Below are 115,343 nucleotides of genomic sequence, written 5' to 3'. Positions count from 1 at the left end.
CGCTATTACGCAAGCTTTGCGTGATAATGCCGCCTGTCAGGCCAAAGCGCGTATCGTTCGCGACTGCAATTGCCTCATCCAGATCAGAAACGCGAATCACGCTCGCCATTGGCGCAAAGACTTCTTCTTGGTTCACTTCCCAGCCATTCTGTGTATTTAAAAACAGAGTTGGTGACATGTAGTAACCGTCATGCTCTAGGCTCAGACGCTCACCACCGAAAGCCAGCTCCGCGCCTGCTTGGCGTGCGTTTTCGATCCACTCAAAGTTCGCATTCAGCTGGTTACCATCAACAACAGGGCCCATGAACACGCCCTCTTCTAGAGCGTGACCCACTTTAAGTTCGCTCATGCGTTTGATTAGCGCTTCAACATACGCGTCGTGAACTCCGTCCATAACGACAAGACGAGAAGACGCGGTGCACTTTTGACCTGCACCCGAGAATGAGCCTGCGATTGTTGCTTCGACAGCAATCTGAATGTCTGCATCATCTGCCACTACGAGCGCATTTTTGCTACCCATCTCTAGCTGACAACGCACAAAATTTGGTGCCGTTGCCGCTGCAACTTTACGGCCTGTGTCCACAGAACCAGTGAAGCTCACGCCGTTCACATCCTTCGAATTGATAAGGGTATTACCTACTTGCGAACCGCTACCCAAAACGAGGTTAAACGTGCCAGCAGGTAAACCTTGGCGATGGATAATCTCTGTCAGCGCAACGGCACTTGCTGGGGTTAGGTTGGCAGGCTTCCAGACGACGCTGTTGCCAAACGCAAGTGCTGGCGCGATTTTCCAAGCCGCTGTTGCTGTTGGGAAGTTCCAAGGAGAGATAATGGCGATAACGCCGACGGCTTCGCGAGTAACTTCAACGGAGACACCTGGACGGACGGAAGCAGCGCTATCGCCAATTTGACGCAGAACCTCAGCAGCAAAGTATTGGAAGAATTGGCCAGCACGGTAAATCTCACCTCGACCTTCAGCAAATGGCTTACCTTCTTCACGCGAAAGCAAGGTGCCCAATTCGTCACATCGTGCAATGAGCTCATCACCAATCGCTTGTAGCACTGCTTGCTTGCGCTCGATTGGTGTTTTTTCCCACTCTGGCTGCGCTGATTTAGCCGCTTGAATCGCTTGCTCTACTTGCGACACACTCGCTTGTGCGAAATCGCCAATGTTTTCGCTGATATCAGAAGGGTTAATATTGGCGATGGTGTCCATGCCCGATTGCCATTCACCTGCTATATAGAGGGATTTTTCTGCTTGAACATTGTTAATAAAAGTCATGGTTCTTTCCTTGTTCTTCCGATTTGTGATGGCAAGCCACTCACTCACTGATCTCTAATTATTCTCGTTGGATTTATTCTGGTTGGCTTGCCGACGCGTAGACAACAAACTCCACCAACATCTCTTCTCGCGCTAACCCTGCAACCACCATGGCGGCGCGATTTGGGTACGGCGCTTCAAAATATTCCGCGTACACTTGGTTAACGGTCTTTAAGTATTCTCTGTCAGTCACATAAATCAGGACCTGCAACACCGAGTCCAAAGACTCCCCTGCACACTCCAGGGTGTGAATGAGATTGTTAAAGGTTTGACGTGTTTGTGCTTCGATACCGCCTTCCACAACCGCGCCTGTGTCATCAATAGGAATTTGAGCCGTATACAGGGTTCCGTTGTTGACTATCGCCCATTCAAGCGGCGCTTTAGAAGCAAATAGACTGGTTTTAACTGGGTGTTTTTTAGTAGGAGTATTCACGTGCCTTTCAACCTTTGTAACAGCTTTGTTTCAATATGGTTAAATGATGCACATTGACAGGCGATAAATCTAACGGTAAATTTTTGACATTTGATAAATTAAACTTATCACTCTGTTTAAAATAACGTAAATAAAGGGATTAAGAGGCATTAGGGATGAGTATTAAGCTTCAACAATTAATGCATTTTGTGATGGTAGTCGAGGAAGGAGGCTTTCGAGCCGCTTCACATCGTGCAAATCGTTCTCAGGCGGCACTGTCAACATCGATAAAAGAGCTTGAAAAAATTCTAGGGCAAACGCTGTTTGAACCCGGAAACAAAACCAAATTGACCCCGTTTGGTGAAATTTGTCTGCCCAAGGTGGTTCAGTTTCTCAATATCTACAGTGCGCTGGACAACGATCTCAAAGCTGCCGCGGCCGGACAGCAAGGGAGAGTGCGAATTGCGAGCGTTCCTTCTGTTGCAGCGAAACTCATCCCTAGCGTGTTGGGTGCCTTTTGCGAGCAGTATCCAAATGTAGAAGTAAGCTTGATAGACGATAATGCCGCTGGCGTCGAGGCTCGCCTACTCTCCGGTGAGGTCGACTTAGCGCTCGGTAACCCCTCTCACCTCGATGAGGGCGGCATTGACTTTACGCCGCTGTTAGCCGATCCAATAGGTGTGGTGTGTTTAAAGGACAACCCTATTGCGAGTCATCCAGAAGGAATCGAGTGGCAAACTTTGTTGGAACAACCCTTTATCCGTAACGGCACTTGTACACTTCTCGATCCAACCCCAGCAAGAGCTCTGAGTCAGCAAGCGCTCTATTCGGTCGAAAATATTACTTCGCTGTTTTCTGTCTTAGAACTTGGGATTGGTGTCACGACCCTACCGAAGCTTGCTTTCCCAACCAATGAAACACGCTTGGTTTGGATTCCGCTTATCGATCCACCACTTGAAAGGCAAATTGGTATCTTTACGTTGACCGACCGCACGATCTCGCCTCAAGCAAAAGCATTTCACGATCTTTGTGTGCATTATTTAAACTATCAAAAAGAAGATAAATAATGGTTCGATTAACATGCGGATAATTAAAAGCCTCCATATTCAGAGTGGAGGCTAATTTGTATTTGTGTATTCGCTTCGTTCTATTTTTTGCGACGATTTCGGTTCTTATACACCACGCAAAAGTTACCACGCTTGGTACGACACTTTGAGCAACGTTCACAATCTACTGGTGCGCGATTGCCTTCTTTCCAACGTTTGATCAACTGTGGCTCAGCCAATAAAGGGCGTGACACAGCAAAAAATTGGATACCTGTGTTTTCTGCAATTTTCTCAATCGCATCAATGTCGCTCAGCCCGCCGACAGTAATCACCGGTATGCTAACGTCCTGACTGATCACGTGACCATATTCGTGAAAGTAACCTTCTTCTTGTAGTGTGTAACCATCGAACGTTTGACCAACAAGTTCGTTTGCTTTGCCGTGAACATTGCCAGATACGATGATCGCATCAACGCCTATTTCTTCAAGTTTCTTGCAGACGACGCGAGTTTCATTGAACGTTAAACCGCCGTCAAAGAACTCTGTTGCCGTCAGTTTAACGAGGATGGGAAATTCGCTTCCAACCAGCTTTCTGGTTTCAGAATAAATTTCTAAAAGAAAGCGCATGCGATTTTCTAAGTCACCACCATATTCGTCTTCGCGACGATTATAGTACGGGCTTAAAAACTGGTTAATTAAATAAGTGTGCGCCGCATGAATCTCTACGCCGTCAAAACCAGCGTCTTGAGCACGTTTACTCGCCAATGCGAATGCCTTTACGATGTAGTCTATTTCGTCCTTTGTCATCGCTTTGCCTTGCGTATTTGTACCACGCTCAGGCACGTCACTCGGAGCGAAGATGACACGCTCACCGACGTTATGGGTGGTTTTGGTGCCACCGTAAGCAATTTGCATCACGATTTTAGAATCTTGTTGATGTACTAGCTCTGTTAGCTTTTTGTATTCTTCAATAAAAGAGTCGTTGTAGATCCCCATCATACCTGCGTTGGGTTTCTCTTCTTCAACGATATTGGCATAACCCGTAACAATAAGCCCAACTTCCCCTTTCGCAAGCGTTTCGTAAATATCGTAAAGCTTTACCGTCATGTGACCATCTTCGGTCGCCATGTTCTCCCACGTTGCGCTTCTCACAAAACGGTTCTTTAGGGTCATGTTGCCAATTCGGGCTTCGGAAAACAAAATGCTCAAAACCAGTCCTCTTAAAGTTGTCTTTATGTTTTATCTTTTCGCAAGTAAACAAGAACGAAAAAGGAACAGCGATACACGATGTATGGCTGTTCCTTCTCTGAATCCTTGAGACCTGCAAACTACAGGCGCACCTTAATGCCTCGGAGACGACAAAACTTTAATCTGGGTTAAGGTTTGGTGAGTTTTTAGATTATGTAAAAGGATGATTCTTAATCGTGTTCATTTCACTGGAGCTAAGGTGCTTCCTCACCCACTTTCAGTCGTAAAACTTTTGTATTTCGCTAGCTGGTGATTCAACTCAAACATTCACATTGTTAGTTTGTATGCTGCTATGGGAACTAGCACTCTCCCCAAATGTTTACATTACAAACTATCGATATTGAATTTTCATATGGCAAATAGAGTTATTGCGCTGTTTATACTTTTTAGCTTAATAGTCACTATCTCTTGGCATTATTACGCGTCAGCGAAAACGTGCTTCACTATGTTTTACACACTGGTTGTTTTTGCTTTTAGATATGAATACGTGATAGTGAAGCTAGAGGAGGAACAGGAAAAACAGTGAAAATAAAGGACAATAGAAAGTTAAATGACCTTACTTCCAGGTAAGGCCATTCATGCATTCAGCAGCAAAAGATATTGGCGTTTAGCAAACGCTTAGGTTTGGTTGTTACAGAGCTAGAGGAATCAACTCGACACCAAGCACACCACTGATCCCCATCACCACTAGCAGTGAGACTTTAAACACCGACTTTGACCAAGCGATGTAGTTGTTGTCATCAATGCTGCGAAAGGTCACTTTCGTCCACATAAAGCAAACAACCGCTGCAACCGCTAAGTATTCATACCCGGCTTCACCTAGTAAAAATAACCCCAACGATACTGCTCCAAACGCCACGACATACGCTTTCATGTGTCGATGCGCTTTATGAATACCTTCTTTAACTGGCAATACGGGAATCCCGGCTTCTCGGTAGTCTTGCATGCGGAACATGGCAATGGCATAAGAGTGCGGCATTTGCCAGAGACAGAACATGGTAAAGAGTAAAATCGCTTCCAAGCTAATGAAGTTTGTTACCGCCAAGTAACCCACCAATGGCGGAACTGCGCCTGAGATACTTCCCACTAAGGTTCCATACACCGAGTTACGTTTGTACCACATCGTGTAAAAGAACACGTAATACACGTAACCAAGCAACACGACGACAGCGGATAGTGGGTTCACTCGGATAAATAACAGTGCGGTTCCTACCAGCAATAAAGCAAGTGCATAAACAAACGCAATATCGATATTGATGTTGCCTTTCACTGTTTCACGATTTCGTGTACGTGCCATCTTTTGGTCGATATCACGATCGAAAATATTATTCACCACACAACCTGAAGCGATGACTAACCCAACACCAACTAACGTCGTAACGAACAACATTAGACTGGCTGGTTCTGTTTTTGCGGCGAGGAAGAACCCCGCCGCAACAGAAATCAGGTTGCCGAAAATAATGCCCGGTTTAGTGATAGACAAATAACTTTTCAGCATACCTTGACCTACAACTTCATGTTGACGTTCATGTTATAGATGATCCATACCGAGCCAGCGATAAGGATAAGTACAACAATGGCGGTAAACATCAGTGATACAAGGTTCCACCGTCCGTCAGATGTTTTTGTTTCCATGTGCAAGAAGTATTTAAAGTGAACAAATATCTGCACTAATGCACATCCAAATAGAATCGCATAGGTCGTTGTATCTGGTAATGATTTCGTCCAAACAAAGTAGAACGGAATTACCGTCAGAATCAGTGAGGCAATAAAGCCTTTCACGTAATCTGACGCACTGGTTTCTACATGTTGATCCATTACATTACCCCCAGTAAGTAAACGATGGTAAAGACACAAATCCAAACGATATCTAGAAAGTGCCAGAATAGACTTAGGCAGTTAAAGCGCATTGCCATATTGTCGTTCAGACCTTTCGTCGACAGTTGGTGATATGCTACCGCTAACCAAATCAGACCAAAGGTTACGTGCAGGCCGTGCGTACCAACCAACGTAAAGAATGCCGACAGAAATGCACTTGTTTGTGGGCCATAGCCTTCTTCAATCAGGTGATGGAACTCATAGACCTCCATACAGATAAAACCAAGACCAAGTGCGAACGTGACTAACATCCAACGTTTGAGACCAGCAACGTTGTTGCGCTTCATCGCGATAATGCCAAAACCAAATGTGATACTGCTAAACAGCAGCAGCATGGTTTCGACAAACACGAATGGGAGTTCGAAAATGTCTTTACCTGTTGGGCCCGCAATTGAATTGCTCGACAGCACAGCGTATGTCGCAAACAAGGTCGCAAACAATACACAGTCACTCATCAGGTAAACCCAGAAGCCAAATAGCTTGTTGCCATTCGTGTCATGGTGGTGATCATGGTCGTGATGTGCTGCGATATTAGTTTGCATACGTCACCTCCAGATCATCTTTACTTTCGCTGTCTTTCACTGAGTTTTTCTTCGCTTCTTCAAGCTGAGCTCGACGTTCGGCCTCAATTGCTTTGATCTCTTCAACTTCCACGTAGTAATCCACATCATCGTTATAGCTATGTTGAATACACGTCACGATAATACCGACCAAACTTGCCGCCGCTAGCCACCAGATGTACCAAATCATGCCGAAGCCAAATAGGAGCGACCAAGCCGACACGTAGATGCCTGTTGCCGTGTTTTTTGGCATATGAATACGTTCGTATTCCACTTCTTTAGTTGGATCGAACTCGCCACTTTGTTTCTGGTACCAGAAGGCATCCAGCACATCACCTTTTGGCAGGTGTGCAAAGTTGTAGAACGGCGGTGGAGACGATGTTGCCCACTCAAGAGTACGACCACCCCACGGATCACCAGTTAGGTCACGGTTTTGCTCGCGGTCACGGATACTCACGTAAATTTGGATGAACTGAGACAATACGCCCAGTGCAATCACAACCGTACCTGCTGCGGCAATCGACAACAGTGGGAAGTATTCAGGGTTGATGTCTTGGCTTAAACGACGAGTCATACCCATAAAGCCCAGCGCGTAAAGCGGTAGGAACGCCATTAAGAAACCAATAATCCAAAGATAGAACGCACGTTTGCCCCAAGTTTCATTCATGGTGAAACCGGTCGCTTTCGGGAACCAGTAAGTGATCGCAGCGAAACATCCAAACACCACACCACCGATGATAACGTTGTGGAAGTGAGCGATAAGGAATACTGAGTTATGCAGAACGAAATCTGCACCCGGAACAGCCATTAGTACGCCCGTCATACCACCAACAGTAAAGGTGATCAGGAAACCCACCGTCCACATCATTGGCGTCGTAAAGCGGATGCGGCCTTTGTACATGGTGAATAGCCAGTTGAAGATCTTCACCCCTGTTGGGATAGAAATGATCATCGTGGCAATACCGAAGAAGGCATTTACGTTCGCGCCAGACCCCATCGTAAAGAAGTGGTGTAGCCAAACAACAAAGGCAAGAATCGTGATAACTACGGTAGCCCAAACTAGCGATGTGTAACCGAACAACTTTTTACGTGAGAAGGTTGCGGTGACTTCTGAGAACACACCAAAAATTGGCAAGATCAAAATGTACACTTCTGGGTGACCCCAAGCCCAAATCAGGTTGACGTACATCATTACGTTGCCGCCAAGATCATTGGTAAAGAAGTGCATGCCTAGGTATCTATCCAGCGTAAGCAGAGCGATAGTCACCGTTAGGATTGGGAATGAAATGATGATCAAAATGTTTGCACACAGAGACGCCCAAGTGAAAACTGGCATCTTCATCATTGGCATAGACGGTGTACGCATACGCAAAATGGTCGCGAAGAAGTTCACGCCTGTTAACGTCGTACCAACACCTGATATCTGCAGCGCCCAAATCCAATAGTCGACCCCGACTCCTGGGCTTGCCTCAATACCTGAAAGCGGCGGATACGCTAGCCAACCTGTACGACCAAACTCACCTAAGCCGAGAGACATGTTTGTTAGGATGACACCAACAACAAACAGCCAGAAGCTCAAGTTATTCAGATACGGGAAAGCCACGTCACGTGCACCAATCTGCAATGGCACGATGATGTTCATCAAACCAATGACCAATGGCATCGCTACAAAAAAGATCATGATCACGCCGTGGGCAGTAAAAATTTGATCGTAGTGATGCGGTGGCAAGTAACCTGCTTCACCCGCAGAAGAAAGGAGTTGCTGACTACGCATCATGACTGCGTCAGCAAAACCACGAACAAGCATCACCATCGCTACTGCGATGTACATGAAGCCAAGTTTTTTATGGTCTACTGAAGTAAACCATTCATTCCACAAATATTGCCACTTTCCGGCTTTGGTCACCGCGTAAACTACGGCTAAACCAACCAGCGCCACAACCGCTAGGGTGATGACGATAATAGGTTCGTGGAATGGAACTGAATCAAGAGTTAATCTTCCAAACATTACGATTATCCTTGGTTTTCAGGCAAACAGTTCATTGAACCAGGATGCTGAGTCACAACGTCGGTGAACAAGAACGGAGGAACGCTAGAGAACAAAGTGACTGGCTCTGCGATACTTGGCGCTGCCAGTGAGCTGTATTGCTCCCAATCTTCAATACGATCAGGGCTCGCCTTCACTTTCTGCACCCAATTTAGGAACGCAGCACGATCAGACATTGCTGAAGCTGTGAACTTCATTTGCGAAAAGCCTTCGCCGCTGTAGTTCGATGCAAAACCCTTGTAGTCACCTTCGTGGTTCGCTATCAGGTTGAGCTTGGTTACCATTCCTGGCATCGCGTAGATCTGTGTACCTAAGCGAGGGATGAAAAACGCGTTCATGATGTTGTCCGAAGTCAGTTTGAACTGCACTGGCACGTCTTTCGGGAACGCCACATAGTTCACCGTCGCAATGTTTTCTTCTGGATATATGAACAACCATTTCCAATCGAGTGACACCACTTCGATGGTCATTGGTTTAACATCACTTTCCAAAGGTTTGGATGGCTCTAGTTCATGAGTTGAACGCCATGTGATCGTCGCAAGAATCGCAATGATGATGATTGGAATTGTCCATACCACCACTTCGATTTTGGTCGAGTGTGACCACTCGGGTGCGTACTCTTCTTCAGTGTTAGAGGCGCGGTATCGGTAAGCGAAGTAAATCGTCATTAAAATCACAGGGATTACAACGATCAACATCAGCAAAAGAGCAGTAATAATTAACTCTTTTTCTTGCACACCAATGGCACCTTTGGGGTCAAGTAAAGCTGAATTACATCCTGAGAGCATAAGTATGACGGACGCCAAACTTCCCCTCGACAAGATGCGTTTATATCTTGAGGCTTCCATTAACTTTCTCGATGGTTGTCTGGTTTCAAAGCAGATGCCAATCAAAGTAAATAAAAGCTCACAAATAGCGCAGAGGTAATGTATGAGAACAAGAAAAAACTTCGATAAGTAGTTATTCTACTTACAATTTTTCAACTTCGTCATCAAGCATTTAACCAGCTAGAATGAACCGTTATTTGCTACGATACGATTGGTATCAAGCCAAGAACCAGTTGTTATAGTCATTAGAATGTTTATGTGTTGAGCATGAGTAACGTCGGGCTCAGAGCGAAACAAAACGGAATTGAGTGGAGATCAAAACCACACTCTTAGTGTGAGTTTATTGTTACACTTTGAAACACTATGTTACATTTGGCGCATTATGAGGAGTAAAAAGTTAAAGCTCATTAGCCACAACTGGAAACTAACCTTCCATTAATGGAAGTTACACACTTTAAATCGAATATTAACCTCAACACGAATTTCTCGTGCTTCAACAATTAATTATTTAAAAACAAATAGTTGAAACTTAAAATTGATGAGACTGACTATCAACTTCATTTACGCAGATAGCCTTAATGAGAAGCGGAAACTAAAAAACCAAAAGTGTGATCAGCATCAAATTAATGATTTCACTTAATACTTGAGTGGTATTTACATCTCTTTATTGGATTGCGAGAAATCATTCTCAAGGTAAATCCAAACATAAGTTGTAAATACATTTGGGTTGCGCAGAATTAGCACTCCACAACATAGAAAGTGTTGAAATGGAAAGAAACTTATTATTCAGGTCTATCAGAGCCTTATTTAAGTGGTCACTTACATACGAATACCGCCATCCACTTCTAAAACCCTGCCAGTAAAGTAATCACTCTCAATAATGTATTTTACTGCATGCGCGATTTCGCTTGTTTCGCCCATCCTGCCAACTGGGATCATCTTTTCTAATCGCTCTATGGCTTCTGGTTTCATTTGCTCTGCCATCGCGGTATGAACTACACCTGGTGCAACCGCCGCCGCGCGAATACCGTATCTTGCGAGCTCACGGGCCCATGTTGTCGCCATGGTCGCGACCGCCGCTTTTGACGCAGAATAATTGGTTTGTCCGATATTCCCTGCTCTCGCAACACTAGAAATATTGATGATAACGCCTTGGGAGCCACTCTCAATCATCTTGACGGCAGCTTCACGCCCACACAAAAATGTTCCTGTCACGTTAACGTTCATTACCAAATTGAATTGATCTAAAGACATCTTACTGATCACGCCATCTTTTGCTTTTACAAGTAACCCATCTCTTAACACGCCAGCGTTATTGACTAACCCATTGAGTTGACCAAAATCTTGGATAATCGCTTCAAACGTGGTTTCAACATCGATTTCGTTGGTGACATCCACTTGATATGTCAACGCTTTCGCACTCAGCATTCGACACTGCTCTTGTGTTTCCATTAAGCCACTGGCGTTTACATCCAATAACGCTAAATCAGCGCCAGCTTGAGCAAGGGTAATGGCCATCATTTGCCCAAGCCCCTGCCCTGCTCCTGTAATGGCAATAACACTACTTTTTATGTCCATATTGGTGCACTCCATAGCTCGTAATGTTCTATACCTCAACCAGTCTAAGTTGGCCGAAATGATGCGCATTTTACGTCACCATCTCGGGCTGGTTTGTCACAAAACTCGGTCTAGCCTTTCTTACTCTTGTATAACTCAAATAAGCTTGAGAAATCGAGCTCGCCGTGGCCGCTCGCGTTGTGGAAAGAATATAAGTTGCGCGCTAACGACCCCATCGGAACCGAAGAATGTGTTTGTAACGCCGCATCTAACCCCAAGCCGAGATCTTTTAGCATGAGTTTGCTCATAAAGCCCGGTTGGTAATCGTGACTGGCTGGCGCACTGTCCATCACGCCTGGGCAAGGATTGTAAAGCTCCAATGCCCAATTTCGGCCAGAGCTTTGCAGCATGATGTTTGATAGCACTTTTGGATCGAGTCCATGATCGATACCTAGGTTTAATGCCTCGCACGTACCAGACATTAAAATGCCGAGCATAAGGTTGTTACAGATTTTTGCCATTTGACCATCGCCTGCTTTGCCAGCATGGAAAACATTTTTTCCCATATACTGCAAAATCGCATTGGCTTTAGAAAACGCTTGATCCGAACCACCAACAATAAAGGTTAATGTCGCCGCTTTAGCGCCAGCAACGCCCCCCGAAACGGGCGCGTCGACAAACAACACGCGTTTATTTGCCGCTTCATTGGCGACTAATCGCGCAGAGTCCGGATCAATGGTTGAACAATCAATCATCAAGGTACTTGGCGAGACAAGATTGAGGACACCTACGCCACCGTGTAAGTCACCAAGATACACGGAACGAACGTGAGACCCTGCTGGTAGCATCGTGATGACTGTGCTAGCACCATCTACTACCTCTTCGATAGAGCTCGCCACCACCGCACCAAAAGGTACTAGTTGCTTTGCGGCTTCGCTATCGACATCGAATACTTGCACGTTAAATCCAGACGCGAGTAAGTTTTGCGCCATAGGATGCCCCATCCTTCCTAAACCGATAAATGCGATGGTACTCATGATCATTCTCCTTATTGACCTAGTGTTTGTTCACCCAAATTAGCAAGCGGATGCTCGTTATCTGACCAAAGCGAGGTAAACAAAGTATCGATAACATCTTCATCGACTTCACTGACACTGTTAAATATCCAGCTCGGCTCGCCATCCCGGTCAATGAGCCGAGAACGGACGCCCTCTTTAAACTCACCTAATAAGGCACTGCGAACCGACAAACTCAACTCTAAACGGAAGCAATCTGCAAGCGGTAAGCTGTGGTACTCTTTCACTTGTCTAAAGCAAATATGCGCGGTGATCGGACTGCCCGATGCGAACGTTTGTTTCGCGTTTTCTATCCACTGACTGTTCCCGTCGATAGCCATGATTCGCTGTGCTATCGCATTAAGATCAAAGCCTTTGCACGCTTCCTCTATCTGATCTAAGTATGGACAAATTTGCGTGGTTGGTTTGCTATCAATAACCTGTTCTTCCATTAATTGTAGTAGCGCAGTTACCAACTCTTTCGCATCTTCTTTGCCCCACTGGAGCCGCTTTAGCTCATCCAGTAAGGTGGGATACTGCTCTTCCAACAGTAACCAATCGGCCAAACCAATAGTGACAGCGTCACTTGAATTTACCATTGAACCTGTCAATCCGAGGAATAAGCCCACTTGCGGATCTATCTGGCTTAAAAACCACGTACCTCCCACATCAGGATACAGTCCGATATTGATTTCTGGCATAGCAAGGCGTGATGTTGTTGTCACAACTTTATGGCTGGTTCCCATAAAAAGCCCCATCCCACCGCCCATGACAATACCTTCTCCCCAACCGATAATGGGTTTGTTGTAAGTGTGGATGAGATAGTCACACTCATACTCCAACGAGAAATAGTTCGTACAGAACTCTACGATTTTTTCTTTACTCTCGTTATGCATGACGTGATACATAGCTCGAACATCACCACCAGCACAGAATGCTTTTTCTCCAGCGCCAGTCAGTACCACACAAGCCATATGTGGATCATCTTGCCACTTGATAAGCTGATCGTTGAGTTGGACCAACATGTCATACGTCAATGCATTCAATGAAGCGGTGTTTTCTAACGTTGCGATACCAATGCGGTGCACGCCATCTAAGCACTCTATTTCACTAATGGTTACCATCCCTGCCATGTGGCCTCCTATCGGTTTTTCCATTGCGGTGGGCGTTTTTCTAAAAAGGCGCGAACACCCTCAACTTGATCTTCCGTATCAAAGAGATTCAGAAACAACTCTCGCTCTTTCATGAAGCCGTGCTTAAGTGGCGCAGAGCGCATATTTTGAATGAGCGCCTTACATGCGGCGACAGAAGATGGTGACTGGTTCGCAACAGATTCAGCAAGTTCCAGCGCTTTACTTAAAGCTTCACCTTTGGGAACCAGCTCCTCAACTAGGCCTAGTTCTTTTGCTTTGTAAGCGCTGACTTGCTCTCCACATAAAATGATACGCTTTGCCCAGCCTTCCCCTACTAACGCTGTGAGGTTTTGGGTACCGCCAGCGCAGGGCAAAAGTCCGACTTTGGCTTCAGGTAAAGCAAGTACCGCTTGCTCTTCAACTACTCGAATATCACAAGCTAATGCCACTTCTAAACCTCCACCCATGGCGTAACCATTAATGGCGGCAATGGAAACACCACGGAATTCCGAGAGCGTTTCAAAGGCTTCACCAAAGCATCGCGCCATGTCTAACGCAACCGCTTTGTCACCGTCAGAAAATAGCTTGAGATCTGCACCAGCAGAGAAAAATTTTTCTCCACTGCCGGTTAAAACCAGTGCGTAGACCTGCTTATCATTGTTAAGTGTGAGTATCAGCGACTTCAGTACCTTGAGGCTCTCTGCTGTCCACGTATTGGCTGGCGGGTTGTTCATCGTCACCACCGCAACGTGATTAGTGATCGTATGTTGAATGGCTTCTTGGGTTAATGGCATATCTGAATCCTTTCTCAATGAGCAAATCCAATACTTCGCTAAAGCAAAGCCGACTCCTCAGAGAGCAAACGACGTGCGATGATCAAACGCATAATTTCGTTCGTTCCCTCCAGAATTTGATGCACACGCACATCTCTGAAATGACGCTCCATTGGATACTCTTTGATGTAACCATAGCCACCATAAAGCTGCAGCGCGTGGTCGCAAACCTGAAAACCTACATCGGTTGCGAACCGTTTTGCCATCGCGCAATAAGCCCTAGCATCAGGGTCATTTCGGTCGAGTTTACTGGCGGCATAGCGCACCAACTGCCGCGCAGCCACTAGCTCTGTCGCCATGTCTGCCAATTTGAATTGTAAGGCTTGAAACTGCGCAAGCGGCTTGCCGAACTGCTTACGCTCTTGAATGTACCGTGCCGCCTGATTAAGGGCCTGTTGAGCCGTACCGACGGAACAGGTCGCAATATTTATACGCCCTCCATCAAGCCCTTTCATCGCAAAGACAAAACCTTGCCCTTCTTCGCCCAGTAAATGGCTAGCTGGAATAACGACATTTTCAAAAGTAACCGCTCGTGTTGGTTGGCTGTTCCAACCCATTTTGGGTTCTTTGCGCCCATAGCCGATACCATCAGCGTGAGCAGGAACAACAAATGCGGACACGCCTTTGGCACCTTCATCTCCGGTTCGCGCCATCACGACCAAAACATCTGTCTCTCCTGCGCCAGAGATAAAGGTTTTGCCACCATTCAGCACGTAAGTATCACCTTTTTTGCTCGCGGTTGTGGCCAACGAAGCGGCATCCGACCCCGCATTAGGCTCGGTTAAGCAATAGGAGCCTAACCACTCCCCCGTAACTAATTTCGGACAGAACTGCGTTTTGGCTTCATCGGTAGCAAAACTGGCTATCATCCAACTGACCATGTTGTGAATCGTCATAAACGCCGTAGTGGACGTACATCCCATGGCCAGTTGTTCAAAGATAATTGAAGCATCCAAGCGACTCAGCCCTAGGCCACCTTGCGCTTCTGGAGTGTAGAGACTGAGAAACCCCAGTTCCCCCGCCTCTCTCAATACGTCTTTGGGGAAGATCTGCTTTTCATCCCACTCCGCCGCCATCGGTGCTAAACACTCATCGGCAAATTGCTGAGCGGTATCGGCAAATGCACGTTGATCTTCATTAAGTTCAAAGTCCATAAAAGCTCCTTCTATTCACTCAGCGCAGTTGGATGGTCAAATTAGGCCCCGTTGGAATATCGTCATCAAACCAACGTGCCGTCACCGTTTTAGTCTCGGTATAAAAACGTACCGCTTGTTTACCATACGCATGTAAATCACCATAGAAACTGCCTCTCCAACCAGTAAAGGAGAAAAATGGTAAAGGGACTGGAATAGGCACATTGATCCCAACCTGACCGACTTGAATGTCATGCTGATATTTTCTCGCAGCAGCGCCATTAGCCGTAAAAATGGAAGTGCCGTTCCCGTATGGGTTGCGATTCACCAACTCAATGGCCTCTTGCAACGTTTCGACTTCCATACAAACTAAAACAGGGCCAAATATCTCTTGCGTGTAAATCGACATATTCGCTGTTACACCGCTAAACAAGGTTGGGCCAATCCAGTTTCCATCGGGAAAGCCTTCCACTTCACACTGACTGCCATCCAGTTCACACACTGCGCCTTGTTGTTTGCCATCTTCGATTAGGTCCAATACGCGTTGTTTGGCTTGCTCACTGATCAGTGGGCCATAAGCAGCTTGCTCATCGTCCCAAGGCCCTGGGTGTACTTTCGCCATTGCCTGTTTAAGGTCTGTAATCCATTGTTTTGAATCGCCGACAAATACCGCAACAGAAATTGCCATACAACGCTGCCCCGCCGCCCCAACGGAGGACCCCACTAAGTTATTCACCACTTGTTCCTTGTTCGCATCAGGCATGATCACCATGTGATTTTTAGCACCAGCAAAAGCTTGAACGCGTTTAAAGTGTTTCGTACCCGTAGTGTAGATATAACGGGCAACAGGAACCGAGCCAACAAATGACACCGCTCGAATATCAGGATGAGCCAGCAGAAAGTCGACTTGCTCTTTGCGGCCATGAACGATCTGCAACACCCCTTTTGGCGCGCCGGCTTGCTCAAATAGTTCGGCTAAACGAATAGAGGTCAATGGCACTTGTTCGGAGGGTTTGAGCACAAACGTATTGCCCGCAGCGATGGCGATTGGGAACATCCACAACGGAATCATGGCAGGAAAGTTAAACGGCGTGATCCCACAACACACACCTAAGGGCTGAATCATTGAGTAACTATCAATATCCGTGGCAACGTTTTCGACGGTTTCTCCCATCATGTTGCTAGCAATGTTTGCCGCCTGCTCAACCACCCCGATACCACGCCACACATCGCCTTTGGCATCCGCTAAAATCTTACCCGTCTCATGAGAAAGCAGTGTGGCAAGCTCATCATGATGTTCTTTGAGCAAGTGCTGATAGCGAAGCATGACTCTGGCACGCTCGGATACTGCCACTTCCTTCCAGGATTGGAATGTCTCTTTCGCATTATCAATGGCAGCTTCCATCTCGTGCTCTGTGGAACATGGAACGTACGCAATGACATCATTAGTGGCAGGATTGGTTACCTCAACCCAATCCGATGTTTGAGATTCACGAAACTCGCCACCAATAAACAAGGGAACCAAACGAGTCATCATTTACTCCTTTCTGATTTCAATTAAAGCGGTATTTCAATGCCTATCGCCGTGGCTTCTCCACCACCGATACAAAGTGACGCAACACCCCGCATCACTTTTTTGGCTTCGAGATCACCATTGGTGCCTAGCGCTTGTAGCTGACGCAAACTGTGAATCAATGTCACCAGAATTCGTGCGCCACTAGCCCCTATCGGATGCCCAAGTGCACAGGCTCCACCTTTAATATTTACTTTGCTCGTATCTAGTCCAAGTTCCGCCACCGCTATTTGTGTCACAACGGCAAAGGCTTCATTGATTTCCCACAGGTCCACTTCATAAATTGACCAATCTAGCTGGAACAGCAGTTGCTCAATTGCGTAGACGGGTGCCAAAGTAAATTCTGCAGGTTTTCTGGCATGTGTAGAGTGCGCCTTGATGATCGCAAGTGGTTTAAGCCCCTGATGACGCGCAGTGTCTTCATCCATAAGCACAAGAGCCGCCGCGCCATCTGAAATGGCACTCGAATTAGCAGCGGTCACCGTACCTTTTTCATCGAATGCAGGTTTGAGTTGAGGAATTTTACCAAGGTCAATCGAGCGTGGGTGCTCATCGTAGTCCAGCACCGCTTGTTCTGACTTGGTATTGAGTGAAACCGGCGAAAGTTCATCGGCAAACAAGCCTCGCTCTTGAGCTTCCAACGCACGTTTTGCCGACATCACGGCCCATTCATCCATTTGCTCTCTGGTGAACTTAAGCCTGTCAGCGACTTGCTGAGCATAAACACCCATTAAGTGCCCTTCGTAAGCATCTTGTAGCCCATCGATAAACATGTGGTCATACGCAGACTGGTGCCCCATACGCATTCCCTTTCTCGCCTCCCTCAGCAAATACGGCGCATTGGTCATACTTTCCATACCACCAGCAATGGCAGAGCGAATCGTTCCAGCTTTAATGAGATCGTGCGCTAACATGACGCTCTTCATGCCAGAGCCACACACTTTGTTAATGGTGGTGCACCCTACACCCAAAGGAAGATCTGCCCCCATAGATGCTTGCCTCGCAGGAGCTTGTCCACACCCTGCTGGAAGCACACATCCCATGAACACTTCATCCACCGAAGTCACATTCACTTCGTGCATTGCCGCCTTGATCGCCAGTGCGCCTAATTGAGGAGCAGAGTAAGTTTGCAACTTGCCTTGAAAGCGCCCAATTGGCGTTCTTTTCGCGCTGACAATCCAGATGTCTTTTCCCATGATTCGCATTCCCTTAAGGTATATGTGAACACTTGGCAGACTGATGACACCCTACATAGAATTACTCACCAAGCGCCACACCAGCCTTTATCGCCTTTTTCACTAACAAACTTTCATTCCGCGATTTCTTGACGTTTACGTAAGCATAGCACTAGCCTTTACAATGAGATGAAAAAACACACCAAGCAGACGTTTATATTTCAAAGTTGATGTTCGGCCTTCCCATTTAAGGTTCGATTTCCAGAAACTGGATTTTTATTCGAGGTAAGTATGTTATGGAAAAATACAAGATCAGTGACCTCGCCAAGGAGTTTGATATTACTACTCGCAGTATCCGGTTTTATGAAGACGTGGGTCTGATTGAACCAGAGCGAAAAGGCAATATGCGCGTTTATCAACGCAGGGATAGAATTCGCCTCAAACTGATTTTAAGAGGGAAACGACTCGGTTTTTCGTTGGCAGAAATTCGTGAACTTTTCGAGCTCTACGACATGCAACAAACCGAAGGACAGTTATTGAAAATGCTCAATATCATTGAAGAGAAACAAGCCGTCCTACAGCAACAACTCAACGACATCAGCGTCGTTATGGCAGAGTTGAATGCCGCTAAGGAGCGTTGTATTCAAACACTCAAAAGCAAGCAGACATAAACGCTATACTCAATTAGCAACACCGCTACAGGCTTTTCCACCTTACCTCTGATACCGGGAGACGTTATGAAAAGCACCTATACCCCACTCAATTTCGGACTTGGTGATACCATCGATATGCTCCGAGAGCACGTTAATGCCTTTGCTACCGAACATATTGCGCCCATCGCCGCGGAGATAGACCGCGATAACCAGTTCCCGAATCATTTATGGCCTTTGTTCGGAGAAATGGGGTTGCTTGGTGTGACCGTCGATGAAGAGCTTGGTGGTGCAGGCATGGGATACCTCGCTCACGTTGTTGCCATGGAAGAAATCAGCCGTGCCTCTGCATCTGTCGCTTTAAGCTACGGCGCTCATTCTAACCTGTGCGTCAACCAAATCTTTCGTAACGGCACGCCTTCTCAACGCGAAAAATACCTTCCAAAACTCATTGATGGTACGCACGTTGGCGCCCTAGCGATGAGTGAGCCCAATGCCGGTTCAGACGTGATAAGCATGCAACTGAAAGCGGAGAACAAGGGCGACCATTTTGTACTGAATGGCAACAAAATGTGGATAACAAATGGGCCCGATGCTGACGTAGTGGTGCTTTACGCTAAAACAGATGTCAGCGCAGGTTCACGTGGCATTACCGCATTCATTATTGAACGTAACTTCGCAGGTTTCACTCATGCTCAAAAGCTGGACAAGCTAGGCATGAGAGGCTCGAATACTTGCGAACTTGTATTTAACCATTGCGTAGTGCCAAAAGAGAATATTCTTGGCGAGTTGAATCAAGGCGTCGAGGTGTTAATGAGTGGGCTGGATTACGAGCGCGTCGTCCTCGCTGCCGGACCACTCGGGATAATGCAAGCTTGCATGGACATTGTGGTCCCGTACGTACATGAACGAGAGCAGTTTGGAAAATCCATTGGCGAGTTTCAGTTAGTTCAGGGCAAGATCGCCGATATGTACTCTCGAATGAGTGCAGCAAAAGCGTATGTATATACCGTCGCAGCGGCTTGTGATCGAGGTAACGCAACACGCAAAGACGCCGCTGGCGCGATTTTGTACAGTGCAGAACTCGCCACACAAATGGCACTCGATGCAATCCAGTTGCTCGGTGGGAATGGCTACATCAATGAATACTCTGCTGGTCGTTTGCTACGTGATGCAAAGCTTTATGAAATCGGCGCGGGTACCTCTGAGATTCGCCGCATGTTAATAGGCCGAGAGCTGTTCGAAGAATCTCGCTAACGGAACATACGACAAGGAAGTCATTATGGCCATTATCAAAAGTAAAACTAAGCCAACTGACGAGTTATTTCTTTCCAATAAAGCTGCGATGGAAACGTTGGTCACTCAACTTAATCAACACATCGAGACCATCAAACAGGGCGGCGGTGAAAAAGCCATTGAGCACCAGAGGCAAAAAGGAAAACTCCCCGCACGAGAACGCATCGCGCGCTTGCTTGATGACAACACTGACTTTCTTGAAATCAGCCAGTTTGCCGCCTGGCAAGTGTATGACGAAGCGATCCCCTGCGCTGGTGTTATCGCCGGCATTGGTATCATAGAGGGGATTCAATGCATGGTCATCGCCAACGATGCTTCGGTAAAAGGCGGAACCTACTACCCACTCACGGTAAAAAAACACCTTAGAGCACAAGAGATTGCCCAACGTTGCCAACTCCCCTGCGTGTATTTGGTGGACTCCGGTGGCGCAAATCTCCCTCATCAGTCCGACGTCTTCCCCGACAAAGAACACTTTGGTCGCATTTTCTTTAACCAAGCGAGAATGTCAGCGAAAGGCATCCCCCAAGTTGCTGTTGTGATGGGGCTTTGCACTGCTGGGGGCGCGTACGTTCCTGCCATGGCGGATGTGTCCATTATGGTTAAAGAGCAAGGCACCATTTTTTTGGCGGGGCCACCTTTGGTGAAAGCGGCCACTGGCGAAGTCGTGACGGGTGAAGAGCTCGGCGGTGCAGACGTGCATTGTCGAAAATCTGGTGTCGCAGATTATTACGCTGAAAATGATGAACATGCCCTAATGCTTGCGAGAGAAGCCATTGCCAATGCCAATAGAACAAGACCTGTTAAGCCAGAAAACACCGTGCTTCCTCCCCGCTACGACGCAGAAGAAATCTACGGAATCGTGAATGCCAACTTACGACTGTCATTCGACGTTCGAGAAATTATTGCCCGCATCGTCGATGATTCTGATTTCGACGAATTCAAAGCCTTGTACGGCAGAACGCTAGTGTGTGGTTTCGCTCGTATTCAAGGACACTTGATTGGCATTGTGGCAAACAACGGTATCTTGTTTTCTGAATCGGCACAAAAAGGCGCGCACTTTATTGAGCTGTGCGCCAAACGGAAAACACCGCTTCTTTTTCTCCAAAATATTACCGGCTTTATGGTCGGAAAAAAGGTTGAAGAAGAAGGCATCGCAAAACATGGCGCCAAGCTAGTGATGGCCGTCGCTTGTGCTGACGTGCCGAAGTTTACCGTGATCATCGGTGGATCGTACGGCGCTGGTAATTACGGCATGTGCGGCCGAGCGTATGATCCAACCATGATGTGGATGTGGCCGAACGCGCGTATTTCTGTGATGGGCGGAGAACAAGCAGCAGGCGTTTTAACACAAGTTCGAAAAGACGCGAAGGAACGTCAGGGGGAAGCGTGGTCAGAGCAAGAAGAGCACATTTTTAGAGAATCGATCATAGACTTGTATGAAACACAAGGACATCCCTATTTTGCGAGTGCTCGGCTATGGGATGACGGAATTATTGACCCTAAAAAAACGCGTCAGGTGTTGAGTCAAGCGTTAATGGCAGCATTAAACGCCCCCATTCCTGATAGCGAGTTTGGCGTCTTCAGAATGTAAACATCCAAAGATGAATTAAGGAAGTTAGTATGCAGGAAATGCAACCAAGCATTATTCCCAACGCCCAAAGGCAAGATGATGTTCTTTGGCATGTCGATGATAATGGCGTAGCGACCATTACCCTAAACAGAACAGCCAAACACAATGCTTTTGACGCTTGTACGATCGACTTGCTGATCCACCGCCTAGATTATCTCGCTTTACGAACGGATGTGCGGTGCTTGGTATTAAGAAGTAACGGTAAGCATTTTTCATCCGGGGCCGATTTGAATTGGATGCAGTCGATGGCCGACAGCACGAGGCAAGATAACTTCGTTGATGCCCAAAACTTGGCAAGACTCATGGAAACATTAGATTCGTTCCCTCAACCCACCATCGCAGTTGTTCAAGGTTCCGCTTATGGTGGTGCTTTAGGGTTGATTTGTTGTAGTGATATCGCCATCGCAAGCCAAAGTGCCAACTTTTGCTTAAGTGAAGTTAGGCTTGGTTTAGTTCCAGCAACCATTGCGCCTTACGTCATGCGCGCGATGGGGAATAGACAAGCTAGACGCTATATCTTAAGTGGTGAAGTCATTTCAGCCGAAGATGCCGAACGGTTTGGTATTGTGCACGAAGTGAAAGAAGCCAAACAGCTTGAAAGTGCGGTCGGTAGCGTAATCAAGACTTTACTACTGAATAGCCCAGATGCGATGCGTAAAGCAAAAACGCTCTGCCATCAATGTCATCAAAACCCCATTGATCAACAACTGATTCACTATACTAGCAAGCTCATTGCGGACATTAGAGTATCACCCCAAGGTCAAGATGGGCTGCAAGCGTTTCTTGAAAAACGTAGCCCAAGTTGGGTCACCAAGTCACAGGACAAGTAATGCTACCTTCCAAAGTAAAGATTGTCGAAGTAGGTCCTAGAGATGGGTTGCAAAATGAATCTCCTGTTGCGACCCAAACTAAAATCCGGCTGATCAACTTACTCTCTGATACTGGGTTAACGCATATTGAGGCGGGCTCTTTTGTCTCACCCAAATGGGTGCCACAAATGGCGGACTCAATAGAGGTCATGAAAGCAATAACACGGCGAAATCATGTTACCTACTCTGCCCTGACTCCAAACCTAAAAGGCTTAGAACAAGCGTTGGAGGCTGACGCCAATCAGGTCGCAATTTTCACTTCATCCTCAGAAGGATTCTGCCAACACAATATCAATTGCTCGATTGCAGAAAGCCTAACTCGCTTCGAACCTGTAATGCGATTAGCCACCAAATACGGCATCCCTGTTCGTGGCTATCTATCCTGCGTTGCCGACTGCCCTTACGATGGCCCGACAGCCCCTAAACAAGTGGCGAGCGTGGTCAAATCACTCATCGATTTAGGGTGTTATGAGGTGTCTCTAGGCGACACAATCGGTACAGGCACGCCAAACCGTATCGCTGCTATGCTGGAAGCCGTCATGTTGGTTGCACCTCTTCGCCAGCTTGCTGTCCATTTCCACGACACATGGGGACAAGCTCTCACCAACATTTATCAGGCACTGAGTATGGGCATCAATACCATCGACAGTAGTGTAGCTGGGCTGGGTGGATGCCCATACGCTCAAGGCGCATCAGGAAATGTCGCAACGGAGGATGTACTGTATTTGTGCCAAGGGTTAGGAATAGAAACAGGGATCGACTTAGAGCTACTGGCTAAAGCTGGCTGGATGATCAGCGAAGAGCTGGGTCGGCAGCCTACATCAAAAGTGTCATTAGCATTGCGTAACCGCGTATTATCACTTTCGTAGAAGGCCATCCGGCACCTCAAATTCTCCCAACCCAAGTTAATTTGCTCTACTTTCGGGTAGGGAAGCGAAACCGCCCGCCAGTACGATAAATAATTAGAGAAAATAAGATAAGCACACAACCTACTAGTTTATTTGCCGTTAGCACTTCGCCATACCACAGCACGCTCAGAATAACCGTCCAAACTGGTTCTAATATCATAATTAGAGCAGCGTTACCTGCCTGAACAAATTTTTGCCCCATGGTTTGCATTACGTAACGCAAGCTCGTCGCTAATAAGGTACTCAACGCAAACCACCACCAAATAGAGGAGTCCACCTCAGCCGGGAAAGATTCCATAAAAAATGAAACCAACAAACCTAAGCAACCTGCTGAAAAAAGTTGCACGCAAGTAAGCAGCAGCACAGGTAGTTTTTGAGAGTATTTGCTGTTCACATTAAAATGAAGCGCCAAAACCAGTGCTGCACCAAGAAACCACAATTGACTGGCCGATTGTTTCCAGCCACCAACTAAAGAAAGACAAGCAAGACCTAATACAGCGATAGGCAAAGAAAGCCAGAAAATTCGTTGTGGTCGTTGACGAAACATAACCCATGCAACAATCGGCACAAACAGCATGGAAAGGCTCATGATAAATGCGCCTTCCCCAAGAGTATCACTGATAGAAATAGCGTAAATCCATGTCATAACGGCACTGCCTAACAGGAGCCCGACACCACCAGCAGAAAACACATCTTTTAAGTTTGCTTTCAGCAAAGGTCGGTAACATAGAGGCAGTAAGCAGAGCGAAGCGATAGTAAATCGCGCCCCAATAAAGCCAAAAGGTGGTAAACCCTGTATTGTTTCCTTAGAGAATATCCAGCCAAGTGCCGCGATCATCGTCGTCGCAACCAGAATAACCGTCGCTTTGCGTTCTGAGTTAAACATAAGTACTCACAAAATATGGAACACACAATAGCGCAGCAAGAGAGTTTTACTGCGCTATTGTGTAAATTTGAAAGGGGTTTGTGTCGAGCGAAAAAGTGAAAGCCCGATCCTCTCTTGTATTGTTGTCACGCAGATTGAAGTTCTGCTGCTAGATACATTAAATGCAGGCAAAGTCTTAAGGCAAGCCTTTTCGCATACTAAATTACTTTAGCATTCTATACAGCAAGCAAACTGGCTAAAACCTGTACCAGGTGTCGAACTACCTCCCCTTCAAAACGCTTAACTTGACTGCGGCAGGAGTAGTATTGCGACTTCAGCGCTCCTCAATACAGGTTGAATAAGGCGAATTGCTTTTTACCCATCGCCCCTACAATGAAAACTTATTGATTAACTACAACGAGCGGTTAAATTGCTCCACGGCCTCTACAACACGGCTAGCGCCATCTTGTATTTCATTCATCACATTGCCTGCTTTTTCAGAGAGCTCTAGCGTATCTAGTGCTTCTTTTTGGCATTTAGCGATCAGCTTAACTGCGTTATCTGTTCGCTGTAGGTTTTCACTTACCATTGTGACAATTTCATCGGTGGTTGCATTGGTTCTTGTAGCAAGCTGTCTGACTTCATCAGCAACAACGGCAAAACCTCTGCCATGCTCACCCGCACGAGCCGCTTCTATCGCCGCATTTAACGCCAATAAGTTAGTTTGGTCAGCGATACCACTGATGCTATTTACCAACTCGCTAATACGCGATGAGTGCGCTTTAAGCTCGTCAATCGCGGTGTTCGCTTGCTGCATTTGCTCGGAAAGTATCTGCATCTTTTCTAACGTTGAGCCTATAACCTCTTGCCCTTGCAGGGTTTGTGTTCCAGTTTCTTGGGAGATTTCATTCGCCAATTGCGCAGCCTGGGCCATTTTCTGTTCCTGCATCACCTGCAGGGTAATATCTGTCGCGAACTTAACGACCTTGTAGAGCTCTCCTCTGTCGTTATGGATAGGGTTATATGAAGCCTCTAACCACACCTCTTCACCATAACGGTTAACTCGTTTGAATCGCTCTGATGAAAATTGCCCTTTTGCTAAACGTTGCCAAAACTCACGGTAAGCTTGAGAGCTCGACTCTTCCTGATCACAAAACATGCGATGATGCTTCCCTAGAATCTGATCAAGCGTATAACCCATTGTGTTTAAGAAATTATCGTTGGCTTTTAAAACATGGCCATCTAATGTGAACTCAATCACCGCCATAGAACGACTTAATGCATTTAGCATGTCCTCTTGCTCACGGGATGATTTGATCGTTCGCGTAAGTTCAGAAGCAAAAACAAAAAAGCTTTCTACTTCTCTGCGCTCATTTAAAACAGGCTGGATAATCGTTCTTAACCAGGCTTCCTCACCATTACCTTTCTGTACTTGCAATGCCCCATTCCAGAACACTTTATCTTGGACGGCTTTCTTCATTCGATGGAAGTGGTCTGTATTGCGCGAATTTGACGGTACCAATTCAGTAATTGATTTCGTTAAGATCTCATCATCATGTAAGAAAAGTTCTTGCTGTAGTTTAGTATTTGCAGAAGTAATGATACCTTTACTATCCAATGTTAAGCGGATCATCTCTTCATCTAAACTGGTTTGGATTTGCTGCAGGATTTGCAACTCCTGCTTTAATCGTTGATTTTCTTGTTGAAGCGACTTATTAAAAAACATGACTTTCTCTCATTTGACCGACCTTCGGATTAGTCAAAGGTTTATTATTTGTATACCGAATAAACTGCAAGCGGCAAAATCGTTTGGTTGCATATTCAAACGCGATTTCTATTTCTTATCAAAGGACCCCGCAGGGAATACGGCGATTTTTTCTCCAGTGTAACCTAAGCGCAGTATACTGAAATTTCTTCAGCACCCAAGTTGTTTATATATTTATCAATATTAAAGCTCTTTATCGCCAATTTGAGGTTTGTATTTGTGGATATACTTATATGGAGAAGTGGTGTGTTCAGATCAATAAGCCTTTTCATTTAAAAAAAGGGCCTTGACTTAGTTCCAATAATTTTCGCCGTTTTACCGCTTTTCCACCCGACTTTTGAGCGATTACCCACTCCTTATTCGCTTGTATTTCTATTAACAACGCACGGAGGAACCAGCAACAAGCGCATCGATTTGCCCAGTATCAATACGTTGTGGTATCCGCTCATTCAGTTTGCCGTGAAGGTGATGAATCACCACCTCACCAGTCGACTCTTCACGATCAGAAATGAGGCAATGAGGTAATGAGGTAATGAGGTAATGAGGTAATGAGGTAATGAGGTAATGAGGTAATAACGCATGACACCAGAGATTACATTATGTGTCCAACATTGTGCCCACTCCTAAGTTTCATAACTTCCTTCCCTCGGACGCTTCTATCTCTCACCACAGCAACTATGCTTTAAACGACATGTATTCAATTGTCTAGCTTCAACATATGAAGGTTAAGTGAACATAAACAAGCGAAGGAAACAGGGCCATGGAAGTCGATAAAAATGATAAGTTAACAAAAAATTACAGATAGTGATTCATTGGTCTGTAAGAGTATTGTCGATAGTTATGTTGTTTGTAATCGTCATGGGTGTGATAGATGTTGCATGGACGATATATCAAAAACTTATCACGCCACCTAAACTCATTCTGACGATTTCAGATATGCTAGCCACTTTTGGTGCTTTTATGGCCGTTTTAATTGCTATTGAAATTTTCATCAATATAACTATTTACCTGAGAGAAAATGTTATTCATGTAAAAATCGTCATGGCCACCGCGCTGATGGCAATCTCCAGAAAGGTCATTATTATAGACTTTGAAACCTTGTCTCCAATGTACCTGATTGGAATTGCGGCTGTAGTTCTTAGTATGAGTCTTGGTTACTGGCTGATCCATAAACTGCCCAATAAGAGCCATACTGAATAAACTTCTCAGCCTCCCGAATTTTCAGATACTCTCAAGGCATGAAAAAGTCTTGTCTTGGCACGTTGGAAGCTAATAAATTCCTCCATGCTAGGCTCTATATACTGCGAGACTACAAGATTATAGAGTAGTGCCTAGGCGGAGAAATTATCGATATTATTTTCTAGCAGCTAATCTTTGAGTATTGGCACAGCTCAATGGGGCAAGTGTTGCTCCAGTTCCCCATCTGATTTATACCCTCAACATCTATGTATTTTAATTTCAACTTTTCCGTGATCCTCTTAAACAAGGTCGTCACGAATAGCCTGAAGGATTACATCCGGCTAAAAGTAACCGCCAGAAAAGTGATTGTCAGGTGGTCGGTCATCTCGCCGTAAAATTAGCTCTTAACGCATACGTTCAGCTCAGTTTGCGAAAAAGCCTTAAAGGTCAAAGTAACTTTCAATCCCATTCAGAGTGTTGGTCGTGGCCACAGCGGCTAATATCAACCCCATGATCCGACTTACAGCACTAGCTCCTGTATTCCCAATAATCCTGTGTATGCCGCTGGCCATTAATAGCAAGATATAAACAACCAATAGTACCAGCAGCATCATAGCCACTGTCTGGACTTGCTCCCAAATATTAAACCGCACGTTCTCTGTGAGTAAAACGGCGGCTAATATTGCGCCAGGGCTAGCAATTGATGGAATGGCTAGAGGAAAAACTGCTGTATCATGATGACTATTGAGCGTTCTGATTTCTTCTGCTGGTTTACTCTCACCAAATATCATAGTCAAAGCAAACAAGAACAATACGATACCGCCCGAGATTTGAAACGCAGACAAGGGAATACGCATTGCTGTAAGTATGATTTCACCAGCAACAACAAAAAACAGTAGGATAGCAGCGGAGAATAGAGTCGCAAAAAGAGCGACCTTACGCTTTGCCACTTCTTCATAGCTTTTTGTGGCTGCGATAAAAACGGGCACAGTACCTATGGGATCGATGGCAGCAAAGAAAAAGATAAAAGTTGCCACAAAGTCAATCATGCTACTTTCTCCAGTACCAATTTAGCTTTAAGGATAGAAGATCAGCTTGAAGTAGCAGAGAAAATGTTTGACGCTAACATAGCGAGAGCTCATTCAGAAAAACAAAAATGGTGCGTTATTTACAATACAGAACTTACTTCTATCCTATCGATAACTATTAATATCTCAAAGGTAATGACTACCATACCTAACGGTAGTCGCCATCGCTTTAGACTTCTCAGAGAACATCAAAAAAACAAGTGAACGAGAAGAATATCGACGTCATAAGATAGTGAGGCTTTAGTGTTTATACCAGTGCTCTTTTGACTCCATTTGGGCTTTCACTTCTGCACTATATTCAGCGGTAGGTCGTGCCAATAACCTTGGAATGCCGATAGGTTCTCCGGACTCTAAACAATAGCCATACTCCCCTGTGCGCAAGCGAGCCAACGATTGTTGAATCTTAGGTAACAACTTTTGCTCTCTATCTATGATTCTTAATGCGATTGCAGATTGCTCCTCACTGGACGCCCTATCGCTTTCGTCACTGAATTCCATTGGCGCAATCATCTCTTCTTTCGCACGTTCAATATGCGCTAACGTCGATTCATAAAGCTCAAATAATCGGTTTTCAAAAAACGCGAGCTGAGCTTCATTCATATAATCCGCCTCGGGCGCTGCAAGAATTTCTTCTTCTGTCATGACATGCTTTTTCTCTTCGTTCATAGAACCTCCACACCGAGATAAGAGTTCGATCTCTAAATTCCGTACATCTGAATCTGTATAACTTAACGACGAATGAATGCGCCAATAAGGTACAGTACTCGACACAGTCACAAACTGCTTGATGCCAGAGTTAAGATCACCGACTATATCAATTGTTATATTATAACATTACACTATAAAGAGCATGAGCATGAACACCCAGAAACTCCCTGTTACGGTTTTGTCCGGCTTTCTAGGCGCAGGAAAAACAACCGTTTTAAGTCATATTCTTAACAATAGACAAGGCAGAAAAGTCGCGGTCATCGTCAACGACATGAGCGAAGTCAACATCGATGCGGCGACCGTTCAGAATGAAGTTTCTCTCAACCACAGTGAAGAAAAGTTGGTTGAAATGAGTAACGGCTGCATCTGTTGTACCCTGCGTGAAGATCTACTTGAAGAAGTTACTAAACTCGCACAAGAAGGCAGATTCGATTACTTAGTTATCGAGTCCACTGGCATCGCCGAGCCACTTCCCGTTGCAGAGACTTTTACGTTTGCTGATGAAAACGGGCTCTCACTTTCAGACGTTGCGCGTTTAGACACAATGGTTACGGTGGTTGATGCGATTAACTTTCTGCGTGATTACGATGAAGCTAAGTTCTTAACAGAGACAGCCGAATCCTTAGGTGAAGACGATGAACGCAGCGTCGCCGACTTGCTCGTTGATCAAGTAGAGTTCGCTGACGTTATCTTGATAAGTAAAACCGACCTCGCTGAGAAATCAGAAATCGAAAGGCTTCTTGCGATTCTCAGAACTCTCAATACATCCGCCACCATCCTTCCTATCTCGAATGGTGAAGTAGAACTTGATGCGGTACTCGACACACAAAGCTTCAGTTTTGAAAAGGCACAACAAGCCCCAGGTTGGTTGAAGGAAATGCGAGGCGAGCACATACCGGAAACCGAAGAATACGGCATTTCCAGCTTTGCCTATCATGCGAGACGCCCTTTCCATCCAGAGAAGTTTTACGACTTCCTCCACAATGCGAAAGATTACGGCAAACTGATTCGTTCCAAAGGCTACTTTTGGCTAGCAACAAGACCAGAGTTTGTCGGTCAATGGAGCCAAGCGGGAGGCATCGCACGTTATGGTGTTGCGGGTATGTTTTGGAAAGCGATTCCGAAGGAGGAATGGCCGACGGATCAAGATTACCTCGAGGCTATAAACGACATTTGGCAAGAACCATACGGCGATATGCGACAAGAATTGGTGTTTATTGGTCAGGGATTAGAGCAAGAGAAATTGATTGCTCGTCTTAACGAATGCTTGTTAACAGAAGATGAGATGGAGCAAGGGCTCGACTATTGGTTATCTCTGGAAGACCCTTTCCCTGAATGGGAACAGTAAACGACTGAGATACAAAAAGCCTCCCACCATTCGGGAGGCTTTTGTTACACAGAGCCAATTTTGGTATACCGAGCCAACGCAACAAGTCCGCTCTTGGTACAAGCCGAGATTCAAACATGTGGCAATGGAATCTTCACCAGCGCAATCAAAACGTCTTCTTCTGACTCAACTTAGCTATTTTCTTTGGCCAAGGATCTTCAAATGTTGCCCCCTGTTGCCATTGCTCCAATTCCGCATCCGTTAAAAAGCAGCTTTCCAGCGCATCAATAAACACATCGACTTCGTTTTCTTGACCAATCACCGTTAAGCGACAACGACGATCACCAAAGCGGCTTTCAACACTGTCTATCTTATCTTGCAGGATTTGACGATGTTCTTCAGTGAAGTTTTGCGATTCGTCATTGATTACCGAAGCACGCCAAAAGCCTGTAATTTCAAGCCCCACATTGCCATTCGCTTGGCTCCAAAGCAGTGAAACATCGTCTCGAGTTGGAAACCAAAAGAACCCTTTACTACGGAACACACCTTTAGTTAAATACTGATGGCAGGTATTCCACAAACGCGCAGGATGAAAAGGTCGATCATCTTTGATCACTTTGGCGACAAGGCTTTGTTCGTCTTTATCAGAGAGATTCAACGGCTCATTCACCGTCTCACGAAGTTCTGCGATTAACTGCTCAACGAGGAAGAAATTGTAGTCTTGCTCACCTTTCAACATGCGGATATCCAAGTTTCCCCATGACGTTTTGATTATCTCGGTGTAAACATTAAGCGGATGAATCCCCTGCGCGATGTTGCGAACGGTATTGTCATCCACTTTGTCCGTCTTGGTGAGCATGACACGGTTTGAGAACATAATTTGCTCTACCAACAAGTTTTCAACGCCGCGAACACCCTGCTTTACGTTCTCTTGCCACTTCGGAATTAAGGCAGAGCCTTGTCGATAGTCATCTCGCAACCAAGTCGCATCCACCAACGTAATCACGTCTTTGAGAGCGAATGGTGCGTTGTTTTTAAAATACTCAACCAAAGGCAAAGGATGACTACTGCCCGACGTTTCAATCACAATCCATTCTGGCCATTTTTCTGCGCAGAGCTTTTTAAGGGCTTTATCGAGCTGCCTTACACCACTCGGGCTGCTGATGCTGTCTCCACTGATCGTGACAAAGTTGCCCTGCTCTTCACTCACCGCATCGGTATTTAAGATAAGCACGCCATCAACGTCTAACTCACTCATGTCATTCACAATAACGGAAAGATCAATACCAGAAGAATCGGCTTGTTGAAGAATGTTGCGTAAAAAAGTGGTTTTCCCTGACCCGAGAAACCCATGCAAAATAGTGACTGGAATTGATGGCATACCTTTGACCTACAAACTCTGAATAAACACATGTTATAACATAACAATTTGATGAGTTATAGAAGGAATCCAATTGCTGTCTTAGACCCAAAGCTTAAGAATCGGTAAAGACCACAGAGACTGATTTTTCAGAACTCGCCTTCGTTTCTCAGCACGTTTCATCACCAGCAAAGGTCTGACTATTGATAAAAATAATAAGTGGTTACAAAACGACCATTGCTTTGTTTATAAAATTGGAGAAAGATGACAATACAGCGATTTATAGGAGGTGGTGTTATGACTTTAGTTCTTACCGTTCTTATTTTCCTAAGTTGTATTGCGATGCTCGCAATTGGTGTGATGTTTTCACGTAGGCCGATCAAAGGCGGAGATTGTTGCAAAGCGTCCGATGTTGCGGATGTGGACGCACGTAAAAGAAAAAATCGCAGTCATTATTCTTCTAGGAACACATATTGAGACTCACCTATTGCTCCAACCTCATAACACAAAATAGCATAACTGAGCCCTAACAAATTGTCGGGACTCAGTTTTTCGTTTCTACTAGATAATCAAACTCTGATACTCGCGCCAAAAATGAAGGTTTCTGGATGTTAGGAAGCGACTTCGCGATAGGTAAGTCGGCTTTCATTGCATCAACCGGACGATTACGAACTAAAACTTCAAAATGTAAATGTGGTCCGGTTGAACGACCAGTATTCCCAGAGAGGGCTATTTTTTGCCCACGCTTTATAACTTGACCTTTTTTAACCAAGATTTTATTCAAGTGTAGGTAACGAGTTTTGTACACACTGTTATGTTCAATCACTAAATAATTACCGGCATAAGGGTGCTTGCGGACCGCAATTACTTTTCCATCCCCAGTAGAATAAACTGGCGCACCGATTGGTGTCGCGAAATCCGTTCCGTTATGCGGGGTGACTCTTCCCGTCACTGGGTGTTTACGCTTAGGGTTAAACCCAGAGGTGATTCGGCGGTATGCCCTATCGACAGGATAACGGTTAAACGCTCGCTCCAAACTGTTACCAGCTCTATCATAGAACCGTCCATCCTCGGCTAGAAATGCAGCGACTTCGCCCTTCGCTAAGTTAAAAGAAATAGCCTTAATCTCACTATTGCCAGTTTTGTATTCACCTAAATATTGCTGTTTCACTAATATATCGAAACGGTCACCGGCTCTAAGAGATCGCGCAAAATCAATCTTATCTTTCATCACCTGCGTAATATTTGCGACGTGGCCTGATGCCAATCCTACTCGATGTGCCGAGACTGAAAAACTCCCTTTGATTTCTCCCGAAAATAAGGTTTCACGCCATTCCCCTGAAATTTCCTGAAATTCGTAAGAGAAGGAGCCATCGTTTTCTCTAGTGTAGATAGCCTTCTCTACAAGGCTCATATGATAAATTAGTCGACTCAATTGCCCCATGTCATCCATCACTAATTCAAGCTCTTCTCCGGGCTTAATCATATCTAGCTGGAGGTGATCAAGATCAACTGAGAGAATTTGCTGCAAAATACCGTAAGGGAGACCCAATTGAGCGAAGATACCACTGAGCGTATCTCCCACTTTAACTATGTAGTGTATTTGTTTAGGTTTAGGCAACGGAGTCAAACTGCTATCTGAGGGAACCACTATCTTTGATGATGGAGGTGGTGACGAATCACTGCTTTGATTCAGTTGAGTGCTGTGACTATCTTGATTTGGCTCATCCTCTGTAGGTAGAAGCAAAGCGACCGAAAAACAAAACACAGCAACGATTAAAGCAATAAATTTAAACTGACTCATGAGAAACTAAGTATCAATAACAACGATTGTTATGTTATAACATATCTAGGATTGTTTTTACTCAGTTTAGTAAACGTTTATTCAGTTCACTGGATTGGCTAAGAGAAGACCAGTCATTCAACCCATTCTCTTTGAGAAGGCTCAATAATGAACACATTCAATTCAGCACTTATCGTTGCAGGAACACACGGAAACGAACTTTCTGGTATTTATTTACATAAACTAATCAAAGAAAAACGTTACTCTGTCAATAGATCAACCTTTTCAGCCTGCTCGATCATCGCAAACTCCGAAGCAGCAAAACACAACGTCCGATACATCGATACAGACTTAAATCGCGAGTTCTCAGCAATGAATAGCAATCATTGTCCTGATTTGCATGAAAGCAAGATTGCACATCAATTTATCGAGAAATATGCAAACCAAGAAAAACTGTTGATTGTTGACCTGCACAATACAACAAGCAATATGGGAGCGACGTTGATTTTGCTTTCTAACGATGTGTTTTATCGGAAACTGGGCGCGTACGTCAAACAACGAATGCCATCAGCACATGTCCTTTTCGAAGAGCGAAAAGAATGGCAAGAGCAACCTTACCTTTGTACTGCTGGGCAATATGGAATAATGATTGAGGTCGGGGCGCAAGCACATGGTGCGCTAGAGTACAGTACGTTGGAGTTGATGAAACAGATGCTTACCGCAGTATTGGACTATGTTGAAAAGCACAACCTCAACCAAATAGGCTTACTGAGCGATTATGAGGCGTTTTTTTACACCGAAGAAATCAGGGTTCCACTTGATCAAGAGGGTATGCGGCAAGCACTAGTACACCCTACTATTTGTGGCAGAGATTTTGAGGCGGTCAAACCAGGAGCACCTTTATTAGCGACTTTCGCTGGTTATGATATCCATTGGAATGGCAAAGGGGAAATTTACCCGCACTTTATCAATGAGAGCGCCTACAGTACCGCAAATATAGCAATGGCCCTCGCTAAAAAAAGACGTGTTTCTTCCGTGTAACTTAAAGCAAGTAATTAGGCCACGTGTAACGTGGATACCTCACCCCATGAATAAAACTGTGCCTGAACCGCATAGGCAGAAAATACGGGTACTAACCCCACCCTAATACGGCAGCATAAGTGCCCTAAGCGCAGCTTTAAAAGAAACCCCACTAGAATTTTAAGGAGGTAAGACATTATGGTTAAAAGGAGAGTTTTCTCTTTTCTATCATGATGCCTTCTCCAAACATCGAAATAATCTATCTTCAAATTGGTCATCTAGACCGGAAGAGATCAGTTCTAGGCGGCTTTCTGAACACTCGTCTAGTTCAAACTCTGTGAGTCCATCTGATGTTAGATTGTAACCAAAAATACCGCTTCCCGTGATAAAAACCGCTTTCATTCGTTCGACCTTGAGGTCGAGCAGCAATAATCTCAGCTTTTGATGATCGAACACGTTTTCAGCGGATATACGCCAACCGATACTGTAGAAACCTTCCCCCTGATTGGTTGCTTTTAGAATGCCGCTCTCAGGCATAGGCAACTCAGGAACAAGTGACTTTTTCTCTCTTTCACGATAAAGAACAGAGGGCGTTTTTTGCACGTCAATACGAGTCGCTCCCTCACATTCATGAAAAGGGATAGCGCCATGTTCAGCGAAAATCACTTTTGTTTCCCGCAGACCGAGCTTTGCTATATAAGCCGTCAGCTTTTGCTCATCTTCATCTTGATAGAGATCGCGCTTATTACCTACCACTGTATCTGCGATAGTGATTTGCTGGTTAAACGTTTCATGCTCAGTGTACTTAGGATCCGATAGTTTACGTGCATCGACTAAAGTAATGTTTTTTTGCAAAGCGAGAATTTGACGATAATACTCGGTCGATAGCACTTGCAGTACTTCTTTAGGATGACCAAGGCCTGTAGGTTCAATCAACAATCGATCTGGCCTTGCTTCAGACAATAATTGATTTAAGGCGATTTGCATCGGAAGACCTGCTGCACAGCACATACATCCCCCGGGGACCTCTCGAATAAACACTTGGTCTTGTTGTTTTTTTTGGCCTTGTAACAAGCTGCCATCAATACCAACTTCGCCAAATTCATTGACCAATACAGCCCAACGTTCATGACTCGGTTTATGGGTCAATAAGTGCATTATTGCCGATGTTTTCCCCACCCCGAGAAAGCCAGTGATGATGTTAGTCGGCACTCGCGAAATCAGTGGCTTATTAAAGTTCATTGGCAATTCTCCGGTAGCCTTGGACTAGTTCATGGTTGGCAGAAACGACGGATTCGGAAAAAGCTGAATATTCTGGCGGCACTTTAGAGATACTCTCTAAATCAAAACCGACACCAATATTGGTCATCGGTGGTACATGGAAATAAGCGGGTAAATCGAGGCCATCGACGACACAGTTATGACGAATAACACACCTCTCACCGATGACGCTATTGAACACGACGGAGTTGAAGCCAATGAAAACATCATCACAAACCTGGCAAGGACCATGAATAATCGAACGATGAGCAATGGATGAGCGCTCACCAATGGTCACCGCAGCCCCTGCCTTAGAGTGAATTACGACACCATCTTGGATATTGGTGTCACGTTTGATGACGATAGCTTCCATGTCTCCATGGTTATTAACTTCGTCAGCTCGAATAACAGCATAGGGTCCAATAAAAACGTTATCCTCAATAATGACTTTGCCACAGATAATAGCGGTTGGATCGATAAAGGCTGTTGAGGACACCTGTGGCATATGGCCCGTTGGGTTTCTTCTTAACATAATGCTTCCAGTTTGTTTATGGCTCTTTTTTTACGGTCAGCGACTTAACGATTGAAGGATAAACGCATCGCTCCAGCTGGTTTATCGATGACTTTGTTATTGTCATAAACTAGCGCGCCATTGACCCAAGTCTTTTGAATTTGAGCTGAAAATTCATGTCCAGCAAAAGGCGACCAACCACAATGATATAAACTGTTTTCGTTGCTAACTCGTGTTGGGGTATGAGCATCAACCAACACCAAATCGGCGTAGTAACCTTCACGGATAAAACCTCGGCCTTGAATGCCATAGCGAATGGCCGGGTTGTGCGCAGTTTTTTCGACTACTTGAGTCAAACTCATATGACCTAAACGGACATGCTCGAAGAGAGTAAGTAACGCATGCTGAACTAACGGCAGTCCGGCTGGAGCCTGCTCGTAAGGCACTTGTTTTTCTTGCCAAGTGTGAGGAGCGTGGTCTGTTGCAATGATATCTATTTGCCCCGTATTTAACGCTTTTAACAACGCATCGCGGTCACTAGGAAACTTGATTGAAGGATTACATTTGATCAAGTTACCAAGAGCACCATAATCTTTGTTGCTGAACCAAAGATGGTGAACACAAGCCTCCGCGGTGATTGATTTGTCTCGAATGTCTCCCTCGTCAAAAAGTGCTAGCTCCTTCGCCGTTGTGATGTGCAGCACATGCAGTTGGCTGTGATACTTTTTGGCAAGTTCTACCGCATAAGAAGATGAAGCGTAACAGGCCTCTTCGTCACGCAAAATGGGATGGTCTTCGATAGTGAAACCTGGCTTCTTAAGCCTTTGCTTTTGCTGGTTTTGTTTAATAACAGTCCCACTTTCACAATGAGTAACAATGAGTACTGGAGAGTCACGAAAAATTGACTCTAACGCTTGCGGATCTTCGACTAACAAATTTCCTGTTGATGCCCCCATAAATACTTTCACACCACAATGTTGTTTGGGGTTAAGTTGTTTAATCTGTTCAAGATTGTCTTCGGTTGCACCGAGGTAGAAAGAATAATTCGCAAACGAGCTTTCTTTAGCGAGAGCGAACTTGCGCTCTAACGAGTCAATAGTCGTTGTAGCCGGACTAACATTGGGCATTTCCATGTAGCTTGTAATACCGCCGGCCACCGCTGCCCGCGACTCACTTGCAATTGTGCCTTTATGTGTCAGCCCAGGTTCTCGGAAATGCACTTGATCGTCAATCATGCCTGGCAGTAAGTAAGCCCCTTTAGCATCAATTACAATATCTCCGTGTTGTACGGATATATTAGTAGCAATCTTGTCAATTCTTTGATCAACAATACGTAAATCTGTTTCGGTAATGGCTCTTTCGTTGACCACCCGAGCGTTTTTAATCAATGTTGCTGACATAATTCATTCTTTTAGATAATTTGAAAAGGTGGCCAATACTCGGTCACCTTGTGAAGCTATAAGGGGAGATCGTGTGTCTGCCTCATAGGGGGCGGTTTGCGCATTCATCGCAAACACAGGAAATCTCAAATTGTGGGCTAAGAACGGTGAAGCCTTCTTGTATGGCTTTCGCACATACGCTAGAAATAACATTGGCTTCAACCGCTATTTCACTAACCTTTCCACACTGAGAGCAAATCAAAAACTGTGGAACGCCATGCTCCTGATCGCACGCGATTTGAGAACAAACGACGTATTTACTAGATGTATTGAGCTTATGGACAAAGTGCTCTGCTTCAAGGAAATCGAGTATTCGATAAACCGACATCGCTTGAATGTTTTGAGAAAAGTTGTGATTGCAGTAGTCAACTAGTTCGTAGGCAGAAAGCGGCTTCTCCGCATATAGCAGCGAAGTCAGTATCAATTTCCGTTTAGTAGTGAGTTGTTTACCTCGCAGCAGGCAGATTTTCTCTACCTGCTTCATGACGTCATCTACCGTTTTGAGCTTTCTCATATCTCTAGATGAAATCCAATGTGAGTAGTAAGCGACGTTCATTATCTGCAACATGTGGAGAGCGATGTATAAGTCCAGTGGCTTCATTGCCTTCCCAACCACTTCCTTTGAGCAGGGCAACATCGCCAGGCTGCATTCGTCGTATGGCACTTTCAGAGTCGTATAAGCCCGATAGGTGATCAGGTTGACCAAGACTACCGGCACCGAGTTTAGTGCGATCAATGGTATCGTTGGTTAACCATTCGGTCGCTCGGCCGGTATAAGTTATGACAAGTCTGCAAGGCACACGATCAAAGTGAAATTTCGGGCACATCGGGCTGTCTAGGCGAGTTAGTCTCAAACCTGCTTCTTTAACCTCAAACAAACAGCAGAACATATCGACGATTAAAGCAACATCTTCACTCAGCGCATCAGCACACGCATAGCCCTCTAACTTGCTTCGTACCCATTGTGCAGCATCATCTGGCGTGACACTTTGTACCAGTGCCAATCTAGGCTCCTGAGCCAGCATCAGATTAATGTCCTTCGTCAACTCTTTCGAGAGCGTTCGCTGCCATATGGCAATATTGTGCTCTGGTTTGTAGATGTCGCTAAGTATGTTCGCTGATGTCGATATCGCCAACGATGATGTTGTTTGGACACGAAGCGGGTTCTCAACTACATCAATGCTCATATATCTTCCTCCCAAGCGTTAAAAAGGTCAGGTAAAGGTTTTAATAACGTTGATTTTCTAGGGCTATGAGACCTAGTAATCGTTACGATTTCGCTCTAGTTCACGGACATATTGACACAGTCCCACCCCATGTAGAGTCAAGTCAGACAGCGCTTGTGAAGAAATCAACGTTTACTCTCTCTCAATAGGAGACTACTGGTTGTGAGATCAATTCTTTAAACAACAAATTGTAGAGCCCCAAACAAGGAAATGTTATAACATAACAATTAATCTTTTCAATATTTACCTTTTTTGATTAAAGATAATTAGGGGAACATCATGAGCATGCGAGCACGGAAATTATATTCCGCGATTAGAAAAGTAACGCGTGGGTGAATCGCCATAGACCCGACGAAACATCGCAATAAAGTTACTGGGCGTCGAATAACCTAAAGCATGTGCAATATCTCCCACCGATTCCCCTCGAGCTATCATTTCTAATGAATGTATTAGCAGTACTTGTTGCCGCCATTCACTAAAACTCATGTTTAACTCACTACGAATCAATCGTCTTAACGTCCGAGATGAGACTGCCCCGATATTGGCCCAATGCTCCACAGAATGCTTGCTGTTTGGGTCTATTAAAATTGCTTGAGTAACTTTTTGCAGTCTCGGATCACTGGGCAGTGGGATGTGGAGTGACTCATGAGGGCTATTGACGATTTCATCGGATATTACGGCAAGAATACGTAAAGACTGTATGGATAGATCGTCTGTTTTACTCCATATCGATGCTCTAACCGATAGGGCTTTCAACACATCGCTCATTTGGATCACGCAAGGTCTCATTGGAAACCGCTCACAACTCTCTGGAGTAAACAGTAATGAACGACCTTTCAGAGAACCACAAAAATAAACACTGTGCATCGCACCCGGGGGGATCCAACCAGCTCGGTGAGGTGGTAGTATCCACGTTCCTTCATCGGTTTTGACCTGAATTAGCCCTTCATCTATACACAGTAACTGGCCTCGATGATGACTGTGCCAATTATGTGGCCGTTGATCCAAATGGTTGAAGTCGCTCCTTTCATGCTGCCACTCCTTAGCGATCAGTGCGGCACCATTTTTCCATTCGCTGTAATCAGAGTTTGTCACTTTATTTACTCAATTCCATTTTGGCCATTATTCATTATTTTCTGTCCTCTTAACGTTACCATAGCAAGTTAGCGTTCGAGTAACATTTTAGCAACGATCACTTTATCGAAGGCAGAACCATCATGAACGAACCTATCTTTATTATCTATTACATTACAGCAGGCTTGGGCATTGGCTTTCTCGCAGGACTCGTTGGTGTGGGTGGTGGTGGAATGGCCGTCCCTATTTTTGCGTTTCTATTTTCACTACAGGAAATAGCTGATACGGAAGTAGTGCATCTTGCGTTAGGGACATCAATGGCTTCGATGATTGTTACAACATTGGGCAGCATGCGCGCTCACTACAAAAAAGAGAATGTAGACTCGACAATGGTAGGAAAAATGTTGAGCGGAGTTCTAGTCGGAACATTTTGCGCCACATTCGTAGCATCGTATCTACAAGGCGTCTATCTGGCAGGCTTTTTCAGCGTATTCATGTTGTATGTTGCTTATAAGATGTTTCTCAACACTGAAAATGAGTACAACCCTAACCCACATGGGGCTATCGGTAATATCACTGTAGGCTCGGTGATTGGCTCTGTATCAGCACTTGTCTCTATAAGCGGTGCGGGGTTGATCATCCCCTATCTTGTCCAGCAAAATTTTGAGGTAAAACGTGCTATTGGTACCTCTGCTGCGATAGGTTTCCCTATCGCGCTGTCAGGAAGCCTCGGTTACATGTTAAACGGATGGGAAAATACAGATTGGAACAACTTAGTCTTAGGATACATATACCTTCCTGCAATGATCAGCTTCTCCATTAGTAGCTACTTAACTACTAGCCTCGGCGTGCGTTGTGCAGCGTATTTCCCAAATAAAGTTCTTAAGAAAATCGTTGGTATTTTGTGTGTTCTTCTAAGCTTTAAAATGCTGGGACAAGTACTTAATTAAGGCAAATAATACGGTCACTAGTATGTCTTGCACTATGGTGGAGGGATAAGCCTGCACAAAACTTACTCCTCGCTTTGCTTACTCGAACAGACAACGTGTAAGAAAGTGTCACATTGTTGCTATTCTTGTGGCTTTGTTAGGCTAGTCAGAATTACATCCAAAATTTTCTGGTGATTGTCCTTTCTGGAAACCTCGTCACGCTCCTGGCAAAGTGCTTCCTCCCCTTCTGATGCGAGAATTTTAATGCCACGCTCAGTACATTCTGCGAACGCACTAAACTGACTCGCACTGGGGATCTCTTGAAACGTCACATTGGGAAGATCAACAAGTGATTCGGCTGGTGTCAGTGCGGGATGTAGCCGATCAGAAAGCGTCACCACGGTGATAGCATTGTTCATCAAGGCCAGAGTTTCAGGGACAAAAGTTTTCGTTAGCTCAGGGTTGATAACGACGACCGATTTCAGTTTGTTTTCAGACTGAAATCGGGGGAATTTTTGATCCGGGATGCTGGTAATATCAACGTTATTTTCACGTAACCAATGACAGTCTACATTGGTGGCGTTGTGACACGATGTTCGATATTTCTCCGGGCTTATTTTCGCTCCGGAGAGCATCAGCATAGATGTGCCGCCCAGAAAAAAGCCGACCCCCTGCACTGCATCAGTATCTACGCCTCCGGACAGTATCCCGACCGAACTTAATTCGTTCAGCCCAAGCACCAAATCACTGGTTCTGAATGTGATTTCATCAACAGCCATTTCTGCATTGATTTCGTTCGGTGCAGGAGGCTTTGGTACCACAACGACATAACCTTGTTGCGCCAGGCTCGAGGCTATCCAACCACTGTGGGAAAACGCTGACCGTGTTCCGCCCTGCGACAAAAGCACAACGGGAAATTTTCCACTTGCTAAAGGGGCATCTAACTGCGTTTCGACTGATTTAAAAATGTTCCCCCTACCAAACGAGAAGTTGTTTTTTTCGTTCGTGGTGGGATACCAATAATAGACTTCCACAGGCTTGTCTCTGTCTTCACTGAATCCCGTTTTGACTGTTAGCGCAGAATGGTATTTCGGCTCATTCGTACTGGCGCTGACACTGACACACAATGTAGCGAGTAGAAAAGACATTATTATTTTGGTTTTCATTTTTCCCTCAGCCGGCAAACACATTCTTCTGCACGGAATCTGAAGATAACGAGCAGAAGAATATCCATATATTTTGCGAAACATAGCAATTAAGCTATTCATAGTCGAGGTAACCCAAAGAAAATGATAGACCGCTCCAGCTAGAGCCTTTCTTTTCAATAATTTTCTGCGGATATCCACCATGCAGAAGTTTGTACTTTACTCATTGTAAACGACTAATCATTGCCTCTTAAGGCAACATTAGAAAACCAACCGTATTCACAATCCATAACTCCATAACTCATAGTTACACCGATGTATATCTAAGTGAGCTGAAGCTTCATTGCCCATCCAGTGCCCTTTGCATTTTTATAGCAAGGTAGCCAAGCACCATTTTATTACGGACCATTGCTGCGCGGCTAATGCTTTTGTTTTGTATCGTAACTGATTTGCTTACTGACGTTCTTTAGTTGCACTCCTGCCTTATTAAATGCCTTTTGAATAGTTGTGGAAACATGCTGGCGGCCCTCTCCTTCAAAAAAGTTAGCTCGATCTTGCTTCGTTTCGAATACGCAGACTATTTCTAAACTTTGTGGAAAAGAAGAGAATTTGACGGTATGAGTCACCCAAAGAAAGCCATCGTAGCCTTTTAGCGTATCTTCACAAACTTCGGTCAACACTTCTCTAATTAGATTCTCGACCTTCTTATCTGATTTGCGCATAAATTAAACTTCATTCCTATCTAACGCCTTTAATTAGGTTTCAGTGTACATTGTCTTAAACAGTATTTGGCAGTGGTATTTAGTCAATAGCCTGTAGATGAGGTTATTCGCACGAAGATTTACCGACCTACTCGCTTCGAACTACATCTTACGCTGTTAAAAATAAGCGCTTTGCAACTCTACAAAACGCTTCTAACTTATTAGATTATTTTAAGTGTGTTTCAAGGAATGCAGAAACCTTGTCCATTGCAATGCCGACTGCTTCTGGATGGTCATACAGTTCATAGTGAGACCAATTTTCCAAATTAACCAGCTGTCGGTCTTTTGATTGAACAGAGCGGCCATAAATTTCCTGCCCATCACGATAAGCACCAAACGCCCCGACTTTTTGCCCTACCACGGCCATAACAGGCTGAGTCAATAACGTTTCGGCAAATGCAAAGGCATCCCAGCTCAGTGTTTTCTGTGCATGTGAAAACAGCATACGAGTTGCACCACCTTCGGTTTGTCCACGTGATGTTTTGTAGTATTCAGTAGCTTCGAACACGTCTCGTTCTGTTAATCCATTTTCTTTTGCAAATTCAATATTTGGAGGAAGAAGTTCATCGATTTTCAGCTCTGAGCCGCGAGCTTCGGCTGTTCTCTGTGCAGCCATAGCTTCAAGATTGGCGATAGGGTCGTACATACTAAAGCCTTCACGGAACAAGCGGCCTAAGTTAACAGGCGTAATACCTACGACAGCTTTCAAGCGCTTTTCGGTTAGGGCTGAATTGATCATGTAACCACCACCGCCGCAGATACCGAGTCCACCAATTCTATTCTCATCGACATATGGTAAAGTTACTGCATAGTCGATAACGCGACTGATATCTTCAACACGTTGACTTGGGTCTTCTACGTAGCGAGGCAATCCTCCCGATTCTCCTTGGAAGCTCGCGTCAAATGCGATCACGACGTAACCTAACTCAGCAAGGGCTTTACCATAGACAGCGCTGGATGTTTGTTCTTTACAACTACCAAAAGGATGAACACTTATCATTGTTGGGTAGCGTTTCGATTCATTGAAGCCTTCTGGGAATAAAATTAATGCAGACATATCCCAAGACATATCAGCATTTCTAAAAGTGATTTTTTGCATATTCATAATCAATACCTTAAGAGTAAAAAGCCTTGAGAGCAGAAAGGCTCGAAGCAATTGAGCCTTTCATCGGGAATATTAAAGAGTGCGTTGGAAGAAAGATGCGAGTTGGGATACTGCGTCATCGACGTATTCGGCAACATCATAAAGCGACATATGGTTTGCACCATCAATGGCATACAAGGTTTTATCTGAACTCGCAGCACGTTCTATCAGGTCATCACTCATCCATTTGCTGCCTGCGTCACTACCAACGACAGCAAGAATTGGCTGAGTTAGGAATGCTTCCGCTTTGTGGTACGCATCGTAAGTAATGATCTGATTTAAGTTACGAGTTAGAGCAAAACCCGGCGCATTTGGATGTTCACAACGTGGTGTGTGGTAATACTCCCAAGCTTCGCGTAGTTCTGCATTTGAGGCATCTTCTTCACGCATCGGAGCTAGAGGAATAGTCGCGAATTCTGTACCATTCGTGTCGGTTGTGCGAGCATTCGAACCAAATTCTAAGTAACCAACAGCGTCAGCATCGTTAACCGAATTATCCCAACCATTACGGAACATTTGGCCAATGTTTACGGCACTAACCATACCCAGTGCTTTGATTCGACGATCATTGATCGCTGCATTTGCACTATAGCCCGCACCAGCACAAATCCCCATTGCGCCAATTTTATCGTTATCGACGTACTCTAACGTTGTCAGATAGTCGACGACTGCGCTCACGTCTTCAGTACTCGTGTAAGGGTTTTCCATTTGGCGAGGCTCACCTGTACTTTCACCTTGATACGAACGGTCAAACGCAATGGCAATTATGCCGCTTTTTGCAAGTTTACTCGCGTATAGGCCTGCGGTTTGCTCTTTTACGCCACCACCTGGGTGTGAAACAACAACCGCCGCATATTGTTTACTTGCATCAAAATCTGTAGGGAAGTTGATAACCGCTGAAATCTCAATACCTTGACCATTGAGATTTTTGAAAGTGACTTTAGACATAGCGACATTCTCCATTAGAGGTTAACTGTTCATCTCAGGCTGACCTGAGCTTCGAGGTAATATTAGTCAACACACTGTTTCGGATAAATATCGTTTTATCTACATGACTGTTTAGTTATACTTAACAAATGAGAATAGAACCTTCTTTAATTTCATCACTGACGTGGTTTGCACATATTGCTCGCCATCGCAGTTTCACTAAAGCAGCCTTAGAAATGGGGATAACCCGTGCTGCCTTATCACAACACCTGAAAGCGTTAGAGCAACAGCTACAAGTTCGGTTAATCAATAGAACCACTAGAAGTATGTCGTTGACTCAAGAAGGCCAACGTCTGCTTGATATTTTGCAACCTTCATTGATGAACATTGAGCAGGTCGTTAACGAATTGAACGACTCTCATCTTGAGCCTTCGGGATTAATCCGTATCAGTGTATCAAGAACCGCTGCTCGGCTGCTTATTGAGCCCTATCTAGGTGAGTTCCTCTCTCGTTATCCTAAAATACGCCTAGAGCTAATCATGGATGATGGGTTTTCTAACATCGTCGCAGAAGGCGTTGACGCTGGCATTCGCTTAGGATTAAGCTTAGATGAACATATGGTTGCGGTCCCTATTACTCCGCCGTTAACAACGGCAATAGTGGGCTCTCCTGAATACTTTAGGCAAAATGGACTACCTCAAACTCCTGAGGATTTAGAAGGTCACAATTGCCTTGCTTATCGTTTTACCTCTAGCGGAACAATTGATCATTGGTCGCTAACCTCTCCAGATGTTGCAAAGCGCACCCTCGTTTTCGAGCCTAAAGGCAATGCTATTTTTAATGATGACTATAGTATGTTACAAGCTGCAATACAGGGTGTGGGTTTAGTGAAGCATATTGATTTATGGGTGGAAAAGCACATAAATGAGGGAAGATTGACCCGAGTTCTGACACCTTGGTGCAAAGAGTTTCCTGGGTTTTATTTATATATACCTTCACGAGAGCATATGCCGAAAAAAATCCGCGTCTTGATGGATTTTTTAATCGAAAAGCGCGAAGCTCTGAAACTCAAAGAGTAATTACCAAATTGCTTTAAGTAAAAAAGCGAGCACGAGGCTCGCTTTTAACTTTCTGTTTTCGTTATATATTACAATAGCTCAACCGATTGTTTAGCTATCACAAATTCCTCGTTAGTAGGAATAACAAGAGCTTTGGCACCTAATAACTCAGATGTTGCAATAACACCTGCGTTACCAAACCTTGCATCTTCGTTACCTTTCTCATCTTCAACAAAACCTAACAGTTTTAGGTTTTTCAAGATTTCACGACGAATTGGTAGTGAGTTTTCACCAATACCACCAGTGAAGATGATGCCGTCTAATGAATCCAGAGCCGCTAGGTAGGAAGTAATGTATTTCGCAACGCGGTAAGTGAAGATCTCAAATGCCAACTTCGCACGTGAATTCCCCGCTTCCATTGCTTCTAGTACGCCACGAGCATCACTTGTCACACCAGATACACCTAAGAAACCTGACTTCTTGTTCATCATCTCGAACACTTCGTCTTTTTCCCAGCCTTTACGGAAAAGGAACTCGATAACACTTGGATCAAGGTCACCACAGCGAGTGCCCATCATTAGGCCAGCTAACGGCGTCAAACCCATACTTGTATCAACACATTCGCCATTTTTAACCGCACTCACTGATGCACCGTTACCTAAGTGCACAGTGATAAAGCTGCTTTCTTCAACCGGCTTATCTAGCATTTTCGCTGCTTCACGGCTTACGTAGTAGTGGCTTGTACCGTGAGCACCGTAACGACGCACTTTATGCTCTTCGTAAAGCTCGTAAGGAAGTGCGTACATAAAGGCTTTGGCTGGCATTGTTTGGTGGAAAGCAGTGTCAAATACAGCAAATTGAGGCAGTGAAGGGAACGCCGCCATTGCCGCTCTCATGCCTTCAGCGTTCGCTTTGTTATGAAGTGGTGCAAGTTCAGCAAGGCGCTCTACTTCTTGAATAACTGTTTCATCAACTTTCACAGTTCCTTTAAAGGTTTCACCGCCTGCGACAATGCGATGGCCTACAGCGACAAATTTTGAGCTCAAACCTAGAGTATCGAGTAGTTTTACCACTCGCTCAACAGCGTACTGATGATGGTTGCCACCAGCTGGAATTGCTTCAACGGTTTTTTCTCCCTGATATTTCCAACTGATTTCAGCTTCAGGTAGGCCAAAACACTCACCAATACCTGATACCAAAGCTTCACCGGTTTCAGAATCAATAACAGCAAATTTTAATGAAGAGCTACCAGAGTTGATCACCAGTACAAACGAATTAGACATGAAATAGTTATCCTGTTGTAGAGCAGAGGTTGTAATAGCGCTTGTGCGCTGCGTACTTCTTGTTTGCCCTTCTATTATTCAATAATTTTTTAATCTTTCAACAATCTTTTAGTAAAACCGATTTGATTGAACAAATTTTGTTGATCTGTAGCAAGTTTTGATTTTATTTGAAGGCTAAAAGATATCACTTGTTAAAGATAATTTATGAATAGGTCAATTTGTACAAAGTCAGATATATAAGATACGTTGTTTATTGGGTGAACAAAAATAACAAACCAATCAATAAATCGGGGTAATAATGTGCCCACTATTGCATTTCTATTAGTGATCTTAGGTTCGATTTTGCTCTGCTGGGGATGGCAGATGACAAAAAACATCTGCTCGAAAACTGACGTAACCGGGTGGACTTTTCCTATTATTGTTAATCAGCTGTTTCATTTTTGCTTATGCCGTTTTTTTGCACGCCATCATGCAAAAACCTATTGCTTCTCTCTTAGAAACGGGGGTTTCTCTTATACTTTTTGGCGGCAGTATCTTTGTCGTGCTGGTGATTAAGTGGAGCAACGATTCGATATTCGAGCTTCATACCGTTGCTGAAGGAGAGAAGCGCAATGCTGTCCATGACGCTCTTACTGGGCTCCCTAATCGTAAATACTGCTTTGAGTCTATCGAAGACATGACACAACCTGAAGGCCAATGACTGATTCAAATTATGAGATAACCTCAAAAACGTCGAAAGATTGATAATACGTTTCAAGGTAAGCTGGTTAATTTCTTTTCACAACAAGCCGCGCTGAAGGCTCCCGCTCTATCGTTGAGAACACGATTGCGCTAGCACATGGATTAGGGTATTCGGTCGTAGCAGAAGGCGTTCAAGACATGGACACACTGCATTTTTTGAGAAGTCGAGGCTGTGACATCATTCAGGGCTACTTGTTCTGTCCAGCCCTTAGACGAAGTAATAAGTTGGGTAAACAAACACGATGAAAAGCAAAACCGTATTAGACGCGCATAAAAAAGCCGAGCGCTTTGCTCGGCTTTCAATTCTTTTTGTAGCGACTTAAACCGTCGCTTTAATCACTAGTGATTATACGTCTGTACGACGGCCACGACCGTGACCACGTTCACCACGATGTGCACCACGGTGATCACCACCACGGTTGCGATCAAAACGACGTTCGCCACCTTCACGATTGCCATCGCGGTTGCCGTCACGGTTACCACGGAAGCCACCTTCGCGACGGCCGCCTTCACGACGATCACCACCACGGTTGCCGCCTTCGCGGTTGCCACGGTAACCACCTCCATCACGACGACCACCATCGCGACGACCACCGTCACGGCGACCACCACGAGACTCGCGGAAATCATCGAAATCACATACTACAGCACCAACATCTTGTTGACGGATGCGTAGTTTGCTTAGCTTGTTCGCCGCGTCTGAAGTCATTGCTTTAGGTAGCTGTACGAATGTGTGACCTTGAGCTAGCTTGATCGCACCGATAGAACCTTTACCTAGACCTAGTTCGTTTGCTAGAGCGCCAACGATGTCTTTAACTTGAACGCCTTGCTCACGACCAACTTGAAGCTGGTAAGTATCCCAGTCTTGGTTGTTGAAGTTACGACCGCCATCGCGACCACCTTCACGACGCTCTTTACGACGTTGCTTGTCACGCTCAATTGCTTCAACCATTGGGTCTTCGCCAATGTAGAACAGAGGACGTTTGCCTTGTTGACGCTTAAGAAGCATAGCAGCAAGTGTTGCTGGGTCGATGTCTAGAGAAGTTTGTAGTTTCTCTACCAACTCAGCAAATTTGTCTAGTGCTTTGTGCTCTTTCTCTGCTTCAAGCTCAGCGCCTAGCTTAGCTAGACGAGCTTCAGCAACTTGGTCACGTAGAGGAAGTTGGATTTCTTCCATAGATGACTTAGTTACACGCTCGATAGTGCGAAGCATACGAATTTGGTTAGTGCGAACTAGAAGGATCGCTTTACCCTTACGTCCAGCACGGCCAGTACGACCGATACGGTGGATGTATGACTCAACATCAAATGGGATGTCGTAGTTGAATACGTGCGTAATACGTGGAACGTCAAGACCACGAGCTACAACATCAGTTGCAACTAGGATGTCAATAACACCTTGTTTGATGTGATCAACAGTACGTTCACGTAGAGACTGAGGAATGTCACCGTGCAGTGCAGCTGCTTTGAAGCCACGTGCAGATAGCCAGTCAGCCAGACGCTCAGTATCTTGACGAGTACGTACGAATACGATTGACGCGTCAGTTTCTTCAGTTTCAAGAAGACGAGACATTGCTTCATCTTTCTCTACACCTTTCACTACCCAGAACTGTTGTTGAACTTTGTCTACAGTGTGGTTTTTACCAGCAACGTCAACCGTTACAGGGTCACGAAGGAAGCGTTCAACGATCTTCTTCAGCATTGGAGGCATAGTTGCAGAAAACAGAACGCGTTGTGCTGACTCTGGAGCGTGCTCCATGATCGCAGTTACGTCATCTACGAAACCCATGTTTAGCATTTCGTCTGCTTCATCAAGAACGAAAGTACTAACTTCGTCTAGGTGTAGACGTTCGCGATTGATAAGATCTTGAACACGGCCTGGAGTACCGACAACTACATGAGCGCCACTTTTAAGAGCACGCATTTGGTCGACAATAGATGCGCCACCGTAAATCTCTAGAACTTTCAAACCTTTGATATTTTTACCAAGGTTTTTCATTTCCGCTGCAACCTGAATTGCCAGCTCACGAGTCGGAGCAAGTACAATCGCTTGCGGTTTGCGTTGGTTTAGATCGAGTTTGTTGAGAAGAGGCAGAGAGAACGCTGCTGTTTTACCTGTACCTGTTTGAGCTTTACCCAGCGCGTCAGCACCTTCCAATAGGTGTGGGATTGCCGCAGCCTGAATTGGAGTTGGTGACACGAAACCCATTCCGTCTAGAGCAGAAAGGATAGAATCATTCAGAGATAAATCACTGAATTGAATAACAGAATCTTGCATTGGGATCCTACTTAATTAAACAAAAAAACAGTCCCATATGCTCTTCCAATTCGATACTGATCCATCCAGATACTGATTCCATTCAGACGGGAACACAGCACAGTACACAACCGCGATAAGCCATTAGGGACGACTAAGGGAGGCGGATTATTCCTTAAAAGCATAAAAAAATCCAGAAAAAATTGAATTACATCACAATTTATTCTCAACAATGATCTTTTTAGCATATTTTTCCACCAGCCCTACCATTCCCCGTAGATTCGCGTAACTCACAGATGAGAATTTCATCAATATTTAAGCCAATTTCTCGTGGTTAAATTGGCAAAATTCACGGCGAAATTACGCTCCACAGGTAGTAATAATAGCTCGCAATGATTATAGTGTGCCCAACTCCATAGGTAATTTAAGAAAAGATGTTTCAAGATAACCCACTACTCGCTCAGCTTAAGCAGCAAATCCAAGAAAACCTGCCTAAAAAAGAAGGCTCAATAAAAGCCACAGATAAAGGCTTTGGCTTTTTGGAAGTGGACAGTAAGACTAGCTTCTTCATCCCGCCTGCGTACATGAAAAAGTGCATGCACGGTGACAAAGTCGTCGCCATTATCCGCACCGAAAATGAACGCGAAGTTGCAGAGCCACAAGAGCTGCTGGAACAAGCCGTGACTCGCTTTATTGGTCGAGTAAAAATGTTCAAAGGCAAGCTCAACGTAGCACCTGATCACCCACAGCTTAAAAAGCTGTCTCTTAAAGCGAAACTAAAGAAAGGTCTTAAACCTGACGAGTTCGCCGAAGGTGATTGGGTTGTCGCACATCTTATTCGCCACCCTCTAAAAGGCGATAACTCTTTCTTCGTAGAAATTTCTGAAAAAATCACTGACGCGAATGATAAAATTGCGCCTTGGTGGGTAACGCTTGCTCAAAACGATCTACCAAACTCTGAGCCAGCAGGCATCGATAACTGGGAACTGAAAGACGACGCGGAGCTAGAACGCGTAGACATGACTCATGTTCCATTCGTCACTATCGACGGTGAATCGACTAAAGATATGGACGATGCGCTGTACGCGAAGAAAACCGTATCTGGCGATTTCGAACTCACCATCGCTATTGCGGACCCAACCGCCTACATCACACCTGAAGATGAAATGGATAAAGTAGCACGTGAGCGTGGCTATACTATTTATCTTCCAGGCCGCAACATCCCGATGTTACCTCGTGATTTAGCGGACAACCTATGCTCTCTGATTGAAGGTGAAACCCGCCCTGCTATTTGCTGTACCGTAACGGTAAGTAAAGATGGTGTGATTGGCGACGATATTAAATTCTTCGCAGCAAACATCAAATCACATGCACGCCTAGCATACGATCACGTGTCTGATTGGTTAGAAAACGGCAGCTCTGAAGCATGGACGCCATCTGAAGAGATCGCGACCATCGTTCGTGATCTTTATGAGTTCTCTCTTGCTCGCGCTGAATGGCGTGAGAAAAACGCAGTGGTCTTCCCTGATCGTCCTGACTACCGTTTTGAGCTCAGTGAAGATAACGATGTAATCGCTATCCACGCAGACATGCGCCGCAGTGCAAACCGTCTTGTTGAAGAATCCATGATTACCGCAAACATCTGTGCAGGTCGTACATTACGCGATAAATTTGAAACAGGTGTCTTCAATACGCATGCAGGTATCAAGAACGAGAAGATTGAAGAAGTGGTTCAACTTGTCAATCCAGAAGGCCAGTTGGAGTTCACAGCGGAGTCTATTGCTACGCTAGAAGGCTTTGCTGCGTTGCGCCGCTGGTTGGCAGCTCAAGAAGCGTCTTATCTAGATAACCGCATTCGTAAGTTCCAAGCATACAGTGAGGTGGGTAATCAGCCTCTGCCTCATTACGCAATGGGTTTAGACATCTATGCAACTTGGACATCACCAATTCGTAAATACGGTGATATGATCAACCACCGTATGTTGAAGGCCGTCATCCTTGGTAAAGAACCCGTACAAAAACCAGATGACCAAGTAGGCGAAGAGCTAGCTCTACATCGTAAACATCATAAAATCGCTGAGCGAAATGTCTCAGATTGGCTATATGCACGCACGCTTGCTGATGAGCCGAGCAAGAAAACTTGTTTCACAGGTGAGATTTTCGATATTAATCGTGCAGGCGCACGTGTCCGACTTCTCGAAAATGGCGCAGCAGCCTTTATTCCTGGTGCACTAATTCTTGATAATAAAGAAAGAATTGAGTGCAATGGCGACAACGGTACCATCTCTATCGATAAAGAGGTCGTATACAAACTTGGGGATACATTGGAAATTGTCCTTACGGACGTAAACCAAGAAAACCGCAGTTTAGTTGCAAAGCCAACCCAGGTATTCGCTGAACAACCAGCAGCACAAACAGAACAGACTGTAAGTGAATAATACCGAATGAAGTTAAAAGGCGCTCTATTGAGCGCCTTTTTTATTTGTTATGTAAAACGATAAGAACTAGTATGCCGAACATTGAGATCATTCGCTTTAATCACTTCACTGCGCGCAAAAGTGAGCGTTACACTGCAACACATAATGGGTTATATATTGTTGAAGAAGGTGCCCTATTAGTTCATCAACCTAATGGTGAGCAATTTGAACTTAAAGCCGGAGATTTCACACTCTATAACTCCGCAGATCTGAGCAGTGCAGAAGCCGTCTCTAGTGACGGAGGCTTTAAAGCACTGGCTTTAGTCTTCAATCCAAATATATTCTGTGACTTTAAGAAAGCGCACCCGATGCTACGTTCCAAAACGGAAGAAAGGCGCTTCTATCCTTTTTCAACGCAATCCAGTGGCGAAGTAGCACAATTGAAGGACATGTTGGTTAAGTTAGCGAGTCGCAACGCTCCAGACTACACACAAAGCCATATCGCAATGGCATTGCTGTCGTTGATGGTTGAGGTAGAGCCAAACATCCTATCTATCATAGATGACGCAAGTAGCCTGAGCGACTCTCAAAAAGCCATTAAGTACATTGAGGGTAATATTGAAAAAGACATCACGCTAGAAGGCTTAGCGGCTCATATGAGCATGTCCATCGCAACCTTAAAACGTCGCCTCGCCGCAGATGATCTTTCGTTTTCTCAGATATTAAAGGTGAAACGGATAAACTTCGCAGCAACCCAACTGCGCAAGTCAGAAAAATCAATAACAGAAATAGCGTTTGAGTCTGGTTTTAAAAGTGCAGCGCATTTCAGTACAGCATTTAAATCCGTTTACAACATGACCCCCAAAGACTTTAGAAACCAAGTTGTTAGGCCTAAAGTATAAATCATGTCGGCATTCGCATCCGTTGGGCTCGCCCTATTCCCAAAAACACGCTTGAGGATCGCGCTCCAACTCGTTGAGTAAGTCCTCAAGCATTCGGCTAAATGGAAGTGGCTTATAAGGCACCCACCTTAACAGCTCGTTGTGATATGTGGGAACATAGAAATACCAAAGTTGGTTGTCCTCATCAAACATGATCTTCGCGACGGGAGAAGTATACTCGCTATGCTGGGAGTCGAGGAGAAAATGCGCCCGATGAAGCTCAACGCCATTTTCTACTAGCTCATAGAGGCACTTGCCCTGTTCGACAGGCAAGTTAGCATTACGCGCAGAGCAGAGCGATTGAACTGATTTGTATAAACGACTTGTCGCCATTTGGGACACTGACATCAACGTTCTCCCGATGGATGATAGTTAGAGCTGTCGATCCTAGTATATAACCTTTACATCATCACCGATGGTAGTTATCTACCTAACTCAAGTATAAGATAGCTATATTATCCTTTGCCCAGATTATCATCTCAATCCACTTGGAAACGCTAGCTCCATCACCTCTTGACTAGAAACAATTCCTTTGTTTAGCGCTAACAGTTCACAAAAGTGTAACCTGAACGCAATATCATAAACTCTGCTTTATCCCGTATATGGAGTTTAATATGTTACGTTTTACTGTGGCGACGTTATTGGCCATAGCAGTCTCCTTCCCTACCATTGCAAAAGAAATCAACATCTCAGGTTCAACGTCGGTTGCTCGTGTGATGGATGTACTTGCTGAGGAATACAACAAAACACACCCAGACGATTACGTTGCTGTTCAGGGCATTGGTTCGAGTGCTGGTATCACCATGGTCAATAAAGGAGTAGCCGAAATAGGCATGAGCTCTCGCTATCTGACTGAAAGCGAAAAAGGTGAAGATCTCAATGTATACCCTATCGCTTATGATGGCCTCGCTGTTGTTGTAAACCGTACCAACTCTGTAGAAAACCTTTCTCAGCAACAACTATTTGATATTTACAAAGGTAAAATTAAGAATTGGAAAGAGGTCGGGGGCGCAGATCAGCCTATCGCGGTGGTTACTAGAGAAGCGTCTTCAGGTTCACGTTACAGCTTCGAAAGCTTGCTGGGACTGACCAAAATCGTTAATGATCGCCTTGTCTCGGATATCAGCCCAAACAACTTGGTTGTAAACAGTAACAGCATGGTAAAAACCATTGTTAACCATAACACTCGCGCCATTGGTTTTATCTCTGTAGGGTCAGTAGATCGCTCGATCAAGGCGATTCAGTTAGATGGTATTGACCCAACCTCGACAAACATTAGCAATCATAAGTACAAGTTGGCGCGACCATTCCTAGTGCTATACAAAGTAGATAAGATTAGCGATGCAGGTAAAGGTTTTATCGCTTTCCTTCGTTCAGAGCAGGGACAAAAAGCGATTGCAGATTACGGTTATACGCCAGTAAAAAACTTTAATCAGTAAAAATAAAAAAGAGAGCACCTTGATGCTCTCTTTTCCTATGTCGTGTTCTATCCGGTTTCGGAATTAGAAATGCAGTTGAATTACAGAGACCACAACCGCACCAGGTCGGCGAATACCTTCAATTTCCACTTTAATTTCGCGCTCAATCTCCAAACCTTTTTTGATTGGCGTTACTTTTGTTAACGTGCTGACTGCACGAACATTATTGCCTGCTTTGACAGGGTAAGGGAAACGAACTTGGTTTAAACCCAAGTTAACTACCATTTTAGCTGTTGGGAACATTGGCTTTTCTGGATCAACTGAATCCGTCAGTTTAGGCAGCAATGCTAATGTTAAAAAGCCATGAGCGATAGTTGTCTTAAATGGAGATTCAGTTGAAGCACGCTCTGGATCAGTATGAATCCATTGCATGTCTTCCGTTACCGCACCAAATTGGTTAATACGTTCTTGAGACACATGAACCCAATCACCAGTGTGAATAACTTCGCCAATTTTTTCACTTAACTCGTCATAAAGCTTTTGAGCCTCTGGTGCCATTACGATCGGTGCAGGTTGAGGTGCAACTTCTTCGTTGACGGCTGGCTGCTGGTGATCACGAACTTTTGAGAAAAGAAAGCTATTTTGAGCTTTCCCCAAAAAGTCACTCCAATAATCGCGTAACGTTGGAGACATCCAATTCATAAACTCGGATTGATGAGCAGAAATCGCATCAACTTTGTCTTTAAATAGATTTGTGACCTTCATAAACACCCTTAAGAATTCTAAGCACAACTGGCTATACCAGTTAATTTTGAATTAGTTCACAAAGTCTTGCAAATACTTTCGGGCGAACACATGTACCCTAAAAGCATGTTATGTCTTATATATCAGCAAGATAACAATAAAACACCATTTTATTGACGTGCGCCAATATAAAGTAAAAACTCTATAAATTGGTACTTTTTGTCCCTTTTTCACTCCGCTTTCAAACTGTCCAACATCACATCAGTGATCATAGAACAAGCAAACAGTACTTCTATTATAATTCAGCACTTTACAAGTCAGACTATGCTCCTTATTATACCGCCCACAACGGAGAGATGGCTGAGTGGTTGAAAGCACCGGTCTTGAAAACCGGCATACGTTAATAGCGTATCTAGGGTTCAAATCCCTATCTCTCCGCCACTTATTTAGAAAGCTCGCATTTATTGCGAGCTTTCGTCGTTTTAGCTCTTAAAAAACGAGATTTAGAAATCCTCGCTCGTAAACGAATCCGGCACTTCACTATATTCCAGTTAAAAGCCCGCTAATGTTTAGCGGGCTTTTAGATTTTCTAAAGTTTAAGCAAACTTTTTAATCATTTCAGACAGGTCATTGGTACAATTTTGCACTTTGGTGTTCATATGGTTCGTTTCAGTCATCAGTTCATACGATTCACTGTACTTTAAATTAAGCGACTGGATGTTTTCATTTATTTCATCCGTTACATAAACCTGCTCTTCTATCGCGACCGCAATTTGTTGGTTTCGTTCGACGACGTCTTGAACAAGGGATTCCAGTTGTTGAATGCTATCCAAAGCAGTACCTAGCAATGTTACCGTTCCGGTCGACATTTCGTTACCTTTCTCTAACGCTGAAACCGCTGATTTGCTCCCATTTTGAATCCCTTCAATGGCCGATTTAATCTCTGTTGTCGATTCCTGAGTTCTTTTAGCTAAGGTTCTCACTTCATCTGCTACAACGGCAAACCCTCTGCCTTGTTCGCCTGCCCTCGCGGCTTCAATTGCAGCGTTCAACGCTAATAAATTAGTTTGTTCGGCAATATCATTGATGACTTCAACAACGGTTCCAATTTGCTCGGTTTGTTGGTTCAAACGTATGACCACTTTAGATATTTCGCCGAGCTCATCAACCAACTCTAAAACCGATTGGTTAACATTATCGATAACGCTACGGCTGTCTATCATCGTATTTTGCGCTTCTAACGTAGCCTCGGCGGTCGCTTGAGCATTATTTGATATCTCAGATGAAGATGCTTGCATCTCGTTGACCGCTGTTGCGACCGAGTCAATCTCCACTTTCTGTGCGCTTAAATTCTCCGTCACTTGCTGGCTATTTGTCGCAGCACTGTTAGCACTTGCGCGCGTTTCTTCGCAAGAGTCTTTTACAGACACGCCAACGCGCCCCAATAGCGCATTGGCAAATTGCTTACGCATCTTCATACCCAGCTCAATCTCAGCCAGATCGTTGATTCTTCCGCAATAAATATATTCCATGAGTGGATTGTTGAAGTCTTGCCTAGCCTGTTTAGCGAGCTTTTCAACTGGTCTGGTTAATACATAAATAGAGAAAACGGAAAGTAACGCAACAACGCTAAACGCTATCACTGGTGATTGATTCATTTGTAGAATGAGTAAGCCAAGAAGGTTTGAAATTAAAAGGAAGAAGGCCGATCTCATCCACAAACGTGTACGAGGAAGATACATTTTCCACGGCTTACGATTATTTCGAAGCTTCGAATACGCTTTTTCCGCTCGCTGGATGTGTATACGCTCAGGTTTAAATCTCACTGATTGGTATTCCACAACTTCACCATTAGATTTTATAGGAGAAGCAAACGCGTCAACCCAATAATAGCCGCCGTTTTTACGTCGATTTTTGACCATTCCCATCCAGTGTTTGCCAGTTTTCAGGTGAGTCCATAAATCTTTAAAAGCCTGTTTTGGCATATCAGGATGACGCACAACATTGTGGGGTTTACCGATAAGCTCCCCTTCATCAAACCCCGCGACTTCATTAAAGTTTTCACTGGCATATTTGATGTAACTGGAGGTATCGGTAATGGAAACTAGGCTGTAACTCGAAGGGTAATCGTATTCCGTTTCACTCATAAACATGTGTCCTTACATTGATTAATTAACAAACGGCAAATATGAATTTATCAGCATAACATATACATGCATAATGATAGGTTGATTCAAAAATAAAACAAAATTATTGACAAGTTTACTTGTTACTTAATGACTCTAGTCGCATTTTTATCCTCTAATACAAGGCTTCGTTAATATGCACAAGACTGAGCACTGTTCAAAATTAATACACAAAAGCGCTTCCGTACTGAGTTCGTAAATTGTTATAAGTAATCCACTAAAACGAAAACAGGGAAGACAAACACAATGACTATTCACTTTCGTCAGCTTGCAGCTAAGAGAAACACGACACACTTGTTTATTGACGATTGGAAAATTAACACTCAGCAGTCTTGGGGGATATTCAGCGCGGATGGAGATATTGGCTCTCTGCTTGGAGACCTTATTTGTGATGAAATGTCACCAAATAGTGGGGAAATTGAGCTAAATGGGCTGTCCGTTGCGCAAGTGTCGTTATCAGAGCAACAGCGATTACTGGAAAGAGAATTAGAAAAGGATGATACGGATTTTCTTGATCGTATCGACCAAGGGAACACTGTTTATTCATTAATCCTAGAGCAGAGCCAAGACACCAACTTAACTGAACAGCTAATTAATGATCTCGACCTAAGTCATCTTAAAGATAGTGGCTTCCGCGTTCTCTCTACCGGAGAAACCAGAAGAGTAATGCTCGCCCGAGCTTTAGCCACACAACCTGACTTAGTATTACTCGATAATCCATTTACTGGCTTAGATATTGCGCACCGAGCTGCTCTCGCTCGCTATTTACACTCGCTTTCTCAAAATGTGCAACTACTCATAACCTTCTCTCGCGAATCTGACATGCCTGAGTGGATCAATAGCATCGCGCTTTTCAGTGCAGGAAAGCTTGATAGTACAATGGATAAGTCCAGTTGGGATAATCATCCAATCATTGGACAAATAAAATCTCAGTCAGAGCAACAGAGTGAAGAAATGATAAGCTTGATACGTCAGCATCAGCACTCGACGCCATTCAACAACCCAATATTTGAACTAAAGAATGGGGCTGTCGAATACACCGATAAGAAGATTTTTACTGACTTGAACTGGCGCATAGACAAGGGCCAACATTGGCAGGTCAAAGGCCCAAATGGTTGTGGAAAGAGTACCTTACTTGGATTGATCTTTGGCGATCATCCGCAATGCTACAGCAATGACATTGATATTTTTGGTAAAAAGCGTGGTACTGGCGAGACAATCTGGGAAATTAAGCAGCATATCGGCATGGTGTCTTCAGCGCTACACCTCCAATATCGAGTCAATTGCAGCGCATTAGAAGTCATTTTGTCAGGATTTTACGATTCGATTGGGTTGTATAACCAGCCAACTCGCAAAGAGATGAATATTGCAAACGAGTGGCTCGATATCTTACATATGAGCCAGTACAAAAAAACCTCATTCAAGCAATTAGAGTACGGTCAGCAGCGACTATTACTGATTGCAAGAGCCATCGTGAAACAACCCACATTATTGATTTTGGACGAGCCGTATCAAGGGTTAGATTTTTTGGGTAGACGGTTAGTTAAGAACACACTTGAACTCATCGCTAGAGAGAATTTAAGCCAACTATTGTATGTGTCTCACTACCAAGAAGACCGCTTAGATAGCATCAAAAATGAGTTAGAGTTTGTGTTTGATGAAAATGCTCAGTGTTATAGAGCTAACGTCTACCAATCATAATGACTTCGCTGCGCAAGCTGCTCATAAGGTAATGGTTTGGAGTACAGGTATCCCTGATGATATCTCACTCCCATCTGCTTTAAGTGTTCAGCTTGCGCTATGGTTTCCACGCCTTCAGCGATCAATTGTACTTGTAATTCTTCCGCGAAATGAACCATCGCTTTTAAGACAGAAGCACTAAGGCTAGGAATACCAATGGTTTCGACAAAGCACTTATCGATTTTTAAGTAATCTATGCGCATGTGCTGTAGAAATGCTAACGAGGTTTGGCCAGTTCCAAAATCATCGATCAGCACATCAATACCATGCACTCGCAGCGCTGCAATGCATTTTCTCGCCTCTGAATCAATGAGCTGACGCTCCGTTATCTCTACCCCTAATGAGACTTTGTTTCGGCTCAACTGTCTGTCGAGCAATTGAATTTTTCTGATCGCGTTTGGTCCGACTAAATAACCAGGCGGCACGTTAATACCAAGGTGGACAGGCTGATCAAAGCCTAATTTACTGAAGTCCTCTGCCGCTTTATCCAGAACGAAATCAGTAAGTAAAAAAACCAATCCACTTTGCTCTGCCGCAGGGACAAACTCATCCGGAGAAATGAACCCCTTACTTTGATGCTCCCATCGCACTAGCGCTTCAAACCCGAATAACTGGCCGGTATCAACGTTAACTTGCGGTTGGTAATACAGGGTCAACTCTCCTCTTTTTATCGCTCTTTTAAGATCCAGTATCAAATTGCGATGGGGATCAATAAACTTATTCAACGCATACAAGCAAAGGTAGATAACGAAAATAATTGGAATTGAGTACAAAAAATAGGAAAGTGTTCTCTGTTTGACGAAAAGATCGCTGGCTTCGCTCAAAGCTTCATACTCAAACATTTGCGACGATTTGATACCGATAGGATTACTTCCCGCTCTTAATGCTCCTTCAGGTGAAACTTGATCATGGATAAACAGCGCAGAGCGTTTTAGGCGTAAATCGTTGTTAAACCCTATTGTTGCATTAAAGTAGTCATGATCGATAATCGTTACGGCTTGATAACCCCGCTCTCCCTCCGTTACCACAAGCAAGAACTGATCGTACAAGCTATCAACACTACCAAACGCTAGCGTTTGTCCCTTAGGAAAGGTGATGTGCTCAGCTAACGGTTTAGAGATACTTCCCAATTTCGAAGAACAAGTAATGACTCCCTCTTTCACAATGAGCATTTCTTCAATATCTCGTTCAAACATTAAGCTTTGCTGGAGCTCTTCACATCGTTCAGGGTGTAGCAACGCCGTGCGGTTTTCTGTCTCTATTTGGAATAAAATTTCATCTGCAATTTGCACATTTTTTTCTAATAAATGATTGAGATTGTTTTGCACGCTTTCACGAGCTAAATACAAAACCTCTCCAATAACCAAGGGAATAGGCAGAAGAAAAATGATGGCTTTTTTAAAAATCGCCTTATTCAGCATATAAAAGTAACCTTTTATAAAACCGATTTACTGAGATGGTACCTCGATTCCGATACCCGCTAGCAACTCACGTTTTTTAACATTATTTGTTTGGATTAACTCAGTATGCGAAACGCTGAGTAATACCGCAAACTAAACAATGTCTTATTCACTCCTGTTCCAATTTAGTATCAAGCGCCTCAAACCTGAGACTTTAATTCGACACCATGTTATGTCTATCGGTACTTGCGAAATTCTTTACCTGTCTGTTTCTCATCATGTAAGAATTACCCATTAAAATTATTTTTCTTTTCTCAGTGATTAAGAATTATATTTGTCGTAACTCCTACAACACGTTACAACACTCTCATGACGACAAACAAAGCTAATGCTAACCAGGTAAACGAAAAATCACTGCAGTTGTTAATGCAAGTTGCAGTTAGTCCGTTCCCAGTTTCGGCGAAAACGCTAAGCGAGCAATTGAACGTTCCTTTAAGCAGCCTTTACCGACACTTAAAACTGCTTAAAGAGTGGAATTTGATCGAAGAAAGCGTTCACGACAAGACATTTGTCGTTGGTCCGGCGGCATTATTACTCATGCACAGCTATGAGACCGCGCAACATGGGCTCGACATGGTCGAAACCATACTGGCTAGGTTGGTACAACAAACCGGGGAAATGGCCGCTTATATGGTACCAGCTGGTTATCGTGCGCTTTGTGTCAGACAGAAAGAAAGTATGCAGGCGCTGCGTTGCAGCTTCGTCCAGGGTCAAAGTCAACCTCTGCTGCGCGGTGCCTCATCTAAAGTGATGCTCGCTTTTATGCCTCAAAGTCGATGCGAGAAAATCTTGAGATATTTTAATCAAGATCACCGACGCGACGAGTGGGAAAAAGAGCTCACAACCATCCGTAAACACGGATATGCCGTCAGTACTTCTGAGATTGACCCTGGTGTTTCAGGTATTAGCGCACCGGTAATGAAAGGAAGCAAACTGATTGGCGCAGTCTCGGTGATGGCTCCGGCCCACCGAGTCGAAAAGGACAAGCAGCGCATTATTTTACATGTACTGCAAGCGGCAAGGGCACTACCACCAGAAAGGTAATTCATCATGTTAAGCTTTTTCAAACGCTATAAACTCCATCACACAGTGAAGCAGCCGCAACATTACCCTTTTTCTTTTATGACAGTGTGTGAGTATTTGCCACCCATGTCTAAGGGCGCGTTTGAATTAGCTGATCAAAGTTTGGAAAATGCTAGTGATTGGCTTTACCAACAACATGATCATGAAACCGCTGAGAACTATGGGCACTTCAACCACGACAAACTGGAGAATGGCGAGTTTCAAGAAGCATTAAGCCTTTCGCTTTCTCGTCACTCAATTCCGGTTTTAGTCACTAACTGTACCGAGGCAATCTTGTCCATGTTACCTGTGGTCGTGTCCTATCGAGACGAAGTGGGTGTCGTAAATATCGGGCATAACATGAACTTGAAGCCGACACTTGAGCCACGCTTAGGCTCTGCATTCCATTTTGCTCTTTCTCGCTATCAAAACGTACGATTGTTTTTTGCTGGCGTCAGTGAGCAAGAGACGAAGCAGGAAACGTGGGAATACGCGGAAGATCAAGGTTGTGATTGGGTGACCGAGAAAGAGTTTTCTTTTCGTCATCGCAATAACGTTAAGCAACAGATCGGCAATTACCTAGACCACTGCGACCAAATAATCATTAGCATCGACCTTGGATCTCTAAAAACCAAAAACAGCCTTGATGGCGCGTCAGAAATTGATATCCAAATGGTTCTACGCACGATTAGGCAATGTTTGGTTGCAGGTAAAGTGCGAGCAATTCAGCTCGTTGGCGATCGAGATTGTCTGGTGTATTCGAGACAAACGAAAGCCATACTAGAAGAGTTATATCAGATGGCCCCACTCATCGTTCACGCTGCCTAGCGTTATAAACATTCAGAATCAGGATCGCGTCCTTCCTGATTCTGAACCAACATGCTTACTCATTATCCTTAACTAACAAATAGTTACACATATAAAGCGACACACATCACACTTACCTCTTGAACTAACCTGACACTTACGTTGTAATAAGGCCGCTAAACTTTGGTATGACATACGAAATAAAAATTAACCAAAGTTCAATAACTAAGCGGCTTCAAAACAAAAAAGTACCGCAGCTATTCCAATTTCAGTGAGCATTTGCTCACGCTCGCTTGATGCCATCTTGTTCCACTCATTAGGACATTTGATGATGCGTCTTTGCAGTATTTTCACTGCGGTTCTTTTTTTACCGCTAACCTCACACGCCACCACTTATGACGTAAAAGATCTATCTGAGTTAGGTCAACTTTGCTCACACAAGAGTTTTAGTATCGAAAGCGATGGCACGACTTATCGCTGTACAGGGAAACTAGTCCTACCCGCTGGTGATAAAATTGTCTCCTCATTACCGGAAAAAGAGATAACGTTAAAAGCAGATTATGGCATTGTGTTAGAGGGGAATAATACGATTGGTGAACCCAATAAACGTATCTCTCTACACGCCCTCGCTACCGGATTAACGGTTAACAATGAGAAAGCATCAAACCTCGACGATTACCAAAACAAACACACTGTCATCTATGGTGATCTTCTATCGGCTTACCCAACAAAGCTGCATAACATTCTCATAGACGGGAATATTAAGCTAACAGGTTCGACACTTCACATTGATGGAACGTACAACACCATTATTGGTGATATTTCGACACACAGCACGACCAATGTATTTAATACAAACATCTGTGGTAAGGTCGAATCACAAGGCGAAACACTACACCTAAAAACAAACCATCCTTTACAAGACCATTTTGTCGTCGGTGATGTTTCTGCGCACAACTCTCTGATTATAAAAGATATGTCGATCTATGGTACGGCTGAATCTGTAGGATCGTCAGCTACATTAAGTGGCTCATTCTATAGTTCCACCGCAGCAATTAAATACTTCCAAACATTGAACTTCAACAACGCTCCAAATCAGCCTAGTCAAGTTTGTGGTGAAATCCAACAAACGCCAGGAAGTGCACAAACGAAAGCACAAGACAACAAATACACGCAATACTGTGGATTGGGCGAGGCTGATTGTCACTACTCTTCCCAAGTCTGTCCAATCACCCCTCAAGATGTTCCGAATTGCAGCATGCAGCCTCCATCGGAGAACGACTTAAACCTCAGCGTCACACCATCGGACGACATGGCACTGATGTGCGGCGACGATCTTCCGCAATTTACAGCAATGACAACCAATAATGGAGAAGTTGTAAGCGCAGAAGTCAGTGCAGCCCTATCACACCCTGACTTGTTCACTTTAGAGGTGGTTAAAGGTCAGCAGACATTAGAAGCAAACCAATTTATATCTAACGATAATGGTGAACTTGTTGTTCGAGTGGTTCCGAATAATATTGATACGATCTCGTTAGATACCAACTACACACTAACTTTCACTATGGCGAAAGACACGAGCAAGCATCAAACTGTTCGCTTTATGTTTACGCCATTTATGTTTGAGGCCTACTCAAAGACGAAAAGCGCCACTTTAAATGAAATACGCGTTATTGCAGGTAAACCAGAAAACGTGCATACGCGATTGCTTGCTTGTGCCTCCACCGGCGAACCTGTAGTGGCAAGCAACTACAATGGTACGCCTAAGGTTTTTCATCCATTGGTTCAACCATTAGGAGGAAGTGAAGGAAACTTTAGCTATTCAGCAGAATTTGAAGATGGCTTGTCTGAACATGGCCTTATCACGAACGAATCCGGCATATTTGAAGTGACATTGTCCGATCATTTTGAATGTGAGGGATTTGAAGAGTGCCCAGAAGAAGGCAAAGTGGAAGTGAAAGGAACATTTAATGTGCACTCGCGACCATGGACACTGGCTATCTGTGACAACCAACGTGCTTTGCCTTCTGGTACCTCTAAACAGGGAGATGGGTTTATCGCTGCTGGAGAACTTTTCTCTCTAACAGTGAAACCAATCATTTGGCAACCTGACGTCTCTGTAAGTGGTTCTGTTGAATCAGCACGCTATTGTGATGCCTCTATCACCCGTAATTTTATGCTTGATGACGCTCCAGCAGCATCCGTTGTCTTGTCGAGTGAGCAACATACGCCATCAGAGACAGCGAACCAAACCTCAAAATTGCTAAAAAGTAGTGACTCACTGGCTCAGGCGCATAATTCAGCCAAGAATGATCAATTCGTCTTTAATGGATTATATTGGGAAGAAGTCGGGAGCTTGAGAGTAAAAGCAAACCTAGAAAGTAAATATCTAGGTATGACTGTTAACGAAAGCTATCGTTACATCGGTCGTTTTTACCCAAAATATTTTCAAGTGCAAGACCAAGAATGGCACTACCCACATGGCCAAACTTTTGCTTACATGAATCAACCTTTTGAGAAAGTCACTTACGATGTTGTCGCACTCAATGCGAATAAGGAAAACGTGAAGAATTACGTCCACTTTTCGTCTAACCTTCAACAACATTTCGATTTAGGCGAGCTAAGCTCATACTCCGATCGGTTTTTGCCGCCTAAGCCTAAGAAGGTAGACTGGAAACTACTGGGTAGCGCGAGTGTTGGAACGTTTGTTATAGAGAAGCCCTCGACCAATGCGACTTGTAACAATAGCCCATGCTGGAAAAAGAACACGACAGATAAGCAATATCCTGATGGCCCATTTAATAAAGGGACTAACAGTGACAGCAGCAAAATAGGTATAGTCACGACTAAAGCCGTTGATGAGGTAAATTTCTTTGATAACAGCGAAATGCTCACAAAACAACCAGACATTCGATTCGGTCGTTTGAACTTTCAAGATGTAGGTGGCAACCAAGGCATGGTGATCAAAGTGCCACTTGATGTGGAAATTTGGCAAAACGGTCGATTTACAACTAACTTCGATGACAGCTCAACAACGGCGAATGGTGAATATTACTTCAGCACGCCAATTTGGTCTCATGCGCCAGCAAACAACGCCCTGCTTTCTGGCGTTGGAACGATGAGTATTGGCAGGATAACCGATATCGTTGCAAGCCAAATTGACTCAGCGCGCGAGCAAATACAATTCCACCTAGATTTAGACAGCTCAGGCAATCGCATCCCTTGGCTGAAATACGACTGGGATAGCTCTACAAGTGAAGAGGAAAACCCACCCGTCATTGTTACGTTTGGTATTCACCGAGGAAACGATCGCATTATTTATCGTGGTGAACCCAATATGCTTGGCCTAAATTAACGCGAAACGGCAAACAAAAAGAGCCCCTCAATTGAGGGGCTCTTTTCACACAGACTGTGTAATTTACTTTGCGCCACGACGCGCTTTCAGGCGCTTCACCATAGCAAGACGACGCTCTGCCGACCCTTGGTCTGTTGCCGACTGGTTCGGATTATTACGACGACCTTGACGATTCTTAAATGCTGGTTTTGAGTGCAGCTTTTCAATGTAAGATTCACGCTGTTTTGGTTCATAGCCTGCAAGCTCAATACGGCGAATGCGTTGCTGGATCAGATTTTCAACCTGAACCACCGTGAGCTCTTCATCTCGATTTACAAATGAAACAGCATGGCCTTGCTTACCTGCACGGCCTGTACGACCAATTCGGTGAACGTAATCTTCCGCTAAGAAAGGCATGTCATAGTTCACAACGTGAGGTAAATCTTCAATATCTAAACCTCGAGCAGCGACATCGGTAGCCACCATGACACGTGCTTTACCGGACTTAAACTCTTCTAGCGCACGACGACGAGCGCTTTGAGCACGGTCACCATGACAAACCACCGCTTTGATACCATCAAGTTTCAGCTCTTTTACCACTTCGTTTGCGGTCTCTTTATAGTTCACAAATACCAACACTTGTTTCCAGTTTTTGCGACCAATTAGCTCTGAAAGCAGTTCCGTTTTTCGCTCTTGATCAACTGGATATAGCACGTGAGCAACTGTTTGTGCCGTAGTATTTGCACGCTCTACTTCGATACGTTTTGGTTTACGCAGAATGTCTTTCGCTAACAGATTTAGCTGGCTTGAAGTCGTTGCCGAAAACATCATGATTTGTGGGTCTGTATCCACATCCAGCATGATCTTACGAACTGCATGAATAAAGCCCATATCCAAGATACGGTCTGCTTCATCAAACACCAAAAACTCTAAGTGTGCCACCGAGACATTACCTTGTTCGATGTGTTCTTCCAATCGACCAGGTGTAGCCACAAGGATATCAACACCATTTTCCAGTGCCGCAACCTGAGAAGACATTTTACGGCCACCGAAAATCGCCGCCACCGACAGATTGGTGTACTTCGTGTAAGCTTTGATGTTGTCAGCAATTTGTTCAGCAAGCTCGCGAGTTGGAGCCAAGATAAGTGCGCGAGCAGTCTTACGAGAAGCGCTACGGTTACTGTCTAGCAGCTGCTGAATCATAGGCAGAGAAAACGCAGCCGTTTTACCAGTACCTGTTTGTGCTGTAGCGAAAATATCATGACCTTTGCGAGCCATTGGAATCGCCTTCTGTTGAATTGGCGTTAACTTTTCATAACCGCATTCTGCCAGTGCTTTAACCACTTCTGGCGCAAAACCTTGAGATGAAAATGACATTGAGCGTATTCCTTAAACAAACCACTAAAAATAGCTTTAAAAATTTAGCCGTGCACTATACCCGAATTTGAGTGATTTATCTCACTTTTCTCATTGAAACGCTACAAAAGCAAAAACGGCGAACGCAGACAGATTGCTGGCTCACCGTTTCCGTTTAACATTTGTTCGATTTAACGCTTGATGCCAGACAACTGAAGGAGAATTTGCTCAAGTTCATCCCATGGCAACAGCTGAGAATCTATCACTTCTAATCGTGATTCAAACCCTTCTAAGCTGATTTCATTCACCGACACGACTCGGTTGGCAACATTAAACGCGTAACACCCCTGATCCGTGTTGACCACCGCTTTAACACGTTCAGCCGTTAAGTCCGAAAGCATTGAGAAGAGTTTATCAAAATCAAACGTGTACTCTGCCCCAAACAACCACCCGCAACTAAAATACCCTTGCCCTTTGTTCTCTTTACGCACAAAGGCTTCACCTGGCGGCAACTGGAATTGAGGCTCTTGGTGAGCATGGTCATGATGATGTGACTCGATATGGGAAGAAGCGCTGCCGTAAACCCGTTCGATATCCAAGACTTCTATCGGTAACTCACCATCATGAATAAGCTTACTGAATACTTTTGAGGGAGATTGGTCCGTCACCCAGTCATTAAACACATCAATGTCGTGGCTGGAACATAGGTCAACCTTACTACCAATAACCATATCTGCACTGTCTAACTGGTCCACGAAGTTTTGGTTAGAAAGATACTTTTCATCACTTAAGTTACGCGGATCAACCAAGGCAATCGTCGCTTTAAGATCAACGTAAGGTTCATACTGCTGTGAGGTAAGCGTCGCGATAACCTGTTTTGGATGACCAAGGCCTGTCGGCTCAATCAATAAACGGTCCGGTTTTTGACGCAATAATGCTGTGATACCTACCGACATCGGCACACCCGCAGTGCAGCACATACAACCACCCGGCACTTCTTTAATCAGCGCGCCTTGGTCGGTCATCAATGCACCGTCGATGCCAATCTCACCAAATTCATTGACCAAAACCGCCCAGTTTTCTTTTTCCGGTTTGTTCTTCAGTAGATTTAAAATCGTGGTCGTTTTACCGACACCCAAAAATCCGGTCAGTATGTTGGTTGGTACTCGATTTGACATGCTTATCTCCGACACGTTAGTGCATTAATGCTCCAGCAAAGTATACGGAGAATGTGACTCGCTTCAACGCTTTTTATCGCACTCATCAAGCTCATTGCGTGATGCGTTGGCACACATTTTTCGAGCTTGTTTGGGTTGACTTATCAACTCTGAACGCTTCATATCAGACAGGTATCTACTGGTATAAATAACGCAAGTAAAAAACGCGATAACAGCGACTACGATGGGAAGAACTCCGAGCGTGTTTTCGAATTTAAGCGCAGCAATAGCCAACGCGAAAACAACGACAGAGATAAGTGCGATTGACTTACTTTTGTTGCTTTTCATAATAACTCGCCTTTCGTAAAGTTAGCCCCTAACACCTCCTGTACTAGAGGAATGCCAGTTTGGAACAACATCTAACCTGACTATTCAATGCTACTCCTTTCGCTACTTGTGAAATTTGACAAAGCTAACATTTACTACAACATCAAACGACGAGCTTATTATTATCTTTCAGACACTTACTGGATTTTAAAACACTTACTAGCAAATCGTTCCACCGCTTACCAGGATATCGCTATCATTGGCAATACAAACTTGCGCCACCAGCCTTAGCCCTTCGACTATCATGTCCAAAGACATAGAAGGCTGACTGCCATCTACTGCTTGTTCTGGCAATAATGGGATATGAACAAACCCATGACGAATAGGTTTGTCTTTTAGATAATGTTGGATGCCATAAAAAAGGTGGTTACATACAAATGTTCCGGCACTGTTGGAAATCTGGCTAGGTATCCCCTGCTTTTGCAGCGTTTGAACAACACGCTTTATCGGCAGCGTCGAGAAGTAAGCATCAGGACCATCGGCCACCACGGGTTCATCAATCGGCTGATGACCAGCGTTATCTGGAATACGAAAATCATCGACATTAATTGCGACACGCTCTGGGGTTATCGCGCTACGCCCGGCCGCTTGCCCTACAGTAATCACACAGTCTGGCTGGTGCGCTTCTATTGCTTCAATAACGACTTTCACCGAGTCATATCGAACTACGGGGACTGGGCAAGTAACTATCACACCGCCTTTTATGGCCGCAGCCTCTAATTGCTTGACCGCTTCTAAGGCGGGGTTAATGGCGTCACCACCAAAAGGTTCAAAACCGGTAATCAGGACTTTCTTCATAACAGCCTTTAGGAAAAGAGTTTTACAAATTATTGCACTCCCCTTTACCCCATCCAATAGCAAAAGTATTGATGAGATAAACCAGACAACATTATGTGACTCATGTCTAACCAGAGAGTGTTTTCTGCCTCATTGAATCTAGGCAAGTTCCGGACTATCGAGACTAACTTATTGATGATTAGTGGCAGGGCAAGGTTCTCTCATTACATGACGCACGTAGAAGCTTGGTTTCCACGCTTAACTTAGGTAGAGTACGCGACCGCAATGCAATTCGAAGAGATTGAATACAATGAATATTGATAACCATGTAATCGAAACGATTGAAGAGTTAGAGGCATTTCTGCATTTAGTAGAAAGCGGCGCTCTTGGCCTTGAAGGTGTCACTGGCGTTGCGCTAGCCACCTCTAATACCGATGGTCGTCCATTTGTTGCCGTATTAGGAGAAAAGCACCAATTGCTCCTCGGTCGCTGGGTTTCGCAGCACGTATATGACAATGGTAAAGACATCGTTCGTAACGGCCCAACCAGAAAACACTAAGCGCTCGACGCCACCTATAACATCACGCCGTCTTATACACCAAGCGTATGCTTTGAAAGCAATGCGCTTGGTGTACTCAAAAAATAAAAAAGAAAAGGCTAGCCTTTATTAATTTTGTCGGTATACTGCACATCAGCTCTTACGGAAAGAGCTATTAATGTAATTAAAGATCAAAGTTTCTCTCAGTTCCACATCGAATTCCTCGTTTACGTTCCTGCGACAAAATAGTTATCTCTAAAATCATATAGTAGCACTTGATATTAGCTAAAAATTCAATATTTAAAACAATCAAATATAGAGGTATCTATGTCTAATAAATTAACTGGTTCAGTAAAATGGTTCAACGAAACTAAAGGTTTTGGTTTTATTTCTCAAGACAATGGCGGTGATGACGTATTCGTTCACTTCCGTTCTATTGTTTCTGAAGGCTTCAAAACTCTTACTGAAGGCCAAAAAGTATCGTTCGTTGTTGAACAAGGTAACAAAGGTTTACAAGCAGCTGAAGTAACTGCTCTGTAATTCTTTGTGTGGCATCAATGTTGTTGGTGCCACAATCCCCTTCCACTTATTACTGCCCTTACTATTCTCTATCTAAGTTTATATAGCCAAATCACTTACCTTACCTCTCCCACACCATCATTAATCACTTTCAATAAAGTCACTTTGGTATACATCTTTAGGTAATCACACAACCTACCTTGCAATTCCAGTTTGGAATTAAATTAATCTCATTCATATCTGAATCACTTCGCCTCATGCTTTGCTCATAAAAATAAAGTTTATAAAATAAAAGCGATTGGCGAATATAAGAGAAAAAATGAAATTAAATATATCTGCTCAATCAATAAATTCTAATAACTACGAGCACATAATCCCTAGCTGAGAGGTTGAGTCAGCACTGAAATGTCATTACATGAAGCCATTTATCGGACAACACTTCATAGGGACAGCGTGTGGAGTCACACACTTCGGGGTATTTGTTGAGTTAGAGGAACCGAACCGAAGGTCTCATTCCTTTATCAAGTTTCCAAAATGGTGAGTTCGAATTTGATGCAGTCAAACAAAAAATTTCCAGCCAGAGCGCCACGTTTACTTTAGGAGCTAAAGTGCACGTGTTGGTTAAAGACGCCGATTCGAGACAAAGAAAGATCATGTCCAACTTAAAAGACGCGGAACACGCGGTAGGTTAGCCTGTTTTAGGTTACTTTCTAATCCATTAATCAAAAATAAAAAATAAGCTTTTAATACCGCAATTAACTTGTGACATTTCGCTGACATCGACTCATTCTAAAACCCTAATATCTGACAAAGGAAACGAATCTAATTTTTGTTTCCAGACACCATCGCAGAGTGTATTTCCAGCATTCTGTTTGCCTCGAGAGGTTCTTATGACAGCCTAGGATCTCTCGAGGCTTTTTTGCATCTATTCAAACCACCTGATTCTACATCACAACTATTATCCCCTACACAAGTTGTACTTTTTAACTAGTGCACTAGATCGCGAACTCTGATTTAAGCAACTGATCACACAACCACTTCTAAATTTTGGGTATAAAAGTATCAATACTTTCGTTAACTAGGATGTAAATAATGAAAAACTCGTTTGATCTCACTATGCCCAACGAAGAAGGATACTTTGGTGAATACGGTGGTAGCTTTGTTCCACCTGAGCTTGAACAAATCATGCATGACATCAACGCAGCTTATGAGGAATGCAGCAAAGATCCTGAATTTAATGCGGAACTCGCTCGCCTGTATAAGCACTTTGTTGGACGACCTAGCCCAATCTTCCATGCGGAAAACTTGTCTAAAAAATACGGAGCAGACATCTACCTAAAGCGCGAAGACTTAAACCATACAGGCGCACATAAAATTAACCACTGCTTAGGGGAAGCCATTCTCGCTAAAAAGATGGGTAAGAAGAAACTAATTGCAGAAACTGGCGCAGGGCAACACGGTGTTGCGCTTGCTACAGCCGCGGCATTGGTTGGCTTGAAATGCGACATTTACATGGGTGAAGTTGATATCGCCAAAGAGCATCCGAATGTCGTCCGCATGAGAATCCTTGGTGCTAATGTCATTCCTGCCACTCATGGGCGCAAAACCCTCAAAGAAGCGGTAGATTCTGCATTCGAAGCTTATCTGAAAGATCCTGATACACAACTTTATGCGATAGGCTCTGTCGTTGGCCCTCACCCATTCCCTAAAATGGTGAGAGATTTCCAATCAATTATCGGTAACGAAGCACGAGTTCAATTCAAAGAAATGACCGGCAAGTTACCCAATAATCTCGTCGCATGCGTTGGAGGTGGTTCTAACGCGATGGGGCTATTTACTGCTTTCTTAGAGGATGAACAAGTCGCCATTCACGGCGTTGAACCTGCGGGCCGCTCTTTGCAAAAGGTTGGCGAGCATGCTGCAACACTCACACTCGGTGAGCCAGGTATCATGCACGGATTTAAGTCTTACATGCTTAAAGATGCGCAAGGCGAACCTCAGGAAGTGTACTCTGTAGCAAGTGGCTTGGATTACCCATCGGTTGGGCCTCAGCATAGTTACTTAAAAGACATTGGCCGTGTCAATTACGGCTCAATCAGTGATGACGAAGCGATTGATGCCTTCTTTGAGCTGTCTCGTGAAGAGGGAATAATCCCTGCTATTGAATCCTCACACGCTGTCGCTTACGCAATTAAACTCGCACAGCAAGGAGAAACCGGCTCGATTTTGATCAACTTATCAGGCCGTGGTGACAAAGACATTGATTTTGTCGTTGAACACTACGGCGCAAAATACGGCATTGAATCACTCATATAGCCTAACTCCGTAGCCTAACCCTACATGCAAAAAGCTACCTGGTACTAGGTAGCTTTTTGTTTTTGTCTACTATTTTAAGAAGCAAGTCCCTTTACTCACTGCTCTCACTATACCTTTAGAGCATAATTCGATTAACCGATAAGAGCTGGAATGCCTGGAAGCTGACCAACAATAGCAAGGGAGCCTGCACATACGATAAACGCAGTGCCAGGAATCAGATATTTATCTTTGCGCGATAGTTCGTTAGCACGCTCATGGTCGCCGATAAGCCCGAGGTTATCCAACAGCATCGTGATTGCCCAACCGAAGACTGGATTAACGAATGCACAGGCAAAAATACAGATACCTGCACTGAGTGAATCTTTATGCTTATGGATCATCTGCATACCCGCTTCAAGGAGTGGTAAGAATACACCCACAATCAAAGCAACGCGCAGAACAGGTTCCCACATTGCTAGATCCATTGGGTAGCCAATTACCGCCGCCGCAATACACATGAAACCCGTCAACAGAGCGCCACCTGGAATAGGACGCTTGGCAATTGCGGCAGGAATCATGTACGTTCCCCAAGAAGAAGCTAGGTTTCCGCCCCCTAAGAGTGAACCAACCCCCTGACGAACAGATGCTCCGACCATCGTGTCGTCGACATCCATGAGTACACCTTTCGCTTCTTTTGGGTAGTTAAGTTCTTGAAACACACGATGGCCGAGATAATCAGGGGACCACATAGCGACTGCCAGTAGAGCAAATGGAGTCACGGCAATAAAGTGCTCTAGGGTTGGCCAGCCTAGCTGCCAGCCTGTATCTTCCCCCCACCAGTAGAATGGACTGAAATTAGGTAGGCCCGGTTCTGTGGTAAAAGCAAACTCAGCGCCCATCAAATAAGCAACAATACCCGCGAGTGCAGAGCACAATGGGATAGCGAGCCAACGTTTATTGATCTTGGCTAAGTAAGCGTAAACCATAACGGTTAGGCCTATGACCACAAACGAAATGTAACCTTGGTCCGTACTTGCAGCCCACGCTTCCGTCTTATTAATTTGCCCGAGCAACCCAACGGCACCAAGGTAGATCAACAACCCTCCTCGAACCCCGATACCAGTAAGAGTCATGAGTTTAGAGCCACCTTTGGTTAAGGCGAGAATTAACCCAAAAACACACACCATCAAACCTAGCGCGAGAGGGTGCCCTCCTGCAGCTGCAATCATAGGAATCAGCGGTATCATTGGGCCATGGGTTCCCGCTAAGTTTGCATTCGGGTTTAGGATGGCAGAAAACAGTATGACGAACAGGGCTCCAGCGATAAGTAATTCGTAACGCACGTTTTCTGCAATGAATTCCGGAGATAAACCAAACTGAGCAGCAAAAGCGGAAACCATGGCAGTGACCATCACCACTTTACCAATGGTTGCTGCTAATGCCGGTACCCAGTCTTCGATTTCAATACTGTAATCACGTGAAGGCAAATGAATTCCCCAGCGACGGAAACTCATGACGGTTAAATCATGATTTAGAAAGTCTTCTCGGTTTTCAAATTCATGCGGTTTTTTGCGCACATCCCTGTAAAAAGTCTTACTTTTGTCAGACATTGAGTCATCCTTTTATGTTTCAACGTTGAACTACGTCAACTAGAGTTTCGCTTGGTAGACAGACCAATACGAGACAACACCCACATCAAACATCGAGGCCACACCAAGAAAGTGGTATGGCTAATTTTTGATTTGAACCTATTAAGCATGTATTGCTATCGGTAGGAATATTAGACATTAGTAAAAGAACAACAAAAATCTCACTTATTACACAATAATTTAACATCGAGCTGGGACGCTTGAACTTTTAAGAGTCATTTTTGAGCAGAGAGCCAAGTAGAGCGGCCAATTCCGATTTATACTTTCAAGGTAGAGAGCACTGTACTCGCATCCATCGCAAAGTAACTATAGATATCTCTGCATTGTATACTTTGTTAAACTCCGCCCTTTAATGAGTAAGGCCCTTAAAAATGATGACTGACGAAGAGAGAATCGAGCTGCAACAGAACAATCCACTGCACGGGTTAAAGCTAGAGACTATGTTGCAAGAGTTAGTAGATTTTTACGGCTGGGACATTCTAGATACAGCAATGCGTTTTAATTGCTTTAACACTAAGCCTTCGATTGCAAGTAGCGTGAAGTATTTAAAGAAAACCGAATGGGCGAGAGAAAAATTAGAAAACTTTTACCTTTATCGCTTTAAGCGTATGCCACGCGCGAGCGAAGAAGAATACAACTTACCACCAAGAGCTCGTACCTTCCCTCATGGCCTTGAACCTAAAGAGCCAATGCCGCTAACCGTTGACTCTATTCTTAAGTCACAAGCTAAAGCAGCGTCTGCATTTAAAAAGCGTTCACCTCGCGGACGCCCTGCTCGTCGCCAATAACACTATCTTGAAAAGCAATAGAGCCCTACTGGTAGCTCCAGCAGGGCTCTATTGTTCTTTAAAGGAATGGCTAGAAGCGAAGACTCAAGCTAGTGAGCATTCCCTTTCTCCAGCAACTCCCGTAAGTAAACTCACATGTAGTTTACGTTTTCTATTGATTACGCTTTTTCTTCTTTTTACCCGTACCTGCTGGCTTCGCTCGCGGCTTCATTGGTAAAAAGTAGGCTTCACTCTGATCGTCTTCCACTTCAAAACCGACTACCTGCTCGCGTTCAAGTTGGAACTTATTTTTCTTTTCTATCACTTTGAAATGGTGGTAGTCGTCGTAATCGATAAGAGATAACCCTAAACCTACTTCACCAGCACGACCACTACGACCGATTCGATGCATATAATCAGCAGGGCTACGCGGAAGATCGAAGTTAATCACCACTGGAAGTTTTTCAATATCAAGGCCGCGTGCTGCGATATCGGTGGCAATAAGAACTTGAATCTCGCCAGACTTAAAACCGTCAAGGACACGAGTACGAGCGCCCTGCCCTTTATCACCATGGAAAACTTCAGCGGTAATACCGCGTTTTGACAACTTTTGAGCTAAATGATTACAGGCATTCTTAGCATTCACAAAAATCAGAGTCTGTCGCCACTGATGCTGTTTGATTAAGTGCGCGAGTACCGCCGTCTTCTCACCTTTATTTACACTAAACACGCGCTGCACCAAAGTGCTGGCTTCTGCGCTCTGCAACTGAACTTCAACAGGGTCGCGGAGCAACTGCTGAGCCAACGTCGTCACTTTATCAGGGAAAGTTGCAGAAAATAACAGCGTCTGTTTCTTCTCTGGGAGTAACGCAAGAATCTTATTCAGTTCTTCGGTAAATCCGAGGCTCAACATACGGTCGGCTTCGTCAAGAACAAGCGTTTTTACTTGGTCCAACTTAATCGCGTTACTGGATACCAGATCAAGTAATCGACCCGGCGTTGCAACAATGATGTCACAGCCACCACGAAGCGCCAGCATTTGTGGGTTCACCGATACACCACCAAATACGACAACCGTTTTGATCTTATCTCTGAGATGGTATGAGTAAGATTTGACGTTATATGCCACCTGTGATGCCAACTCACGAGTTGGTACTAAAATCAGGTGGGAAACGAAGTTGCCACGGCGATTGTTTGATTCGTCTTGCTGAACAATTTTTTGCAAGATTGGCAGCGAAAAAGCAGCGGTTTTACCAGACCCCGTATTGGCACCACCAATAATATCTTTCCCTTCAAGGATATCAGGAATAGAACGGGATTGAATGGGCGTCGGTTGGCTGTATTCCAACGCTTCTAGTCGCTCGACTAATGTTGGAATCAGGCCAAGATCGGCAAATGTCGCTTGCTGTGTTTTATCTGTCATTACGATGAGTGGCTCAGTGCTAGTAAAGGCCGTGTATCTTATGCTATTTCGCGTCTGGATGTTAGAGATAATGGCCCAAACAGAAGATTGGTGAAAGAAGCACTATAGGGTTCAGGAATTTCCTTTCACTAACATGAGTTAATGGTTTCGGTAACCAATACTCTACGACCAAGATGGTAGCGTTCGCGATAAGCAAAGGGAAAAGGAGCCAGGCATTCTGACTCCTGTAAAACAAAACACATTGTATTTTGGGGAAAGAGATTACAAAGGCAGGCCACATCCGAATCAAAGGCTTAACCACACTATTTAAGCTCTGTGGTTTTGAGAGCTTAATATAGCTTGAGAAAACTCCAGGTCACTAATGTCCATCGTTGTCTATTTAACTAATGTAGTGGACTCGGTTGTATAGATTACTTTCTCCCAATACCACGGTTCTTCTTAGGGCAAATTTGACTGCTATAGCCACAATCGTTACTGATGTCGTATATGGAAATACCTGTTGTCAGAAAGGTAACGCGCCAAAATGAGTAATGTTGCATATCATCCTCGTAAGCCCAATTCCTTCACGAGGTAGTAATGGAAAAAATTAATTTATCCCGATATCTGATATGTAGCTTCGCCTTTGTGTTGCTTTATCCTACGGCAATAGATATCTACTTGGTTGCTTTACCACAAATCGCCCATGACCTGTCTGCCAGCGAATCACAACTTCATATTGCTTTTTCTATTTACCTCGCTGGTCTAGCATCGACTATGGTTTTTGTTGGGCGAACTGCTGATTGTTTAGGACGCAAACCTGTTGCCATTTGCGGTGCAGTGATTTTTACCCTTGCATCAATGTTCGCGGGCTCTGCTGAGACCAGTAATAGCTTCCTAATAATGCGCTTTTTCCAAGGCGTAGGTGCCGCATGTTGCTATGTAGTGGCCTTTGCCATTTTGCGTGACACTCTAGGGGACCCAGAGCGAGCTAAGGTTCTATCGATGCTTAATGGAATTATCTGCTCTATTCCAGTACTTGCCCCCGTGATCGGCAATCTGATTATGATCAAGTTTCCGTGGCCCGTGTTATTCACTGCCATGGCGATAATGGGTGTTGTGATAGGTTTAATTGCTTGCTTTGTCTTGAAAGAAACCTTGCCTAAAACCAAGCGCACAACTTTAAAGGTGAGTGAAGCTTCGAACGAATCACTATCTAACCGCTTTTTCATATCGCGCGTTATTTATACATCTTTAGGCGTCACAGCTATTCTCTCTTATGTAAATACGTCACCAATGATAATAATGGATTCAATTGGTTTTACTCGAGGCGAATATTCAACAACGATGGCACTACTCGCGATGGTAGGTATGACGACATCGTTTTCAGTTCCATTTGCTCTTTCTTGCTTCAAACAAACCACATTGATGTTCGCTGCACAAATGACCAATTTTCTGTCGGCTATCGTTATTCTCGCGGCTCACTTGAATAGCGATAGTCCGACACTTTATATGGTAGGATTCACTCTGCTCAGCATGAGTTTTCCAATGGGGTTTGGTGTGGCGATGAGCCAAGCGTTAAGCCAGTTCTCACGCAAAGCTGGACTTGCAAGCTCTATGCTTGGCATAGGTCAGGTTTCTTGGTCTGCACTTTACATTTGGTTGATGGCGACGCTAGGTGTGTCGGCCGTGATGATGTTAATGATAGCGTTGGTTGCTAGTGGCGTTATTGGACTCTCCGTAATATTATTATTTCCAAATCATAACGTTAGTGAGCCTCATGAAGAAATCTCTTGCCCGACTTGATCTTAATTTACTGCTCACTCTGCAATTGCTACTGCAAGAGCAGAGTGTTACTAAAACGGCGAAAAAACTTAATGTAACTCCCTCAACCGTGAGTAAGTCTCTAGGCAAACTACGCGCTTGGTTTGATGACCCGCTTTTTGTGAATACGCCGCAAGGCCTAAAACCAACAAATCTCGCGACAAACGTGCAAGTGCTTTTGTCAGACTGGATGCAGATCGGTAACCAGATTGTTTCACTCAGAGGTGATGATGTTCCAAGCGGAGTTAAATTTCATCTTGGAGTAGAGTCGCCATTGTCACTCATCATGGTCGACGAACTGACCAAACGAATCCATGACTTTTACCCAGACTCAACGGTAAAGTACCATAACTGGGATGAGGACTCATTAGATGCCATCACTAGCGGTGAAGTGGATATTGGTTTTACTGGCCGCGAAAGCCATCCTCGCTCCAAAGAGTCGTTAGAACTGCTACCGTATTTCATTAACTTCGAAGTGTTGTTCTCAGATTTACCTATGGTGTATGTCCGCAAAGATCATCCTGCGCTCAAGCAAGAGTGGAATTTGGATACTTTCTTAAGCTATGCCCATATCAATGTAGCATGGGAGAAAAATGACAGTTGGGTGTTGGATGAGATCTTGGCTGAGCAGGGACACACTCGAAACGTTAGCCTAACGATGGCGAGTTTCGAGCAAGCTTTATTTGTTGCAGAAAAGCCCGACCATCAAATGTTAACCACAGCACCAAAATATTGTCAGCGATACTGCGAACAGCTTCACCCCAACTTAATAGCGTTGCCTATCCCCGTTGCTGAAGATTATCAGCACAAGCTACTGATTCCATTTACTATGATTTGGCACAAGCGCAATAACCAGAACCCTAAAATCGTGTGGTTGAGGGAGACGATAAAGAGCCTGTATGGCACAAGTTGAACAGTTAATGTTTAAGTACATTTAAAGTAAAGGAATAGACATTCTCCCCCTTTATGTTGTCAATAAGCGTAGGAGTGTGATCTTGCCTTCTATTAGATTAAATACTTGAAAATCTTGGACTCTATTATCCACTTCGAAATTGATTTCAGCTCATTTGGGGACAAAAAAGAGTCAGCCTAACGGTCTGGCTCTTTTGAATGAAAAAATAGTCTGGTGGGAGAACTTGTAAGGCTGTGGCAGGTTACACTCACTTACTCCTTAGGCAGGTGACCAGTTTCCTTCGCAAGCTTTTGCATCGCCTCGGCAAACGTTGTTGTCCCGCCTTTAGCTTTAACCTGTATTACCTTATATCCCAACTTTTCCAACGCTTGGCGCTCTGCCAAAACAGCTTTGTCATCTTGCTGGCTACCTTGAGCTGGCTGATGAATGTAACATCCCTCTAATTTACCATCTTCGACCAATTGGTGGTGTTTCAGTGCATCGATATCAAAATTCATAATAAGTCTTTTCATCAAGAGTGGGCGTTTCTGTAGCTAATTACATGCGCTTCAAAGGCTTCACGACACTATCTAAGCCTTCAATTTTGAGCGCTAAACATAGCTTGAGCAAATCCCCTAGCTCGCCGCTTGGCCAGCCCTTTTTATCAAACCACAGTAAGTATTCTTCAGGCAGGTCGATTAACACTCGCCCTGCATATTTCCCAAATGGCATTTGCATTCTAGCGAGTTTAATGAGGTTTTCTTTTTCTAACATAAGTGACAGAGAGTTAAGGTAACTCGCCCAAGGGTAACACTGGTTATCCCTCCTCACCAGCAAATCGCAGTCACGTTTATTTTGGCGGCCTTGACTCGCTTTGTGCTAGAGTACGCGGCATAAAAAATGAGAACGAGAAAGCAATGAAGTCACCTTGTCGAGCAGCATGTAAAAATAACGCCGGAATATGCTCTGGTTGTCACCGGACGATGGATGAAATCATCCAATGGAAAGACAAAACCGATCTCCAACGAGATGCGATTATCGAACAAATCGCAGGAGAAGATTCAACGCACAGTTGTCCTGAGTGCGGGACTCAAGCCCATTGTGATATCGCCGCAGGCAAAGAGACATGCTGGTGCTTTACTATAGAAACCCGTGATTTACCCAAGCCAAGCGCCAACCAGCTGTGTTTGTGCCGAAAATGTCTAGAAAAAAAGCCAGTTGCGTAATACGACTGGCTTACTGATCATCGTTTTCTGACTGGTGTTTATTTAGCGGTTAAAGCGGACGCTTCAAACTTAATGCCTTCCCACCCTGTCACCATAAAATTACGAATATTCTGGTAATCGCTGTTCTCTGGATGCTGCAATACATCTTCACGATAAAAACGGCCAAAGCAGGCTAGCGTCGCTTCTTTGTCTAGGTTGTTTAGCAAACCGAAAGCGAAGATCTTACACGAACCGTTGTTCTCGCCTGCATTGTTTTGTGTCTCACCATTTACAAAAGCGGTTGGCTCAAACGTATAGTTATCTTCGATCACCGCCATCGTTGCTTCAAATTCGACCTGCTCTGGTGACGCTGCCAATAAATCTAAAAACGATTTTAATTCCATTATTCCTCTATCCCTACTTCATCATATTGATGACACATTAGTTTCATAAAAAGCCAATATAAGAGTCATCAATCATACATATATTCAGAGCCTTACCAAATCAAACGTCATTCAGCGCTCTATCATTCCAGTTGCGGAAATGGACAGCAGCATAAAACCCGTGCTGATTGACAACCTATCGGATTGATAAGGAGATATCATGATCACCCCTTTAAAGGCAATCGGTGTACTCGCATTGTCATCACTTGCCATCGCGTGTTCATCACAACCCGAAGATACCGTGGCTTCATTCGCTACACAATGCAAACCTACCACTACCCCCGTTACTGGGGAAACGTCAATTCAAGGGTTAACTTTTATCGGAACATCCGTTGCTGATGCTCCATTCGACACATCGGCAGCTGAAATCGTCAGTTATGACGCTTGTACGGATAAGCTCTATGTGGTTAATGCTCAAGCAAAACGTGTCGATGTACTTTCTATGGATGACAACGGCGTACCAACGCAAAGCGCATTCATTGATCTCAACAGCGCTGGCGAAGCAGCGGGCATTGAAATTGGCGCAGCAAACAGTGTCGCTGTATTCAATGGTTTGGTAGCAGTTGCGATTGAAAACAGTAATAAACAAGCGAATGGTATTGTTGGCTTGTACCGCTCCGGCGATTTGTCATTAGTCACGACTTTCCCAACAGGCGCATTGCCAGACATGGTTGGCTTCTCAAAAGATGGCCGATACATCGCAACCGCTAATGAAGGAGAACCAAACAGCGATTACAGCATTGACCCTGAAGGTAGTATCACTTTGATCGATCTGAGCCTTGGTGTTACTCAAGCAGAAGTGTCACAAATTGGCTTTAACGAATTTGATGATTCACGAAAAGCAGAGCTTCCAAAGAATGTGCGTATTTCGGGGGCAAACGCCACCATCGCACAAGATCTAGAACCAGAATACCTCACTTTTGCAGATAACGGCAAAATCTATGTCGCGCTACAAGAAAATAACGCCATGGCAATCGTCAATCCAGAGAGCAAATCAGTAGAGCGAATTGTTGGCTTGGGTGAGAAGTCTTGGTCGGGCGCTAAACTCGATGCGTCCAACAAAGACAAAATCATTGGGAACTTGAAAAGCTACCCACAACTGGTTGGCTTATTTATGCCTGACACCATCGACAGCTACTCAGTGAATGGGAGTACTTACATCGTATCGGCAAATGAAGGCGACGGGCGTGAGTACGGATTCAAAACCACTCAAGAACTGTGCGACAAAGCTGGCTTTATGTGGGATGAAGACGATTACCTCGGTACAGATGAATATACATCTGAGCAAGGAACCTGTTTAAGCCATATTGATGAAGTGCGCGGTAAGAAGCTGAAAGTGGCAGCAGAACACCCATTGGCAGAGGCACTAAAAGACAACAAACGACTCGCGCGTTTAAAAGTGATTAAGCCGGAACAAACGCTTTCTGCACAAGAGAATGTTCAAGCATTTGGCGCGCGTTCATTCTCGATTTGGGATGAAAACGGCAAGTTGGTCTTCGATAGTGGTGACGATTTCGCGACCATCGCGCTGCTGAATGAAGGCAAGAACTTCAACAGCACCAACGATAACAATAATAGTGGCGATGACCGAAGTGATGATAAAGGTATTGAGCCAGAGGCGATTGAAGTAGCACAAATTAACGGTCGTCATTACGCGTTTATCGGCTTGGAGCGTCAAGGCGGTATCATGATTTATGACATCACAGACCCGAAACAAACGCAGTTTATGCATTACGTCAACCGCCGTGATTACAATCAGCCAGTATGTACAGAAGTCGAAGATGGCGAATGCATGAATGACACATACAATCCAAAAGCAGGCGATTTAGGTCCAGAGTCCATTAATTACTTTACCCGTAACGGTGGTCATTTTATCGTCGTTGGCAATGAGGTATCGGGCACGACATCCGTCTTCCGAATCAATCTATAAAGTAATGTAAAAGTCATTTAGAACCAAAACGCCCGACATAAGCCGGGCGTTTTTTGTATGAGGTAATGTCCTACTCTGCCGATGCTAGCGAGTCACACTTTGATGCGCAGATAAAATCGTTTTTATGCAGACCTTTGATAGAGTGACTCCACCACGTTACGGTAACCTTACCCCATTCCAACAAAATAGAGGGATGGTGGAACTCATCTTCTGCCAGTTCCGCGATTTTGTTACTGAAAGCCCATGCTTGTTTGAAGTTCTTAAATTTATACACCTTTTCTAGTTGAGGTATATCTTCTCTTTCAATGATCTGCCAATCAGACAATTGCAGCAGCAGAGATTGTTGTTCTTCTTTGCTTAGTGCAATGGCATCGATACTACAAGCTTCGCATTTTTGTTCATTCAACATGAGCAGGTTCCTTTGGTTCAAAAAGTGGAGGAAGCAGTCCAGCTTCAATCGCTAGATCGGCTTGTTTCAATAAATTTAACTGACTGATTTTAAAAAGCTGAGAAAAGTCATCAATCACGTAGTACTTCGGTTGCATGATGTCGATACGATAAGGCGTTCTCAGCACTGTTTGTAATTCAAATGGGTCGCGAATTGCTGCATCACTCTCTAATGCGTAGAGGGTTTCGCCAGGAGATGAAAGAATACCACCACCGTAAATTTTGGTTTTGTCCCCTTCTTTCACCAAGCCAAACTCTACGGTAAACCAGTAGAGGCGAGCGAGATAGGCTCTTTGTTTTGGGGTAGCGGCTTGCCCTAGTTGACCATAATGCTCGGTAAATGCAGCAAAGTCTGGGTTGGTTAACATCGCGCAATGACCAAATATTTCGTGGAAGAAATCTGGCTCCTGTAAGTAATCGAACTCATCTCTTGTACGCAAGAATGTGGCGACTGGAAAGCGCTTATTACCGAGTAGATTAAAAAATCGGTCGAAATCAATAAGCGCGGGAACGGGCTCCACTTGCCAACCTGTTGTCTCCATCAAGACACGATTAATTTCTGGTAACTGAGGAACGCGGTCTTGAGGTAAATCAAGCAGCGTCAAACCGTGTAAATAAGCCTCACAAGCTCTGTTTTGGATCACACCCATTTGTCGTGTTACCAAATCTCGCCAAATGGCGTCTTCTTCACGGCTCCATTCAACCCTGCCTTCCTGGTTTACGGGTTTAGAACGATACTGGGTCATGGCTCATCTCCATTAACAAATCCTTTACATTAAGCCTATCTGTAGTCTTAAGAGCTTCCAATCCCTGCGCGATTTTCTCAGCATCATCCCGATGTAACATATTGTTTACAACACATCGTAACTGCATGATTTTTATGACACGATATAATATCTGGCTTGTTTGACTTTATCGTGTATTCCTCTCAAACTAAAACCTGTTATCACTTTGTTATAGAGGGACCTATGCGCGAGAGCAGCAAAGTATGGCAACCGAGCGAAAGTCGTATCGAAGAAGCCAACATTACACAGTTTATTGAACACATTAATCGACAAGGAAGTACCCTTGAAAGCTTCGCTGATCTGCATCAATGGTCACTCAATCATGTAGAAAAATTTTGGCAGGAAGTTTGGCTATTCTGCGACGTCATTGGCACTCAGGGAGAGACCATAAAAGAGCGAGCAGAAAGTCGCTGGCAGCAACATGTTGAAAATAGGGATATAAAATGGTTCCCAAACGCGCAAATTAACTACGCCGAAAATTTGCTAACCTACGCGTGTCACCAACCCGATGATCTCGCTATTTGGTTTGAAAATGAACGTGAAGAAAAACAGACCTACACCTGGAAACAATTGTGCGAAGAAGTTTCGAGTGTGCAGCAATGGTTGAAAGAATGTGGAATTAAGCAAGGTGATGTCGTCGCTGGTTATTTACCTCACCTACCTCAAACGGTGATAGCCATGCTAGCAACCACTAGTTTAGGGGCGACCTGGACTTCCACCTCACCTGATTTTGGCGTCGAAAGCGTTTTGGAGCGCTTTGGTCAAGTGAAACCCAAAATCCTGTTTACTTGTGATGGCTATACATTCAATGGCAAAACTTTCGATATGTCTGAGAAAAACCAGCATATTGCGGATCATCTTGATGGTCTTAAACAAGTTTGCCAAATTAGCTACCTTAAACCACACATTTTTGAATGCGATGTCTGCACCCAAGATTGGCAAAACGTCCTGAATCAATACACCCCCGAAGCGCTGACTTTTACTCGTGTGAATTTTAACGATCCGCTATTTGTGCTTTATTCTTCAGGCACAACAGGCAAACCGAAATGCATCGTTCATTCCGTCGGCGGAACGGTGCTTAATCACTTGAAAGAGCATCAACTGCATTGCGATATTCAACCGAACGACCGAGTGTTTTACTACACAACCTGCGGCTGGATGATGTGGAACTGGCACGTTTCTTCACTCGCGAGCGGTGCATGTTTGGTGATTTTTGATGGTAGCCCTGTTTACCCCACTCATAATGTGCTCTGGGACCTCGCAGAACAAGCCGAAGTGACGCTATTTGGAACCTCAGCAAAATACCTAGAGGCGCTGGAAAAAGCATCTTTTTCTCCGCAGAAAAGTGATGCATTTTCAAGTCTGAAAACCATTTGTTCGACTGGCTCTGTTCTGTATCCAGAACAGTTTGATTATGTCTATCAGCACATTAAAGAAGATGTACACCTCGCCTCGATTTCTGGCGGAACAGACATTTGTGGCTGCTTTGTATTAGGCAACCCTATTTCTCCCGTTTATCGGGGAGAGTGCCAATCAGCAGGGTTAGGGGTCGATGTCCGAGTCTTTAACCCACAAGGTAATAGCGTAATGGGAGAGCGCGGTGAGTTGGTTTGTGCCAATTCATTACCCAACTTCCCTGCTGGCTTTTGGAACGACACCGGTGAGAGATATCATCGCGCTTATTGGGATAAGTTCGACAATATTTGGCACCACGGCGATGATGTTGAACAGACTCGCGTTGGGGGATACGTGTTTTATGGTCGAAGTGATACCACGTTGAATCCCGGTGGCGTAAGAATCGGCACGGCCGAAATCTATCAGCAAGTGAACTGTATAGACGGTATTCTAGATTCGATCGCAGTAGGAAAAGAAGTCGATCGCAACGAACAAATATGGCTGTTTGTCCGATTAGTCAAAGGGGTAGAGCTCAATGACGAGATGATCGCTTCCATCAAAGCACAGCTAAAGTCTGCATGTTCTCCAAGGCATGTACCTAGTGCGATTTACGCAATAAGCGATATACCTAAGACACGCTCAGGAAAGCTGGTCGAGTTAGCCGTTAAGCAAGTCGTTAACAACCGAAGCGTCGAAAATTTAGGCGCAATAGCCAACCCTGAAGTGCTGGAGGAGATACGCAGGATAGTCGTCTCAAAATAACCTCCGAAGACTTAGTTGTTCGAGTATGTCCTTGCCTGCACCACGACGACTTGTTTAGAGCAAGTGAAGTTACATATACCCTCAGCAGATAAGAAAAAAGCGAGCTTGTTAGCTCGCTTTTGTCATTTTGTGTTCTTTATTCAGCAGTATTAGCGGCGACCAAGCCCCATTAATACCGACATTGTTTTACCGTCAGATGTAATGTCAAAAACGTGTTGCGATTCAACTTCAGTAAAGCCTGCTTCTTTCAGTGCACGCTCAGACTTCGTAAGGGTAAAACCGTCTTGTTCACATTCTGCAATCCAATCAAAATGAACAAAATAGCCGCCGTGGTTAAGTAGAGAATGCGAGATCGTTAATGACGCGTCTAAGTCTTCCACGAACGCTAAAACTGATGATGCAACCACCAAGTCGAACTGTCCACGAAACGCAGGGTGCTGAGCGACCAAGCCGCGAGATAATGCATCTACCACAGGTTCTACATTGACGAGCTCTTTTTTATCGAGTTCCTCAATCATGGCTTCCGATGCGTCTAATGCTACGATGTCTTTAACCATCGGTGACAATCGTTGACTTAACTGCCCTGTTCCGCATCCAAAATCTAGTACTTTAATGCCATCAAGCTGAGTTAGCTGTTGTAACTGCTCAAACACCGACTGCGCAAATTGCTCTGTTGCTGGATTTGATTCCCAGTTTTTTGCTAAGCCGTCCCAATCTTGTGCCATCGTGGCCTCCATGTTCACTTTTTGTAACCCACATAGATTACCGCAAAACCGTTAAAAGACCATAGACTTATCTAGCGGATTCGCGTTTTTTTCGATAATCTTTCATGGCTTTGGGAGCGCATCTGCATAATACCCAAATTATTTGAATTCATTTATTGGTTGTGTCAAATCATGAACTTAACTCAAGTAGAAGCCTTCTGCACCATCGCTGAGTGTGGTTCTGTTTCTGAAGCGGCAAGGCAACTCGACTGCAATCGTACCAAACTCAGTATGTCGATTAAGGCATTAGAGAAAGATCTCGACGTTGAATTGTTTAACCGAACTGGCAACCAGCTCACCCTCTCTGAAGCTGGGAAAGCCATTTACAAAGATTGCGAACACCTACTTATCATCGCACAACGGGTCAGAAAGACCTGCGCTCAAATCTCGGAAGGGTTTAACGCGGAAGTTTGGGTAGCACGTGACGACTCCTTACCTGATGATCTCTGGCAAGAATTATCTCATACATTGAATAACCGCTTTCCTTCAACAACCTTCAACTTAATCTTGGCATCCAGTGGCGACTTAGCCAACTTGGTCAGTACCCACCAAGTAGATTTTGCTTTCGGCGTTGATTATGAGCGAGTAGACGATCCTCGTATCGTATATAACCCATTAGGCAAGATACGTATGATGTCAGTATGCAGTGTAGCACACCGCCTAAGTAAGATGCGCCGTGTCTCAGACGAAGATCTACGTAGTCAAATGCAAGCATTAATGGTGTACCTAAATGAGAAAGACAACCCTGAACTGCAACCTTTCTCGACTCGATATATTGGTTTTTCGAGTTTTGACTACATGCTGAACACCATCTTAGAAGAAGACGCTTGGGGCGTGCTTCCAGAACCATTAATCCGCCATTACCTTCGTCAGCAGAAGCTCGCCGTTATCAAACACACATACGGATTGACGCAAGAAGACTACTGTATGTTTTCACCTAACGGCCATGCTGAGCATCCTGCAATGACGTGGTTAGCAGATAAATTGAGCGAGTATTTATTTGACTTCTAAACATTTTATCAGTGAGCGTCAATTTTACTGACACCAAAAATCCACAGTAAGTCGTTGTTTTATAAGAACATAAATAAAAGCGCAATTTTTTAGATTAGTTACTGGTCACTTTGTGGTTGCCTAAATTACCTTATGAGCGAAGAATAGCAAGGTATTAAAATTCAAAGGCATCTTTTATGTGTGACAGGACAAGCAAAAACGAAAACCGTATTCTAACCATTTCAGCCCTTTTGGCATCTGGGTTCGCTGCTGGTGGTATGGTACTTGGCTTGCTTGTAGGCTCAATTGTCATCGTTTTTGACGGTGTTTACTCTTTGGTCAGCTTACTGTTAACTTTATTGTCACTGGCCGCTTCTTACTATATTAACAAGCCTTCAAAATCTGTATTCCCATTTGGAAAAGCGGTCTTAGAACCAATCGTTATTGCGATAAAAGCAGCCGTCATTTTAGTGGTTGTAAGCTTCTCTCTCTACTCTGCGATATCAGCATTGATGTCTGGAGGTCGCGAGGTCGATGCTTCTATTGCGACCTTATTCGGCATCGTGAATGTTATTGGCTGTGGTTACGCTTGGTGGTTTATGGCGAAACGCAGCCGCCGCTTCTCATCAGGCTTGATTGAAGCGGAGAAAAAACAGTGGCAAATGGATACTCTGCTAAGTGTGGCGGTGACCGTAGGATTTATCTCGGCTTGGGCTGTTTCACTAACGCCATTCTCTGAGTATGCGGTATATGCCGACCCCATGATGATGGTTTTAATGGGCTTTTACTTCCTCAAAGTACCGTTCGATATGCTAGTAGGTGCCTTACGTGAACTACTAATGATGACACCAAGCAAAGAGCTGTGTCAGAGCGTTGGCAAAGATGTTCTTGAGATTGAAAAAGTGACTGAGCATCAATTGAAACTGGCTGGCGTAACGAAGGTGGGCCAAGAGCTACGAGTAAATGTGGACGTACATATTGATGACGACACATTGGAGCTTAATACACTAGAGCACACTCGTAAGCAGCTTATCAAGCGACTGTCAAAGCACAGATTCAAGCTTCAACTACACTTGAACGTCGCTTATTAGAGCGCCACCAAAGAGCCGTTAAAACTCCATAAAAAGCTCCCAATCTCGGGAGCTTTTTTAATTTTTTCGATTTAGTTGCTTCGTATTCGAATACAGCTCGCAAGGGAGATCTGTTCGTTGCTCACTTAAATTCTCTGATCTCGTTGGTAACTTACCCAGCCGCTTCGCGCTTCTCTTTGGTGACTAACCAACACATCAGCGAGCCCACCGTTACCATCACAACGCCCTGCCAAAAGCTATGGCTCAGAGTTACGCCAAGAATAATGGAAGAAAATAAAGCGGAAAAAATGGGCGTGAAGTAAGACAAGGTGGCGAGAAAAACCATATTGCCGCCAACGATCGCGATATTCCATAAACCATAACCACCAGCCATTAAAGCCGCAGAAGCCACTAAGTACCCCATCGCTTCCCAACTGAATGTCATTGGTGGCTCATCCGTAAACGCGTATTTGACCCAAAGCGAAACAGCTGTTGCAATGAAAAACAGGGTAATCGCATTATGTTTAGATTGCTGCCTTTGGGTTAAGTTGCAATAAAAGGCCCATATAACCGCCCCAGCGAAAGCCATAAAATACACCAGAGGGTTACTACTAACATTGGACATGATCTGAGTTATGGATAAGCCATTCTCACCGCTCACAGTCCAAGCAACCCCAACAAACGCCAGCGTAACTGCTGGATAAAGCAACCAGTTTGTTTTTTTATTGCTGCCAAGGACCGCAAATAAAACCGTCAGTGCGGGCCAAAGGTAGTTGACAATCGACACCTCAATTGCCTGCGCGCGCGAGTTGGAATATCCCAAAGATAGAGCGAGAAATATTTCATAGCAGACGAACATCGCACCACCAAGCACAAGATACTTGGGAGAAAAGTAAGACAACTTTGGAATACCGACCACGATAAGAAGGAAAACAGAGCTGAGAGAGTACAACATGGCTGCCCCACCTACAGGACCTAAACTCTCCGTAACCAACCTCGCGATGCCAAGCAGACAACTCCAAGAGAGAATCGCGATACAACCATAAAGTGTGAAACGAAATTGCACTGATTTCATGTGACCTACCACTCACGAATGCCAAAGGAAACGTCAGCTTAACTCAAAAATGATCAGGTTCAACGTACTGTTTTATAAAAATCAGTATAAAAATCATTCTATTAAGCCGTTGGAGTTGATATGAAACATTTTCTGCCCTCTAGTGTTATGCTTACACCCTTTGTTGTGCGCTACTATGATGAAGATGACGACGAGAGTGAAAACGTTAAAACACATTCGGAAACGCATGGTCTAGATAGCGAAGAGCAATCTAAGGAACGTTCAGAGTAAAGGAATCCAAACATGAAAAAAGTCGCAGTCATTTTAAGTGGTTCAGGCGTTTACGACGGTTCTGAGATCCACGAAGCAGTGTTGGCGCTCTACGCCATCGAGAAAGCAGGGGCAACTTGGCACTGCTTTGCACCTAACATTGACCAACTCCACGTCATCAATCACCTAACTGGTGACGAAATGGATGAAACCCGTAACGTACTGATCGAATCAGCTCGTATCGCACGCGGAAACATTGGCGATGTTGCCAAACTTAACGTTGATGAATACGATGCCCTACTGCTTCCAGGTGGATTTGGTGCTGCGAAAAACTTAACCGACTTCGCCGTTTCAGGTGCAGAGTGCTCCATTAACACACACGTAGCTCAAGCTTGTCGCGCGTTTGCTAATGCGAAAAAACCAGCTGGCTATCTGTGTATTTCTCCTGTCATTATTCCGATGATTTATGAGCAAGGCGTGAAAGGAACGGTAGGCAACGATGAGGCAGTCTCAATAGCATTTAATCAAATGGGCGGTGAACACACCACGTGCCCTGTCGAAGACATCGTTTTTGATGAAAAACACCTCGTACTTTCAACCCCTGCTTACATGTTGGCAGAGAATATCTCTCAAGCGGCTTCAGGTATCGAAAAGTTAGTATCAAAGCTGATTAAAATAGCTTAATTATTAGTAGTTATCTTATAAAAAAACCTCTCTATCCCCATTGATAATTAAGTTATTAATGGGGATTTTTTATACTTTAGTCGAATTTAGAGATATATCCGCGTCAGAAGTCAATTTCTGCCAATCGTTTGCGTCCATAGTTTCATATTTGTTCTACTTTATATCAGTGTTGCACTTATACGCAGTGCAACAAGATCACTGTCACAGTTTTTCTCTTGCAAGTACCTCTAAGTAGGTAAACTTGCTTCAGATCAACTTCAATCTGGAAACGAATGTGCGACAGTAAATGGCAAATTAAGAAAGATTATTAAAAATAACGACGGAGCTATCCAATATGACAAGTGCATTTTTTATCCCTACGGTAAACCTAATGGGCGCTGGTTGTTTGAAAGACGCAGCAGACAGCATCCAATCTCAAGGCTTTAAAAAAGGTTTGATCGTTACGGATAAGATCCTTAACCAAATCGGTGTAGTCAAACAAGTTCAAGACCTTCTCACTGAGCGCGATGTAGCAACCGTTGTGTTTGATGGCACTCAACCAAATCCAACTATCAGCAACGTTAACGACGGCTTAGCACTTCTTACTGATAACGAATGTGACTTCGTTGTCTCTCTAGGTGGTGGTTCACCACACGACTGTGCGAAAGGTATCGCGCTTGTTGCTTCTAACGGCGGCAAAATCGCAGATTACGAAGGCGTAGACCAGTCTGCAAAACCAATGATGCCACTTATCGCAATCAACACGACGGCAGGTACTGCATCTGAAATGACGCGTTTCTGCATAATCACTGACGAAGAGCGTCACATCAAGATGGCTATCGTTGATAAGCACACAACACCGCTTATCTCGGTAAACGATCCAGAGCTAATGCTAGCTAAACCTGCTTCGCTAACTGCGGCAACAGGTATGGATGCCCTAACTCACGCGATTGAAGCTTACGTATCTATCGCAGCAACACCAATCACTGATGCGGTAGCAATTAAAGCGATTGAGCTTATCCAGGCTTATCTACGCACAGCAGTGAAAAACGGTGAAGATCTAGAAGCTCGTGAACAAATGGCATACGCGCAGTTCATGGCGGGTATGGCATTCAACAACGCGTCTCTAGGTTACGTACACGCAATGGCACACCAGCTAGGTGGTTTCTATGACCTTCCACACGGTGTTTGTAACGCGATTCTTCTACCTCACGTACAGCGTTACAACGCGCAAGTATGTCCTGAGCGTCTACGTGACGTAGCAAAAGCAATGGGCGTAAACGTAGAAGGCATGTCTGCTGAAGCAGGTGCAGCGGCAGCAATCGACGCTATCGTTACTCTAGCGAAAGATGTGGGTATCCCAGCAGGTATCAAAGAGCTTGGTGCGAAACTAGAAGACATCCCAACACTAGCAGACAACGCACTGAAAGACGCTTGTGGTTTCACTAACCCTAAACAAGCAACTCACGAAGAAATTTCTAAGATCTTCGAAGAAGCGATGTAATCTCGCTAACTAAACAATTCTCTAGCCTTAATTCAATCCCCGATCTCGTATCGGGGATTTTTTACATTCATATACAAGTGAATCTCTGCCAAACATAGTCTTTTAGTGTTAGCTTTTAAGTATTAACACGATTCATATTGGAAGGAACCATGAGAACGATTGCTGCTGCCCTACTCACTTGTTTATCCTTTTCTGCCAACGCTGCCGAATACCGCGCGAACGAGGTGGCGAATGGATTTCAGATCCCTTGGGGGATCGAGTTTTTAGATAACCAACGCGTTATTGTCAATGAAAAGAACGGTACGGTTTCGTTGCTGGATATCACCACAGGCAAACCTCAAAAGCTGTTTAACGTCCCCAATGTGAACACCAGTGGACAAGCCGGCTTATTGGATGTCGCGCGCGCACCGAATGCCGATACGCAAAACCCGCAACTCTTCTTTACCTACAGCAAGCGCACGAGCAAAGGCAATACGGTGGCGTTAGCGACGGCGCAATTGCAAAACAATCAGCTTGAAGGTTGGAACGATCTCTTTGTTGCTGATGCCATCACCGACACGGGTCGCCACTACGGCAGTCGAATTTCATTTATTGACGACAAAGTTTACTTCTCAATCGGTGACCGTGGCGAACGTGATAATGGCCAAGACACTCAAACCCATGCTGGCAGTATTGTGCGCCTTAACCTTGATGGTTCGGTTCCGCAAGACAACCCATTCAAACCTTCCCAAGCTCGTCCTGAGATATGGAGTTACGGGCACCGCAACCCACAAGGTATGTTTTACGACGAAGCAACAAAACAGCTGTGGTCGATTGAACATGGACCACGCGGTGGCGATGAAATTAATCTAATCAAGAAAGGCGCGAACTACGGCTGGGCAAAAGTCTCTCATGGTAAAGAATATTGGGGACCGTTGGACGTTGGGGAAGCTAAGTCGTTACCGGGAATGGAAGATCCCAAGCTGGTATACGTCCCTTCTATCGCGCCCAGTAATATGATTTTGTACCGTGGTGATAAATACCCAGAATTGGACGGAAAAATCCTCGCCGGCGCATTGAAACTGGCGCACATCAACGTGGTTTCTATTGATAATGGCAACCTTACCGAATCAAAAAGATTAATGGAGAATCTTGGTGAGCGAATAAGAGATATAACCATCAGCCCCGATGGTTATATCTACTTTTCTACCGACAGCGGCAAAATATTTCGTCTTGAGGAAAGGTAATCAAACACTAAAATCGTTAAGACTATTTAATTTGTGACGTACTAGTGATTTATTTTCGTACAATCTAAGCAGAAGAATCTAAACTTAACAATAACCTTTTGTTTTTTAAAACGATAGTTCGGTTAAGTTGTACGAGGTCATTATGATTCCATTCCCTTTACAGCTCGATAAAATTAAAGCCGTGGTGTTTGATTTGGACAACACCTTGGTGAGTTCTGATATGAACTTCGGCGAATTGCGACAACAGCTTGGCTGTCCGCAGAGTGAAGATCTATTGGATTTTGTCGACGCACTTGAGCATCCTCATCATCGAGAGCACGCTCATAACGTGATATTTGATTACGAGATTTCTGATGCTGAGCAGTCTGCTCCAATGATTGGCTGCCATGAATTGCTCGCCCACTTGCATCAAAATGAAATCAAAACCGCTATCGTGACGCGCAACTGTCAAATCGCCACGCAGCGCAAACTAGAACACAACCAAATCTCAGTGGAACGAGTCATCACTCGTGAATGCTTCCCGCCCAAGCCAGACCCATTGTCTTTGCAGGTGTTGGCGAAAGAGTGGCGTTTGATGCCTGCTGAAGTGCTTTATGTCGGCGATTACCTTTACGACTTACAGGCAGCGTATAACGCTCAGATGCCGTCTTGTCTTGTGCATCATGGTAATCAAGAAACCTTCAATGACTCAGCCTCGTTGGCGCTTAATGAACTCAGTGATTTATTGAGTCGTTTCGAATCCTTACCACGCAAATAAAGCACACATATAAAATACGCAAACAAAAAAAGGGGCACCAACGTGCCCCTTATGACTTATTCCCGATTGTTTCATGCGTTCCCAAGGATTGCTTGGGTGATGCGCTGCTTAGCCTTGTAGGTAAGCGTTAAGCATCCACATTAATTTTTCTTGCTCACGGATGTAGTCACCCATCAATGCCGCTGTACCTTCGTCATCTGCTTCACCCGCGTTTTGTAGAATCTCACGCTGTTTTAGAAGTAGAACGCTAAAGCCTTGAACCAGACCTTGTACACACTCCTCACCAGAAGTCGCGTTTTGATGTTCTTTAATTTCACTTGCTTCCAAGTAGTTGCTGAATGCGTGCGCTGGCGTGTGACCCAAAGTTAGAATACGCTCTGCAAGCTCATCGATTTTTGTTTGTAGATCAGTGTAGATCTCTTCAAATTTTACGTGCAGTTCGAAGAATTGCGCACCTTTAATGTTCCAGTGGTAACCGCGAGAGTTCATGTACAACACTTGGTAATGCGCTAGCAGTTGATTTAGCTGTTGAGCTAGTTGTGCTGATTGTTCGCTGTCTAGACCAATTAGGCTTACTTGTTTGTTCATAATCTTGCTCCTAGAAGGATGATACCAATCGTAGTAACGAACGATTCTCTTACCGGGATTGGTATAAAGTTTAAAAATTCTTTTGCAGTATTTGCTGCCGATGGAGTCATATTACGACTCCGGCTCGGCGAAGAGAATTTGGTTTTAGCTATGATTTAAATAGCCAAATCCAATGAGCAAGTAGACGAATATCGGCGTATCATCCAACAAAAAGCCCCAACCCTTTTTGTGTAAAAAGGGTTGGGGCTTTTTTACTATTTGGTTAACGTTCAAACGTAGATGAACAGACGTAAATCTTATCTACGCCGTTTTGAAAGTTGCCATCTGTTGATTCAGCTCAGTAACTTGCTCTTTTACTTGCAATGATGTCTCTGATGCACGTTGGCTGTTATTCGAAACCTCATCCACTGATTGAGTAATACCGGACATCAATCCAGTGATCGAATTGGTCGCATGAGATTGCTGCTCTGCCGCTGCCGCAAGTTCTGCCATTTGTTCATTCAAAGAACCAATTTGTTCAGTAGTGACGAGCAAACGAGTTACCGCTTTTTCAATGTGCTCAGCGCCCTGCTCCGCAAGTGATTGGCTGTGTTCAATCTCCTCAACCACCGAATTGGTCGAGCGTTGAATCGCATTGATGATACCGTTGATTTCTGTCGTCGATTGAGTAGTGCGAGTCGCTAACATACGTACTTCATCCGCCACAACCGCAAAGCCTCGTCCTTGGTCACCCGCACGCGCTGCTTCTATCGCGGCATTCAATGCCAGTAAGTTAGTTTGTTCTGCTAAGCCTTCAATCACTTCCGTCACTCGACCAATGGCTTCGCTCTCTTTGCTTAACTGCGTCACTTGCGTGCTCGCGGTTTCAATGCTGCCGTGCAAACTTTCCATAGTGACTTTGTTTTGCTCTAAAGCATCACGACCTTGTTCAATCTCGCCTTTTGAATCAGAAAGCTTCTGCACTGATTGGTTGGCTTGATCTAGGGTGTTACGCGCGGCTAAAGTGATTTCATCCAATTGGCTTCCCATTTCAACAATGCTGGTCTGTTGCTGTTCTACATTCGATGAAGTGACTTGCGCCGATTCCAACAAAGCCCCCATACTGGTATCCACTTGGTGCGCTTTCTCACTCACCCCTGCCACGATGCTCGCTAACGATTGGTTCATGCGGTTAATCGAATCGGTAAGGTCTGCCAATTCATCTTTCCCAACAACAGTGAGCGGAGGCTGAGAAACGTCTCCTGAAGCGATCGTCTTGGCTCGCTCCGATAAGTTTTTCACTCGGCGACCAATGGTATTGCCCATGTATTTTGAAATCGCTACTGCGGCAAACAAAACCAATGCCGCAGCAATCAACATAGTGGTGAGTACGTTCTTGATCGACTGATTAATGCCCTGTCCACTTTGATCAGCACGACTTTGCTGAGCCAATACGATCGTTTCTAAGCTTTGGTCTAGTGCATCCGCTGCTGGCAACAGTTCATTCGCCATTAACAAGTTTGATTCGTTCCACTCTGGCGATTGACGCAATGCAATTACCTGCTCTGCTAAAGGAAAGTACAGTTGCTGCATTTCTTTAAACAGTGACCACAGTGATTGGTCGTTATCGGTAAGTCTGTCGAGTTTGCTGTCGATTTCCGCTACAGACTGATTGTGGTACTTAATCAAGTCGTGGTATTTGTCTAGGTGATCTTGCTGCCCGTACAACAGGAAATCTCGCAAAGCAGACAGTGCATTGGCGAGGGAGGTATAACTGTCGGCGTAAACTTTAAACAGACGCTTTCTGTCTCCACCAAATGGGTTTCCTGACTCTTCGTTGATTAAGCTTTGAAGCTGATCAAGTGCCACTTCTGCAATGGGTGCCGCTTCGTTAATAAAGAGGTTGTGCGCGGGTAAGTTCTCATCACTGTGGCTAAGCTCAATCAGCTTGTTCAAAGAGACTTTGACTGCATCCCACTGACTTTGAATCGCTTGAAAATCCTGTTCAGAGATCAACACCTGCAACGTTGGAAGCGACTCGTCTGTAGATGCCATGATATTGCGTACGTCCTCACTCAGACGGGCGCTCGCCTCTTCATCGCCACCTAGCAACATGTAGGCTCGAATAGAAGACAGCGACGCTTGAACGGACTGTTGGATACCGCGACTGGTGTCGACGGTCGGTAAATCGGATTTAAGTAACGAAGAGGCGTATTGCTCTACGGTGGTGACGTTGCGATACGTGAATACCGCTGATGCCATAAAAAGTACGGCTAGCAGCACAAAACTGAGCTGCAACTTCCCTGATATCGTAAGGTTCATCCATAAACTCCTGACAACGATGAGCCTTAAATATAACGATGTTTACAAAAATGTTAAATACAGGTATCAAAAGTTACTAAGAAAACCATGTAAACGACTATTTCAAGCTAAGAAATGGGACTTATTCGAAGTATGGTATGCGCTCACTACGTAAAATCAGATAATTAACGTAAGTGGTTTCTAAGCAGTCTTGCTCCCACAACGAAAGAATCCGCTTGGTGGCGAAGTAGTAATCTTTGTTACGCAGTAGCACGCCCACCGTACGGCTGAGCTGCTCAAAGCGCTGTTGCTCATTAGCAGAGATGTAATTGTCTTCATTCTGAATGATGGGCGCCAATCCATCAGCAAACCAATTGTTCAGAATTTCACGCATCTCAAGCTCTGACTCCGGCACATCGATACTCGACAACTCTCGATGCTGTGGTGGTGGCACTATGTACTTCGATGCTTTTGGCGAACTGACATAACGGTACATGTCGCTCCTCCTTGTAAATGACTCTTATACCCAAGTGACTTCAAGATGCAGGATTCAGAGCGTTGTCATTGATTCGGGGTCAAGGAAAACAACGCAGCGTAATAGTCAGCTCTTTCCAAGTTGTTTGACACAGAAACCGAGTCAATGACACGCTCCCGAAGGGCGAGCTGTCTTGGTTTGTATACTTTGTTGTCGATTCTTGATTTAGACCCACTAGACCTTTAAATCGCCGCCGCGTCTACAAACCAAGCCATTCTCGCTGAACCTAACATCTCGAGGTTACTTGGGTATAAACTAGCTAAGAATACTTTTTTCAATTTCCAAGTTTTTTTCTACAGCTCATAGAAAGAAGCCCAACAAAAAAGCCATGCAAAGTAGGCTCTGCATGGCTTTGGTTCGGGCAGCAATGACACTGCCCTTGTCTAGGACTGGTTACATTGAGCTTTGATCGAAATCGTTGCCTTGGTCAGTACCCGTTTGAGTATCCGAGTCGAAGCTGCCAGAGTCATCCGTGAAGTCGACACCTTGCTCTTGACCTCCCGCACTTGTCCAGTCGCTGCCGCCAGATTCCATACCCGCCATGTCTGGTTGCTGATCTTGAGCAGAACCTTGCATGGTGTATTGATCATCGACTTCAACTTCAACTTTGCCACTCGCACCTTCTACTGCGCTGCCCAATTCATCGTAACCTTGGAATTGGATTTCGCTCGTACCTTCGTAACCTTCTGGTAGGTCAACCGATACTGGTTGGTTCAGGTTGCCACTTAATGTGAAGCTGCCATCGCCATTATCCAGTGCGTTGCTTACTGATGCACCATCAGGTAGACCGGACATTTCTGCATAATCCACCGATTCGTTACCACTGACCTCATCTGGAACCGAGATAGAAATGGTATCGCCTGGGGCTGCAGTCACATCAGCTGCGCTCTCCTCTTCACTGTCTGCACCGTTTGCTGCTTGCTCTTCAGGCTGTTGCGCTTCGCCGACTTGCTGCTCTGATGATGCTTGAGCAGTTTGGATTTGTGGCTCGTCGCTTTGCGCTGAATCGTCCGCAACTTGGATGCTCAGATTCTGAGTCGATACTTCACCGTTGTCGTTGACCTGAACATCCATAGCCAAATTGCCATCGAAGTCATCGTTCGGCCAGTACGTCCACTCTTCATCACCGGATTTCGCGAAGAAACCAGCATCGTTTGCATCGGCGACATCCAACACTTCTGCTGAAGGGCTAATGCCAAGCTCATCAATCAACTGTGCTTCCGTTAGTGTTAGTGAACCATCATCAGCGAGTGCATAGCCTTCGCTGGTTGTGGTTTCACCTTCACCTTGGATGTCGACATTAAAGAAGCTCTCAATGCGGTTTTCACCATCAGTTGCAATGAAGCCAACTTGAACATCTCCGGTGTAGCCTTCTGCTGGTGTGAATTGGTAGTTACCTTGGTTATCAGTCTCTATCACACCTTGACCTTCCATTAGGCTCACTGACTCAATGCTCAAGCTGTCGCCTTCTGCATCGCTCAAGGTCGATAGCATGTCATCATTGGTGAACGACAAGGTGCCATCCGCTGCCATTTCTGTGGTAGAAATACTGTCGATTTCTGGAGAAGCATTCTCTTGTGGCGCATCTTCTTTCACGACCACACCTGTTTGCTCATCATGAAGCACACCGTCTTTATCAATCACGTAAGCGATATCCGCTTCACCAGTAAAGCCTGGTGCTGGATTGAATGTCCATGTGCCATCACCGTTATCGACAATCTCACCTTGGCTGCGATCAGCTAGGTGAACGAATTTCACTTCATCACCCGCGTCAGCGTCCACGTTTTCTGCCAATCCGATTAGGTCATCAACGGTTAGAATAACTGGCTCACCCGCTAGGGTTTCGAAGTCACCTGAATCGATGCCATCTTCGAACTCTTCTGGCTCGTCACCATAATCCACCGTTGTTGCGGTCACGGTTACGAAGAACTCGCCATTAAAGTCAGCCGGAGGCGTCATTTGCAGGTCTGAAATATCCCACTCGTTCAAGTCGATGTATTGACCCGGCTCCGTAATGGTAATGGTATTCACACCATCCGTAACTTCGAAGCCAACAGGGAAACCAGTCATCACTAGGTTACTTAGCGTTTCTGAATCGTCGATTAGACCGACATTCAAGCCTAGGTGACCTGTTTCGTCTTCACCGAAGACTAATGGACCATCATGGTCGGTTGTGATGACCGCGCCATCCGCAACAGGGCGAACAAACACTGGCACATCAAGTACTGTTTCAAACTCACCGTCACTTACCACGACTTGCAAGTCAGAAACCCCTGCAAAATCGCCAGTTGGTGTGAATGTCCATGTACCGTCACCGTTGTCTGTTACCTCACCACCATCTTCACCTTCTGCGGTGATAATGCGTGATACGACTAGGTTTTCAGTGTCGATATCGCCGAACAAGTTCATCAGGTCGCCAGCGTCGAAGGTGAATGCGCCATCCTCGTCAGTTGCCATAAAGGCATTACCCACATTGAATGGAGCATCGTTGACTGGAATGACATCCACATTCAACGAGCCTTCAACCACTTCTTCACCATCCGTCGCGGTGTAGCCCAGTTCCACCAAACCATTGAAGTCTTGAGTAGTTACCAAGTGGTACATACCATCTGGTTGCTGGGTTAATGTCGCGTTTGCAGGCGCACGAACCGTGATGCTTTCTACGCTGATTTCGTCACCATCAAGATCCGTAACTTGATCAGCGATGTAAGCTGGGTCAATCACCATGACCACATCTTCTTCGCCTTGCATCTGGATGGTTGGCGCTTCTGGTGCATCGTTAACCGCTTCGATGTTTAGATTGCCTTCAACCGGCGTAACTAAATCACCATCGCTGACGCCGAACGACATTGGCACATCGCCATTGAAGTTCTCTGCCGGAGTGAATGCCCAAGTGCCATCACCGTTGTCTAGCAAGTCACCGTATTGCTCATCAATCACTAAGTCGACAGCAGACAGTTCGTCGTAGGTGTTGTCGATGTCTGTCGCGTTAGCAAGCAACATGTCCTGCGTGATAAGAATGGTGGTATCTTCGGTGCCAGCAATATTCACTGGCGTTGATTGCGGCGCATCGTTAATTGGGTTCACCGTTAGGTCGACGCCCACTTCCACGCTCGCACCATCGTTATCAATCAAGTCGAAGCTTAGGTCGATATCGCCATTGAAGTTCGCATCAGGCGTAATCGTGAAGCTACCATCTTGGTTCTCAACAACGGTTGCATTGGCTACCGCGGTTAAGTTCACCGCTTCTAGATTATCGCTGTCGACGTCACCCGCTTGAGCCAGTAACTGCTCTTGACTCAATGTGATTGAACCGTCTTCATCGACGCTGTAAGCCAAATCGCCAGATACCGGAGCATCGTTGACTGGCAATACATCAATGTTCGCATTGGTTGTCGCAGTTGCACCGTCTTCATCAGCGACTACCACATCGAGACTTACGCCACCGTTGAAGTTTTCATTTGGTGCGAAGCTGTAAGTGCCATCGTCATTCGCCGTTAGAATGCCGTCGCTACCACTGTAAGAGACGCTTTCTAGGCTCACGTCACCTTCCACATCGCTTGATTGCGCTAGCAGTTGCTCTTCCGTGAAGATAATGACTTCGTCTTCATTGACAGAGTAACTTGTCGCACCTGCGATCGGTGGATCGTTCACCTCAAGTACCGTGATACCTGCGGTAGTTGAATCCGTCGCGCCATCTTCGTCGACTACAACAACATCTAGGCTCACTTCGCCATTGAAGTTTTCGTTTGGCGAGAAGGTGTACGTGCCATCACCGTTGATTTCCAGCACACCATCGTTACCGCTGTAGCTCACGCTATCAATCGATACATCACCTTCAATATCCGATGAGTTCGCTAGTAACTGTTCATTACTGATGGTGATCGAGTTGTCTTCATGCACAGTGTAAGACGTGCTGCCTGCCACCGGTGGATCGTTCTCTGGCGTCACGCTTACATCGATATTTGCGGTCACGGTATCCGTGCCATCAGAAACATCAAAGGTGAAGTTCACGTCGCCATTGAAGTTTTCGTTTGGCGCGAAGCTGTACGTGCCATCACCGTTATCGGTTAGGACACCATCTGCGCCAGTGTAAGTCACGCCTTCAACTGTTAGGTTGTCACCTTCTACATCCGTCGCGCCTGTTAATAGGTCTGCATCTGTAAAGGTAAGAAGACCGTCCTCACCCACGGTGAACGCTTGATCTTGTGGCTCTGGAGCGTCATTGACTGGTGTAACGGTTAGGTCAAGACCAGCAGCAACCACTTCTTCGCCATCCGTGACATCGTAACTAAACTCAATGTCGCCGTAGAAGTTCTCGCTTGGAGTAATGGTGAAGCTGCCATCCTCGTTCATTTCAACCGTTGCATTTTCATCATTGGTGCTCAGGTTGATTGCACTTAAGTCATCGCCATCGATATCAACAGCGTGCTCCAGTAACTGCTCTTGAGTTAGCGTAATGCTGTTGTCTTCGGCAGTGACTGCAGTGATGTCACCCGTTACTTCTGGTGCATCATTGGTTGGCGAGATATGAATCGTCACATCTTGCGTCGCTGTCGCCGTTGTACCTGTATCCACATCCGTAGAGGTTGCATTTACGGTTAGCGTCACATCGCCGTTGAAGTCCGCAGAAGGGATAAACTCTAGTCCTTCTAGCTCGCCTGGTTGTAGTGACCAAGTGCCGTCACCATTATCGACACCCGCTGATAGTGCGCTGCCTTCTGGCACATCTTCAATCAAGATTGAGAGGTTTTCTGAACCATCGGTATCGCTTAACGCTGCATCGATATCAAGCGGCACTGGTGTATCTTCGGTACCAATAATTTGGTAATCCGCATCCGCTACCGTGATTTCGATGTTGTCGATACCAAACGATTCATCCCAAACGTCTTGATTCAAGGTTGAACCGAAGCCGAGTTGCAGTTCGCCATCCTCGACAGGAACCGTCAGGTTGATTTGGTGAGCTTGGTCATTCCAACCACTGAAGCCTTCACGTTGAGAGGCTCCGTGGATCACTTCACCCACTTCGTTACCGTCAGAATCGTATAGCGTTGTCGTACCATCTTGAGTACGGAACGCGGAGTTCTCCAAGGTGGTTAGCTGTTCGCCACCCACAAAGATTTGGAACGACTCGCCATCCCAAGAATCGATTTCGTAGAAGCTAAACGATATATTCACTTCATTAACATCACTTGGGATCTCGTAGGTTTTGCTGACCGCTTCATCACCGCCAGTGCCACCAATACGACCCAGCATGTCGCCCGTTTCGAAGCCTTGAGAGCTTTCAGTGTTCGCGTTCCAACCGTTCGAGCCAGACTCGAAGTTATCAGACGCAATCACCAAGTCCGAAGCAATCGACAACTCTGGCATATCAACCACAGATTGAACATCAATGTTCGCTTCAGCAGGAACCGTTGCAGTGCCATCGTTGACATCAAACGTCACGTTCACGTTGCCGTCGAAGTTTTCGTTTGGTGCGAAGGTGTAAGTGCCGTCACCGTTATCAACCAAGGTACCGCTGTCAGAGGCAACGTTTTCAACCGTTAAGTTATCACCATCGATATCACCTGCATTTTGCAGCAGTTGCTCTTCAGTGAAGGTGAAGCTGGTATCCTCTTGCGTGACGAACTGTGGCTGACCAACCGTTGGTAGGTCATTCACTGGGTTCACAGTCAGATCGGCAGTCGCTTGAATGGTTGCATCACCGTCCGTAATGTCGAAGCTCAGATCAATGTCGTCATTGAAGTCCGCATCTGGTGTGATAGTGAAGCTACCATCGTCATTCGCAACAACGGTCGCATTGCCATCAACTGTCAGGTTCGATGCGGTTAGGTCATCACCATCCACGTCGCCGGCTTGAGCAAGAAGTTGCTCTTGGCTGAGAGTGATAGAACCATCTTCATCCACGCTGTAAGCCAAATCACCTGATACCGGAGCATCATTGATTGGCAATACATCGATGCTTGCATTGGTTGCTACCGTTGCACCATCTTCATCAGTCACAACCACATCAAGGCTGACATCACCGTTGAAGTTTTCGTTTGGCGCGAAGCTGAATGTGCCATCGCCGTTGTCAGTAAAGATACCGTCGGAGCCGCTGTAGCTGACGCTATCAATCGCCACCTCACCTTCAACATCAGAAGCATTCGCCAATAGCTGCTCAGAGCTAATGGTGATGACTTCATCTTCGTTAACGGAGTAGCTGGTCGCGCCTGCGATTGGTGGGTCGTTCACCTCAAGAACAGTAATGCCAGCGGTGGTTGAGTCCGTCGCACCGTCTTCATCTACCACGACAACATCTAGGCTCACTTCACCATTGAAGTTCTCGTTTGGCGAGAAGGTGTAAGTGCCGTCACCATTGTCCTGGAACACGCCATCTGCGCCACTGTAGCTCACGCTGTCGATTGCTACTTCGCCTTCGACATCAGATGAGTTAGCCAATAACTGCTCGTTACTGATGGTGATCGAATTGTCTTCATGCACTGTGTAAGACGTGCTACCTGCCACCGGTGGATCGTTCTCTGGTGTGACTGTCACATCGATATTCGCGGTCACGGTATCCGTGCCATCGGAAACATCGAAGGTGAAGTTCACGTCGCCATTGAAGTTTTCGTTTGGAGCGAAGCTGTATGTGCCATCGCCATTGTCAGTTAGGACACCGTCCGCACCTGTGTAAGTGACGCCCTCAACAGATAAGTCATCGCCATCAATATCCGTTGCGCCATCAAGCAGATCTTCATCAGTGAACAACAAGACGCCATCTTCACCAATGGTGAACGCTTGATCTTCTGGTTGTGGTAGGTCGTTAACTGGATTAACCGTTAGATCTGCCGTCGCGACCAAAGTGTCAGAACCATCACTGATATCAAACGTGATATCAATGTCACCATTGAAGTTCGCATCAGGCGTAATGGTAAAGCTACCATCATCGTTTGCCGTAACCGTTGCATCACCGTCAACCACTAGGTTAGATGCGGTTAGCGCGTCGCCTTCTACATCCGATGCTTGGGCAAGAAGCTGCTCTTGGCTAAGCGTAATTGAATTGTCTTCATCGACACTGTAAGCCAAGTTGCCCGATACTGGCGCATCGTTGATTGGCAATACATCGATGTTTGCATTAGTTGACGCAGTTGCACCGTCTTCATCAACAACCACAACATCTAGGCTAACATCGCCATCAAAGTTAGCGTTTGGTGCGAAGCTGAATGTGCCGTCACCGTTGTCAGTAAAGATACCGTCGGAACCGCTGTAGCTGACGCTATCAATCGCAACTTCACCTTCAACGTCAGAAGCGTTTGCCAACAACTGCTCAGAGCTAATGGTGATGACTTCGTCTTCGTTCACTGAGTAGCTGGTCGCGCCTGCGATTGGTGGATCGTTCACCTCAAGTACTGTAATACCTGCGGTAGTTGAATCCGTCGCACCGTCTTCATCGACCACGACAACATCTAGGCTCACTTCGCCATTGAAGTTCTCGTTTGGCGAGAAGGTGTACGTACCGTCACCATTGTCTTGGAACACACCATCTGTGCCGCTGTAGCTGACGCTATCAACCGCTACATCTCCTTCGACGTCTGATGAATTCGCCAGTAACTGCTCGTCACTGATGGTGATCGAGTTGTCTTCATGCACTGTGTAAGACGTGCTGCCTGCCACCGGTGGATCGTTCTCAGGCGTGACTGTCACATCGATATTCGCGGTCACGGTATCCGTGCCGTCAGAAACATCGAAGGTAAAGTTCACGTCGCCATTGAAGTTCTCGTTTGGCGCGAAGCTGTAAGTGCCATCGCCATTGTCAGTTAGGACACCATCTGCGCCTGTGTAAGTGACGCCTTCAATCGAGAGGTCATCGCCATCGATGTCCGTTGCACCATCCAATAGGTCTTGATCAGTGAAGATCAACACGCCATCTTCACCAATGGTGAACGCTTGATCTTCTGGCTGCGGCAAATCATTAACTGGGTTAACGGTTAGGTCCGCTGTTGCAACAATAGTGTCGCTGCCGTCGTTGATATCGAACGTGATATCAATGTCGCCATTAAAGTTCGCATCTGGCGTGATAGTGAAGCTACCATCGTCGTTTGCCGTAACCGTTGCATCACCGTCAACCACTAGATTAGATGCGGTTAGCGCGTCGCCTTCTACATCCGATGCTTGAGCAAGAAGCTGCTCTTGACTCAACGTGATTGAGTTGTCTTCGTCAACGCTGTACGCCAAGTTACCCGAAACTGGTGCATCATTGATTGGTAAGACATCGACTGTGATGTAAGTATCGACCTCTGCGCCATCTTCATCGCGAATGGTCACATCCAACTGTACTTGACCGTTGAAGTTTTCATTCGGTGCAAAGCTACAAGTACCATCACCGTTTACTGAGAAGATACCATCTGGACCGTCGTAGCTGATGCCTACTAGCTCAACATCACCTTCAACATCCGAAGCATTCAGTAGCACTTGCGATTCACTAAACGTTAGAACTTGGTCTTCATCGATAGTGTATGCGGTAGGACCTGCGATTGGTGGGTCATTTACCTCAATCACAGTAATGCCAGCAGTGGTAGAGTCCGTTGCACCCTCTTCATCCACAACGACAACATCTAGGCTCACCTCGCCGCTGAAGTTCTCGTTTGGTGAGAAGGTGTAAGTACCATCACCGTTGATTTCTAACACACCATCGTTACCGCTGTAGCTCACGCTATCAATCAATACATCGCCTTCAATATCCGATGAGTTTGCTAATAGCTGTTCATCACTGATGGTAATCGAATTGTCTTCATGAACGGTGTAAGCCGTGCTGCCTGCAACCGGTGGATCGTTCTCTGGCGTCACTGTTACATCGATATTTGCCGTCACGGTATCCGTACCATCGGAAACATCGAAAGTGAAGTTCACGTCGCCATTGAAGTTCTCGTTTGGAGCGAAGCTGTAGGTACCATCACCATTGTCAGTAAGAACACCGTCTGCGCCTGTGTAAGTGACCCCCTCAACAGATAGGTCATCCCCTTCAATGTCGGTAGCGCCTGTTAGCAGATCCGCATCAGTAAAGGTCAGCACACCATCTTCACCAACGGTGAACGCTTGATCTTGTGGTTCAGGCGCATCATTAACTGGTGACACCAATAACTCAAGGTTGGTTGAGACAACATCATCGCCGTCAGACACATCGAACGTAAAGGTGATATCACCATTAAAGTCCGCATCTGGCGTTAAGGTGTAAGTACCGTCGCCATTGTCTGTGATGGTGATGTTTTCATCATCCGTTGCCAAATTCAGCGCTGTCAGTTGGTCTCCATCCAAGTCACGCGCATTAGCAAGCAAATCTTCTTGCGTAATTAGGATTGAACCATCTTCTTCAACCATCGCTGAAACAGGCAATGCTTCAGGCGCATGTTCAATGTGGGCACCTGTTGCATTGACATAGATGGTTTGAGAAACGGTTTCAGAATCATTATTTGATAGCTCTGTTGCCGTTGCCGTTACATTGATTTCTAGCTGTTGGTTAAAGTCTTCTGGCAATTGAATCTGTAGCTCTTGTTCAATTGCTGTGGTTGGAAGTGTTACAGAACCATCTGGACCTACTGTTACTTCACCGCTGTAGATCTGGCTGTTCACTTCACCGACATCAATGGTGAAGTTGAAGTCGGTGTAATCGGCATCGCCGCCACCGTAGAGATCTTCAAAGCCGTAAACCAGTTCACCGTCTTCGTTCACAGTAGTTCGGGTATGTTCAATACCATCTTGGTTGAGCTCTGAGCTTGAACCACCATGGAAGACTGCATCACCGAATTGGCTTTGAATCACGGTTTCAGAACCATCAGCACCCACAAACACGAGTTGTGGGTCGACCGTATCCATGTTCGCAGGAGAGCCATCTGCCGCACGGAACTCATACTGACCATCTTGCATGGACGCAAAGTCATTGAAGTTATGACCGTTAGGAATCAAGAATAGGTTGAAGCTTTCCCCTTCCGAGATTTGGAAGCTGAACTGATCTTGTCCCGGAATGAGGTCACCGCCTCCGCCAACTTGAGAGGCGTTTTCGTACACCACTTCAACGCCCGTGATATTGCCGTCTTCATCAACTTTGTAATAGCCAGCTGCGTTTTGGTAACCCGCGGTTTCACCTTCAAACGTAACCGTGATTTCAGTATCGTTGAAACTGGTGATACCGTTGTCTTGATCGTTAAGCACCCCTTCGTTGTCGTAGCTGATCACCGAACCTTCAGGAACACCATCCACGGTCACCGTCAGCGTTTCTGACAAGTCTTGGTCAACCAATGCTGCGGCAATGTTCACTTCAACAATACCGCCTGGCTCAACCAAGATCGCTTGGTCATCCACGTTTCGACCATCGCCATCAGTGATGACTAGGTCTGGCGCATCTGCCACGGCTTCGATATGGACATTAATATCTTGCTCAACTTCATCAGTACCGTCAGAAACCGTAAAGCTGAACTGCAAGTCACCACTGAAGTGCTCTTCTGGTACGAAGCTAAATGTACCGTCACCGTTGTCCGTTACAGTACCTTCATCACCCGAGTAGTTAATGCTGGTAACGGTGAGGTCATCACCATCAATATCAATCGCGCCACTTAGCAGATCTTCTTGCGTGAACAGGATGCTGCCATCCTCTTCAATGTGGTACATGCCAGGTGCAACAATTGGAATGTCATTAACTGGGTTCACCGTCAATGTCATTTCATTGGCAACACTCAATTCACCGTCGCTCACTTCATAAGTAAACTCGATGTCTCCATTGAAGTGCTGTGAAGGCGTAACGGTAAAGGTGCCGTCGCCGTTATCCACGATAGAGGCATTCGGATCATTGGTTTCTAGTGCCGTTGCGTATAGGTCATCACCATCTTGATCACTGGCATTTTCAAGCAGCATTTCTTGTGTCACGAGAATAGAACCATCCTCGTCCACGTCTGCCACGATTGGTGCTGCTTCTGGTGCGTCGTTGACGAACTCAACTTTCAAGTCGATGTTTGCCGCCACCACATCGGTGCCATCGCTCACATCAAACGTAAGGTCAACATTACCAAAGAAGCCCTGCTCTGGCGTTAACGTGTAAGTGCCATCGCCATTGTCTGTTACTTGAACCGTATCGCTTAAGCTCGTCACGTTCACAACAGATAAATCATCGCCTTCGATGTCCGTTGCTTGAGCCAGCAGCTCTGCTTCAGTAATCGTGATAGCTTCGCCATCTTCTGTAGTGAAGGACAAATCAGGTACATCTGGCAGGTCGTTCACTGGATTAACGGTGAGGTTTAGATCCGCGGCGACGGTTTCGATCGCGTCAGTTACGTCATAAGTAAATTCGATTTCACCAAAGAAGTTTTCGCTCGGTGTAATCGTAAAGCTACCATCAGCGTTCTCAACGATGGTTGCATTAGGATCGTTGGTCGACAGGTTCACCGCTTCAAGGTTGTCACCATCCACGTCCGTCGCGTTCGCTAACAAGTCTTCTTGAGTAATGGTAATTGAGCCATCTTCATCAACGACCGCATCAACAGGACCGCTGACCTCTGGACCTTCGTTGACGATCTCAACATCGATCTTCGCTGTGCTTGGTGCACTTGCTTGACCGTCGCTGATGTCGAAGGTCAGGTTCACTTCACCGTAGAAGTTCGAAGTTGGTTCGAAGGTAAAGGTGTTGTCGCCGTTGTCTGTCAACGTACCTTGTGACTGGTCAACAAGCAGTAGATTCTCGATATGCAGAATGTCGCCATCCACATCAGTCGCACCTGATAACAGGTCTTTTGCTTCGATGATGATGGTGCCGTTTTCTAGCATTTGAGTATGTAGCGGTGCACCAGGAACTGGCACATCGTTGACCGGAATAACGGTCAGATCTAGATGGGTATCGACTTCATCGGTGCCATCGAAGACTTTGTAATCGATATCGACTTCACCATTGAAGTTTTCATTCGGCATAAAGGTGTAAGTGCCGTCGCCATTGTCGACAAGCTCACCGTTATCACCGCTGTAAGAGATATCAGAGATAGACAGCGCATCGCCTTCCACATCACTTGCATTGGCAAGCAGATCGTCCGCGCTAAACGTAATGCCCACGTCCTCATCAGTCGACAACACAATCGGACCAGAAACGATTGGCGCATCGTTTACTGCTTCGAAGTTGATGTTGATGATGTTGTCGTCAGTGAGTTCACCATCTGTAACTTGGTAACCAAGCTCAATCTCACCGTAGAAGTTCTCATCTGGTGTGACTGTCCATGTACCATCGCCGTTGTCGGTTAACGTAGCGTGCTCCGCGTTATCCCCCACCAGCTCAAGGTTTTGAATATCAAGAACATCGCTATCGATATCACTCGCTTGTGCTAAAAGCTGTTCTTCTGTGATAACCACAGAGGCAAACTGCGTAGAACCTTCGGTATCAATGGTCACATTTGGCAGATCAGCCGTCAGTTCGATTTCACTGTCACCTTCACGGATATTCAGTTCTACCGTTTCCGTGATTTCCGTGCCGTCCACGCCAATAGATGTGAACACCGCTTCATCATGACAAGTTTGGGAAACCGTCATGTTTTGAACCACGTAAGTACCGTTACCTTGAATCGTACCTAGCTCAAAGTAAGATACCGGCTCGTTCACCGTTAGGGTGTAATCCGTCTCATAACTACCACGATCTTCTTTGTGGTAAGTCATCGAGTCGATCAAGTCACCATCAGAGTTGAATGCGCGAATTTCGACTTCGGTAAAGTGGCGAGACTCTTCCATAAACCAGCCGCCTAGACCATCTAGGTGGAAACTGATTTCGTTGATGTCTTGACCTTCAACAGTCACAGTCAGTTTTTCATCACCGCTCAAACCTTGGCGGTCAGTATCGCCAATACCGTGACCGATGTGTGTTTTACCATTCCACGCACCGAGTGGGTCATCATTACTTTGAACGGTAACTTTCAAATCACCATCAACAAACTCACGTGTGTAAGGGTCAACAGCAGTACCCCAATCATCAAGGCTGGCGTTGTCGTCAAAGGTACCAATTTGACTCGTATGCGTACCGTTTGCCAATGCATCATCGTTTGGAATGAAGCGCACTTCCGTGTCTGCAGGCACCTCCTGCCCGACTTCTAGCTGTACCCATTCGTCATTTAGATTCGCTTCAATGATGCCGTTTTCAGGCGCTTGGTCGAGACGTAACGCAGGCTCTTCACGCAGAGAAACACCCACTGTTTGATCTTCTTCCGCTTGAATAAAGATCTCGTCGCCCGCTTCTGGCGCATCGTTGACAGGATTAACGGTCAGATCCAACGTGGTCAGAACATCATTTTCGCCATCGCTGATGTTGTAAGTGAAGTCCAACTCACCGTTAAAGTTTTCCGTATGCGTAATGGTGAAAGAACCATCATCGTTGGCTACGATCGTCGCATCCGGGTCATTGGTTTGTAGATTGCTGGCAACAAGGTCATCACCTTCAATGTCTGTCGCATTCGCAAGCAACTGTTCTTGCGTGATGGTGATGGCATTATCTTCATCTACTTCAGCTTGAATGCCTGATGTTTCAGGTGCGTCGTTCACCGCGATAACATCGATGCCTGCGGTTGTCGTATCCGTTGCACCATCTTGGTCGATAACCGTAACGTCGAGCGAAATGTTACCGTCAAAGTTCTCATTTGGCGTGAAGGTATATGTGCCGTCGCCATTGTCCACGAAGCTACCGTCGTTACCAGAGTAGCTAACATTCGCCAAGGCTACGTCGCCTTCCACATCAGAAGAGTTGGCTAACAACTGCTCGTCACTAATGGTGATTTGACCGTCTTCTTGAACCGTGTAAGACGTAGAACCTGCCACTGGTGGATCGTTCACTGGTGTCACGCTGACATCAATAAATGCAGGTGTTGAACCTGTGCCGTCAGACACATCGAATGTGAACTGAACATCACCGTTGAAGTTCTCATTCGGCGCGAAGCTGTAAGTGCCATCACCATTATCGGTAAGCACGCCGTCCGCACCTGTGTAGAGAACATTTTCGATAGACAGATCATCGCCGTCAATATCCGATGCGCCTTCCAATAGGTCTGCATCCGTGAACAGCAAGGTGCCGTCTTCTTCTACCGTGAACTGTTGATCTTGCGCTTGTGGCAAGTCATTCACAGGATTAACCGTAATATCCAGACCAACTTGTACCGAGCCGCCATCGTTATCAATGATATCGAAGGTCAGATCTAGGTCGCCATTGTAGTTTTCATCCGGAGTGATGGTGTAGCTGCCATCATCGTTGTATTGAATCGTCGCGTTGTCATCTGTCGATAGATTGATAGCTTCAAGGTTCTCGCTATCAATATCGCCCGCTTTGGCAAGCAACTGCTCTTGGCTTAACGTGATTGAGCTGTCTTCGTTGATAGTGTAAGCCAAATCACCCGATACTGGTGGATCGTTGATTGGTAAGACATCGACATTGATGTGCGTATCAACGGTTGCCCCATTCTCATCTTGAATGGTCACATCCAACTGAACTTGACCATTGAAGTTCTCGTTTGGTGCAAAGCTACAAGTACCATCGCCATTGACGGTAAAGATACCATCCGAGCCTTCATAGCTGATGCCAACAAGCTCTACATCGCCCTCGATATCAGATGCGTTAGCAAGAATTTGTGACTCACTGAATGTCAGTACTGAATCTTCGTCAATCGTGTAAGACGTTGGACCGGCAACTGGAAGGTCATTCACTTCAATGACGGTAATGCCTGCAGTCGTTTCGTCAATCGCTCCTTGCTCATCCGCCACAATCACATCAAGGCTGATGTCACCACTGAAGTTCTCATTCGGCATGAAGGTGTAAGTGCCGTCACCGTTGTCTTGGAATACGCCATCGGTGCCTGAATAGGTCACGCTATCGATGGACACTGCACCTTCCACATCTGAAGAGTTAGCCAGAAGCTGCTCGTCGGAAATGGTAATCGCGTTGTCTTCATCAACCGTGTAAGACGTTGAACCCGCAACCGGAGGATCGTTCACTGGAGTGACGCTCACGTCCACGTTGGCTGGTACGGTCTCAGTACCGTCAGAAACACCAAAGCTAAAGCTGACATCGCCGTTGAAGTTTTCATTTGGTGCAAAGGTGTAAGTACCATCACCGTGGTCAGTCAGCACACCATCGCTGCCTGTGTAGCTAATGCCATCAACCGTTAAGTTATCGCCATCGATGTCGGTCGCGCCAGCAAGCAAGTCTGCATCGGTAAACTGAAGCGTGCCATCTTCTTCAACACTGAACTGCTGGTCTTGAGGAACAGGAAGATCGTTAACTGGATTAACCGTTAGATCCGCCGTTGCTTGGATAGTGTCTGTGCCATCTGTAATGTTGAATTGGATATCAATGTCACCATTAAAGTCCGCATCTGGTGTAATCGTGAAGCTGCCATCATCGTTCGCTGTGACGGTTGCGTTTCCATCTACAGTCAAATCGCTAGCAGTCAGGTCATCGCCCTCAATATCAGACGCTTGAGAAAGAAGCTGCTCTTGGCTGAGCGTAATTGCACCGTCTTCATCAACGCTGTAAGCCAAATCACCCGATACTGGCGCATCATTGATTGGCAATACATTCACATTGATGACGGTATCAACTTCTGCCCCATCTTCATCTCGAATGGTCACATCAAGTTGAACTTGCCCGTTAAAGTTCTCGTTTGGCGCGAAGCTGCACGTGCCATCATCGTTAACGGTGAAAATGCCATCCGGACCATCGTAGCTAATGCCAACAAGCTCTACATCGCCTTCCACATCAGAGGCATTCAACAGCACTTGCGACTCACTAAAGGTCAGAACAGAATCTTCATCAATGGTGTAAGAAGTTGGTCCTGCGACTGGTGGATCGTTCACTTCCAGCACCGTAATGCCAGCAGTGGTGACATCCGTTGCGCCTTCTTCATCAGCGACGACAACATCAAGCGTCACTTCACCATTAAAGTTTTCATTTGGAGAGAAGGTGTACGTACCGTCGCCATTGATTTGCAACACACCATCGCTGCCAGAGTAGCTCACGCTATCAATCGAGACATCCCCTTCTAGATCCGAAGAATTTGCCAACAGTTGCGCGTCAGAAATGGTAATAGAGTTGTCTTCGTGAACCGTGTAAGACGTTGAACCAGCCACCGGAGGATCATTCACCGGCGTGACGCTAACATCTACATTCGCTGAAACCGTATCTGTGCCATCAGATACGTCGAAGCTGAAGTTCACATCGCCATTGAAGTTCTCATTTGGCGCAAAGCTATATGTGCCATCTCCATTGTCAGTTAGAACGCCGTCGGTGCCTTCATAGCTGATTCCCGTTACAGAAAGGTCATCGCCTTCAATGTCGGTAGCACCTGCAAGCAGATCTGCATCAGTAAATTGAAGAGTGCCGTCCTCTTCCACGCTGAACTGCTGGTCTTGAGGAACAGGCAAATCGTTGATTGGATTAACCGTTAGATCAGCGGTTGCTTGAACGGTGTTCGTGCCATCGGAAATATCGAAGCTGATGTCGATATCACCGTTGAAATCTGCGTCCGGCGTGATAGTGAAGCTACCATCGTCGTTTTGAGTCACCGTCGCGTTGCCATCTACCGAAAGATTAGATGCCGTCAGTGCATCGCCTTCCACATCGGAAGCTTGCGACAACAACTGCTCTTGGCTCAAACGAATCGAGCCATCTTCATCCACCGAGTAAGCAAGATTGCCAGATACTGGTGCGTCATCGACAGGCGTAACACTGACATCAATGTTGGCAGAAACCGTATCCGTGCCGTCGGACACATCAAAGCTGAAGTTTACATCGCCATTGAAGTTTTCATTTGGCGCAAAAGTGTAAGTCCCGTTACCGTTGTCGGTCAGGATGCCGTCGCCACCGTCGTAGCTCACGCCTTCAACTGTGAGGTTATCGCCTTCAATATCCGTTGCGCCAGCAAGCAGGTCAGCATCGGTGAAGATCAGCGTGCCGTCTTCTTCCACCTCAAAGGTTTTATCTTCCGGCACTGGTGCGTCATTGATTGGACGAACAG

At 45.1% G+C, this 115,343-nt stretch carries 88 protein-coding genes, 1 tRNA gene and 4 pseudogenes (2 of these 93 only partly in view); 38 read left to right on the top strand and 55 right to left on the bottom strand.

Annotated features, from left to right (window positions below; all coding sequences use genetic code 11):
- Both R8N46_RS03495 and R8N46_RS03490 read right to left on the bottom strand, forming a co-directional pair.
- Nucleotides 1–1,282 carry the 5' portion of an aldehyde dehydrogenase family protein gene (locus tag R8N46_RS03495; RefSeq protein ID WP_031781215.1) on the bottom strand. Its footprint begins 179 nt before the window's first position, so only the first 1,282 of its 1,461 coding nucleotides appear in the window; its start codon is at nucleotides 1,280–1,282; its stop codon lies beyond the left edge, outside the window.
- Nucleotides 1,283–1,355: 73 nt separating this feature from the next.
- Complete coding sequence (locus R8N46_RS03490) at nucleotides 1,356–1,754, bottom strand: RidA family protein (protein WP_005375789.1); 399 nt, start codon at nucleotides 1,752–1,754, stop codon at nucleotides 1,356–1,358.
- A 155-nt stretch (nucleotides 1,755–1,909) separates the two neighbouring features.
- Between R8N46_RS03490 and R8N46_RS03485 the strand changes: the two genes are divergently transcribed.
- Nucleotides 1,910–2,800, top strand: a complete 891-nt coding sequence (locus tag R8N46_RS03485) for a LysR family transcriptional regulator (protein ID WP_005375788.1) — start codon at nucleotides 1,910–1,912, stop codon at nucleotides 2,798–2,800.
- Nucleotides 2,801–2,880: 80 nt separating this feature from the next.
- Here the strand turns inward: R8N46_RS03485 and R8N46_RS03480 are convergent, their stop codons facing one another.
- The 13 genes from R8N46_RS03480 to R8N46_RS03420 all read right to left on the bottom strand — a co-directional run bounded on the left by R8N46_RS03480 (nucleotide 2,881) and on the right by R8N46_RS03420 (nucleotide 17,818).
- Nucleotides 2,881–3,987: an NADH:flavin oxidoreductase gene (locus R8N46_RS03480; RefSeq protein WP_062730958.1), complete on the bottom strand. Its 1,107-nt coding sequence runs from the start codon at nucleotides 3,985–3,987 to the stop codon at nucleotides 2,881–2,883.
- A gap of 670 nt (nucleotides 3,988–4,657) precedes the next feature.
- Nucleotides 4,658–5,524 carry a heme o synthase gene (gene cyoE, locus R8N46_RS03475; RefSeq protein WP_021036012.1) on the bottom strand — a complete coding sequence of 289 codons (867 nt, stop codon included), beginning with the start codon at nucleotides 5,522–5,524 and terminating at the stop codon, nucleotides 4,658–4,660.
- Nucleotides 5,525–5,532: 8 nt separating this feature from the next.
- Nucleotides 5,533–5,844 carry a cytochrome o ubiquinol oxidase subunit IV gene (cyoD, locus tag R8N46_RS03470; RefSeq protein WP_012842490.1) on the bottom strand — a complete coding sequence of 104 codons (312 nt, stop codon included), beginning with the start codon at nucleotides 5,842–5,844 and terminating at the stop codon, nucleotides 5,533–5,535.
- Nucleotides 5,844–6,446: a cytochrome o ubiquinol oxidase subunit III gene (cyoC, locus tag R8N46_RS03465; RefSeq protein WP_005375782.1), complete on the bottom strand. Its 603-nt coding sequence runs from the start codon at nucleotides 6,444–6,446 to the stop codon at nucleotides 5,844–5,846. The genes cyoD and cyoC overlap by 1 nt, the downstream gene beginning before the upstream one ends.
- Nucleotides 6,436–8,472 carry a cytochrome o ubiquinol oxidase subunit I gene (gene cyoB, locus R8N46_RS03460; RefSeq protein ID WP_005375781.1) on the bottom strand — a complete coding sequence of 679 codons (2,037 nt, stop codon included), beginning with the start codon at nucleotides 8,470–8,472 and terminating at the stop codon, nucleotides 6,436–6,438. The genes cyoC and cyoB overlap by 11 nt, the downstream gene beginning before the upstream one ends.
- A gap of 5 nt (nucleotides 8,473–8,477) precedes the next feature.
- The gene (cyoA, locus tag R8N46_RS03455; RefSeq protein WP_005388604.1) at nucleotides 8,478–9,359 is read right to left on the bottom strand and encodes a ubiquinol oxidase subunit II; all 882 of its coding nucleotides are present in this window, start codon (nucleotides 9,357–9,359) and stop codon (nucleotides 8,478–8,480) included.
- Nucleotides 9,360–10,157: 798 nt separating this feature from the next.
- On the bottom strand, nucleotides 10,158–10,916 hold the full coding sequence (locus tag R8N46_RS03450) for an SDR family oxidoreductase (RefSeq protein ID WP_005375778.1): 759 nt from the start codon (nucleotides 10,914–10,916) through the stop codon (nucleotides 10,158–10,160).
- A gap of 110 nt (nucleotides 10,917–11,026) precedes the next feature.
- Nucleotides 11,027–11,932 (bottom strand): 3-hydroxyisobutyrate dehydrogenase, encoded by a 906-nt coding sequence (mmsB, locus tag R8N46_RS03445; protein WP_005375775.1) that lies wholly within the window; start codon nucleotides 11,930–11,932, stop codon nucleotides 11,027–11,029.
- An 11-nt stretch (nucleotides 11,933–11,943) separates the two neighbouring features.
- Nucleotides 11,944–13,083 carry an enoyl-CoA hydratase/isomerase family protein gene (locus R8N46_RS03440; RefSeq protein WP_017821198.1) on the bottom strand — a complete coding sequence of 380 codons (1,140 nt, stop codon included), beginning with the start codon at nucleotides 13,081–13,083 and terminating at the stop codon, nucleotides 11,944–11,946.
- An 8-nt stretch (nucleotides 13,084–13,091) separates the two neighbouring features.
- On the bottom strand, nucleotides 13,092–13,877 hold the full coding sequence (locus tag R8N46_RS03435) for an enoyl-CoA hydratase (RefSeq protein ID WP_161444588.1): 786 nt from the start codon (nucleotides 13,875–13,877) through the stop codon (nucleotides 13,092–13,094).
- A 38-nt stretch (nucleotides 13,878–13,915) separates the two neighbouring features.
- Nucleotides 13,916–15,070, bottom strand: coding sequence for an acyl-CoA dehydrogenase family protein (locus R8N46_RS03430; protein WP_171345439.1), 1,155 nt, complete (start codon nucleotides 15,068–15,070; stop codon nucleotides 13,916–13,918).
- Nucleotides 15,071–15,089: 19 nt separating this feature from the next.
- Complete coding sequence (locus tag R8N46_RS03425; RefSeq protein ID WP_171345584.1) at nucleotides 15,090–16,583, bottom strand: CoA-acylating methylmalonate-semialdehyde dehydrogenase; 1,494 nt, start codon at nucleotides 16,581–16,583, stop codon at nucleotides 15,090–15,092.
- Nucleotides 16,584–16,606: 23 nt separating this feature from the next.
- Nucleotides 16,607–17,818, bottom strand: coding sequence for an acetyl-CoA C-acyltransferase (locus R8N46_RS03420; RefSeq protein ID WP_318098097.1), 1,212 nt, complete (start codon nucleotides 17,816–17,818; stop codon nucleotides 16,607–16,609).
- Between the two features lie 275 nt (nucleotides 17,819–18,093).
- On the opposite strand from R8N46_RS03420, the gene R8N46_RS03415 reads away from it, so the two are divergent.
- The 5 genes from R8N46_RS03415 (at nucleotide 18,094) to R8N46_RS03395 (ending at nucleotide 23,111) form a co-directional block, all read left to right on the top strand.
- Nucleotides 18,094–18,468 carry a MerR family transcriptional regulator gene (locus tag R8N46_RS03415; protein ID WP_017821195.1) on the top strand — a complete coding sequence of 125 codons (375 nt, stop codon included), beginning with the start codon at nucleotides 18,094–18,096 and terminating at the stop codon, nucleotides 18,466–18,468.
- 66 nt (nucleotides 18,469–18,534) lie between these two features.
- Complete coding sequence (locus tag R8N46_RS03410; protein WP_104976552.1) at nucleotides 18,535–19,704, top strand: isovaleryl-CoA dehydrogenase; 1,170 nt, start codon at nucleotides 18,535–18,537, stop codon at nucleotides 19,702–19,704.
- 25 nt (nucleotides 19,705–19,729) lie between these two features.
- Nucleotides 19,730–21,334: a carboxyl transferase domain-containing protein gene (locus R8N46_RS03405; RefSeq protein WP_104976551.1), complete on the top strand. Its 1,605-nt coding sequence runs from the start codon at nucleotides 19,730–19,732 to the stop codon at nucleotides 21,332–21,334.
- A gap of 29 nt (nucleotides 21,335–21,363) precedes the next feature.
- A complete protein-coding gene (locus tag R8N46_RS03400; RefSeq protein WP_053303724.1) occupies nucleotides 21,364–22,203 on the top strand; it encodes an enoyl-CoA hydratase-related protein in 840 nt (279 codons plus the stop codon).
- Nucleotides 22,203–23,111, top strand: a complete 909-nt coding sequence (locus R8N46_RS03395) for a hydroxymethylglutaryl-CoA lyase (protein WP_213972152.1) — start codon at nucleotides 22,203–22,205, stop codon at nucleotides 23,109–23,111. Before R8N46_RS03400 ends, R8N46_RS03395 begins: the two co-directional genes overlap by 1 nt.
- Nucleotides 23,112–23,157: 46 nt before the next feature.
- Here the strand turns inward: R8N46_RS03395 and R8N46_RS03390 are convergent, their stop codons facing one another.
- From R8N46_RS03390 to R8N46_RS25720, 3 genes and pseudogenes are all read right to left on the bottom strand, one after another.
- Nucleotides 23,158–24,036 carry a DMT family transporter gene (locus R8N46_RS03390; RefSeq protein WP_213972151.1) on the bottom strand — a complete coding sequence of 293 codons (879 nt, stop codon included), beginning with the start codon at nucleotides 24,034–24,036 and terminating at the stop codon, nucleotides 23,158–23,160.
- A gap of 391 nt (nucleotides 24,037–24,427) precedes the next feature.
- Nucleotides 24,428–24,787: pseudogene (locus R8N46_RS25725) on the bottom strand (methyl-accepting chemotaxis protein); the annotation flags it as partial.
- Between the two features lie 174 nt (nucleotides 24,788–24,961).
- A pseudogene (locus R8N46_RS25720) lies at nucleotides 24,962–25,648 on the bottom strand (PAS domain-containing protein); the annotation flags it as partial.
- A 972-nt stretch (nucleotides 25,649–26,620) separates the two neighbouring features.
- Between R8N46_RS25720 and R8N46_RS03380 the strand changes: the two are divergent.
- Nucleotides 26,621–26,980 (top strand): phosphate-starvation-inducible PsiE family protein, encoded by a 360-nt coding sequence (locus R8N46_RS03380; protein WP_169674288.1) that lies wholly within the window; start codon nucleotides 26,621–26,623, stop codon nucleotides 26,978–26,980.
- 419 nt (nucleotides 26,981–27,399) lie between these two features.
- Here R8N46_RS03380 and R8N46_RS03375 read toward each other — a convergent pair whose 3' ends face one another.
- Together R8N46_RS03375 and R8N46_RS03370 are read right to left on the bottom strand one after the other, a co-directional pair.
- The gene (locus tag R8N46_RS03375) at nucleotides 27,400–28,008 is read right to left on the bottom strand and encodes a MarC family protein (protein WP_213972149.1); all 609 of its coding nucleotides are present in this window, start codon (nucleotides 28,006–28,008) and stop codon (nucleotides 27,400–27,402) included.
- A gap of 279 nt (nucleotides 28,009–28,287) precedes the next feature.
- Nucleotides 28,288–28,713 (bottom strand): TraR/DksA C4-type zinc finger protein, encoded by a 426-nt coding sequence (locus R8N46_RS03370; protein WP_017635733.1) that lies wholly within the window; start codon nucleotides 28,711–28,713, stop codon nucleotides 28,288–28,290.
- Nucleotides 28,714–28,903: 190 nt separating this feature from the next.
- Here R8N46_RS03370 and zigA point away from each other — a divergent pair, with 190 nt between their 5' ends.
- Nucleotides 28,904–30,103: a zinc metallochaperone GTPase ZigA gene (gene zigA / locus R8N46_RS03365; RefSeq protein WP_045417917.1), complete on the top strand. Its 1,200-nt coding sequence runs from the start codon at nucleotides 28,904–28,906 to the stop codon at nucleotides 30,101–30,103.
- Between the two features lie 145 nt (nucleotides 30,104–30,248).
- On the opposite strand, the gene R8N46_RS03360 is transcribed toward zigA, so the two are convergent.
- Together R8N46_RS03360 and R8N46_RS03355 are read right to left on the bottom strand one after the other, a co-directional pair.
- Nucleotides 30,249–31,463: a CobW family GTP-binding protein gene (locus tag R8N46_RS03360; protein WP_213972148.1), complete on the bottom strand. Its 1,215-nt coding sequence runs from the start codon at nucleotides 31,461–31,463 to the stop codon at nucleotides 30,249–30,251.
- Nucleotides 31,464–31,986: 523 nt separating this feature from the next.
- On the bottom strand, nucleotides 31,987–33,246 hold the full coding sequence (locus R8N46_RS03355) for a peptidoglycan DD-metalloendopeptidase family protein (RefSeq protein ID WP_005375721.1): 1,260 nt from the start codon (nucleotides 33,244–33,246) through the stop codon (nucleotides 31,987–31,989).
- A gap of 147 nt (nucleotides 33,247–33,393) precedes the next feature.
- On the opposite strand from R8N46_RS03355, the gene R8N46_RS03350 reads away from it, so the two are divergent.
- Entirely contained in the window at nucleotides 33,394–34,266 is an 873-nt protein-coding gene (locus tag R8N46_RS03350) for an aspartoacylase (protein WP_017821070.1), read from the top strand.
- A gap of 207 nt (nucleotides 34,267–34,473) precedes the next feature.
- Here R8N46_RS03350 and R8N46_RS03345 read toward each other — a convergent pair whose 3' ends face one another.
- The 6 genes from R8N46_RS03345 to R8N46_RS03320 all read right to left on the bottom strand — a co-directional run bounded on the left by R8N46_RS03345 (nucleotide 34,474) and on the right by R8N46_RS03320 (nucleotide 39,776).
- The gene (locus R8N46_RS03345) at nucleotides 34,474–35,487 is read right to left on the bottom strand and encodes a CobW family GTP-binding protein (RefSeq protein WP_021707804.1); all 1,014 of its coding nucleotides are present in this window, start codon (nucleotides 35,485–35,487) and stop codon (nucleotides 34,474–34,476) included.
- Nucleotides 35,477–36,037, bottom strand: a complete 561-nt coding sequence (locus R8N46_RS03340) for a carbonate dehydratase (protein WP_017821071.1) — start codon at nucleotides 36,035–36,037, stop codon at nucleotides 35,477–35,479. The genes R8N46_RS03345 and R8N46_RS03340 overlap by 11 nt, the downstream gene beginning before the upstream one ends.
- Nucleotides 36,038–36,081: 44 nt before the next feature.
- Nucleotides 36,082–37,416, bottom strand: coding sequence for a dihydroorotase (locus R8N46_RS03335; protein ID WP_062730948.1), 1,335 nt, complete (start codon nucleotides 37,414–37,416; stop codon nucleotides 36,082–36,084).
- A gap of 82 nt (nucleotides 37,417–37,498) precedes the next feature.
- On the bottom strand, nucleotides 37,499–37,969 hold the full coding sequence (locus R8N46_RS03330) for a Fur family transcriptional regulator (RefSeq protein WP_017821073.1): 471 nt from the start codon (nucleotides 37,967–37,969) through the stop codon (nucleotides 37,499–37,501).
- A 4-nt stretch (nucleotides 37,970–37,973) separates the two neighbouring features.
- Nucleotides 37,974–38,642, bottom strand: a complete 669-nt coding sequence (locus R8N46_RS03325; RefSeq protein ID WP_025767648.1) for a DUF1826 domain-containing protein — start codon at nucleotides 38,640–38,642, stop codon at nucleotides 37,974–37,976.
- 339 nt (nucleotides 38,643–38,981) lie between these two features.
- Nucleotides 38,982–39,776 (bottom strand): AraC family transcriptional regulator, encoded by a 795-nt coding sequence (locus R8N46_RS03320; RefSeq protein WP_047104473.1) that lies wholly within the window; start codon nucleotides 39,774–39,776, stop codon nucleotides 38,982–38,984.
- Between the two features lie 122 nt (nucleotides 39,777–39,898).
- Here R8N46_RS03320 and R8N46_RS03315 point away from each other — a divergent pair, with 122 nt between their 5' ends.
- Entirely contained in the window at nucleotides 39,899–40,705 is an 807-nt protein-coding gene (locus R8N46_RS03315; RefSeq protein ID WP_115386706.1) for a sulfite exporter TauE/SafE family protein, read from the top strand.
- 119 nt (nucleotides 40,706–40,824) lie between these two features.
- Here the strand turns inward: R8N46_RS03315 and R8N46_RS03310 are convergent, their stop codons facing one another.
- The 4 genes from R8N46_RS03310 to R8N46_RS03295 form a co-directional block, all read right to left on the bottom strand.
- Entirely contained in the window at nucleotides 40,825–41,850 is a 1,026-nt protein-coding gene (locus R8N46_RS03310) for an alpha/beta hydrolase family protein (protein WP_115386932.1), read from the bottom strand.
- A gap of 398 nt (nucleotides 41,851–42,248) precedes the next feature.
- Entirely contained in the window at nucleotides 42,249–42,551 is a 303-nt protein-coding gene (locus tag R8N46_RS03305) for a hypothetical protein (RefSeq protein ID WP_042521903.1), read from the bottom strand.
- A 205-nt stretch (nucleotides 42,552–42,756) separates the two neighbouring features.
- Nucleotides 42,757–43,695 carry an alpha/beta hydrolase gene (locus R8N46_RS03300; RefSeq protein WP_017635745.1) on the bottom strand — a complete coding sequence of 313 codons (939 nt, stop codon included), beginning with the start codon at nucleotides 43,693–43,695 and terminating at the stop codon, nucleotides 42,757–42,759.
- 72 nt (nucleotides 43,696–43,767) lie between these two features.
- Nucleotides 43,768–44,682 (bottom strand): alpha/beta hydrolase, encoded by a 915-nt coding sequence (locus R8N46_RS03295; protein ID WP_017821078.1) that lies wholly within the window; start codon nucleotides 44,680–44,682, stop codon nucleotides 43,768–43,770.
- Between the two features lie 128 nt (nucleotides 44,683–44,810).
- On the opposite strand from R8N46_RS03295, the gene R8N46_RS03290 reads away from it, so the two are divergent.
- Nucleotides 44,811–45,740, top strand: a complete 930-nt coding sequence (locus tag R8N46_RS03290; RefSeq protein WP_115386707.1) for a LysR family transcriptional regulator — start codon at nucleotides 44,811–44,813, stop codon at nucleotides 45,738–45,740.
- Nucleotides 45,741–45,808: 68 nt separating this feature from the next.
- Here the strand turns inward: R8N46_RS03290 and R8N46_RS03285 are convergent, their stop codons facing one another.
- Entirely contained in the window at nucleotides 45,809–47,002 is a 1,194-nt protein-coding gene (locus R8N46_RS03285; protein ID WP_005375697.1) for an acetate/propionate family kinase, read from the bottom strand.
- Between the two features lie 363 nt (nucleotides 47,003–47,365).
- Here R8N46_RS03285 and R8N46_RS25715 point away from each other — a divergent pair.
- Both R8N46_RS25715 and R8N46_RS25710 read left to right on the top strand, forming a co-directional pair.
- Nucleotides 47,366–47,687, top strand: a pseudogene (locus R8N46_RS25715) (GGDEF domain-containing protein); the annotation flags it as partial.
- Nucleotides 47,688–47,812: 125 nt separating this feature from the next.
- The gene (locus R8N46_RS25710; protein ID WP_373921230.1) at nucleotides 47,813–47,989 is read left to right on the top strand and encodes an EAL domain-containing protein; all 177 of its coding nucleotides are present in this window, start codon (nucleotides 47,813–47,815) and stop codon (nucleotides 47,987–47,989) included.
- 100 nt (nucleotides 47,990–48,089) lie between these two features.
- On the opposite strand, the gene R8N46_RS03275 is transcribed toward R8N46_RS25710, so the two are convergent.
- Complete coding sequence (locus R8N46_RS03275) at nucleotides 48,090–50,021, bottom strand: DEAD/DEAH box helicase (protein ID WP_213972147.1); 1,932 nt, start codon at nucleotides 50,019–50,021, stop codon at nucleotides 48,090–48,092.
- Nucleotides 50,022–50,434: 413 nt separating this feature from the next.
- Between R8N46_RS03275 and rnb the strand changes: the two genes are divergently transcribed.
- Nucleotides 50,435–52,438: an exoribonuclease II gene (gene rnb, locus R8N46_RS03270; protein WP_213972146.1), complete on the top strand. Its 2,004-nt coding sequence runs from the start codon at nucleotides 50,435–50,437 to the stop codon at nucleotides 52,436–52,438.
- A 71-nt stretch (nucleotides 52,439–52,509) separates the two neighbouring features.
- Nucleotides 52,510–53,319, top strand: coding sequence for a helix-turn-helix transcriptional regulator (locus R8N46_RS03265; protein ID WP_191115870.1), 810 nt, complete (start codon nucleotides 52,510–52,512; stop codon nucleotides 53,317–53,319).
- Nucleotides 53,320–53,352: 33 nt separating this feature from the next.
- Here R8N46_RS03265 and R8N46_RS03260 read toward each other — a convergent pair whose 3' ends face one another.
- Entirely contained in the window at nucleotides 53,353–53,706 is a 354-nt protein-coding gene (locus R8N46_RS03260; RefSeq protein WP_017635751.1) for a DUF3024 domain-containing protein, read from the bottom strand.
- A 266-nt stretch (nucleotides 53,707–53,972) separates the two neighbouring features.
- Here R8N46_RS03260 and R8N46_RS03255 point away from each other — a divergent pair, with 266 nt between their 5' ends.
- Nucleotides 53,973–54,797, top strand: a complete 825-nt coding sequence (locus R8N46_RS03255) for a phosphate ABC transporter substrate-binding protein (RefSeq protein WP_213972145.1) — start codon at nucleotides 53,973–53,975, stop codon at nucleotides 54,795–54,797.
- A 63-nt stretch (nucleotides 54,798–54,860) separates the two neighbouring features.
- On the opposite strand, the gene R8N46_RS03250 is transcribed toward R8N46_RS03255, so the two are convergent.
- Entirely contained in the window at nucleotides 54,861–55,541 is a 681-nt protein-coding gene (locus tag R8N46_RS03250) for a MaoC family dehydratase (RefSeq protein ID WP_005386198.1), read from the bottom strand.
- 329 nt (nucleotides 55,542–55,870) lie between these two features.
- Between R8N46_RS03250 and R8N46_RS03245 the strand changes: the two genes are divergently transcribed.
- A tRNA-Ser gene (locus R8N46_RS03245) sits at nucleotides 55,871–55,961 on the top strand.
- Nucleotides 55,962–56,116: 155 nt separating this feature from the next.
- Here R8N46_RS03245 and R8N46_RS03240 read toward each other — a convergent pair.
- Nucleotides 56,117–57,667: a PAS domain-containing methyl-accepting chemotaxis protein gene (locus R8N46_RS03240; RefSeq protein ID WP_181881322.1), complete on the bottom strand. Its 1,551-nt coding sequence runs from the start codon at nucleotides 57,665–57,667 to the stop codon at nucleotides 56,117–56,119.
- Nucleotides 57,668–57,952: 285 nt separating this feature from the next.
- Here R8N46_RS03240 and modF point away from each other — a divergent pair, with 285 nt between their 5' ends.
- Nucleotides 57,953–59,407: a molybdate ABC transporter ATP-binding protein ModF gene (gene modF / locus R8N46_RS03235; RefSeq protein ID WP_115386711.1), complete on the top strand. Its 1,455-nt coding sequence runs from the start codon at nucleotides 57,953–57,955 to the stop codon at nucleotides 59,405–59,407.
- On the opposite strand, the gene R8N46_RS03230 is transcribed toward modF, so the two are convergent.
- On the bottom strand, nucleotides 59,395–60,867 hold the full coding sequence (locus R8N46_RS03230) for an EAL domain-containing protein (RefSeq protein ID WP_054574374.1): 1,473 nt from the start codon (nucleotides 60,865–60,867) through the stop codon (nucleotides 59,395–59,397). The genes modF and R8N46_RS03230 overlap by 13 nt on opposite strands.
- Before the next feature lie 348 nt (nucleotides 60,868–61,215).
- Here R8N46_RS03230 and R8N46_RS03225 point away from each other — a divergent pair, with 348 nt between their 5' ends.
- From R8N46_RS03225 to R8N46_RS03215, 3 genes are all read left to right on the top strand, one after another.
- Nucleotides 61,216–61,950: an IclR family transcriptional regulator gene (locus tag R8N46_RS03225; RefSeq protein ID WP_005386192.1), complete on the top strand. Its 735-nt coding sequence runs from the start codon at nucleotides 61,216–61,218 to the stop codon at nucleotides 61,948–61,950.
- Between the two features lie 6 nt (nucleotides 61,951–61,956).
- A complete protein-coding gene (locus R8N46_RS03220) occupies nucleotides 61,957–62,796 on the top strand; it encodes an arginase (RefSeq protein WP_005375657.1) in 840 nt (279 codons plus the stop codon).
- 307 nt (nucleotides 62,797–63,103) lie between these two features.
- Complete coding sequence (locus tag R8N46_RS03215; protein WP_318098118.1) at nucleotides 63,104–66,130, top strand: polymer-forming cytoskeletal protein; 3,027 nt, start codon at nucleotides 63,104–63,106, stop codon at nucleotides 66,128–66,130.
- 63 nt (nucleotides 66,131–66,193) lie between these two features.
- Here the strand turns inward: R8N46_RS03215 and R8N46_RS03210 are convergent, their stop codons facing one another.
- The 4 genes from R8N46_RS03210 to pcp form a co-directional block, all read right to left on the bottom strand.
- The gene (locus tag R8N46_RS03210; protein ID WP_005386186.1) at nucleotides 66,194–67,486 is read right to left on the bottom strand and encodes a DEAD/DEAH box helicase; all 1,293 of its coding nucleotides are present in this window, start codon (nucleotides 67,484–67,486) and stop codon (nucleotides 66,194–66,196) included.
- A 170-nt stretch (nucleotides 67,487–67,656) separates the two neighbouring features.
- Entirely contained in the window at nucleotides 67,657–68,643 is a 987-nt protein-coding gene (locus tag R8N46_RS03205; RefSeq protein ID WP_115386713.1) for a CobW family GTP-binding protein, read from the bottom strand.
- A gap of 63 nt (nucleotides 68,644–68,706) precedes the next feature.
- Entirely contained in the window at nucleotides 68,707–68,970 is a 264-nt protein-coding gene (locus tag R8N46_RS03200) for a hypothetical protein (RefSeq protein ID WP_115386714.1), read from the bottom strand.
- Nucleotides 68,971–69,168: 198 nt separating this feature from the next.
- Nucleotides 69,169–69,807: a pyroglutamyl-peptidase I gene (pcp, locus tag R8N46_RS03195; protein WP_064354607.1), complete on the bottom strand. Its 639-nt coding sequence runs from the start codon at nucleotides 69,805–69,807 to the stop codon at nucleotides 69,169–69,171.
- Between the two features lie 289 nt (nucleotides 69,808–70,096).
- Here pcp and R8N46_RS03190 point away from each other — a divergent pair, with 289 nt between their 5' ends.
- The 4 genes and pseudogenes from R8N46_RS03190 (at nucleotide 70,097) to trpB (ending at nucleotide 73,159) form a co-directional block, all read left to right on the top strand.
- A complete protein-coding gene (locus tag R8N46_RS03190) occupies nucleotides 70,097–70,345 on the top strand; it encodes a hypothetical protein (RefSeq protein ID WP_005375646.1) in 249 nt (82 codons plus the stop codon).
- A gap of 306 nt (nucleotides 70,346–70,651) precedes the next feature.
- On the top strand, nucleotides 70,652–70,864 hold the full coding sequence (locus R8N46_RS03185) for a cold-shock protein (protein WP_005375644.1): 213 nt from the start codon (nucleotides 70,652–70,654) through the stop codon (nucleotides 70,862–70,864).
- 364 nt (nucleotides 70,865–71,228) lie between these two features.
- A pseudogene (locus R8N46_RS03180) lies at nucleotides 71,229–71,535 on the top strand (S1 RNA-binding domain-containing protein); the annotation flags it as partial.
- Between the two features lie 400 nt (nucleotides 71,536–71,935).
- Entirely contained in the window at nucleotides 71,936–73,159 is a 1,224-nt protein-coding gene (trpB, locus tag R8N46_RS03175; RefSeq protein WP_213972144.1) for a tryptophan synthase subunit beta, read from the top strand.
- Between the two features lie 131 nt (nucleotides 73,160–73,290).
- Here the strand turns inward: trpB and R8N46_RS03170 are convergent, their stop codons facing one another.
- Nucleotides 73,291–74,748: a DUF3360 domain-containing protein gene (locus R8N46_RS03170; RefSeq protein ID WP_005375642.1), complete on the bottom strand. Its 1,458-nt coding sequence runs from the start codon at nucleotides 74,746–74,748 to the stop codon at nucleotides 73,291–73,293.
- 410 nt (nucleotides 74,749–75,158) lie between these two features.
- On the opposite strand from R8N46_RS03170, the gene R8N46_RS03165 reads away from it, so the two are divergent.
- Nucleotides 75,159–75,575 carry a VF530 family DNA-binding protein gene (locus R8N46_RS03165; RefSeq protein ID WP_005375544.1) on the top strand — a complete coding sequence of 139 codons (417 nt, stop codon included), beginning with the start codon at nucleotides 75,159–75,161 and terminating at the stop codon, nucleotides 75,573–75,575.
- A 151-nt stretch (nucleotides 75,576–75,726) separates the two neighbouring features.
- Here the strand turns inward: R8N46_RS03165 and R8N46_RS03160 are convergent, their stop codons facing one another.
- On the bottom strand, nucleotides 75,727–76,977 hold the full coding sequence (locus tag R8N46_RS03160; protein WP_318098121.1) for a DEAD/DEAH box helicase: 1,251 nt from the start codon (nucleotides 76,975–76,977) through the stop codon (nucleotides 75,727–75,729).
- A 576-nt stretch (nucleotides 76,978–77,553) separates the two neighbouring features.
- On the opposite strand from R8N46_RS03160, the gene R8N46_RS03155 reads away from it, so the two are divergent.
- Nucleotides 77,554–78,759, top strand: coding sequence for an MFS transporter (locus tag R8N46_RS03155; protein WP_115386715.1), 1,206 nt, complete (start codon nucleotides 77,554–77,556; stop codon nucleotides 78,757–78,759).
- A complete protein-coding gene (gene yidZ / locus R8N46_RS03150; protein WP_033907131.1) occupies nucleotides 78,734–79,690 on the top strand; it encodes an HTH-type transcriptional regulator YidZ in 957 nt (318 codons plus the stop codon). Before R8N46_RS03155 ends, yidZ begins: the two co-directional genes overlap by 26 nt.
- Nucleotides 79,691–79,941: 251 nt before the next feature.
- Here yidZ and R8N46_RS03145 read toward each other — a convergent pair whose 3' ends face one another.
- Nucleotides 79,942–80,187 carry a hypothetical protein gene (locus R8N46_RS03145; protein WP_017821096.1) on the bottom strand — a complete coding sequence of 82 codons (246 nt, stop codon included), beginning with the start codon at nucleotides 80,185–80,187 and terminating at the stop codon, nucleotides 79,942–79,944.
- 40 nt (nucleotides 80,188–80,227) lie between these two features.
- Nucleotides 80,228–80,443, bottom strand: coding sequence for a DUF3820 family protein (locus R8N46_RS03140; RefSeq protein WP_005375557.1), 216 nt, complete (start codon nucleotides 80,441–80,443; stop codon nucleotides 80,228–80,230).
- Nucleotides 80,444–80,586: 143 nt separating this feature from the next.
- On the opposite strand from R8N46_RS03140, the gene R8N46_RS03135 reads away from it, so the two are divergent.
- Nucleotides 80,587–80,895 carry a cysteine-rich CWC family protein gene (locus R8N46_RS03135; RefSeq protein ID WP_080276966.1) on the top strand — a complete coding sequence of 103 codons (309 nt, stop codon included), beginning with the start codon at nucleotides 80,587–80,589 and terminating at the stop codon, nucleotides 80,893–80,895.
- A gap of 38 nt (nucleotides 80,896–80,933) precedes the next feature.
- On the opposite strand, the gene R8N46_RS03130 is transcribed toward R8N46_RS03135, so the two are convergent.
- Nucleotides 80,934–81,278: a HopJ type III effector protein gene (locus R8N46_RS03130; RefSeq protein ID WP_213972143.1), complete on the bottom strand. Its 345-nt coding sequence runs from the start codon at nucleotides 81,276–81,278 to the stop codon at nucleotides 80,934–80,936.
- A 199-nt stretch (nucleotides 81,279–81,477) separates the two neighbouring features.
- Here R8N46_RS03130 and R8N46_RS03125 point away from each other — a divergent pair, with 199 nt between their 5' ends.
- Complete coding sequence (locus R8N46_RS03125; protein WP_115386716.1) at nucleotides 81,478–83,247, top strand: choice-of-anchor I family protein; 1,770 nt, start codon at nucleotides 81,478–81,480, stop codon at nucleotides 83,245–83,247.
- 70 nt (nucleotides 83,248–83,317) lie between these two features.
- Here the strand turns inward: R8N46_RS03125 and R8N46_RS03120 are convergent, their stop codons facing one another.
- Together R8N46_RS03120 and phhA are read right to left on the bottom strand one after the other, a co-directional pair.
- Nucleotides 83,318–83,656, bottom strand: coding sequence for a 4a-hydroxytetrahydrobiopterin dehydratase (locus R8N46_RS03120; protein WP_053303750.1), 339 nt, complete (start codon nucleotides 83,654–83,656; stop codon nucleotides 83,318–83,320).
- The gene (gene phhA, locus R8N46_RS03115; protein WP_005375564.1) at nucleotides 83,646–84,440 is read right to left on the bottom strand and encodes a phenylalanine 4-monooxygenase; all 795 of its coding nucleotides are present in this window, start codon (nucleotides 84,438–84,440) and stop codon (nucleotides 83,646–83,648) included. The genes R8N46_RS03120 and phhA overlap by 11 nt, the downstream gene beginning before the upstream one ends.
- Before the next feature lie 222 nt (nucleotides 84,441–84,662).
- Between phhA and R8N46_RS03110 the strand changes: the two genes are divergently transcribed.
- Entirely contained in the window at nucleotides 84,663–86,636 is a 1,974-nt protein-coding gene (locus R8N46_RS03110) for an acetoacetate--CoA ligase (protein WP_213972142.1), read from the top strand.
- 149 nt (nucleotides 86,637–86,785) lie between these two features.
- Here the strand turns inward: R8N46_RS03110 and R8N46_RS03105 are convergent, their stop codons facing one another.
- Nucleotides 86,786–87,361, bottom strand: a complete 576-nt coding sequence (locus tag R8N46_RS03105) for a class I SAM-dependent DNA methyltransferase (RefSeq protein WP_181881323.1) — start codon at nucleotides 87,359–87,361, stop codon at nucleotides 86,786–86,788.
- Nucleotides 87,362–87,532: 171 nt separating this feature from the next.
- Here R8N46_RS03105 and R8N46_RS03100 point away from each other — a divergent pair, with 171 nt between their 5' ends.
- Complete coding sequence (locus tag R8N46_RS03100; RefSeq protein WP_115386719.1) at nucleotides 87,533–88,411, top strand: LysR family transcriptional regulator; 879 nt, start codon at nucleotides 87,533–87,535, stop codon at nucleotides 88,409–88,411.
- A 176-nt stretch (nucleotides 88,412–88,587) separates the two neighbouring features.
- On the top strand, nucleotides 88,588–89,481 hold the full coding sequence (locus tag R8N46_RS03095) for a cation diffusion facilitator family transporter (protein ID WP_115386720.1): 894 nt from the start codon (nucleotides 88,588–88,590) through the stop codon (nucleotides 89,479–89,481).
- A gap of 151 nt (nucleotides 89,482–89,632) precedes the next feature.
- Here R8N46_RS03095 and yddG read toward each other — a convergent pair whose 3' ends face one another.
- Nucleotides 89,633–90,535 (bottom strand): aromatic amino acid DMT transporter YddG, encoded by a 903-nt coding sequence (yddG, locus tag R8N46_RS03090; protein ID WP_042521459.1) that lies wholly within the window; start codon nucleotides 90,533–90,535, stop codon nucleotides 89,633–89,635.
- Nucleotides 90,536–90,655: 120 nt separating this feature from the next.
- Between yddG and R8N46_RS03085 the strand changes: the two genes are divergently transcribed.
- From R8N46_RS03085 to R8N46_RS03065, 5 genes are all read left to right on the top strand, one after another.
- Nucleotides 90,656–90,805 carry a hypothetical protein gene (locus R8N46_RS03085; protein ID WP_165439042.1) on the top strand — a complete coding sequence of 50 codons (150 nt, stop codon included), beginning with the start codon at nucleotides 90,656–90,658 and terminating at the stop codon, nucleotides 90,803–90,805.
- A gap of 12 nt (nucleotides 90,806–90,817) precedes the next feature.
- Nucleotides 90,818–91,468: an isoprenoid biosynthesis glyoxalase ElbB gene (elbB, locus tag R8N46_RS03080; protein WP_115386721.1), complete on the top strand. Its 651-nt coding sequence runs from the start codon at nucleotides 90,818–90,820 to the stop codon at nucleotides 91,466–91,468.
- A gap of 334 nt (nucleotides 91,469–91,802) precedes the next feature.
- The gene (gene yiaY / locus R8N46_RS03075; protein ID WP_042521463.1) at nucleotides 91,803–92,951 is read left to right on the top strand and encodes an L-threonine dehydrogenase; all 1,149 of its coding nucleotides are present in this window, start codon (nucleotides 91,803–91,805) and stop codon (nucleotides 92,949–92,951) included.
- A 149-nt stretch (nucleotides 92,952–93,100) separates the two neighbouring features.
- Nucleotides 93,101–94,177, top strand: a complete 1,077-nt coding sequence (locus tag R8N46_RS03070; protein ID WP_115386722.1) for a PQQ-dependent sugar dehydrogenase — start codon at nucleotides 93,101–93,103, stop codon at nucleotides 94,175–94,177.
- A 142-nt stretch (nucleotides 94,178–94,319) separates the two neighbouring features.
- Nucleotides 94,320–94,934, top strand: a complete 615-nt coding sequence (locus R8N46_RS03065; protein ID WP_213972141.1) for an HAD family hydrolase — start codon at nucleotides 94,320–94,322, stop codon at nucleotides 94,932–94,934.
- 108 nt (nucleotides 94,935–95,042) lie between these two features.
- Here the strand turns inward: R8N46_RS03065 and R8N46_RS03060 are convergent, their stop codons facing one another.
- The 4 genes from R8N46_RS03060 to R8N46_RS03045 form a co-directional block, all read right to left on the bottom strand.
- Nucleotides 95,043–95,522, bottom strand: coding sequence for a Dps family protein (locus R8N46_RS03060; protein ID WP_005388254.1), 480 nt, complete (start codon nucleotides 95,520–95,522; stop codon nucleotides 95,043–95,045).
- A gap of 300 nt (nucleotides 95,523–95,822) precedes the next feature.
- On the bottom strand, nucleotides 95,823–97,823 hold the full coding sequence (locus R8N46_RS03055) for a methyl-accepting chemotaxis protein (protein WP_213972140.1): 2,001 nt from the start codon (nucleotides 97,821–97,823) through the stop codon (nucleotides 95,823–95,825).
- A 121-nt stretch (nucleotides 97,824–97,944) separates the two neighbouring features.
- Nucleotides 97,945–98,298 (bottom strand): hypothetical protein, encoded by a 354-nt coding sequence (locus R8N46_RS03050; protein ID WP_005375589.1) that lies wholly within the window; start codon nucleotides 98,296–98,298, stop codon nucleotides 97,945–97,947.
- A gap of 432 nt (nucleotides 98,299–98,730) precedes the next feature.
- A protein-coding gene (locus R8N46_RS03045; protein WP_318098133.1) for a tandem-95 repeat protein crosses the window boundary here: on the bottom strand, nucleotides 98,731–115,343 show its 3' portion. The gene runs 916 nt beyond the window's last position; the window shows 16,613 of its 17,529 coding nt (coding positions 917–17,529); its start codon lies beyond the right edge, outside the window — the gene reads right to left on this strand; the stop codon is at nucleotides 98,731–98,733.

Source organism: Vibrio sp. 1874 (genome assembly GCF_033344395.1).
Classification (GTDB): Bacteria; Pseudomonadota; Gammaproteobacteria; order Enterobacterales; family Vibrionaceae; genus Vibrio; species Vibrio alginolyticus.
This window is presented reverse-complemented; position numbering and strand designations above follow the sequence as displayed.

Bases quoted from the DNA above. Each gene is read 5' to 3' on its own strand.
- R8N46_RS03485 (WP_005375788.1), top strand. From the start codon at position 1,910: ATGAGTATTAAGCTTCAACAATTAATGCATTTTGTGATGGTAGTCGAG.
- cyoE (WP_021036012.1), bottom strand. From the start codon at position 5,524: ATGCTGAAAAGTTATTTGTCTATCACTAAACCGGGCATTATTTTCGGC.
- cyoD (WP_012842490.1), bottom strand. From the start codon at position 5,844: ATGGATCAACATGTAGAAACCAGTGCGTCAGATTACGTGAAAGGCTTT.
- cyoC (WP_005375782.1), bottom strand. From the start codon at position 6,446: ATGCAAACTAATATCGCAGCACATCACGACCATGATCACCACCATGAC.
- cyoB (WP_005375781.1), bottom strand. From the start codon at position 8,472: ATGTTTGGAAGATTAACTCTTGATTCAGTTCCATTCCACGAACCTATT.
- cyoA (WP_005388604.1), bottom strand. From the start codon at position 9,359: ATGGAAGCCTCAAGATATAAACGCATCTTGTCGAGGGGAAGTTTGGCG.
- R8N46_RS03450 (WP_005375778.1), bottom strand. From the start codon at position 10,916: ATGGACATAAAAAGTAGTGTTATTGCCATTACAGGAGCAGGGCAGGGG.
- mmsB (WP_005375775.1), bottom strand. From the start codon at position 11,932: ATGAGTACCATCGCATTTATCGGTTTAGGAAGGATGGGGCATCCTATG.
- R8N46_RS03440 (WP_017821198.1), bottom strand. From the start codon at position 13,083: ATGGCAGGGATGGTAACCATTAGTGAAATAGAGTGCTTAGATGGCGTG.
- R8N46_RS03435 (WP_161444588.1), bottom strand. From the start codon at position 13,877: ATGCCATTAACCCAAGAAGCCATTCAACATACGATCACTAATCACGTT.
- R8N46_RS03430 (WP_171345439.1), bottom strand. From the start codon at position 15,070: ATGGACTTTGAACTTAATGAAGATCAACGTGCATTTGCCGATACCGCT.
- R8N46_RS03425 (WP_171345584.1), bottom strand. From the start codon at position 16,583: ATGACTCGTTTGGTTCCCTTGTTTATTGGTGGCGAGTTTCGTGAATCT.
- R8N46_RS03420 (WP_318098097.1), bottom strand. From the start codon at position 17,818: ATGGGAAAAGACATCTGGATTGTCAGCGCGAAAAGAACGCCAATTGGG.
- R8N46_RS03415 (WP_017821195.1), top strand. From the start codon at position 18,094: ATGGAAAAATACAAGATCAGTGACCTCGCCAAGGAGTTTGATATTACT.
- R8N46_RS03410 (WP_104976552.1), top strand. From the start codon at position 18,535: ATGAAAAGCACCTATACCCCACTCAATTTCGGACTTGGTGATACCATC.
- R8N46_RS03405 (WP_104976551.1), top strand. From the start codon at position 19,730: ATGGCCATTATCAAAAGTAAAACTAAGCCAACTGACGAGTTATTTCTT.
- R8N46_RS03400 (WP_053303724.1), top strand. From the start codon at position 21,364: ATGCAGGAAATGCAACCAAGCATTATTCCCAACGCCCAAAGGCAAGAT.
- R8N46_RS03395 (WP_213972152.1), top strand. From the start codon at position 22,203: ATGCTACCTTCCAAAGTAAAGATTGTCGAAGTAGGTCCTAGAGATGGG.
- R8N46_RS03390 (WP_213972151.1), bottom strand. From the start codon at position 24,036: ATGTTTAACTCAGAACGCAAAGCGACGGTTATTCTGGTTGCGACGACG.
- R8N46_RS03380 (WP_169674288.1), top strand. From the start codon at position 26,621: ATGTTGTTTGTAATCGTCATGGGTGTGATAGATGTTGCATGGACGATA.
- R8N46_RS03375 (WP_213972149.1), bottom strand. From the start codon at position 28,008: ATGATTGACTTTGTGGCAACTTTTATCTTTTTCTTTGCTGCCATCGAT.
- R8N46_RS03370 (WP_017635733.1), bottom strand. From the start codon at position 28,713: ATGAACGAAGAGAAAAAGCATGTCATGACAGAAGAAGAAATTCTTGCA.
- zigA (WP_045417917.1), top strand. From the start codon at position 28,904: ATGAACACCCAGAAACTCCCTGTTACGGTTTTGTCCGGCTTTCTAGGC.
- R8N46_RS03360 (WP_213972148.1), bottom strand. From the start codon at position 31,463: ATGCCATCAATTCCAGTCACTATTTTGCATGGGTTTCTCGGGTCAGGG.
- R8N46_RS03355 (WP_005375721.1), bottom strand. From the start codon at position 33,246: ATGAGTCAGTTTAAATTTATTGCTTTAATCGTTGCTGTGTTTTGTTTT.
- R8N46_RS03350 (WP_017821070.1), top strand. From the start codon at position 33,394: ATGAACACATTCAATTCAGCACTTATCGTTGCAGGAACACACGGAAAC.
- R8N46_RS03345 (WP_021707804.1), bottom strand. From the start codon at position 35,487: ATGAACTTTAATAAGCCACTGATTTCGCGAGTGCCGACTAACATCATC.
- R8N46_RS03340 (WP_017821071.1), bottom strand. From the start codon at position 36,037: ATGTTAAGAAGAAACCCAACGGGCCATATGCCACAGGTGTCCTCAACA.
- R8N46_RS03335 (WP_062730948.1), bottom strand. From the start codon at position 37,416: ATGTCAGCAACATTGATTAAAAACGCTCGGGTGGTCAACGAAAGAGCC.
- R8N46_RS03330 (WP_017821073.1), bottom strand. From the start codon at position 37,969: ATGAGAAAGCTCAAAACGGTAGATGACGTCATGAAGCAGGTAGAGAAA.
- R8N46_RS03325 (WP_025767648.1), bottom strand. From the start codon at position 38,642: ATGAGCATTGATGTAGTTGAGAACCCGCTTCGTGTCCAAACAACATCA.
- R8N46_RS03315 (WP_115386706.1), top strand. From the start codon at position 39,899: ATGAACGAACCTATCTTTATTATCTATTACATTACAGCAGGCTTGGGC.
- R8N46_RS03310 (WP_115386932.1), bottom strand. From the start codon at position 41,850: ATGAAAACCAAAATAATAATGTCTTTTCTACTCGCTACATTGTGTGTC.
- R8N46_RS03305 (WP_042521903.1), bottom strand. From the start codon at position 42,551: ATGCGCAAATCAGATAAGAAGGTCGAGAATCTAATTAGAGAAGTGTTG.
- R8N46_RS03300 (WP_017635745.1), bottom strand. From the start codon at position 43,695: ATGAATATGCAAAAAATCACTTTTAGAAATGCTGATATGTCTTGGGAT.
- R8N46_RS03295 (WP_017821078.1), bottom strand. From the start codon at position 44,682: ATGTCTAAAGTCACTTTCAAAAATCTCAATGGTCAAGGTATTGAGATT.
- R8N46_RS03290 (WP_115386707.1), top strand. From the start codon at position 44,811: ATGAGAATAGAACCTTCTTTAATTTCATCACTGACGTGGTTTGCACAT.
- R8N46_RS03285 (WP_005375697.1), bottom strand. From the start codon at position 47,002: ATGTCTAATTCGTTTGTACTGGTGATCAACTCTGGTAGCTCTTCATTA.
- R8N46_RS03275 (WP_213972147.1), bottom strand. From the start codon at position 50,021: ATGCAAGATTCTGTTATTCAATTCAGTGATTTATCTCTGAATGATTCT.
- rnb (WP_213972146.1), top strand. From the start codon at position 50,435: ATGTTTCAAGATAACCCACTACTCGCTCAGCTTAAGCAGCAAATCCAA.
- R8N46_RS03265 (WP_191115870.1), top strand. From the start codon at position 52,510: ATGCCGAACATTGAGATCATTCGCTTTAATCACTTCACTGCGCGCAAA.
- R8N46_RS03260 (WP_017635751.1), bottom strand. From the start codon at position 53,706: ATGTCAGTGTCCCAAATGGCGACAAGTCGTTTATACAAATCAGTTCAA.
- R8N46_RS03255 (WP_213972145.1), top strand. From the start codon at position 53,973: ATGTTACGTTTTACTGTGGCGACGTTATTGGCCATAGCAGTCTCCTTC.
- R8N46_RS03250 (WP_005386198.1), bottom strand. From the start codon at position 55,541: ATGAAGGTCACAAATCTATTTAAAGACAAAGTTGATGCGATTTCTGCT.
- R8N46_RS03240 (WP_181881322.1), bottom strand. From the start codon at position 57,667: ATGAGTGAAACGGAATACGATTACCCTTCGAGTTACAGCCTAGTTTCC.
- modF (WP_115386711.1), top strand. From the start codon at position 57,953: ATGACTATTCACTTTCGTCAGCTTGCAGCTAAGAGAAACACGACACAC.
- R8N46_RS03230 (WP_054574374.1), bottom strand. From the start codon at position 60,867: ATGCTGAATAAGGCGATTTTTAAAAAAGCCATCATTTTTCTTCTGCCT.
- R8N46_RS03225 (WP_005386192.1), top strand. From the start codon at position 61,216: ATGACGACAAACAAAGCTAATGCTAACCAGGTAAACGAAAAATCACTG.
- R8N46_RS03220 (WP_005375657.1), top strand. From the start codon at position 61,957: ATGTTAAGCTTTTTCAAACGCTATAAACTCCATCACACAGTGAAGCAG.
- R8N46_RS03215 (WP_318098118.1), top strand. From the start codon at position 63,104: ATGATGCGTCTTTGCAGTATTTTCACTGCGGTTCTTTTTTTACCGCTA.
- R8N46_RS03210 (WP_005386186.1), bottom strand. From the start codon at position 67,486: ATGTCATTTTCATCTCAAGGTTTTGCGCCAGAAGTGGTTAAAGCACTG.
- R8N46_RS03205 (WP_115386713.1), bottom strand. From the start codon at position 68,643: ATGTCAAATCGAGTACCAACCAACATACTGACCGGATTTTTGGGTGTC.
- R8N46_RS03200 (WP_115386714.1), bottom strand. From the start codon at position 68,970: ATGAAAAGCAACAAAAGTAAGTCAATCGCACTTATCTCTGTCGTTGTT.
- pcp (WP_064354607.1), bottom strand. From the start codon at position 69,807: ATGAAGAAAGTCCTGATTACCGGTTTTGAACCTTTTGGTGGTGACGCC.
- R8N46_RS03190 (WP_005375646.1), top strand. From the start codon at position 70,097: ATGAATATTGATAACCATGTAATCGAAACGATTGAAGAGTTAGAGGCA.
- R8N46_RS03185 (WP_005375644.1), top strand. From the start codon at position 70,652: ATGTCTAATAAATTAACTGGTTCAGTAAAATGGTTCAACGAAACTAAA.
- trpB (WP_213972144.1), top strand. From the start codon at position 71,936: ATGAAAAACTCGTTTGATCTCACTATGCCCAACGAAGAAGGATACTTT.
- R8N46_RS03170 (WP_005375642.1), bottom strand. From the start codon at position 74,748: ATGTCTGACAAAAGTAAGACTTTTTACAGGGATGTGCGCAAAAAACCG.
- R8N46_RS03165 (WP_005375544.1), top strand. From the start codon at position 75,159: ATGATGACTGACGAAGAGAGAATCGAGCTGCAACAGAACAATCCACTG.
- R8N46_RS03160 (WP_318098121.1), bottom strand. From the start codon at position 76,977: ATGACAGATAAAACACAGCAAGCGACATTTGCCGATCTTGGCCTGATT.
- R8N46_RS03155 (WP_115386715.1), top strand. From the start codon at position 77,554: ATGGAAAAAATTAATTTATCCCGATATCTGATATGTAGCTTCGCCTTT.
- yidZ (WP_033907131.1), top strand. From the start codon at position 78,734: ATGAAGAAATCTCTTGCCCGACTTGATCTTAATTTACTGCTCACTCTG.
- R8N46_RS03145 (WP_017821096.1), bottom strand. From the start codon at position 80,187: ATGAATTTTGATATCGATGCACTGAAACACCACCAATTGGTCGAAGAT.
- R8N46_RS03140 (WP_005375557.1), bottom strand. From the start codon at position 80,443: ATGTTAGAAAAAGAAAACCTCATTAAACTCGCTAGAATGCAAATGCCA.
- R8N46_RS03135 (WP_080276966.1), top strand. From the start codon at position 80,587: ATGAAGTCACCTTGTCGAGCAGCATGTAAAAATAACGCCGGAATATGC.
- R8N46_RS03130 (WP_213972143.1), bottom strand. From the start codon at position 81,278: ATGGAATTAAAATCGTTTTTAGATTTATTGGCAGCGTCACCAGAGCAG.
- R8N46_RS03125 (WP_115386716.1), top strand. From the start codon at position 81,478: ATGATCACCCCTTTAAAGGCAATCGGTGTACTCGCATTGTCATCACTT.
- R8N46_RS03120 (WP_053303750.1), bottom strand. From the start codon at position 83,656: ATGTTGAATGAACAAAAATGCGAAGCTTGTAGTATCGATGCCATTGCA.
- phhA (WP_005375564.1), bottom strand. From the start codon at position 84,440: ATGACCCAGTATCGTTCTAAACCCGTAAACCAGGAAGGCAGGGTTGAA.
- R8N46_RS03110 (WP_213972142.1), top strand. From the start codon at position 84,663: ATGCGCGAGAGCAGCAAAGTATGGCAACCGAGCGAAAGTCGTATCGAA.
- R8N46_RS03105 (WP_181881323.1), bottom strand. From the start codon at position 87,361: ATGGCACAAGATTGGGACGGCTTAGCAAAAAACTGGGAATCAAATCCA.
- R8N46_RS03100 (WP_115386719.1), top strand. From the start codon at position 87,533: ATGAACTTAACTCAAGTAGAAGCCTTCTGCACCATCGCTGAGTGTGGT.
- R8N46_RS03095 (WP_115386720.1), top strand. From the start codon at position 88,588: ATGTGTGACAGGACAAGCAAAAACGAAAACCGTATTCTAACCATTTCA.
- yddG (WP_042521459.1), bottom strand. From the start codon at position 90,535: ATGAAATCAGTGCAATTTCGTTTCACACTTTATGGTTGTATCGCGATT.
- R8N46_RS03085 (WP_165439042.1), top strand. From the start codon at position 90,656: ATGAAACATTTTCTGCCCTCTAGTGTTATGCTTACACCCTTTGTTGTG.
- elbB (WP_115386721.1), top strand. From the start codon at position 90,818: ATGAAAAAAGTCGCAGTCATTTTAAGTGGTTCAGGCGTTTACGACGGT.
- yiaY (WP_042521463.1), top strand. From the start codon at position 91,803: ATGACAAGTGCATTTTTTATCCCTACGGTAAACCTAATGGGCGCTGGT.
- R8N46_RS03070 (WP_115386722.1), top strand. From the start codon at position 93,101: ATGAGAACGATTGCTGCTGCCCTACTCACTTGTTTATCCTTTTCTGCC.
- R8N46_RS03065 (WP_213972141.1), top strand. From the start codon at position 94,320: ATGATTCCATTCCCTTTACAGCTCGATAAAATTAAAGCCGTGGTGTTT.
- R8N46_RS03060 (WP_005388254.1), bottom strand. From the start codon at position 95,522: ATGAACAAACAAGTAAGCCTAATTGGTCTAGACAGCGAACAATCAGCA.
- R8N46_RS03055 (WP_213972140.1), bottom strand. From the start codon at position 97,823: ATGAACCTTACGATATCAGGGAAGTTGCAGCTCAGTTTTGTGCTGCTA.
- R8N46_RS03050 (WP_005375589.1), bottom strand. From the start codon at position 98,298: ATGTACCGTTATGTCAGTTCGCCAAAAGCATCGAAGTACATAGTGCCA.